The organism is Geofilum sp. OHC36d9, from assembly GCF_052400685.1.
Classification (GTDB): Bacteria; Bacteroidota; Bacteroidia; order Bacteroidales; family Marinilabiliaceae; genus CAZHHH01.
In genome coordinates this window covers 1-115,343 of sequence record NZ_JBQTGJ010000007.1, presented here as the reverse complement: position 1 = coordinate 115,343, position 115,343 = coordinate 1, and the positions used below count along the sequence as shown (strand labels likewise).

At 40.1% G+C, this 115,343-nt stretch carries 104 protein-coding genes and 4 tRNA genes (1 of these 108 running past the window's edge); 61 read left to right on the top strand and 47 right to left on the bottom strand.

The window, feature by feature from the left end; translation table 11 throughout:
* The 3 genes from ACT3CD_RS09425 to ACT3CD_RS09415 form a co-directional block, all read right to left on the bottom strand.
* Positions 1–318, bottom strand: the beginning of a protein-coding gene (locus ACT3CD_RS09425; protein ID WP_444645113.1) for a TonB-dependent receptor. Its footprint begins 3,063 nt before the window's first position; the window shows 318 of its 3,381 coding nt (coding positions 1–318); it begins with the start codon at positions 316–318; the stop codon falls past the left edge of the window.
* 105 nt (positions 319–423) lie between these two features.
* Positions 424–1,410: a FecR family protein gene (locus ACT3CD_RS09420; protein ID WP_444645111.1), complete on the bottom strand. Its 987-nt coding sequence runs from the start codon at positions 1,408–1,410 to the stop codon at positions 424–426.
* A 515-nt stretch (positions 1,411–1,925) separates the two neighbouring features.
* Entirely contained in the window at positions 1,926–2,501 is a 576-nt protein-coding gene (locus ACT3CD_RS09415; protein ID WP_444645109.1) for an RNA polymerase sigma-70 factor, read from the bottom strand.
* Positions 2,502–3,961: 1,460 nt separating this feature from the next.
* On the opposite strand from ACT3CD_RS09415, the gene ACT3CD_RS09410 reads away from it, so the two are divergent.
* The 6 genes from ACT3CD_RS09410 to upp all read left to right on the top strand — a co-directional run bounded on the left by ACT3CD_RS09410 (position 3,962) and on the right by upp (position 6,938).
* Positions 3,962–4,033: transfer RNA gene (locus ACT3CD_RS09410), tRNA-Glu, on the top strand.
* 40 nt (positions 4,034–4,073) lie between these two features.
* Positions 4,074–4,328 (top strand): 30S ribosomal protein S20, encoded by a 255-nt coding sequence (gene rpsT, locus ACT3CD_RS09405; protein WP_444645107.1) that lies wholly within the window; start codon positions 4,074–4,076, stop codon positions 4,326–4,328.
* 13 nt (positions 4,329–4,341) lie between these two features.
* Positions 4,342–4,413: transfer RNA gene (locus ACT3CD_RS09400), tRNA-Glu, on the top strand.
* A gap of 90 nt (positions 4,414–4,503) precedes the next feature.
* Positions 4,504–5,202 (top strand): RadC family protein, encoded by a 699-nt coding sequence (gene radC, locus ACT3CD_RS09395; RefSeq protein WP_444645105.1) that lies wholly within the window; start codon positions 4,504–4,506, stop codon positions 5,200–5,202.
* 3 nt (positions 5,203–5,205) lie between these two features.
* On the top strand, positions 5,206–6,129 hold the full coding sequence (locus ACT3CD_RS09390) for a hypothetical protein (protein WP_444645103.1): 924 nt from the start codon (positions 5,206–5,208) through the stop codon (positions 6,127–6,129).
* A 155-nt stretch (positions 6,130–6,284) separates the two neighbouring features.
* Entirely contained in the window at positions 6,285–6,938 is a 654-nt protein-coding gene (gene upp, locus ACT3CD_RS09385; protein WP_444645101.1) for a uracil phosphoribosyltransferase, read from the top strand.
* On the opposite strand, the gene folK is transcribed toward upp, so the two are convergent.
* Positions 6,935–7,435, bottom strand: coding sequence for a 2-amino-4-hydroxy-6-hydroxymethyldihydropteridine diphosphokinase (gene folK, locus ACT3CD_RS09380; RefSeq protein ID WP_444645100.1), 501 nt, complete (start codon positions 7,433–7,435; stop codon positions 6,935–6,937). The two genes, upp and folK, sit on opposite strands and share 4 nt — an antisense overlap.
* Before the next feature lie 102 nt (positions 7,436–7,537).
* On the opposite strand from folK, the gene sppA reads away from it, so the two are divergent.
* The 3 genes from sppA to ACT3CD_RS09365 all read left to right on the top strand — a co-directional run bounded on the left by sppA (position 7,538) and on the right by ACT3CD_RS09365 (position 11,597).
* Positions 7,538–9,301 carry a signal peptide peptidase SppA gene (gene sppA, locus ACT3CD_RS09375; protein ID WP_444645098.1) on the top strand — a complete coding sequence of 588 codons (1,764 nt, stop codon included), beginning with the start codon at positions 7,538–7,540 and terminating at the stop codon, positions 9,299–9,301.
* 408 nt (positions 9,302–9,709) lie between these two features.
* A complete protein-coding gene (gene lpxK / locus ACT3CD_RS09370; RefSeq protein ID WP_444645096.1) occupies positions 9,710–10,774 on the top strand; it encodes a tetraacyldisaccharide 4'-kinase in 1,065 nt (354 codons plus the stop codon).
* Positions 10,775–10,784: 10 nt separating this feature from the next.
* On the top strand, positions 10,785–11,597 hold the full coding sequence (locus ACT3CD_RS09365) for a purine-nucleoside phosphorylase (protein WP_444645094.1): 813 nt from the start codon (positions 10,785–10,787) through the stop codon (positions 11,595–11,597).
* Here the strand turns inward: ACT3CD_RS09365 and ACT3CD_RS09360 are convergent, their stop codons facing one another.
* Positions 11,598–14,453: a lamin tail domain-containing protein gene (locus ACT3CD_RS09360; protein WP_444645092.1), complete on the bottom strand. Its 2,856-nt coding sequence runs from the start codon at positions 14,451–14,453 to the stop codon at positions 11,598–11,600.
* Positions 14,454–14,576: 123 nt separating this feature from the next.
* Here ACT3CD_RS09360 and ACT3CD_RS09355 point away from each other — a divergent pair, with 123 nt between their 5' ends.
* The 3 genes from ACT3CD_RS09355 (at position 14,577) to trpS (ending at position 17,543) form a co-directional block, all read left to right on the top strand.
* Positions 14,577–15,587: an aspartate-semialdehyde dehydrogenase gene (locus ACT3CD_RS09355; RefSeq protein ID WP_444645090.1), complete on the top strand. Its 1,011-nt coding sequence runs from the start codon at positions 14,577–14,579 to the stop codon at positions 15,585–15,587.
* Between the two features lie 135 nt (positions 15,588–15,722).
* Positions 15,723–16,418 (top strand): phosphatase PAP2 family protein, encoded by a 696-nt coding sequence (locus ACT3CD_RS09350; RefSeq protein ID WP_444645088.1) that lies wholly within the window; start codon positions 15,723–15,725, stop codon positions 16,416–16,418.
* A gap of 135 nt (positions 16,419–16,553) precedes the next feature.
* Positions 16,554–17,543, top strand: a complete 990-nt coding sequence (gene trpS, locus ACT3CD_RS09345; RefSeq protein WP_444645086.1) for a tryptophan--tRNA ligase — start codon at positions 16,554–16,556, stop codon at positions 17,541–17,543.
* 41 nt (positions 17,544–17,584) lie between these two features.
* Here trpS and ACT3CD_RS09340 read toward each other — a convergent pair whose 3' ends face one another.
* Together ACT3CD_RS09340 and ACT3CD_RS09335 are read right to left on the bottom strand one after the other, a co-directional pair.
* Positions 17,585–18,361 (bottom strand): LytR/AlgR family response regulator transcription factor, encoded by a 777-nt coding sequence (locus ACT3CD_RS09340; RefSeq protein WP_444645085.1) that lies wholly within the window; start codon positions 18,359–18,361, stop codon positions 17,585–17,587.
* Positions 18,361–20,382, bottom strand: coding sequence for a tetratricopeptide repeat-containing sensor histidine kinase (locus tag ACT3CD_RS09335; protein ID WP_444645082.1), 2,022 nt, complete (start codon positions 20,380–20,382; stop codon positions 18,361–18,363). Before ACT3CD_RS09335 ends, ACT3CD_RS09340 begins: the two co-directional genes overlap by 1 nt.
* A gap of 283 nt (positions 20,383–20,665) precedes the next feature.
* On the opposite strand from ACT3CD_RS09335, the gene dusB reads away from it, so the two are divergent.
* Positions 20,666–21,679, top strand: coding sequence for a tRNA dihydrouridine synthase DusB (dusB, locus tag ACT3CD_RS09330; protein WP_444645080.1), 1,014 nt, complete (start codon positions 20,666–20,668; stop codon positions 21,677–21,679).
* Here the strand turns inward: dusB and ACT3CD_RS09325 are convergent.
* The 12 genes from ACT3CD_RS09325 to ACT3CD_RS09270 all read right to left on the bottom strand — a co-directional run bounded on the left by ACT3CD_RS09325 (position 21,642) and on the right by ACT3CD_RS09270 (position 31,117).
* A complete protein-coding gene (locus ACT3CD_RS09325) occupies positions 21,642–22,877 on the bottom strand; it encodes an ABC transporter permease (RefSeq protein ID WP_444645078.1) in 1,236 nt (411 codons plus the stop codon). The genes dusB and ACT3CD_RS09325 overlap by 38 nt on opposite strands.
* Positions 22,878–23,091: 214 nt before the next feature.
* Positions 23,092–23,913: a class I SAM-dependent methyltransferase gene (locus ACT3CD_RS09320; RefSeq protein WP_444645076.1), complete on the bottom strand. Its 822-nt coding sequence runs from the start codon at positions 23,911–23,913 to the stop codon at positions 23,092–23,094.
* An 11-nt stretch (positions 23,914–23,924) separates the two neighbouring features.
* Entirely contained in the window at positions 23,925–24,263 is a 339-nt protein-coding gene (gene rbfA, locus ACT3CD_RS09315; protein WP_444645074.1) for a 30S ribosome-binding factor RbfA, read from the bottom strand.
* Between the two features lie 432 nt (positions 24,264–24,695).
* Positions 24,696–26,501 carry a MutS-related protein gene (locus ACT3CD_RS09310; protein WP_444645072.1) on the bottom strand — a complete coding sequence of 602 codons (1,806 nt, stop codon included), beginning with the start codon at positions 26,499–26,501 and terminating at the stop codon, positions 24,696–24,698.
* A gap of 1,042 nt (positions 26,502–27,543) precedes the next feature.
* A complete protein-coding gene (locus tag ACT3CD_RS09305; protein ID WP_444645070.1) occupies positions 27,544–27,681 on the bottom strand; it encodes a hypothetical protein in 138 nt (45 codons plus the stop codon).
* A 119-nt stretch (positions 27,682–27,800) separates the two neighbouring features.
* Positions 27,801–27,956, bottom strand: a complete 156-nt coding sequence (locus ACT3CD_RS09300) for a hypothetical protein (protein WP_444645068.1) — start codon at positions 27,954–27,956, stop codon at positions 27,801–27,803.
* Positions 27,957–27,980: 24 nt separating this feature from the next.
* Positions 27,981–28,154 carry a hypothetical protein gene (locus ACT3CD_RS09295; protein WP_444645067.1) on the bottom strand — a complete coding sequence of 58 codons (174 nt, stop codon included), beginning with the start codon at positions 28,152–28,154 and terminating at the stop codon, positions 27,981–27,983.
* Positions 28,155–28,953: 799 nt separating this feature from the next.
* Positions 28,954–29,358, bottom strand: a complete 405-nt coding sequence (locus ACT3CD_RS09290) for a hypothetical protein (RefSeq protein WP_444645065.1) — start codon at positions 29,356–29,358, stop codon at positions 28,954–28,956.
* A gap of 68 nt (positions 29,359–29,426) precedes the next feature.
* Positions 29,427–30,005, bottom strand: a complete 579-nt coding sequence (locus ACT3CD_RS09285; protein ID WP_444645202.1) for a glycosyltransferase — start codon at positions 30,003–30,005, stop codon at positions 29,427–29,429.
* Between the two features lie 113 nt (positions 30,006–30,118).
* A complete protein-coding gene (locus tag ACT3CD_RS09280; RefSeq protein WP_444645063.1) occupies positions 30,119–30,331 on the bottom strand; it encodes a hypothetical protein in 213 nt (70 codons plus the stop codon).
* Positions 30,332–30,475: 144 nt separating this feature from the next.
* Positions 30,476–30,667, bottom strand: a complete 192-nt coding sequence (locus ACT3CD_RS09275; protein WP_444645061.1) for a hypothetical protein — start codon at positions 30,665–30,667, stop codon at positions 30,476–30,478.
* Positions 30,668–30,925: 258 nt separating this feature from the next.
* A complete protein-coding gene (locus tag ACT3CD_RS09270) occupies positions 30,926–31,117 on the bottom strand; it encodes a hypothetical protein (protein WP_444645059.1) in 192 nt (63 codons plus the stop codon).
* Between the two features lie 650 nt (positions 31,118–31,767).
* Between ACT3CD_RS09270 and ACT3CD_RS09265 the strand changes: the two genes are divergently transcribed.
* The 3 genes from ACT3CD_RS09265 to ACT3CD_RS09255 are packed head-to-tail and all read left to right on the top strand — an operon-like array spanning position 31,768 to position 34,442.
* Positions 31,768–32,103 carry a PadR family transcriptional regulator gene (locus ACT3CD_RS09265; RefSeq protein ID WP_444645057.1) on the top strand — a complete coding sequence of 112 codons (336 nt, stop codon included), beginning with the start codon at positions 31,768–31,770 and terminating at the stop codon, positions 32,101–32,103.
* Positions 32,100–33,023, top strand: a complete 924-nt coding sequence (locus ACT3CD_RS09260; RefSeq protein ID WP_444645055.1) for a PspC domain-containing protein — start codon at positions 32,100–32,102, stop codon at positions 33,021–33,023. The genes ACT3CD_RS09265 and ACT3CD_RS09260 overlap by 4 nt, the downstream gene beginning before the upstream one ends.
* A gap of 18 nt (positions 33,024–33,041) precedes the next feature.
* Positions 33,042–34,442 (top strand): PspC domain-containing protein, encoded by a 1,401-nt coding sequence (locus tag ACT3CD_RS09255; protein WP_444645053.1) that lies wholly within the window; start codon positions 33,042–33,044, stop codon positions 34,440–34,442.
* Positions 34,443–34,723: 281 nt separating this feature from the next.
* Here the strand turns inward: ACT3CD_RS09255 and ACT3CD_RS09250 are convergent, their stop codons facing one another.
* Both ACT3CD_RS09250 and ACT3CD_RS09245 read right to left on the bottom strand, forming a co-directional pair.
* A complete protein-coding gene (locus ACT3CD_RS09250; RefSeq protein WP_444645051.1) occupies positions 34,724–35,428 on the bottom strand; it encodes a response regulator transcription factor in 705 nt (234 codons plus the stop codon).
* Positions 35,429–35,434: 6 nt separating this feature from the next.
* Entirely contained in the window at positions 35,435–36,682 is a 1,248-nt protein-coding gene (locus tag ACT3CD_RS09245) for a sensor histidine kinase (protein WP_444645049.1), read from the bottom strand.
* 156 nt (positions 36,683–36,838) lie between these two features.
* Here ACT3CD_RS09245 and ACT3CD_RS09240 point away from each other — a divergent pair, with 156 nt between their 5' ends.
* The 3 genes from ACT3CD_RS09240 (at position 36,839) to ACT3CD_RS09230 (ending at position 39,008) form a co-directional block, all read left to right on the top strand.
* Complete coding sequence (locus ACT3CD_RS09240; protein ID WP_444645047.1) at positions 36,839–37,054, top strand: hypothetical protein; 216 nt, start codon at positions 36,839–36,841, stop codon at positions 37,052–37,054.
* Between the two features lie 182 nt (positions 37,055–37,236).
* Positions 37,237–38,244, top strand: a complete 1,008-nt coding sequence (locus ACT3CD_RS09235; RefSeq protein ID WP_444645045.1) for a methyl-accepting chemotaxis protein — start codon at positions 37,237–37,239, stop codon at positions 38,242–38,244.
* Between the two features lie 119 nt (positions 38,245–38,363).
* Entirely contained in the window at positions 38,364–39,008 is a 645-nt protein-coding gene (locus tag ACT3CD_RS09230; RefSeq protein ID WP_444645043.1) for a class I SAM-dependent methyltransferase, read from the top strand.
* A 272-nt stretch (positions 39,009–39,280) separates the two neighbouring features.
* Here the strand turns inward: ACT3CD_RS09230 and ACT3CD_RS09225 are convergent, their stop codons facing one another.
* The gene (locus ACT3CD_RS09225; RefSeq protein WP_444645041.1) at positions 39,281–40,840 is read right to left on the bottom strand and encodes a glycine--tRNA ligase; all 1,560 of its coding nucleotides are present in this window, start codon (positions 40,838–40,840) and stop codon (positions 39,281–39,283) included.
* A gap of 139 nt (positions 40,841–40,979) precedes the next feature.
* Between ACT3CD_RS09225 and ACT3CD_RS09220 the strand changes: the two genes are divergently transcribed.
* Positions 40,980–41,189 carry a hypothetical protein gene (locus ACT3CD_RS09220; RefSeq protein ID WP_444645039.1) on the top strand — a complete coding sequence of 70 codons (210 nt, stop codon included), beginning with the start codon at positions 40,980–40,982 and terminating at the stop codon, positions 41,187–41,189.
* 78 nt (positions 41,190–41,267) lie between these two features.
* Here ACT3CD_RS09220 and ACT3CD_RS09215 read toward each other — a convergent pair whose 3' ends face one another.
* On the bottom strand, positions 41,268–41,927 hold the full coding sequence (locus ACT3CD_RS09215; RefSeq protein WP_444645037.1) for a hypothetical protein: 660 nt from the start codon (positions 41,925–41,927) through the stop codon (positions 41,268–41,270).
* An 11-nt stretch (positions 41,928–41,938) separates the two neighbouring features.
* Complete coding sequence (locus tag ACT3CD_RS09210) at positions 41,939–42,658, bottom strand: metallophosphoesterase family protein (RefSeq protein ID WP_444645036.1); 720 nt, start codon at positions 42,656–42,658, stop codon at positions 41,939–41,941.
* 646 nt (positions 42,659–43,304) lie between these two features.
* On the opposite strand from ACT3CD_RS09210, the gene ACT3CD_RS09205 reads away from it, so the two are divergent.
* On the top strand, positions 43,305–43,556 hold the full coding sequence (locus tag ACT3CD_RS09205; protein WP_444645034.1) for a hypothetical protein: 252 nt from the start codon (positions 43,305–43,307) through the stop codon (positions 43,554–43,556).
* Positions 43,557–43,635: 79 nt separating this feature from the next.
* A complete protein-coding gene (locus ACT3CD_RS09200; RefSeq protein WP_444645200.1) occupies positions 43,636–43,863 on the top strand; it encodes a type II toxin-antitoxin system RelE/ParE family toxin in 228 nt (75 codons plus the stop codon).
* A 12-nt stretch (positions 43,864–43,875) separates the two neighbouring features.
* Here the strand turns inward: ACT3CD_RS09200 and ACT3CD_RS09195 are convergent, their stop codons facing one another.
* The gene (locus ACT3CD_RS09195; RefSeq protein WP_444645033.1) at positions 43,876–44,088 is read right to left on the bottom strand and encodes a hypothetical protein; all 213 of its coding nucleotides are present in this window, start codon (positions 44,086–44,088) and stop codon (positions 43,876–43,878) included.
* Positions 44,089–44,223: 135 nt separating this feature from the next.
* A complete protein-coding gene (locus ACT3CD_RS09190) occupies positions 44,224–44,379 on the bottom strand; it encodes a CHC2 zinc finger domain-containing protein (RefSeq protein WP_444645031.1) in 156 nt (51 codons plus the stop codon).
* Positions 44,380–44,537: 158 nt separating this feature from the next.
* Here ACT3CD_RS09190 and ACT3CD_RS09185 point away from each other — a divergent pair, with 158 nt between their 5' ends.
* The 3 genes from ACT3CD_RS09185 to ACT3CD_RS09175 are packed head-to-tail and all read left to right on the top strand — an operon-like array spanning position 44,538 to position 45,355.
* Positions 44,538–44,882 carry a helix-turn-helix domain-containing protein gene (locus ACT3CD_RS09185; protein ID WP_444645029.1) on the top strand — a complete coding sequence of 115 codons (345 nt, stop codon included), beginning with the start codon at positions 44,538–44,540 and terminating at the stop codon, positions 44,880–44,882.
* Positions 44,883–44,900: 18 nt separating this feature from the next.
* On the top strand, positions 44,901–45,107 hold the full coding sequence (locus tag ACT3CD_RS09180; protein ID WP_444645027.1) for a DUF2683 family protein: 207 nt from the start codon (positions 44,901–44,903) through the stop codon (positions 45,105–45,107).
* Entirely contained in the window at positions 45,098–45,355 is a 258-nt protein-coding gene (locus ACT3CD_RS09175; protein ID WP_444645025.1) for a Txe/YoeB family addiction module toxin, read from the top strand. Before ACT3CD_RS09180 ends, ACT3CD_RS09175 begins: the two co-directional genes overlap by 10 nt.
* Positions 45,356–45,384: 29 nt before the next feature.
* Here ACT3CD_RS09175 and ACT3CD_RS09170 read toward each other — a convergent pair whose 3' ends face one another.
* The 3 genes from ACT3CD_RS09170 to ACT3CD_RS09160 form a co-directional block, all read right to left on the bottom strand.
* The gene (locus tag ACT3CD_RS09170; protein WP_444645024.1) at positions 45,385–45,759 is read right to left on the bottom strand and encodes a hypothetical protein; all 375 of its coding nucleotides are present in this window, start codon (positions 45,757–45,759) and stop codon (positions 45,385–45,387) included.
* A 4-nt stretch (positions 45,760–45,763) separates the two neighbouring features.
* Entirely contained in the window at positions 45,764–46,723 is a 960-nt protein-coding gene (locus ACT3CD_RS09165) for a hypothetical protein (RefSeq protein WP_444645022.1), read from the bottom strand.
* A gap of 85 nt (positions 46,724–46,808) precedes the next feature.
* A complete protein-coding gene (locus tag ACT3CD_RS09160) occupies positions 46,809–47,246 on the bottom strand; it encodes a hypothetical protein (RefSeq protein ID WP_444645020.1) in 438 nt (145 codons plus the stop codon).
* A gap of 345 nt (positions 47,247–47,591) precedes the next feature.
* On the opposite strand from ACT3CD_RS09160, the gene ACT3CD_RS09155 reads away from it, so the two are divergent.
* From ACT3CD_RS09155 to ACT3CD_RS09145, 3 genes are read left to right on the top strand one after another with little or no spacing between them, the layout of a single operon-like run.
* A complete protein-coding gene (locus ACT3CD_RS09155; protein WP_444645018.1) occupies positions 47,592–47,936 on the top strand; it encodes a helix-turn-helix domain-containing protein in 345 nt (114 codons plus the stop codon).
* 11 nt (positions 47,937–47,947) lie between these two features.
* Positions 47,948–48,178 carry a hypothetical protein gene (locus tag ACT3CD_RS09150; protein ID WP_444645016.1) on the top strand — a complete coding sequence of 77 codons (231 nt, stop codon included), beginning with the start codon at positions 47,948–47,950 and terminating at the stop codon, positions 48,176–48,178.
* On the top strand, positions 48,178–48,474 hold the full coding sequence (locus ACT3CD_RS09145; protein WP_444645014.1) for a type II toxin-antitoxin system RelE/ParE family toxin: 297 nt from the start codon (positions 48,178–48,180) through the stop codon (positions 48,472–48,474). The genes ACT3CD_RS09150 and ACT3CD_RS09145 overlap by 1 nt, the downstream gene beginning before the upstream one ends.
* 32 nt (positions 48,475–48,506) lie before the next feature.
* Here the strand turns inward: ACT3CD_RS09145 and ACT3CD_RS09140 are convergent, their stop codons facing one another.
* A complete protein-coding gene (locus ACT3CD_RS09140; protein WP_444645012.1) occupies positions 48,507–49,184 on the bottom strand; it encodes a hypothetical protein in 678 nt (225 codons plus the stop codon).
* Between the two features lie 313 nt (positions 49,185–49,497).
* Positions 49,498–49,980, bottom strand: coding sequence for a nucleoside deaminase (locus tag ACT3CD_RS09135; RefSeq protein WP_444645010.1), 483 nt, complete (start codon positions 49,978–49,980; stop codon positions 49,498–49,500).
* Positions 49,981–50,141: 161 nt separating this feature from the next.
* On the opposite strand from ACT3CD_RS09135, the gene ACT3CD_RS09130 reads away from it, so the two are divergent.
* From ACT3CD_RS09130 to tsf, 5 genes are all read left to right on the top strand, one after another.
* A complete protein-coding gene (locus tag ACT3CD_RS09130) occupies positions 50,142–50,381 on the top strand; it encodes a putative signal transducing protein (protein WP_444645008.1) in 240 nt (79 codons plus the stop codon).
* 519 nt (positions 50,382–50,900) lie between these two features.
* Entirely contained in the window at positions 50,901–51,356 is a 456-nt protein-coding gene (gene rplM / locus ACT3CD_RS09125) for a 50S ribosomal protein L13 (protein WP_444645006.1), read from the top strand.
* 5 nt (positions 51,357–51,361) lie between these two features.
* Positions 51,362–51,748 carry a 30S ribosomal protein S9 gene (rpsI, locus tag ACT3CD_RS09120; RefSeq protein WP_444645004.1) on the top strand — a complete coding sequence of 129 codons (387 nt, stop codon included), beginning with the start codon at positions 51,362–51,364 and terminating at the stop codon, positions 51,746–51,748.
* A 103-nt stretch (positions 51,749–51,851) separates the two neighbouring features.
* Entirely contained in the window at positions 51,852–52,736 is an 885-nt protein-coding gene (rpsB, locus tag ACT3CD_RS09115; RefSeq protein ID WP_444645002.1) for a 30S ribosomal protein S2, read from the top strand.
* Positions 52,737–52,758: 22 nt separating this feature from the next.
* Positions 52,759–53,586, top strand: coding sequence for a translation elongation factor Ts (gene tsf, locus ACT3CD_RS09110; protein ID WP_444645000.1), 828 nt, complete (start codon positions 52,759–52,761; stop codon positions 53,584–53,586).
* Between the two features lie 298 nt (positions 53,587–53,884).
* On the opposite strand, the gene ccsA is transcribed toward tsf, so the two are convergent.
* On the bottom strand, positions 53,885–56,974 hold the full coding sequence (gene ccsA / locus ACT3CD_RS09105; RefSeq protein ID WP_444644998.1) for a cytochrome c biogenesis protein CcsA: 3,090 nt from the start codon (positions 56,972–56,974) through the stop codon (positions 53,885–53,887).
* 454 nt (positions 56,975–57,428) lie between these two features.
* On the bottom strand, positions 57,429–58,355 hold the full coding sequence (locus ACT3CD_RS09100) for a lysostaphin resistance A-like protein (RefSeq protein ID WP_444645198.1): 927 nt from the start codon (positions 58,353–58,355) through the stop codon (positions 57,429–57,431).
* A 335-nt stretch (positions 58,356–58,690) separates the two neighbouring features.
* Here ACT3CD_RS09100 and ACT3CD_RS09095 point away from each other — a divergent pair, with 335 nt between their 5' ends.
* The 9 genes from ACT3CD_RS09095 to ACT3CD_RS09055 all read left to right on the top strand — a co-directional run bounded on the left by ACT3CD_RS09095 (position 58,691) and on the right by ACT3CD_RS09055 (position 68,918).
* Positions 58,691–59,434, top strand: coding sequence for an ABC transporter ATP-binding protein (locus ACT3CD_RS09095; protein WP_444644996.1), 744 nt, complete (start codon positions 58,691–58,693; stop codon positions 59,432–59,434).
* 26 nt (positions 59,435–59,460) lie between these two features.
* Positions 59,461–60,708 carry an ABC transporter permease gene (locus ACT3CD_RS09090; protein ID WP_444644994.1) on the top strand — a complete coding sequence of 416 codons (1,248 nt, stop codon included), beginning with the start codon at positions 59,461–59,463 and terminating at the stop codon, positions 60,706–60,708.
* 121 nt (positions 60,709–60,829) lie between these two features.
* Positions 60,830–62,056 carry an ABC transporter permease gene (locus ACT3CD_RS09085; protein WP_444644992.1) on the top strand — a complete coding sequence of 409 codons (1,227 nt, stop codon included), beginning with the start codon at positions 60,830–60,832 and terminating at the stop codon, positions 62,054–62,056.
* 36 nt (positions 62,057–62,092) lie between these two features.
* Entirely contained in the window at positions 62,093–63,175 is a 1,083-nt protein-coding gene (locus ACT3CD_RS09080) for an efflux RND transporter periplasmic adaptor subunit (protein ID WP_444644990.1), read from the top strand.
* A 270-nt stretch (positions 63,176–63,445) separates the two neighbouring features.
* On the top strand, positions 63,446–64,798 hold the full coding sequence (locus tag ACT3CD_RS09075) for a TolC family protein (RefSeq protein ID WP_444644988.1): 1,353 nt from the start codon (positions 63,446–63,448) through the stop codon (positions 64,796–64,798).
* Between the two features lie 255 nt (positions 64,799–65,053).
* A complete protein-coding gene (gene tsaB / locus ACT3CD_RS09070; RefSeq protein WP_444644986.1) occupies positions 65,054–65,746 on the top strand; it encodes a tRNA (adenosine(37)-N6)-threonylcarbamoyltransferase complex dimerization subunit type 1 TsaB in 693 nt (230 codons plus the stop codon).
* A 220-nt stretch (positions 65,747–65,966) separates the two neighbouring features.
* Positions 65,967–66,758, top strand: coding sequence for a DUF3108 domain-containing protein (locus tag ACT3CD_RS09065; RefSeq protein WP_444644984.1), 792 nt, complete (start codon positions 65,967–65,969; stop codon positions 66,756–66,758).
* A 93-nt stretch (positions 66,759–66,851) separates the two neighbouring features.
* Positions 66,852–67,421: an elongation factor P gene (gene efp / locus ACT3CD_RS09060; RefSeq protein ID WP_444644982.1), complete on the top strand. Its 570-nt coding sequence runs from the start codon at positions 66,852–66,854 to the stop codon at positions 67,419–67,421.
* Between the two features lie 264 nt (positions 67,422–67,685).
* Positions 67,686–68,918: a PP2C family protein-serine/threonine phosphatase gene (locus ACT3CD_RS09055; RefSeq protein WP_444644980.1), complete on the top strand. Its 1,233-nt coding sequence runs from the start codon at positions 67,686–67,688 to the stop codon at positions 68,916–68,918.
* Here the strand turns inward: ACT3CD_RS09055 and sfsA are convergent.
* Both sfsA and larE read right to left on the bottom strand, forming a co-directional pair.
* Entirely contained in the window at positions 68,915–69,607 is a 693-nt protein-coding gene (gene sfsA, locus ACT3CD_RS09050; RefSeq protein ID WP_444644978.1) for a DNA/RNA nuclease SfsA, read from the bottom strand. The two genes, ACT3CD_RS09055 and sfsA, sit on opposite strands and share 4 nt — an antisense overlap.
* A gap of 27 nt (positions 69,608–69,634) precedes the next feature.
* Positions 69,635–70,456: an ATP-dependent sacrificial sulfur transferase LarE gene (gene larE, locus ACT3CD_RS09045; protein ID WP_444644976.1), complete on the bottom strand. Its 822-nt coding sequence runs from the start codon at positions 70,454–70,456 to the stop codon at positions 69,635–69,637.
* Positions 70,457–70,586: 130 nt separating this feature from the next.
* On the opposite strand from larE, the gene ACT3CD_RS09040 reads away from it, so the two are divergent.
* The 6 genes from ACT3CD_RS09040 to ACT3CD_RS09015 all read left to right on the top strand — a co-directional run bounded on the left by ACT3CD_RS09040 (position 70,587) and on the right by ACT3CD_RS09015 (position 74,826).
* Positions 70,587–70,850, top strand: coding sequence for a YkgJ family cysteine cluster protein (locus ACT3CD_RS09040; protein ID WP_444644974.1), 264 nt, complete (start codon positions 70,587–70,589; stop codon positions 70,848–70,850).
* 136 nt (positions 70,851–70,986) lie between these two features.
* Positions 70,987–71,550, top strand: a complete 564-nt coding sequence (gene frr, locus ACT3CD_RS09035; RefSeq protein WP_444644972.1) for a ribosome recycling factor — start codon at positions 70,987–70,989, stop codon at positions 71,548–71,550.
* 229 nt (positions 71,551–71,779) lie between these two features.
* A complete protein-coding gene (locus ACT3CD_RS09030) occupies positions 71,780–72,997 on the top strand; it encodes a DcaP family trimeric outer membrane transporter (RefSeq protein ID WP_444644970.1) in 1,218 nt (405 codons plus the stop codon).
* A gap of 12 nt (positions 72,998–73,009) precedes the next feature.
* A complete protein-coding gene (locus ACT3CD_RS09025; protein WP_444644968.1) occupies positions 73,010–73,189 on the top strand; it encodes a hypothetical protein in 180 nt (59 codons plus the stop codon).
* 57 nt (positions 73,190–73,246) lie between these two features.
* On the top strand, positions 73,247–73,714 hold the full coding sequence (locus ACT3CD_RS09020; protein ID WP_444644966.1) for a DUF4268 domain-containing protein: 468 nt from the start codon (positions 73,247–73,249) through the stop codon (positions 73,712–73,714).
* Between the two features lie 89 nt (positions 73,715–73,803).
* Complete coding sequence (locus tag ACT3CD_RS09015) at positions 73,804–74,826, top strand: agmatine deiminase family protein (RefSeq protein ID WP_444644964.1); 1,023 nt, start codon at positions 73,804–73,806, stop codon at positions 74,824–74,826.
* 36 nt (positions 74,827–74,862) lie between these two features.
* Here ACT3CD_RS09015 and ACT3CD_RS09010 read toward each other — a convergent pair whose 3' ends face one another.
* Positions 74,863–76,179 (bottom strand): MFS transporter, encoded by a 1,317-nt coding sequence (locus ACT3CD_RS09010; RefSeq protein ID WP_444644962.1) that lies wholly within the window; start codon positions 76,177–76,179, stop codon positions 74,863–74,865.
* A 309-nt stretch (positions 76,180–76,488) separates the two neighbouring features.
* On the opposite strand from ACT3CD_RS09010, the gene ACT3CD_RS09005 reads away from it, so the two are divergent.
* The 4 genes from ACT3CD_RS09005 to ACT3CD_RS08990 all read left to right on the top strand — a co-directional run bounded on the left by ACT3CD_RS09005 (position 76,489) and on the right by ACT3CD_RS08990 (position 81,383).
* The gene (locus ACT3CD_RS09005; protein ID WP_444644960.1) at positions 76,489–77,433 is read left to right on the top strand and encodes a hypothetical protein; all 945 of its coding nucleotides are present in this window, start codon (positions 76,489–76,491) and stop codon (positions 77,431–77,433) included.
* A gap of 72 nt (positions 77,434–77,505) precedes the next feature.
* Positions 77,506–78,000, top strand: coding sequence for an RNA polymerase sigma factor (locus tag ACT3CD_RS09000; RefSeq protein ID WP_444644958.1), 495 nt, complete (start codon positions 77,506–77,508; stop codon positions 77,998–78,000).
* Between the two features lie 21 nt (positions 78,001–78,021).
* Positions 78,022–78,885 (top strand): FecR family protein, encoded by an 864-nt coding sequence (locus ACT3CD_RS08995; protein ID WP_444644956.1) that lies wholly within the window; start codon positions 78,022–78,024, stop codon positions 78,883–78,885.
* Between the two features lie 2 nt (positions 78,886–78,887).
* The gene (locus ACT3CD_RS08990; protein ID WP_444644954.1) at positions 78,888–81,383 is read left to right on the top strand and encodes a TonB-dependent receptor; all 2,496 of its coding nucleotides are present in this window, start codon (positions 78,888–78,890) and stop codon (positions 81,381–81,383) included.
* 504 nt (positions 81,384–81,887) lie between these two features.
* On the opposite strand, the gene ACT3CD_RS08985 is transcribed toward ACT3CD_RS08990, so the two are convergent.
* Positions 81,888–82,910, bottom strand: a complete 1,023-nt coding sequence (locus ACT3CD_RS08985) for an Atu2307/SP_0267 family LLM class monooxygenase (protein WP_444644952.1) — start codon at positions 82,908–82,910, stop codon at positions 81,888–81,890.
* A 776-nt stretch (positions 82,911–83,686) separates the two neighbouring features.
* Here ACT3CD_RS08985 and ACT3CD_RS08980 point away from each other — a divergent pair.
* From ACT3CD_RS08980 to ACT3CD_RS08965, 4 genes are read left to right on the top strand one after another with little or no spacing between them, the layout of a single operon-like run.
* Entirely contained in the window at positions 83,687–84,874 is a 1,188-nt protein-coding gene (locus tag ACT3CD_RS08980) for a hypothetical protein (protein ID WP_444644950.1), read from the top strand.
* Between the two features lie 8 nt (positions 84,875–84,882).
* The gene (locus tag ACT3CD_RS08975; protein WP_444644948.1) at positions 84,883–86,109 is read left to right on the top strand and encodes a quaternary amine ABC transporter ATP-binding protein; all 1,227 of its coding nucleotides are present in this window, start codon (positions 84,883–84,885) and stop codon (positions 86,107–86,109) included.
* On the top strand, positions 86,106–86,927 hold the full coding sequence (locus ACT3CD_RS08970) for an ABC transporter permease (protein WP_444644946.1): 822 nt from the start codon (positions 86,106–86,108) through the stop codon (positions 86,925–86,927). The genes ACT3CD_RS08975 and ACT3CD_RS08970 overlap by 4 nt, the downstream gene beginning before the upstream one ends.
* Positions 86,928–86,930: 3 nt before the next feature.
* Positions 86,931–87,797: a glycine betaine ABC transporter substrate-binding protein gene (locus ACT3CD_RS08965; protein ID WP_444644944.1), complete on the top strand. Its 867-nt coding sequence runs from the start codon at positions 86,931–86,933 to the stop codon at positions 87,795–87,797.
* A 51-nt stretch (positions 87,798–87,848) separates the two neighbouring features.
* Here ACT3CD_RS08965 and ACT3CD_RS08960 read toward each other — a convergent pair.
* The 3 genes from ACT3CD_RS08960 to recO all read right to left on the bottom strand — a co-directional run bounded on the left by ACT3CD_RS08960 (position 87,849) and on the right by recO (position 90,031).
* A tRNA-Arg gene (locus tag ACT3CD_RS08960) sits at positions 87,849–87,920 on the bottom strand.
* 86 nt (positions 87,921–88,006) lie between these two features.
* Positions 88,007–89,146: an aminotransferase class I/II-fold pyridoxal phosphate-dependent enzyme gene (locus ACT3CD_RS08955; protein ID WP_444644942.1), complete on the bottom strand. Its 1,140-nt coding sequence runs from the start codon at positions 89,144–89,146 to the stop codon at positions 88,007–88,009.
* 135 nt (positions 89,147–89,281) lie between these two features.
* Positions 89,282–90,031 carry a DNA repair protein RecO gene (gene recO, locus ACT3CD_RS08950; RefSeq protein ID WP_444644940.1) on the bottom strand — a complete coding sequence of 250 codons (750 nt, stop codon included), beginning with the start codon at positions 90,029–90,031 and terminating at the stop codon, positions 89,282–89,284.
* Positions 90,032–90,127: 96 nt separating this feature from the next.
* On the opposite strand from recO, the gene ACT3CD_RS08945 reads away from it, so the two are divergent.
* Positions 90,128–90,211, top strand: a tRNA-Leu gene (locus tag ACT3CD_RS08945).
* A 174-nt stretch (positions 90,212–90,385) separates the two neighbouring features.
* On the opposite strand, the gene ACT3CD_RS08940 is transcribed toward ACT3CD_RS08945, so the two are convergent.
* The 6 genes from ACT3CD_RS08940 to ACT3CD_RS08915 form a co-directional block, all read right to left on the bottom strand.
* Positions 90,386–92,800, bottom strand: a complete 2,415-nt coding sequence (locus ACT3CD_RS08940) for a sugar-binding domain-containing protein (RefSeq protein ID WP_444644938.1) — start codon at positions 92,798–92,800, stop codon at positions 90,386–90,388.
* A gap of 759 nt (positions 92,801–93,559) precedes the next feature.
* The gene (locus ACT3CD_RS08935) at positions 93,560–93,721 is read right to left on the bottom strand and encodes a hypothetical protein (protein WP_444644936.1); all 162 of its coding nucleotides are present in this window, start codon (positions 93,719–93,721) and stop codon (positions 93,560–93,562) included.
* A gap of 493 nt (positions 93,722–94,214) precedes the next feature.
* Positions 94,215–94,886: a DUF3823 domain-containing protein gene (locus ACT3CD_RS08930; protein WP_444644934.1), complete on the bottom strand. Its 672-nt coding sequence runs from the start codon at positions 94,884–94,886 to the stop codon at positions 94,215–94,217.
* Between the two features lie 12 nt (positions 94,887–94,898).
* Positions 94,899–96,752, bottom strand: coding sequence for a RagB/SusD family nutrient uptake outer membrane protein (locus ACT3CD_RS08925; protein WP_444644932.1), 1,854 nt, complete (start codon positions 96,750–96,752; stop codon positions 94,899–94,901).
* An 11-nt stretch (positions 96,753–96,763) separates the two neighbouring features.
* A complete protein-coding gene (locus tag ACT3CD_RS08920; protein WP_444644930.1) occupies positions 96,764–100,024 on the bottom strand; it encodes a SusC/RagA family TonB-linked outer membrane protein in 3,261 nt (1,086 codons plus the stop codon).
* A 490-nt stretch (positions 100,025–100,514) separates the two neighbouring features.
* Complete coding sequence (locus ACT3CD_RS08915) at positions 100,515–102,116, bottom strand: glycoside hydrolase (protein WP_444644928.1); 1,602 nt, start codon at positions 102,114–102,116, stop codon at positions 100,515–100,517.
* Between the two features lie 344 nt (positions 102,117–102,460).
* On the opposite strand from ACT3CD_RS08915, the gene ACT3CD_RS08910 reads away from it, so the two are divergent.
* A complete protein-coding gene (locus ACT3CD_RS08910; protein ID WP_444644926.1) occupies positions 102,461–106,615 on the top strand; it encodes a hybrid sensor histidine kinase/response regulator transcription factor in 4,155 nt (1,384 codons plus the stop codon).
* 145 nt (positions 106,616–106,760) lie between these two features.
* Here the strand turns inward: ACT3CD_RS08910 and ACT3CD_RS08905 are convergent, their stop codons facing one another.
* On the bottom strand, positions 106,761–107,549 hold the full coding sequence (locus ACT3CD_RS08905) for a DUF4350 domain-containing protein (protein ID WP_444644924.1): 789 nt from the start codon (positions 107,547–107,549) through the stop codon (positions 106,761–106,763).
* Between the two features lie 1,095 nt (positions 107,550–108,644).
* On the opposite strand from ACT3CD_RS08905, the gene ACT3CD_RS08900 reads away from it, so the two are divergent.
* The 3 genes from ACT3CD_RS08900 (at position 108,645) to ACT3CD_RS08890 (ending at position 114,880) form a co-directional block, all read left to right on the top strand.
* Complete coding sequence (locus tag ACT3CD_RS08900; protein WP_444644922.1) at positions 108,645–108,965, top strand: hypothetical protein; 321 nt, start codon at positions 108,645–108,647, stop codon at positions 108,963–108,965.
* A gap of 730 nt (positions 108,966–109,695) precedes the next feature.
* Positions 109,696–110,232 carry a GNAT family N-acetyltransferase gene (locus ACT3CD_RS08895; RefSeq protein ID WP_444644920.1) on the top strand — a complete coding sequence of 179 codons (537 nt, stop codon included), beginning with the start codon at positions 109,696–109,698 and terminating at the stop codon, positions 110,230–110,232.
* Between the two features lie 3,871 nt (positions 110,233–114,103).
* Positions 114,104–114,880 (top strand): sulfite exporter TauE/SafE family protein, encoded by a 777-nt coding sequence (locus ACT3CD_RS08890; protein ID WP_444644918.1) that lies wholly within the window; start codon positions 114,104–114,106, stop codon positions 114,878–114,880.
* Positions 114,881–115,343: the final 463 nt, after the last annotated feature.

The following is a 115,343-nucleotide window of genomic DNA, read 5'->3' as shown; positions in this document are numbered from 1 at the left end:
CTTTCCTTTACCAAATAATTGATCTACTACAGTAGAGATTTCCTCATTTTGGACAGCGATGTCAACTTTTTTATAGACATCAATTAACCCGTTATCGTAAAGAAAATAAATTCCGCTTTGCTCTTCTATCTGTGACAGCACCTCTTTAATAGAGGCATCTTTCATGTTTAAAGTTAAGCGTGTTGATTGCGAATAGCTATTCCCTGCCAGGATTTGCAGTGTACTTACAAAAGCCAGAAATAGACTTATTCGAATAGTTCTGAAAAACTTTCTGTGCCTGAAAAACACCAGACACAATGAATTCGCATTTTTTTTCATAAATTTGAATGTTTAAATTACTATTATTTAAATCTGCTCAAAGAGCAGCTGGAAGGAAGTGTTGCAGCACTTCCTTCTTTATTTATGATGATAGATATCAACTATTTATCTGTTTGAACTACTAATAATAACTTCTCTCTTTCGGGTTATGTCGGTTGTCTTATCCAGTCTCGCGGGGATTTGTTCTACTTTTATCGGAGAGGCTATTTCCAACATTTCCAAAATCTGACTCAACGATTCATTTTCAAAAGTTGAGGAAATCTTATAATCCATGATCTTCGGATCAGTAATTTTCACATCAACACCAAACCAACGTTCAAGTCGCCGTGCAATTTCAGGCATCGGGCACTCATCAAGAATTAACTTATTTTCGTGCCAGCCAATATATTTTTCGATATCTTCTGTCGAAATGATCGTTTCATTACGCATTTTATCGACCACGGCTCGTTCGCCCGGTTTCATGATAAATTCTTTACCTGTCTTAAAACCTAATGAATTCAATTTGATGCTTCCCTCTGCCAATACAACTTCTATAGTGGTATCTTCAGGGAATGCCTTACAATTAAATTGTGTGCCTAATACAGTTACGCTAACACTCCCCGACGCAACCTGAAATGGCATTTGTTCATTTTTTTTCACCTTAAAAAAAGCTTCTCCGGTCAACTTAACCTCGCGCTGTTTACCCCCAACAAAAGGAACCTTATAGCTTATCGTACTTTCTGAATTCAACCATACAACCGACCCGTCAGGCAAGGAAATCTCAGAACGAATTCCCGAAGGATTGGAGATCTTTTGTACGGCAAGTTGGTCGGCTTCAGGCTGAATTTTCTGTTTGGAAAAAAATATGACTGAAGTAATAAGCAATGGAACAAAAAGGATGGCCGCAGCCCGGGTAAGAACGTTCAGCAAGCGAAAATGCACATTCGTCTTTTCAATGCGCTTTCGCACCAATTCAAATGCCTGATGACTATTAATTCCTTCAATTGAATATAGAATTTGCTCTGCTTCAGAAATTTGAGCATCAATATCCTGCCCTTTCCGGTCTGAAAGAATTTTTTTAAATCGCTGTACTATTTGAGTGTCTTTTAACATTTCTTTAATTCAGTTACCTTAATCTGTATTAAAATACGATCAGAAACGTTAACACACGTACGCATATTGGAAAAAAAATTTAATAAATATTTAAAACGAAGAATCCCTGATAGATAGTGCCGGAAAGAAATGATTTTTTTTATTACGATCGCTTTCAAAACGGTCTTTCACAACAATAAAATAATAGTTTTAAAGTTGCACAAGCCTCGAAATAAAACTTTTTTATCTGCCACAATAGTTTCTACGCAACTACTATATAGTGCTTATCTCTTATGTAACTCTTTTAATCAAGCCAGACATCAGTTTAGCCAACATCTTATTTAATATGCTGATTACGCAGATTTAGTTGTTTAAACAGGGATGTAGTCCCCGTATTAAGGAATTATAAAGACTAACTTCGGTGTTATGCTTGTTCTAAAAATGGTCATTTACGGGAGTAAAAGCCTTGATTTTTAAGACTTCACAAGCCTTGTGTTTGAACTTTATATTTCAAACACTTAGTTTATGGGCAGACTCTATATAATGAATAATAATAACCCTAAATAATCTTTCAATTCTACGCGAAGCACTTTTAACGCCTTACTAATTTGAGTTTCGACGGTCCGTTTGGAAATATCCAATTGAGCCGCGATTTCGTCATTCTTTAATCCATCGATTCGGCTCATTACAAAAACCTGCCGACATTTATCAGGCAACAGGTCAATCCCTTGTTTCAATTTGTCCTGAAGTTCAGAGGCAACAAACAAATCAACATCGTAAGCCAAATGATGCTTCGATAATTCCATCATCTCACTCACGTACTTTTTTTCAATTTTCAGATGTTTTAAGAAGTCGAGACAAGCGTTTTTAACCGATGAAAAAAAGTAATTTTTAAAAGAATCGCATAAAATTATCTGATTATGCCTCGACCATAAGCGGACAAAAAAATCCTGAACAATCTCTTCAGAATCAGCCGTGCTTATCGTAAACTGAGAAGCATATGTCACCAAACCCGGATAATAAAAATGAAACAACAATTGAAAAGCAGTTTGATCCCCATCTTTAAGGCGAACAATTAAATCCTTTTCCAAAACTCCTCTAATAACTTGCATGCATTGGATTTAGATGTCATTAATATAGGTAAAACCGAAAGATTCAAAAAATCAGGGACTCGTCCGAAAAGTCAACCACTTACAAAACGATATGATTGGGTGACCGAAGGCTGGAAACCATATATTACGAGGCGCATTATCCTCAAGTATATTGCCGTAAACGTTCTCTCCTCCTTTCATTTCTTCCAAAATTACGATTCTGGCTAACAATAAAATTAAAATTTCCCAATCACGCATAATAAATGCAAGAAAAAGAGGAAATTACGTAAAACATTTTTTCAAACAAACTGATGCCTTTTAAACACTTTATGTAAAGACTTATCAGGCCTGATTTGTTTAGTGGGCTATACAATAAATGTAATTAATTATCCAAATAGTAACAATCAGATAAAGCCGGCAACCATTATCTGTAGTAGCAATTCGTTAGGTCGAAATTTAAAATTTAACCACAAACTGTAGCTTCTATAATTTTTAACACCCCATGTTTTTATCGATCACCCGTATTTAAATACAACTTCGAGTTTTTGTTAAAATTTTTGACAAATTTAATTACTTTCTCCTTTTTTGTATAATGTTTTTTAACAAAAAAATACAATTAAAATAACCCTATAATAATTTCCATCGCTCCTAATGAGTGTTTGTCTATAAAATAAACTACTTCGTTATGCGTGCCATAAAAACAGTCATTTACGAAAATTAAACGCCTTTATTTTTTTGACTTCACAAACCTTGTAATTGTGCTATATATTTCAGACACCTAATTTATGGACAGTCTCTAACTAAGATCCGCCTATAAAATTCAACTTCTGCGTTACGTTAGCGCTCGAAATAATCATTTAAACAAATAAACTCAGTTTTTTTCAACTGCGCAAGGCTTAAATTAAAACGTTCTCGCTCAAACTCCTTATTTTTAGACAGACCCTATAAAATCATCACAATAAAAAAAGGTAATACTTTGTGCTCAGACTTGAACATTTTATCGAAACAAATAATTTCAATTTTCGAACTCCCAATCCGGCGCGAAAATAGGCATAAAAGATCATCTAATGAATGAAAAAAATAATGAAAATGGGATCTGTCTTAATCAGGTTCTGATAATATCGGATTATAAAGGTCAACGCCTGTATTATGATCGCTCTCAAAACGGCCATTTACATCAGGAAACTCACCGCATTACCAGACTATATTTCTTTGAAGCGTGATTAATGTTAGATATTTTAGGTACATTTGATCTTGAAAAAAATAAATTGCTCTCTACTTATCAGTATTTCGACATCTGACAGCAACCATATATTCATCAATCATTTATAAAAACATTCAGGTAAATTTACTTCCATGTTTGATGTCCCCTTTGGAAAGAAACCATACTTTTTACACATTTTTTGAATCAGATATTTGGAAGAAGTGAAAATTGATATATCTTTGCATCCGCAATTGAAAAAGGATTTCATTGCTTTGAAGGTCCCTTCGTCTAGGGGTTAGGACGCCAGGTTTTCATCCTGGAAACAGGGGTTCGATTCCCCTAGGGACTACTAATTAGAGTACCATTAAGAACTTTATACATAAATAACGATGGCAAATCATCAGTCAGCAAAAAAAAGGATCAGACAAGCAGAAGCTCACAATTTGCATAACAAATATTATGCAAAAACAGCTCGGAATGCTGTAAAAGCTTTGCGCAGTACGACCGATAAAGAAGCTGCAAGCACGCTTTATCCAAAAGTAGTGTCAATGATCGACAAATTGGCTAAAAGAAACATCATTCACAAGAATAAGGCTTCCAACCTAAAAGCCAGTTTGGCTCTTCACATTAAGGGGTTGGCATAGAGCCATCTTTAATGGTCCCTTCGTCTAGGGGTTAGGACGCCAGGTTTTCATCCTGGAAACAGGGGTTCGATTCCCCTAGGGACTACATAGGTCAGTCTTACCAGAAACGGTAAGACTTTTATTGTTTGCTGGCAATAGTACAAAACTTTTCATAAATTGGACAATAAAAAGCGCTATGCTCCAATACGAAAAGCTGACCATCAAGCAACTGGCAGCCGAAGACCGACCCCGGGAAAAAGTACTACAAAAAGGGTTGTCAGCACTTTCGGAAGCCGAACTTCTGGCGATCCTTTTAGGTTCGGGCAGCGCCAAAGAGTCGGCTGTTGAATTGGCCCGAAAAATATTAGCTGCCTACCATAATAATCTCAACCAGCTGGGAAAAGCAGGTATTGACGAACTTAAAAATAATTTTCACGGTGTAGGCGAAGCCAAAGCAATTACAATTATTGCTGCGATGGAATTAGGACGGCGGCGGCGTTTGCAGGAATCTCTTGAGATGCCGGCCATCAAAAACAGCAACGATGCCTACCAAATTCTACAGCCCATACTCGGGCACCTTCCGCACGAAGAATTCTGGATACTGATGCTCAACCGCTCCAACCGCGTCCTCACCCGCTACAACGTCAGCAAAGGTGGACTTACAGGAACGGTAATTGATGTGCGGCTCATTTTAAAAAAGGCTCTTGAAAGCCATGCCGCCTCCATGATACTCGCACACAATCATCCGTCGGGCAACAAACAGCCCAGTGGTGCCGACCAAACCATCACCCGTAAAATTACGGATGCCGGCCAGATAATGGATATTCCTGTTATTGATCACATTATTATCGCCGAAAATAACTATTTTAGCTTTGCCGATGAAGGGATGCTATAAACAATGAAACTACACCATCTTAAGAATAAAAATATAGACCGGAAGCAATGGGACATTGCGCTGTCCAAAACAAGTAACCCGAAGGTTTACGCCTCCAGTTGGTATCTTGACATTGTTTCACCCGAATGGGAAGCATACGTTAATGACGACTTCTCTGTATTAATACCAATACCTATAAAATCAGTACTGGGGATAAAACTAATCATTCAACCCCCATTTTGTCAGCAATTAGGCTTATTTTCAACCACATATAACAATTACGAAGAGCTTGTGCCAATAATAAAAAGAAATCTATTCGCAACTATAGCATGGCAATTAAAGCACCAATCGGGGCTTGAAATGGCCCCCTTTCTTCAACAAAAAACGAATTTAATTTTACCCTTACAAAACCCCTACGAAAAATTAAAAAATAATTTCACTAAAAACTGTCTCAGAAACATCTCCAAAGCCAATTTGGAAAACCAAACAGTAGAAGCATACGATTCCGTCAGTCACTACCTTAAATTTTCGAAAACGCATGCACGTTATACCCTCTCAAACAAAGACCAAACTATACTCACACAAATAATAAATACGGCACTAAAAAACGGGACAGGACACCTGTACCGAGTCACAAGCAACGAAACGCGCGAAACATTATGTGCCGGCTTCTTTATTAAGGAGTTTAAGCGAATCATCTTCCTTTCGGGACATTCCTCCCCTGTGGGATTTCAAAAAAAGAGCATGTTTATGTTACAAAATTATATGATTCAAAAACATGCAGGCAGTTCCCTTTGCGTCGATTTTGAAGGCGGAAAATTAAGTGGTGTTGGCCGATTTTATAAAGGCTTTGGGGCCATAGAAGAACCCTACTACTTAATGGAAAATAAGATATTAAAAAAACTAATGTCAGCTAAAAAAGCATTTAGTCGACTGTTATCAAGCTAAGACCACTGTCATTCTCATACGATACGCATCTAAAACCACACAAATTAAAACAACAAACATTAAAAATTGAACATATTATAACCTCTCCATTATTTGTATAAAAAAACCAATGTCAAATGAACAATATGCACTATTTTTGCGCACAAAATTACCCAATGGAGATAAAACACATTAATCAACCACCTTCAATCCTCAATCGATTTATTGCTGAAATGCGCGACTGTAACATACAGTCAGATCCGCTTCGATTTAGAAGGAATCTGGAACGGATAGGTGAAATTTTCGCTTATGAAATCAGCAAAATCCTGACGTACGAGGAGAAAAAAATTAAAACCCCACTGGGCATTGCCACCGAATTTATTCCAAACGAACAGCTGGTCATAGCGTCCATCCTTCGAGCCGGAATACCTTTGCATAATGGCTTGCTTAGTTATTTTGACCGCGCGGAAAACGCCTTTGTATCAGCCTACCGGAAATATGCCGATGACGGAAATTTCGATATCCACATTGAATACATATCGGCACCCGATTTAAACAACAAAACCATCATTTTAGCCGATCCCATGCTGGCCACCGGTTCGAGTATGGAGTTGGCCTATCAGGCACTTAAAGCCAACGGACAGGCTGCTCATATTCATATTGTAAGCATTATAGCCAGTCAGACAGGAGTTGATTACATCGTTAATATGCTAAAAGACGAACCGGTAACCTTATGGCTTGGTGTTGTTGATGAGGAGTTAAATGCCAAATCTTATATCGTACCCGGTCTGGGCGATGCCGGTGACCTGGCCTATGGCGCCAAACTCTAGCCAACACGCCACACTGCTCCGGTATCAGAACACGCTTTTAATAACTGTTGAACTGTTTTATTCAGGACAGGATGATATATCTGGGGCCACTGCTCGCAAAGCGGCAATAAAGTAAACATACGTAAGTGTAACCGCGGATGAGGAATAATCAACTCATCCGTGGTTATTGTCTTTTCATCGTAAAACAAAATATCAATATCAATACCACGGGAAGCATAACCAGCCTGATTACTTCGCTTACGCCCCAACTGCGTTTCAATATGCAATACCGATGACAACAACTGTTCCGGGTTCAGAATTGTTGTTACCTCCACCACCCGGTTCAAAAAATCATGGGATGCTTCAAATCCCCAGGGTTTACTTCCATAATCAGAAGACATTTTGACAATATCACCGACTTCTTCCGACAATAACGTCGTTGCATTTAAAAACAAACGTTGTGTTTCAGAGGTATTACCCCCCAAAAGTAACCAAGCTCTATGCGATTTATCCTTCATTTAGCAAAAACAACTTAACCCTGATATGGAAATAATTCATACAAATTAGTAATTTAGCAGCTAATGTACGAAATTAGTCATCTTTACCTTAATAACGCTGTTATGAAAAAATTTTTCAAGTATTTTTTAGCCGTCATAGCCGGCTCGCTGGTGTCATTTTTCTTGTTTTTTATCGGCATTGTCATATTCGTCAGCATATTGGCAGCTACAGGCAATGAAGAAATAAAAGTAAAAGATAATTCAATACTGGTACTTAATATAAACGGACCCATTGCCGAACGCGGCACAGACGATCCTCTCACCCAAATTATGGCACAAATAAGCGGCGATGAAGTTCCCGCAGGGCTAAATCAAATATTAACCGCCATAAAAAAAGCCAAAAAAGATGATCGCATTCGGGGCATATATTTAGAATCAGGACTTATCTCAGCCGGTTATGCTACCATAGAAGAAATTCGTGATGAACTTATCGACTTCAAAGAATCAGGCAAATTCATTTACAGTTTTTCATCGGTCTACACCCAAAAAGCTTACTATCTGGCTTCAGTTGCCGACAAAGTTTATCTGAACCCCGCCGGTATGCTTGACTTTCAAGGAATAAGCAGCACACGCACCTTTTACAAAGGAACACTGGACAAACTGGGCATTGAAATGCAGGTATTTAAACACGGTCAATTCAAATCGGCCGTGGAACCTTTCATTTTAGAAAAAATGAGTGAACCAGCCCGTCTACAAACCGAAGTCTACCTCAACTCAATCTGGAACAATACCCTTCAAAACATAGCTGCAAGACGTAACCTTGAAGTCTCACAACTGATTGCCACGGCCGAAAAATTACCCGCCTTCATGGGCGATGATGAGTTGCTGGCCTCCGGCTTAATCGATGGTTTAAAATACAAGGATGAAGTTCTCAGCGAACTAAAACAACTGACCGACACCGAAGAAAAAGACGACTTAGAAGCCGTAACCCCGGGGCAGTATTACAAAGTTTATATTCCAGGCGATAAGAAAGGCCTCGAAAAAAATAAGATAGCCATTATCTATGCCGAAGGCGAAATTGACGGCTCATCTTCGGACGGCATTCAATCTGATGACCTGTCGCGAACCATACGCGAAGCACGCCGCGACAGCTCAATAAAGGCAATTGTGTTACGTATCAATTCTCCCGGTGGCTCAGGCTTAGGCTCTGAAATAATCTGGCGCGAAGTAACACTGGCAAAAGAAGTTAAACCCGTTGTTGTGTCAATGGGAGATTTAGCTGCTTCGGGAGGCTACTACATTGCCTGTGCTGCCGACAGTATAGTGGCACAACCCAACACCCTCACCGGAAGCATTGGTGTCTTTGGACTAATACCCAACGTAAAAAAAGCCATCAATAAAATAGGTATCACTACCGATGTGGTTAAAACCAATACATTTGCCGACATGCCATCCATCGACCGGCCTTTCACTTCCGACGAAAAAGCAATTATGCAGGCCTATATTGAACGTTTCTATGGCGTTTTTATACAACGTTGTGCCGATGGACGTAATACCACCAGCGAAAAAATTGATGAAATAGGGCAAGGACGCGTATGGAGCGGCGAAAATGCCATTGGCATCAATCTGGTTGATAAAATTGGTGGCATTGACGAAGCAATTGCCATTGCTAAAAACATGGCCAATCTGGAAAACTATCGAATTGTTGAGCTTCCTGAAGTTTTACCATTCCCGGAACAGCTGATTAAAGATCTGACAGAAAATGCTTCGGCACGTGTCGGAAAGCTATTACTGGGCGAGGAGTATGAGTTGATAAAAACAGTTAAAGCTCTTCAAACGGCCTATCCCATTCAGGCCCGGATCCCGTTTGACATCAACCTTAATTAGTGTTTGTCTATAAAGTTAACTTCTGCGTTACGCTTGTCATAAAAACAGTCATTTACGAAAAGTAAACTCCTTGATTTTTATGACTTCGCAAGCCTTGAATTTGAACTTTTTATTTCAAACACTTAGTTTATGGACAGACTCTATTTAGTATTAGCAAAAGACTCAGGTGCTTGAAATTCAATTTTTGCGAAATCCGGAAAGGTGAGACTACTATGGTAAATAACCATTTTAAGGACAAACCTAACGCAGGAGTTGAACTTTTCTTGCCAGAACCCATTAGTCAAAACGATAAATAATTAAAAGCCCTGCATGGGGCTGAGCTAACAACAGCTTATCACCATGCAGGGTTTCTTAATAAAATCAATCAGCCTATCAGCTGCTTCATCGCATTAACGTAAGAATAAAAAAATGAGACTACGCCGCCTGCTACTACCTTTTTCCTGGCTTTATGCACTGGCGACAACCATTCGCAACAGACGCTTCGACAGCGGCAAGCTGCCGTCGCAAAGCTATCCCTTACCCATCATCTCAGTGGGAAATATTACCGTAGGCGGCACCGGAAAAACACCACTCACCGAACACCTGATACGTCTGTTACAGTCCGCCTATCAGGTGGCATTATTAAGCCGTGGCTACGGCCGAAAAACAAAAGGGGTAAAAATAGCCGACGAAAAAGCCGACTATGCGACCATTGGCGATGAACCCATGCAGCTGAAACAAAAATTTCCGCATCTTACCGTTGTCGTTGCCGAAAAGCGACGCGATGGCATAGCAACACTGCTCAATCATCACACCCCGCCACAGATTATCCTTATGGACGATGCCTTCCAGCACCGATATGTTAAACCGGGTCTATCCATCCTGGTAATGGATTACCATCGTCCGATATGGAAAGACATCTGTTTGCCTGCCGGAAATTTACGCGAACCTGCCTCAGGGATGAAACGCGCCGACCACATCGTCGTCAGCAAATGCCCACCCGATCTTTCCGTACAAGCGGCTGACAACATCAAAAAAAAGCTTAACATACAACCCCAGCAACAAATATTCTTCACCACAATTCGATACGGAGAACCGCAAAAACTAATAAAAGGGAAACACAAAAATTCATTCAGCCAGTTACTGAGCCAAACGACTAATCCCATAACTTTATTGGCTGGCATAGGTAATCCTGTTCCATTCTTCCGCATGGCAGAAAAATATGGTAAACCCATCAACAAAATACAATTTGCCGATCATCATGACTTCACAAAACAAGAGCTGCATGATATCGAAAAAAAAATCAGCCATTTAAACCAACCAAAGGGACTAATATTAACCACCGAAAAAGATGCCGTACGCTTATCGGCATCCCCATATTTGTCGCCTCAGCTGGCCGATTGCATTTGGTACATCCCCATTAAACCCACATTTTTGTTAAATGGTGAACAACAATTTAATGAGATGATTCTTCAATTTGTAGAACAGTATTAATAATCATAATATGATAGAACGCATTAAAGAAACAGCCGATTTCTTAAAAAAAACACAACCATTGCAACCCAAAACAGGAATTATATTGGGCACAGGTTTGGGAGGTCTGGTTAAAGAGATAACGATCGAAAAAACCATTCCATATCATCAAATTCCGAATTTCCCGGTTTCAACCGTCGAAGGACATCAGGGACAGTTAATATTTGGCACCATCAAAGGGAAACCGGTGATGGCCATGCAGGGCCGTTTTCACTTTTACGAAGGCTATACCATGCAGGAAGTCACCTTTCCCGTCAGAGTGATGAAGCTAATGGGCATTGAAACTCTTATTGTATCCAATGCCAGCGGCGGTCTCAACCCGGACTACAAAGTCGGCGATATAATGATTATCAACGATCACATGAATATGTTTGGCACCAACCCACTTATCGGGAAGAACATGAACGAACTGGGCACTCGCTTCCCCGATATGAGTGAGCCATACAGCCACGAACTCATTGCCAAAGCTCTCGACATAGCCAAAAAAGAATCCATTGAATTGAAACAAGGCGTATATGTGGGCACAGCAGGGCCAACCTTTGAAACACCTGCCGAATACAAATACTTTCGCATCATAGGTGGCGACACGGTAGGCATGTCAACCGTTCCGGAAGTTATCGTGGCCCGTCACATGAACATGACCTGCTTTGGGGTGTCAATCATTACAGACTCTGGCGTTCCCGGTCATATTGTCGAAATCTCGCACGAAGAAGTACAGCAAGTAGCTGCCGCTGCCGAACCAAAAATGACCAAGATAATTGCAGAACTGGTGGCGACGATTTAACTATCGTCCCACCCCTAAAACAACAACTTGCTTTTCTTCTTTTACTTCACCTTTTAAATTAAACCACTTTATCAGGATGATATAGATACCACTTTTACAAAGCGCATTCTCGTCATCGGTACCGTCCCATGCAAAAAAACCACTGGTACCAGCCAATTGATTGTTAACCAGCCGGCGAACCGGGATTCCATTACGGTTAAAAATATCAATAAAACAAGAATAACCGGCTTCCGGGAAGTGATATCGAATAAATAACAAATCATCAACCCCATCGAGGTTGGGTGTAAAAACATCGGGCTCTAAAACAAACGTAGCCGAAGTCTCCGATGCCCCGTCCACCGCCTGCGAGTTACGAAGCGTAGGTGTCGCATAATTCACATCAGCAGCAGCCGAATGCCAGTTCACGACACTATTGCTCGAACCGTTTACATCGACACGCTCCAACGACACCCCTTTGGTAGAGGAAAGCAGCGCAAAATGAAGATTTTCACTATAATTAAACCGATCTAATGTTTGGCCCGACCTATCAGTAATAAATACAATACCCTCTCCATTCACAAAATTAGGAAACCCTGTAACAGAAAATACGCACCAAGGATCAGCAATATCATACTTCTCAAGCAACACCTCCCTGTCAGACGTAAATACCAGGTATTCGCCCGGGAAAAATGCCCGCACCTCATCGGTCAACGGCACTAATTCTTCTGGTATGCCCTCAATATTATCTCTTGCAATAAAAAGTTCTGACAAATCAAGAACCCTATCTCCCCTATTATAAAGCTCAACAAAATCGACCATATCAGACGTCGGATCAAACAACAATTCATTAATAACAAAATCGAAGGGAGCTGCAACCACAGGACGAGCCAGCCGAATTGTATCGGGTAAAACCATTTCATTGCCGGCCAGGTCACACGGCGATTCGGAAAGTTCGAGATAAAACTGCTCATTGTCAGGCCACTCATCAGCAAATGAAAGTATTGCAGACGATAAAAAAGCAGAATCAATCCCGGCTTCATCAACAACCAACGACGGGCTCAACGATAGCTTCTCAACCGGGCTTAAAAATCCGGAGGTCACCGGTTCCGAAAACTCAAGCACCACCGATGAATCATTGGCCCAATACCATCCCAAAAAAGCCGGAGGTTTCAAATCAGGAAAAAACGACAGCAAAGAGTTCGCCGCACCCGGTGTTCCACCTCTCAAATCGCCTGACCAGCCCCAGTTATCAAAGTCGCCCGACAAATTATCCACATCCATCATTTCCATAGACCAACCGCCCCCCTGCTTAAAACCTTCTGCTCCCATCTCTTTGCTATACTTTAACGAAGTCACAATAGTCCCCTCATTATTTTTAAGAAACACCACTCCTTCACTATTGGCAAGTGCCGGCCAATTGGCAACCGGAAGAAAAGAAGAAGTGCTATCCCAAACCCCTTCCTTTGAAGCAGGTATCAACAATAAATAATCGCCAGGAAAAATCACGCCGTCGGTCAACGTCGCCGTTCGATCACCAATAATCAACTGATAATTTTTCAGATAAACAGGATAATCACAGCGATTAAACAACTCTATAAATTCAGAATTGGGCAATTTAACAACCGGATCAGGATCAGTCATCATCTCCGAAATAACCAAATCATTTCGCTGAGCAGGATAATACCAAAAATCATAAGGTCCGCCGGAAATTGTATCCCCATTGGTTGCCACCAAACTGTCGAAGAGTAATTGAAGCGATTCACCCCTGGGATAATCAGACGAAAGCAATAATTGATAACAGCCATCGCCGAGATCCTGAACCGATTTGATGTCAGGCCCATTGGTAGCCCAACGTGCCGATTGTGTCAAAAAATCAGATATAGAATGAGAAAAACACAACGTTAACAAACGCGATGAAGTCACACGCCAATCGGTCATCTGAGCAGGCACATACTGGTAATACAACACCGTATCGTTCAACTGATTTCCGTCGACATCAGAAACTCCTGAAACCTCCAACCGACAGTCGTTCCCGATAGCGATGCCGTGACGATACAACAGCATTAGTCCGGACTCATTGTCTGTCGTAACAATGTCAGGCAACAAAGAACCCGGCTGAATCAAAAAATGACCCGGCTCATAAAGCAACCCGGATAAAGGTTCCGAAAATGAAAGCCGAAGAAGATATTGATTACGCACTTCAAAATGCTGGACCACCGGCGGCACTGTATCGCGATAAGCCGAACCTGTCACCACAAAATCATCAAACCAAAACAAGGTACTACGCGTAGCCGTATAATGGCAATCAACGCCGGTCCAGCTTGCCGCATACCCCTCGTGATTAACAACACGCCCTTCCTCTACCCAGCCGTCACCAACATCGGCCTCTAGCACGATGATACCGCTCTTATCACGCTTAACCCTTACGCGCCCCTCGGGCTTACTGCTGTCAAGGCGACCTTCCTGACCCGTAATTAATTCCTTTTTAATCCCGTTTCTTAATTCCCACAACGAAATATTATCAGCCGAAGTACCCAGCACCAGATACAATCCCATTTTAACCTCTGAAGGAATAATTGCATCCGACGCCAAAAAGACCTGAGCAAAATTGGCAGAAGAAGGGTTGAAATCCATCCTAAAAGAGAACTGCCATACGGCATCATCCATGGCCTTGGAAGGCGTAAATAGCCAGGCCTGACCTGCCTCAGCCGGCGCATTCAGCTGAAGCGCAGCTTCCAACATATCAACAACAAACAAATCAGGACAACCCTCCCATACAGGATCCTGAGAAAAATTGCCATCCGAAAAATCATCGGCAAACTGCGCTGAAATGTTTACAGACAAGAATAGTAAGGTTAGGATAAAAAAGGGACGCATGGCGTTTTGATTTACAATTAAATGCCTATTTTTGTTCTTTCAAAAGTGACAAATATCAAGTTTTAGGACATTTAATTTATCATTTTTTTTTCGTATTGTAAAACTTTAATTGCAAAGCAGGAAATGAGAGTAGCAATTGTTGGCGTCAGTGGTGCGGTAGGACAGGAATTCCTTCGCGTTTTGGATGAAAGAAACTTCCCTATGGATGAGCTCGTTTTATTCGGCTCATCGAGAAGTGCAGGTAAAACATACACCTTTAAAGGAAAAACACTCACCGTTAAAGAATTGAAACACAACGATGACTTTAAAGATATTGACATTGCTCTCACATCTGCCGGTGCTTCTACATCCAAAGAGTTTGCAGACACGATCACCAAACATGGTGCTGTCATGATTGACAATTCCAGTGCTTTCAGAATGGACCCAAGTGTTCCCCTTATCGTTCCCGAAGTCAATGCAAAAGCCTGTTCAGACACACCGCGCAATATCATAGCCAACCCCAACTGCACCACAATCCAAATGGTGGTTGCCCTGAAAGCCATTGAGAAATTATCGCATATAACCAAAGTACACGTTTCCACCTATCAGGCTGCCAGTGGTGCCGGCGCCAGCGGCATGGATGAACTGGCCACGCAGGTAAAACAAGTTGCCAATAACGAAACAACTACCGCCAATAAATTTCAATACCAACTGGCCATGAACCTGATACCACAGGTTGATGTCTTTACCGATAATGGTTACACCAAGGAAGAGATGAAAATGTACAACGAAACCCGTAAAATAATGGGTTCGGATATACAAGTCAGTGCCACCTGCGTTCGTGTGCCCATTATGCGCGCCCATTCTGAAGCGACCTGGGTTGAAACAGAACGCCCGGTGTCAGTAGCAGCGGCCAAAGAAGCTTTCCGCAATGCAGAAGGCATCGTTTTAATGGATAATCCTGCAGAAAAAGAATATCCAATGCCATTATTTCTGGCTGGTCGCGACGAAGTCTTTGTGGGGCGTGTGCGCGGTGATTTGAGCAATCCAAATGGGCTCTCATTCTGGACCGTTTCAGACCAGATAAAAAAAGGAGCAGCCCTTAATGCGGTCCAAATAGCCGAATACATGATAAAAGCAGGTCTGGTAAAATAAAACAAATATCTCAAACAATGACTTTACTTTAAAGTCAAAACCAAACAAATGCATTTCCCGCAGCTACCATAAGCATCCGCAGATTAAACATCTGTTTTTCTTACGGTATTTGCGGGATTCTTTTTTACGATGCGCATGAAACGAAGTCTCGAAACCATACTCCTTATAGCAGTCATAAGTTTCCGGATAAATGCCTTACCCGCCGATAGCCTTTCAGTATTTTCGATGACTGAGAAACCGATCCCACGATGGATGGTTCCGACAATGATAGGTACCATCGGCGTCTCATTCCTGTTGGATGAAAATCTCAGCAAGGAGCCATCGTCTGATTTTCTGAAAAATGTTAGTCACCTCACCGACTATGGCGGCGACAAATGGTATGTGGTGCCTTCAGTTCTGGCTGCCTACAGCGCAGGTCGGTGGATTCTGAAAGACTCCAAATTACAGGCCACGGCCTGGCAGTCGTTTCAATCACTCACGGTAGCAGCTATCGCCACCGAAGGATTCAAAAACCTGACCGGCAGAGCACGTCCGTTTACCAACCACGATGCCTTCACATTTCAACCCTTCCCCGGTAGCGACGACACCTTTAAATCCATGCCATCGGGGCACGCCTCACTGGCCTTTGCTGTATTTACACCCTTTGCCGAGAATTACTCACGATGGCTCTATCTGGTTCCGCTTTCAGTAGCCTTTGGCCGGGTATATCAAAATAAACACTGGCTGTCGGATGTGGCCACAGGTAGCTGTATCGGACTCATCAGTGGCTGGCTCTTCACCCACAACAAAAACATTCAACTACTGCCCAACGGCATCATCGTAAAGTTTTAATGGCCGCATCCTTCGGAATTTAACGATTTGTTGACTATTTTTGACCATCGAAATCAACAACATAAACAAACTTTTTACATAAAGAGAAAACCCTCAAAGTTTCAACCTCTTTCTGCTTAGTAATCAAATAATATTATGGAAACAGTTGTTAGTGGAATACGCCCTACGGGCAATCTTCATTTGGGAAATTATTTTGGCGCGGTTAAAAACTTTCTGAAAATGCAGGAAGATTACAACTGTTACTTTTTCATTGCCGATTACCACTCCCTGACTACCCACCCAACGCCCGCCGATTTACACGGAAATGTGCGTCAGGTATTGGTGGAATATCTGGCAGCCGGTCTCGACCCCGAAAAAGCCACCATTTATATTCAGAGCGACCTGCCAGAAGTGGCCGAATTAACACTGTTGCTGAATATGAATGCTTATGTGGGCGAACTTCAACGCACCACGTCATTTAAAGAAAAAGTGCGCAGTAACCCTAACAATGTCAATGCCGGTTTACTGACCTATCCGGTGTTAATGGCATCAGACATTATCATTCATAAGGCACATAAAGTTCCTGTAGGTAAAGATCAGGAGCAAAATCTGGAGATGACCCGAAAATTTGCGACCCGGTTCAACCACATGTATAACCATGAGTATTTCACAATTCCGGAACCCTTTAACAATGGCGAAGCTTTAATAAAAATACCCGGATTGGATGGCTCCGGAAAAATGGGAAAATCAGATGGCAACGGTATTTATTTGGCTGACAGCCCCAAAGAGATCCGCAAAAAAGTAATGAAAGCAGTGACCGACGCAGGTCCAACCGAACAAAATGCGCCATTATCGGAGCCAATCGCCAATTTATTCACCCTCATGACGGCTGTAAGCCAACCCGATACCATTGATTACTTTAAAGAACAATACGCCAATTGCAACATTCGTTACGGGGACTTAAAAAAGCAAATTGCCGAAGATATTGTCGCTTTTACAAATCCCATCCGTGAAAAAATTGAAGCTATAGCTTCCGACGCTGATTACTTACGTAAAGTGGTCAATATGGGAAAAGAGAAAGCGCACGAAAGCGCGACAAAAACCATTCGGGAAGTGCGTGAAATTATTGGATTTAAACCTTTTTAAAGGTTTCATTCAAGACAGAAAATCAGCCGGATTTGATAATATCATTCCGGCTGTTTCTTTCTAAGATCAGATATCTGTCGCATCAGTCTTTGCGCACGCCAGCCGTCAAAAGGAATCCGGGAACCCGAAAGCATGACCAGTTCCTGTTTCTCTTCATCCAAAAATTTCACCTTTTGAAGATTAACCAAAAACCGGGAATGACAACGCGAAAAAGAATATGCGATTAACATATTCTCAAACCGACGCAGCGGTCGGAAAGCAATAATTTTCTTACCGGAAGAACAGTTCAGACAGGCACCCTGACTCAACGCTTCGCCGTATTCAAGACTATTAACCGGCACTTTAATAATCTCCTCACCCACAGTTTTCACAAAAATCTGTTGATTCTGAGGCTCCTGTTGCGCCACGTTTTCAAATAACACTTCAAGTTGCCGCGAATAACTGCCATCTGAAAACGAATCAATAATTTTATCCAACACCATCACAAAATCATCTTCGGCCAGCGGTTTCTGAATATAATCGACGGCCGCAAATCTCACTGCTTCCATCAGCAGACTGTGGTGCGATGACATAAACAACACTTTAAAATTGACGGTCGGAAGAGCTTGTAACAGGTCAAAAGCCGAACCATCGGCCAACTCAATGTCAAGGATTAGTAAATCAGGCTTAATATCAATAATTTTCCCAACAGCTTCTTTAACATAAGCACACCTCCCGACAAGCTTCAATTCCGGAAAATGGCGCAACATAATAAGTTCAACAGTACGGGCCGCAAACAAATCATCTTCGACCACCATAACCTTAATCTGATCTATCATCACTTGCTCTTTAATACAGTAAGATGTTTGCTTTTTACAGGAATATTAACCCTAACTTCCGGGAACTCTATTTTCACAATCGTACCCCGATCGAAAGGATTCATCTTCTTTTTATCTATAATTTCCAGATTTACCCTTCCCCCCGAATCATTATGAATCACTTCCAGCCGTTCTTTTGTTATCTTAATGGCCATCGATTCATGACCTTTCTCATTCTTTTGCTGCTTGCTGGCCGTAATACCAATTCCGTTATCTTCCACTTCCACCACCACCTGTTCACCGTCCTTGATAAAACGGATATTAATACGACCTTCACCTTGCAGTGTTTTAATACCATGCTCAACAGCATTTTCGACAAAGGGCTGGGTTATCATTGGCGGCACCACCACCTCCGACAACTCCATACGCTGATCCACCTCAATATTATAGATAAACGGGATGTTAAACCGAAGCTGTTGAAGCTCCAGATAATATTTTAGTATTTCCGTTTCATCTCTTAATGTAATATAATCCTGATGCGAGAGCTTCAATACCAGACGCATTAACTTGGCAAAATCAGTCAGGAACTTCGTCGACTTATCAACATCATGCTCAAGCACATACACCTGAATTGCACTTAGCGCGTTAAAAATAAAGTGCGGATTCATCTGCGAACGCAATAATTTATGCTGATTGCGAAGATCCTGATAACGGTTGCGCAAACGATGCTGATTAACCAAAAGCAAGGTCACCAATAAGGTCACAACAGCTAAAATTCCAAAAATTATAATGATCCATCGTTGGCGCGACAAGGTATATTGTTGCGACAGCGTTTCCTGATTGAGCTCAGAAATTCGTTCACGTTGCTTTTCTGCTTCCAGCATCACTTCAACAGTTGTGAGGTGATACATATTTTTTTCGTTCAGGATGCTGTCTTTATAAGCCGTAGCGACACGATAATAATCCATGGCCATATAAAACCGTCCTCGCTTTTCATAAAAATGCGATAACTGCCGGGCACTCTCTTCAGCCTGAAAACGAGAGCCTATTTGAACTGCCAGATCGTAAGAAGACTTAAAATATTTGTACGCTTCGTCATAATCGCCCATCAAAAAATAAACCTGCCCAACTTTCGACTGACTAATAGCCACCTGCATCAGGTCGTTCAGGCCCTCGTTAATTTGCAATGAACGTAACAGATAGCCTAAAGCTTTTGTTAAATTGCCTTTGGCCATATAAGCCGAGCCAATGCTGTTATAGCAGATAGACTCTCCATTTTGGCTCCCTATCTGAAGGTTATACTTCAACGAACGATTATAGTATGTGAGCGCCGAATCGGGCCGCCCCATCTTGAGCAGACACTCACCAATATTATTTTCGTTGATAGCCAACCCGAGCGTATTATCCATTTCCCTCGACAACTCCAACGATCGTAAAAAATATTCAACGGCTGTATGATAACGACCCAAATTGAAATTAACATTACCAATACTGTTGATTGCCACGCTTGTATTAAAGGTATCCTTCAGTTGTTCCGATAGTTTTAAGGCCTTGAAGTGCATATCGAGCGCCATGGCATTGTCGTCGGTACGCCGGTAAACAACACCAATCTGATTATAGACATGGGCTAACAATCGATCGTTTGCAATACTCTGGGCTAAATCGAGCGCTTTATGATGATATTTTAAAGCGTCGCCATAATCAGAGCGATTACGGTAACGCTTCCCTACTTTATTATAAATCTCGACTTCCTGCTCAACCATGTTGCGTCGCACTGCAATATCCAGCGCTTCACGTAGAAAGCCATCAAACTGATCGGTGAGCTCCGGGTTGCTTCTTACAAACTCATCGGATCGGGCAATTAATTGCGCAACAACGACGGAGTCGGTTGAAAGGCTTACATCTTTAGACGTTTTAATATTTACCAACCGACTATTCCCCAGCCGGCACGATGAAAAAAAAACGAAAAGCAAAACCACCATTAAACCGCCATAGCGAGAATAAAGATAATGACAAGGCAAATTAGGGTTTCTGATCATCATTCAAAACAGATTCTTACATTCGAATTAAAAGTGAATAATACGAAAAAACCAAATTAAAACCGATTTTTGAAGTGAAAACATTTCAATAATTAACAAGTTGACGCTTCTTTACGGAACAAAAACTTGAATCGTCAAAGTTGTTAAGTCAGATGAGAAGCCATCAGCCAATGAAACGAACCCTTCAGAACAGAAAGCAGCATAAAGGGTAACAAACTTACATTCTCATATATCTGGCAAATATGTATCTTTGCGCACCAATAAACCATCATAAAGAAAAGACCGCGTGAAGATAGGGAATATTGAACTGCCGAAAGAGCCTCTTTTGTTGGCTCCTATGGAAGATGTAAGCGACCACATGTTCAGAAGCATCTGCAAATCACATGGCGCCGACCTGATGTACACCGAATTTGTATCGTCGGATGCGCTGGTTCGCGATGTGGAAAAAACCAAACGCAAGCTCACCCTTTTAGAGGACGAACGTCCCATTGGCATTCAGTTGTATGGGAAAGACCCGCAGGCGTTGGCCGATGCGGCTCAAATTGCAGAACAATACAATCCCGATATTATCGATCTCAATTTTGGTTGCCCGGTAAAAAAAATTGCCACCAAAGGCGCCGGTTCCGGCCTCTTAAAGAATATCCCGCTGATGCTTGAAATAACACGGGCAGTGGTAAATGCCGTGAAAAAACCGGTAACGGTAAAGACGCGTTTGGGGTGGGATCAGGATTCACGAGTTATAGAAGACATCGCCGAGCAGCTTCAGGATGCGGGCGTACAGGCACTAACCATTCACGGCCGTACACGGGCTCAGCTATACAGCGGTGAAGCCGACTGGACGCTCATCGGACAGGTGAAAAACAATCCCCGCATGCATATTCCGATCATTGGAAACGGCGACATCACAACACCACAAAAGGCCCGCGAATACTTCAACCGTTATGGCGTTGACGGCATAATGATTGGCCGCGGCGCCATTGGTCGTCCATGGATCTTTCGCGAAATACGTCATTATCTAAACACGGGAGAATTATTACCACCTCCCACCATTGACGAACATGTAGAAATGATGCGTCAGTATCTGAGAACCAACGTTGCGAATATTGGCGAACGGGGAGGTATATTACACACACGACGTCATCTGGCTGTCACTTTCAAAAACCTGCCACATTTCAGACAAACAAAGATAACCATGCTGCGCAGTGATAGTCTGGAAGAAATTGAAACAATTCTGGATGATATTAAAAAAGAATACGCCGGATTTACTGATGCAACTCCCCATAGTAACGACGCACAATGACGCGAACAGGATACCAGGCCGCCACTAAACCGGTAAGAGACACCGTTACAAAAACCAATACCACGTCGGCTGCACGAAGGGCCACCGGATAAGCATCAACCACAAAATTACCATCCCCGCCAAAACGGACAATACCAAACGTTTGTTGCGCCCAAATCAGCAGGCTTCCAAGCAGCAAACCGCCAAATAAGCCGGCCAGAGAAATTAGCCACCCCTCAAACAAAAAAATACGATTGATGAGAAGCCGGTTGGCGCCCATGCTACGAAGCGTTGAGATACTCGATTTTTTTTCGAAGATCAGCATGGTAAGCGTGCCAATCACATTAAAAATGGCAATCAGCAAAATAAAAGAAAGAATAAGATAAGCCATCAATTTCTCAACTTTCATCATTCTGAAAAAAGTTGCGTGTTGCTCTTCCCGGTTTAACACCCTGTAGTTATTGCCGAGCAATTTCTGAACCGATTTCCGGACCTCACCCGGTTCTGCACCTTTTGCTACTTTCAGTCCCAGCCACGACGCTTCGGAGGGTTCATAATCCAACAGCTCGCGCACTTTATTGATGTGAGTAATGACCAGCGAGGCGTCGTAATCCATCTGATTCACCATAAAGACCCCTGAAGGCTGCAAATAAGCCGACCGAAAAGCCTGATCGGGACGCATGGGATTAATCTGACCGGTTCGGCGTGGAGCATATATCACCAACGGCGTCACAAAATTAAGACGCAAAGCCAACTGATCGGCCAAAGCAAACCCAACCACTCCTTCGTACATATCGCCATGTTGCAGACGAAACCGACCATCAATAATAATAGAATCGATGGCGGAAACCTGATGAAACAAAGAGTCGACACCCATAACAAGACCAGGCACCTGACGCTTTCCAAATCGGAACAAGACCGGGTCTTCCACCACTTGCATCACCGTTTCAACACCTTCCAGCGACACCAGTTTTGTGTAATCCAATGAGTCGATGCGAATCACTTTACCGGTGACCGGCGTTATTTTCAGATCCGGATCAAAAGAACTGTATAGTGTTCCTATCAGACCATGTAAACCATTAAAAACCGATAATACCACCAGCAATCCCAACGAACCAACCAACACGCCCGTCACCGAAATCCACGAAATAATATTGATGATATTCTGGCTCTTCTTCGCAAACAAATAACGAATGGCTATTTTGACGGCTAATTTCACTGGTAAAAAAGTTTTTTTGTGATCGGATAATTTTATAACGTTCAAAGACTAAATTAAAACCAGACAGCGTCGGCTAAAAAAACTTCTATTTAGTGTTTGTCTATAAAGTCAACTGCTTCGTTACGCTAGTCATAAGAACAGTCATTTTCGAAAGGTAAACGCCTTGATTTTGAAGACAAGCACAACGCTGAAGTAGAACTTTTTCCTGCAAGCACTATTTGATGGCTTTTACCAAAAGACCCGTTCCTTTAGCATGGTTCCCCAGCACATCAAAGTGATTCAGAATATAGGCAACCGGATAAGCTATAATGTAATAAAAAGGCAATACCAAAAAAAAGAGTTTACTGGCGTTAAGCATCACAATGGGATATTTCATGGACAATCGCCAGGCGATGCTTCCCGGAGTACCGTAGGTGTAACGCGCCTCAACGGTTGAAAAACCGGCATGTAACAACTTCTCTCTGATGTCGTTAATGTTATATCCATCGCGCACATGTTCATCAATAAAGCCCGAAATGCCCTCGCTGCTATGATGGTGATCGGTATCGGAACCACCCTGATCTGAAGGCGTTGAAATAAGCAACATACCACCCGTGTGCAGCGAACGGCACAAATTAGTCAGGACTTTTTCATCTTCAACAATATGCTCCATGACATCCACCGACAACACCAAATCGTAAACATCATTCACATCAAAAGTCGTCAGATCCGCCTCCCGAAAAGAAACACGATCGGACAGGTTCATCCGGCTAAAAAAATTGTTACAGTCTTCAATCTGTTCAGGTTTCACATCCACACCCAAAATACGAAACAGCCTGCCCATACTTGCCAAACGCCATACATACTGACCAAAGCCCGATCCGGCATCCAGAATAGAGGCATTATCAGGAACTCTTTTTCGCCAGGCCCGCAGTTCACGACGTATGTACCACGACCGCAAAAGCAGCAGATCAAGCAAACGATAAAAAAGGACTCTCAGCCACGGTGTGCTGTTAAAAACTACTCCCAACGATTTTTTTATAGGGTCATATTGCATATTCTTCGGCTCTAATCTTTTAATAAATCATCAATACGTTCGGCATAATCCAGGCTGTCGTCAATAAAAAACTGCAACTCAGGAATCACTCTCAGCTGCTTACCCACACGTTTTCCCAATAAAAAACGAAGCTGTGAACTGTGCTGTTTAATATTTTTAAACACCTCATCCTTGTGTTCGGTCGGGAAGATGCTTAAAAAAATCTTAGCAACGCCCATATCAGAGGCTACACGAGCCACCGTCACACTGACCATCGTACCTTTAACCACATCGCGTACTTCCCGCTGAAATATTTCGCCCATCTCTTTTTGAAGGAGACGCCCTATCTTTTTTTGTCTTGTAGAATCCATAACACCCTGTTATTTATAGTGGCTACGAAAATACATCTTTTACACGGATAAACCATATTGCATAAACAACAACTAAATTAAAAGAACAGCCTGTTTTTGGGTTTCTGGAACAAAGACATCGTTAGTTTGCAACTAAAAAGTCCAATTTGTTGAATTTAGGTAAAGGGTCTCACTATTTTAATTTTGCAAGATCCGTTTTAATTAGAGTCTGTCCATAAACTAAGTGTTTGAAATATAAAATTTAAATTCAAGGAATTGTACCATAGGCGGGTACCTTTTATGCCAATATTAACGAAAGATAAAAATTTTGAGGTTTGTGCATCAATGACCTTGCCTTTTAAGGTTTGGGCTGAAAGGGGAAAAATAATGAAGAAAAGCAAAAGAATAAAAACGTGGATTTTCATTATGAATTGCAAAGAAATCATTTGAAACTTAAAAAACATTTACATTTGAAATATCTACCCCAATCTCTTTTAAAAGCAGAGATGCGTTAGATGATTTACAAAGGCCTTTCTGGAGCTTGTAATCAAAAAACATAAGCCCGTTATTTACTTTAATATCAAAATAAAACTTCCTAATATTCTCATCAAATTGTTGGGGTAAATCAGCAATAGCAACATCGTGAGTAGCAATAACAGCATTTGATTTTTGCATAATAATATTTTTCATGATAGCCAGGCTCCCAGCTCTTTTATCATTGCTGTTCGTTCCACGTAGAGGTTCGTCAAGAAGGAAAAACGATTGCGATTCTTTTTCATTTTCAATCATGATTCTTTTTAACCGTTTAATTTCAGCATAAAAAGTAGATGTTTTATCATGCAAGTCATCCTGAATTCGCATGCAAGTCATTAATTTTAAAGGAGAAATAAGCATCTTGTCTGCACACACCGGTGCTCCTGCAAGAGCTAAAATTATATTAACCCCAAGAGTTCTTAAGAAGGTACTTTTCCCGGACATGTTTGAGCCCGTAAGGACATCCACCACCCCTGTTTGGGATACCTCATATGAATTGTTTACTCGTGTAGAATCAGGGATAAGAGGGTGACCGACATTTTCCAGTTTAATATGAAAATCCTTACTCATTTCAGGCAAACACCATTCGGGGTGGTTGAAGTAGATGACTGCCAAGCTTTGCAATGCTTCTATTTCCCCAATAGACTTTTGCCAGCTCAAAAACTGCTTTCCATGCAAAATCTTCCATTTTTCAATCCTGAAAAGGAGCCAGATATCCGTGTAAAAAAAAGAATTTACAAAAATTTGATGGAAAAAATTCAATCTTAAATCAGTCCACTGAATTATATTTTGCAACGACTTAATGGTTCTTATTCCGGTTTCATGATTTAGTTTTAATTCGGCTTGAATTCTCAAAAGCAGTTGAGAGTCAAATGACTCCTTTTCAATTAGTTCTATAAAGCTTCTGAAATATTTTAAACCCCTATTGGTTTTGGAGATATTGTGATAGCTGTACTTTATTTTGTGCCATTGAAAAGAATAAATATAAAAATAAGAAAAGGTTAAAAAACCTATAAAAGGAAGTACCATTATAACATTGGCAATCGACAAAGACAGTAAAGTTAAATTTACCCCTGAAAAAAGAAGCAAGAGTAATTTTAACTTTCCGAGCTTTTTAAGCATCGCATAATTCCCCAGCCAATGAGATTCATTTCCTGATAAATCATTGTCTCTACCCATAACACCGCTAATCCCCATCTCTTTTCGAAATAGTTGTTTTCTTGAAAGCTCGGCAATGGCAGCTTGTCTCTCGATAATGTCTTCAGGCGATGCGGGATTTAGCAGCCAGCTTGATAAGACTGCACAGCCAGATTTTGAATAACACCGATTGATAAAGTGGAAGACAGATGACTTTCCAAATAAATCCATGTCGTTAGCATATTCATGGTTCTTATCAAGGTATGATTGCCCGTCATCATAGAGAGTTCTCTTAGTCGCATCGTCATTTAATTCATCTTCGAGTATGCTTTTCCAGGCATTCAGTTTTTCTGACCTTTCTTTTATTTTTGAATCAAATACAACAACAAAAACAAAAATAACGGCTCCAAATAATCCAACTATCCCCCAAAGGGTATTATAGAAAAACATCCATATTCCTGAAATTATAGAAATGAATAGCACCAACCTTGTAATCCCAATTCTTAAAGAAATAGAATTATATTTTTCTAACTTTTTACTGAGACTAATTAATTCCTGTTGATAATAGCGTTCGGCTTTTTGTAACATATAACAGCAAAAATAGTGACTAAGTTGATTTAATCAATAGTTCATTAAAAAAAGCTTAGACGCAGATGCGCAATCATGCAGAGTGTTTATTGTCAAATAGTTAAAGTAAATGTATTTTGTTCTGGAACCAGCTCTCTACCAAGCATCTGCAAAAGTTTAACGAACTATTATTTAATAACATTAAGCCTAAAATCCAGGAAGAAGGATGTGCTCCTACTAAACACTTGAGTGCATTCATGAGAAATGCACTCAAGTCCTACTTAAGGCTACACAATTATTTTTATTTAAGCTATTTCTCGTTTTGGGTTCTCGGTTTTCAACTCAATCCTTAATTGAAACGTTTTTTCACCTCCAAATAAATGGCTAGCCCACAAAATAGCAACCCTACTCCCAATAAGACATAAGCAAAAAATAGTTCCTCTAATAAAAGTTGACTTAGCATCCCGATAGTTGTTAGCAACAATCCTATTACTGACAAAACATGTGTTTTTTTCATAGAAAATCAATTATAAAAAGTATTCAAAAAACTCAAAGCCCCGACATATTTTATTCAATGACCTAGCTATAAAAAAGAGATTCTACTACATGTTAAGTAAAATCTCTCTCTAATTTTATTCTCTATTATCTATTGCCATATTCCAACAGACAGTAGCTCCAATAGCCATGTAGGCAAGAGTGCCAGCGACTATGACTCCAATAAATAATTGGCACAATCAAACCGAAATATACACCGAATACTTACCGTCAAAACAATAGCGTGGTAGACCGAAGAGTTACCACACAAACATTAGAGCTTAGGATTTTATAAAACTCATTTTTGAGGGATAGGCTGATAAGTTAGGAATACTTTTCTTTTATGTTTAAAGAACGAAAGCATCCAATATAAAAGCTACAAGTGCAACAAAACTTCCAAATATTACGCCATAATATAAGGCATCCATAAATAATTTTTTGTCGATTTCTCTCATAAAATATTACTATATAAAGTTGAAACAGATAACAATAATGTCAATAATAAATCAAAATAAAAAATAGTTAAGGGTTAGTCACTTACCATAACACGAATAATATATATCAATAGAACAACAACACCAACGCCAAAGGGAACTCCCAATAAGAACCCTAATAACTGAAATCCGATAGTTTTTAAATCCGCAGCTGTATTTTCTTTTTTTTTCATAAAATTATAACATTCTAAAAATTAATGAAACCGAAGACTCCACTTGGCTTATTTCTTTTCACAAAAACAATAAGAAGATTACTCCAACAAAAGTTAGAGTAATCTTCTTTCTTATATCCCTACTCAACTACTTTGCGTACTACATAACAGACACCTGCTCCTACGGCTCCTCCAAGAGCTGCACCGCCAACAAAAGCTAACAGACATACGGCAGCTGTTGCAATAATACCTCCATTGGTTTCAGTGGCTTCCGAAATAGTTAATTCTTCAATCATTTTAAGATATTTTAATGTGATAAATTATGCATATGCAACGTAAGCAGCGGCTCCGGCAGCGCCTCCAACACCCGCTCCTGCTAAGCCCCATTTTCCTACTAGGTTCCAGTTAATCTTAAACAACATCATCCCACCATCAACAAGATTCATTTCTTTTGCATCCATTTCCTGAACATCAAATTCATTTAAATTTTTCATAATTTCTAATCTTTTAATTCCTCAACCTTTCCCGGGCGTTGACCACTTCCCAATCTCAGAAACATTCTGTTAGCCGGCATCTTGAATCTTTCTGATTCGGGATCAGGTAAGAAGTAGTTTCATCAAGTTACAGGATCTCTGTTTTTTGAAAAAAGACCTTGCTATGAACAGGCGTTGTTTTGTTTGTCGTAGACTGAAGATATCAACCATGCAGCAATCTGCCAGTTGAAAAAAAAGATTCAAAATCTGAAATGACTCAAAGAGTGGATTACTGATTCTATGCCATAATAATAGTTGATCCGATCATTTAGTCCCAATGCCTATTTTCGTTTTATTTCCCTGATAAAGAAAACAAAAAATACCACAAGTATGCCTGGTAATATCGAGACAAAATTCTCCCAAAAACCTCCTAATGCTATCTTTTATCCTTTGAAAAAAAATATAGTTTCAATTTTAACAGATTATTTTTATAGATTAAATAATACAGAATGGTACTATAAATTAAAATAAGAAAAAATAGGACATAATCATAGTTGTTTTTTTCTTTTAATAAGAATAGCGCTGTGAAGCCAGCTAACACTGGCAGAAAGTAGCTTAACATTTTATGCCTAAGTCTTCTTTTTAACACTGAAAAACTTTGTTCATTGAGATCATTTTTATCTATAAAGAATCCTGTTTTCAATGATTCCTCCATAGTTTCTGTTGATTTTTTTTGAGTATCCTGTATCATGAAAATTTTAACCAAATAAATGATATCAATTCCTGTCTTACTTCTTTACCGGGTTAGCTACATCCTCCATCATCTCCTTACCCACTTTTCTTTGACTAATACATATCTATGATTTCCATTTTTCATTGGAATTTTTATTTCTCCTTCAAATGTTAATGTGTCATTTTTAATCTCATACGCATAAATGACAGATGTTGATGAATCCAATATTTCTTTAAAACGGGTATCATCAATTGTCTCAAACTTTCCTTTAATATCTATATTTTCATGGGCATTCTCACTATTAGAGATATAAAACGTCCCATCTGAATTAAAAACTTTAGTTCTATATTCTTCATTAACAAAATTTGGTTTGCCATTGGAAAAACCTTCAACAAACGACCACTCACCAACTAATGGGCTATCTGTTTCATGAGTGTAATTGCAAGAAACTAAAGCAAACACAGTAATAGATATAATAAAACATGTTTTCATTCCTGACAGTATTTTTTACCTAAATTAAAAATTTTATCATAGGGGCATATCACAATAAGGCGCTAATATTACATGACAACTGAACAAATCAGATTATGATAGTTTTGGAAAAACTTATTAAAACTTAATGAATTGTTGTAAATCCGTAGAGATTCATTGCCTAAGCTTCTCCTAGTATCAGAAGAGTCAATCAATTTATTTACTTTAAGGATAAACTCTTCTATTACATGACTGTCTGAATAATTATGAGGTTTGTATCTAACCAGATATTCTGAATACAATCCAGTATCAAGAATTTCCGATTGGCCGGCGTTAGCTAATGATATAATAGGTAATCCAAATCTTAACATTTCAATACAGACAAAACTACATTCTTCATCTTTTGAGGTTATAATTCCTATATCTGCAATTTGATAAACATTCATTATTTCTTCACTACTTAAATATCCGAATAAATGAATATTTTTTAATGACATTTCAGGAGGGACATAATCTCCATTCCCTATTATTACAAGATGTATTTGTTTATGTAAAGGTTCTAATTTTTCAAAAATACTAAAAAGTAAATCAATCCCTTTTTCAATATCTAATCTTCCAACATATAGTAATAAAAAATCATCTTGGCTAAATCCATATTTTACTTTCAGGCTTTCTTTTGAAAGCCGATTTTCATTTAAATGGTTTGGGATACTATTTTTAATAATAAGAGAATTCTTTTGATCTAAAGAATAAAATTTTTCATATTTATTTTTTGTTTTTTTTAATGATATTTTGCAAAATTATTTGGAGAAGTCGCTCCACTATGACTTATCCCATAACTGACGCCAGCAAATAATTGGCCGGCAAGAACGCCACCTGGTACTAAAGATAGTGCCAGTCCCGCCCAAAACAACACATCTTCAATACCACCATCAATTTCCTTCATTTCCATTGTACACAATTCCGGTACATCTAAATTATCCAAATTTTCCATGGTTTTAAAATTTTAATGCCTCAACCTTTTCCGGGCGTTGAACATCTCCCAATCTCAGAAACATTCTGTTAGCCGGCATGTTGAATCTTTCTGATCATAGTGCTAAAGTAGTCCTGCTTCGTGCACAAAAAAAGCACGGAAAAATTAAAATTCAGATAAAACGGGCGGCATTTGTTTTTGCCACATCTGAAAATATTTCCCCTGTTTCTCATATAAATCAAAGGGGGTTCCCTCTTCGATTAATTGGCCATTTTCGAGCACCACGATTTTATCGGCCTCCATGACTGTACTTAATCTGTGAGCAATAACAATGATGGTTTTGCCTTCCGATTTCAATTGATCGATGGTCTTTTGTACATAACTTTCTGATTCGGGATCAGGTAAGAAGTAGTTTCATCAAGTTACAGGATCTCTGTTTTTTGAAAAGGGACCTTGCTATGAACAGGCGTTGTTTTGTTTGTCGTAGACTGAAGATATCAACCATGCAGCAATCTGCCAGTTGAAAAAAAAGATTCAAAATCTGAAATGACTCAAAGAGTGGATTACTGATTCTATGCCATAATAATAGTTAATCCAGTCATTTTGGCCCAATGCCTATTTTCGTTTTATTTCCCTGATAAAGAAAACAAAAAATACCACAAGTATACCTGGTAATATCGAGACAAAATTCTCCCATAATAGTGCCCGACTAATTTTATGAAAGCCATAGGAAAACAAATATTCAACCAGAAAAATGAGTACCACAAAAATGGCAAAAAATTGAAAGAATGGTGTTAGTTGTTTCATAATCAATCTTTTTTTTGAACAAATTTATTGATAAATGTTAAGCAATCTAAATATTACAGTATTGATTATCTATTTAAAAGTTTGTTTTTTCTAGAGTTATATAAATCTGATTTAATTGTATTTACATGATTGTTTAACTCGAATTATTGTGTTTAACAATCCTTATTATTCGGGAGGTAAAGAAGTGGGAAACTTAAATAAATCACTTTGTCACGGAATTTTTCATCAAGTTTATCGAGAAACGCTATGATCAAGTAGCTCAACTTTGAATCTTTCAGTCACTCTATTTTTTTATTCAAAAAAAAAGTTTTTTCAGGAAACAAACAAATGTTTTATTTTTAACTTATTGGCAACGCACTCACAAAGGTTGATTAATGGTAAAATACAGTCTGTAGCCGGGCAAAGATGCGCTACTGCATTTTTGCCATAATCACCCTATCTGACACTCATCTTAATCCTAAAGCACGACAACTTTCTCCACACCAACAAAAATAAAAGCAAGCCTAATACACTAGAAATTAACACACAATAAAAAAATAACAGCATTAATTTAAAAATAAATGGTACTATGTATTGCACAGTACTAAATAAATACCATATATTTGCATAACCCAATTCTGTGTTTGGGATAGATCTTTAAAACCTTCAAAATGAAAATAGAAAATGTAAAAGCACAAATGCGCAAGGGCGTCCTGGAGTATTGCATCTTGTCGGTCCTGTCGGGTGAAGATGCTTATACGTCAGACATCATAAAAACATTAAAAGAAGCAGAGATGATAGTCATGGAAGGAACGCTTTACCCATTGCTGACGCGCCTTAAAAACGATGGACTACTAAGCTATCGCTGGGAAGAGTCAACCCAGGGCCCGCCGCGTAAGTATTACGCCATCACTGAAAAAGGACGTGATTTTTTATCCGAACTCGACCAATCGTGGCAACAACTGATAACCGCTGTACAACAAATTAATCAAAACCGAAAACCATGAACACAGTTATAACCATTAACATAGCATCAACGGCATTTTTTATTGATGAAGATGCCTATACCCTTCTTCACGATTACCAAAAAAAACTGGAGAAATGGTTTGAATCGAAAAAGGGAGGACAAGAAATCATTTCGGACATCGAAACGCGCCTGAGCGAACTGTTTTCCGAACGTGTGAACCCCAAAAGTGGCGTAATAACCAAACAAATGGTAACCGAAGTCATTACCATAATGGGACAACCCGAAGACTTCACGGCAGAAGCTTCGGAAAATGAAAATACCACTCCGCCAAAAGATGAAAGCGCGACCGAGACCAAAGGCACAAAAAAACTACATCGCGACATCGATCATAAAGTACTGGGCGGTGTTTGTTCAGGCATTGCCGCTTACTTCAACACCGACCCCGTGTGGGTGCGTATCGCCTTTGCGGTACTGCCGTTTTTGAGCTTTGGTGTTATCATACCTATTTATATTGTATTATGGATAGCCATCCCCGCCGCCATTACCACCACACAAAAAATGCAGATGCGGGGTGAGAGTATCAATATTTCCAATATAGAAAAGAACTTCAGAGAAGAATACGAGAAAGTAAAGACCGGCCTTTCCAACGCCAACAAAAATATGACCAAACGCGATCGTAACGTTTTGTTAATAGTTGCCATCGTAGCAGTTGTACTGGTGTTTGCACACTTGCCGTGGTCGCCGCTACCGGGTTTTCATCACGTCGGTATAGCGTTTCCATTCTCGTTTCATTTTGCGGGCGGACTAATACCTCTTATAGTCATTTTACTGGGTTTGGGACTTATCTTTAAATCGGCTTTCAAAGGATTTTTAATACTTATCCTCATACTAATTCTACTGACGTTTATTTTAAAATTGGTTTTTGGCACACTGGCCTTAGCACCATGGATTGTAATTTAACTCCGAACAACTAACAAAATGAAAAAAACCATACACATCAACCTGTCGGGCATTGCCTTTCGCATTGAAGAAGATGCATTCAACCGCTTACAAAAATATTTGAAAGACGTTGAGGCCGCTTTGGGAACCGAGAACGGGGCCAAAGAAACCCTTCAGGATATTGAATCGAGAATTGCCGAAATATTTATGCCGGTTGCCAGTCAGCCCGACGCATCGGTCACTCTAAAAGATGTGGAAGATGTCATTCGGATTATAGGTGTCCCTTCGGATTTTGGCACAGGTGAACCGGACAACGACTCCCAGTCCAAGGAAAACCCTTCGGCACCCCAACCGGCACCACCTATCTCAAAGCGACTGTTTCGCGACCCATACAATAGAGTATTAGGAGGTGTCTGTAGCGGACTGGGCGCCTACTTTAAAATTGAGCCCTTAATTTTTCGTCTGATATTTCTCATTGGTAGCATTTGGGGTATTTTCCTGATTCCATATATTATTTTATGGATTGTAATGCCCAAAGCATTAACCATGGAGCAACGCCGTCAGATGTTCGGCGGCGACCAACCACCCTATAAAACCAACTATCCCAATTCGCAAATAAACATAGGCAAAGATGCGGGCAATGCATTTCTGCGGGCGCTGGGCATCATAACCGGCGTACTCCTCGTAATTGCCACATTTGCAGCAATGGTAACACTCACAATGCTCATCTTTTTCTCGCCTCTTGTAATAGATGTGTTCCCCAATTTGTACTGGATGCAGCAACTAAATGACATCCTGCTGATACCACAGCAATCGTTTATTCTGTTGATAGGTTCTGCTCTTTTGGCCGGCATTCCGTTGCTGATGCTCTTTTATCTGGGGTTACATCTGCTGTTCAAATTTCAGAAAGGCGGAAAAACCATCGGCGCATTGGGCCTGATATTCTGGCTGCTGGGTCTGGGAATGGTCATTTATGCCACCGTAACTATAGCCCGCGACTTCAAAGAAACCGCACGGGTGGAAGAAGTCATTACCCCCAAACCATTCAGTGGCGACACGCTGTATCTTGAAACCAACGAATGGCCCTATCGGCACACACACAATACACTGGAATATGGCAACCATCTGAAGTCGTACATTAGCAATGGCAGATTATTTACAGAAGGCAATCCGACCATTTACCTCAAAAAAGATGCCGATCGCATGGCCATCACTTTAACCCGTGAAGCCAGGGGCCACAATACCGACGAAGCCGAAAAGAATGCCAACGACATTGAGTTTTTCTGGTTACAATCGGATTCGGTGATTCAAATAGATCCTTGTTTCACCCTTCGCATGGGCTCAAAAATAAGAAACCAGGAAATGTCCATCACCATCGAAATGCCCAAAGGAAAATACCTTAAAGCCGAACCAACGCTTCAAAATAAAATAAGATGGTAGAGCATTTCTATTGATAAAATGAATCAATTTATTTTATTCGTTTGAATGATAAAACCGACTCTCTTTTATAAAGGTTAAAAACCTTTCAGGAAAAAGGACCGTACCTTTTGGGAAAAAGGACCGTATCTTTTAGGTAAAAGGACCGTATCTTTTGGGTAAAAGGACCGTACCTTTTTGGCCCCTTCCGGAAGACCTATAAACAGGGGCTTCCAGAGGGTGCCTCCGAAAGGCCGGAAACACACCTTTAAAACAGCTAAAAAAGGTTTCAAACCGCTGAAAAATTACACCTTACCCACCGTAAGTACGAATCCGACTTTGGGGACAGTTTCAATTTTCACGTCGGGGTCGCCCGACAGATGTTTACGTAACCGCGTTATAAAAACATCGAGACTACGTCCGTTAAAGTAATCGTCGTTTCCCCATAAAGAAGTCAGAATATCGCTTCGACGCACCACCTTTTCCTTATTGCGGCACAATAGTTTAAGCACATCGCTTTCGCGATAGGTCAGTCGTTTCGTCGAACTATTAATGAGTAATGCCTGATTTTCCACGTCAAAGGTGTAACGTCCTATTTCGAAAGCAGTAACCTCATCCACACTGGCAGGCGGTTGTGATTCGTAACGGTTCAGTACCGCATGAATGCGGCACAGCAGCTCCTCTTCGTCAAAAGGTTTGGTAACATAATCGTCGCCGCCGATGTTAAATCCTTTAATTTTATCTTCTTTCATGGATCGGGCCGTCAAAAAAATGACAGGCACCAAAGCGTTGGCCTGACGAATACGCTCGGCCAGGGTAAAACCATCAATCCCCGGTAACATCACATCAATGAGACATAAATCAACCGGCTGTTCCAAAAATTTGCTCAAGCCACTATCACCATCGACACAAAGCAACACCTCAAAACCGTTGTCGCCGAGGTATTCCTTTAAAAGGAAGCCCATATTAGGGTTATCTTCCACCACTAAAACGCGCTTTTTGTTGTACATAACCAATTACGTTAAAGGCAATATCACCCTAAAAGTACTTCCTTTAGCAGGCTGACTCACCACCGCAACCGAGCCGCCAAACCGGGTTACCACCTTCTTAACATAGGTAAGCCCCAGTCCAAACCCTTTTACGTTGTGTGTATTGCCGGTTGAAACACGATAGTATTTTTCAAAAACAGACATTTGTTCATTTTTGTGAATACCAATGCCATTGTCTGTAACCGAAACAACCAACCGGTTATCTTTGTTGACCGTATTGACCATAATAACAGGCACATCGTCAACATATTTAAGCGCATTATCAATCAGGTTGGATACCACCTGCACCATGGGTCCGTATTCGCCACGAATAAGATAACGTTGAGCCGTTAAACCGAGCCTCAGTTTACCACCCGACGCCTGCACACGGTAAAGAAAAGGCTCCACCGCCTGTCTGATGGCAGCGTGCACATCCACCCCCTCAGTCATTTCATCGTCGGTTTCGGGCCGGCCCACATGCAATATTTCCTCAACCAGTTGCTGTAACCGCAGCGTTTCATCGAGTATAACGCCGGCATATTCGCTGGTTTTGTTGGTTTCGCCGGCCGCACAGTTTTTGTTGATCAACTGGCTGGCAAAACGTACATTGGCAATGGGCGTTTGAAATTCATGAACCATATTGTTAATAAAATCGGTTGTGTGAACCAACAAAGCCTTATCGCGTCCAAGTAATCGCATCATAATAAGAAACGAAAACATCACAAAGACAATAAAAATTACAGAGAGGCCCAGGATGCCATATATCTGGCTTACCAGAAACTGATTACGGGTTGGAAATTCCACTTCAATCATTACCCCGCTCTGATCGAGCAACCCACTTAAATTTTGATGATAGGCCGGCGAATTAAAAGTCCGGTGTTTATTAAGATGCAAAAAAGAATCCGTCAGCTGAAACTGATAAGGCAGTTCGATGTTCCACAGCCTTAAATTGGTATTGATAATACTGTCCACTTCCCTTGTTTTAGCAATATGAATAGCTCTAGGACAAGGTCGGCCACAGAGAAAATCAGACATGTCACTGCACTGTGGAATGCGCACACCTATTTCGTCGCGGGCAGCCTTTAAAGCCATTTCCACGCGGTGACTAAAAATTTGTTCTTCCAGGCGGGCCGCCTTAAAAATCCATCCCACCTGAATAACCATTAACAACACCAGAACGATGTAAGTCAACACCGGTAACCACCCGTATCTTTCACGTTTAAACAACTGCTTCATAAAGGCCCAAAGTTAGCCGCATTTACCCTATTATTTATGTCGTTAACATTACATTAACGCGTATTAACCTCAAAGTAACTTGTTTTTATCCATAATCATTCTAAGTTTGTAAAAGAGTAATCAAAAAATCATTTAAACATTAAAATCAACGGAATTATGAAAAAGAAATTAGCAATTGCATTTTTATTCGTTTTTACATTGGCATTAACAGCACCGGTAATGGCCGGCACGATGACACAGGAACCGGAAAAAAAAGAGTGTGCTGATAAAAAAGCAAAATGCGACAAAACTAAATCTGAGTGCGATTCAACCAAAAAAGCAAAATGCGACAAAGCCGAAAAAAAAGCTTGTTGTAACAAAGAAAAAAAATAATCACATTTTCAGCGAAAATGAAACCCCGGATGTTAACATTCGGGGTTTTGTCTTTCATACACCCATCTGAAAACTCTTTTTCTTAAAAACTGTTAACAAGAGCAATTTAAAACCATATAGCATAGTTTAAGTTTTAATTTACAATATTTTTGTGGAAAATAACTACAAATCTACTTAAACTCATGTTCTTTTTCATCATTTCGTCATCCTTACTGTGCTTTATTTTAGGCTATTTAACAGGGCGCAAAAAACAAAAAAAAGCCCATACCGTTCAGGAAATCAGCAATACAGAAAAAGAGCCTGTACAACTAAAGGAAACGACCACGGAGACGTCTGCACTAAGCAGAAAAGAAATGGAACGCCTGTCGATTGTAGCCACCCAAACGGAAAATGCCATCATGATTATGGATGCCGACGGTAACATTGAATGGGTGAACGACGGTTTTACCCGATTGTATGGGTATACATACGAAGAGTTTATAAAGGCACTGGGCGCCAACATACGGGATACCAGCTTCAGCGATGCCATTGAAGAAAGACTGTATACCTGTCAGAAATTGCACAAACCGGTTTTTTATGAAGCCCTTAACATCACCAAAACCGGCAAATCCATCTGGACGCACACGTCACTTACCCCCATCCTCAACCAACAGGGCGAACTCACCTATCTGGCCACCATCGACTCCGACATCAGCAAACGCAAAGAGAGTAGCGACGAATTACTACAAGCCATTGACCAACTTTCGCAACGCATTAACCTCCTGAACGAAAAACAAAGCCAGCTGGTAGCCCAAACCACCAAAATGATGAGCAGTGTTGAAGAAGCCAACCTGATGCTGGCTAATTCAGCTTCGCTGACACATTTCATACAGGAAATTTCTGATAAGATTAAAATACTCGGACTGAATGCCTCCATCGAGGCGGCCTCGATGAGTTACAGCAATTTGGGAAACTCCAGAAATAACGGGTTCAGAGTGATTGCCAGCGAAATCATTAAATTATCGGAAGACTCGAAAATACAAACCAACAAAGTTGCCACCACCATGCAACAGCTGGAAAGTTCGCTGGGACTTCTGAATCATAACAAAGAATCCTTTAACGAATATTCCGACACCTTTTTCAAAACACTTTCGGAAGTGAGAAAGGGACTTCTCACTGTTGAACGAGTGGCTGACAGACTAAATAATTAACATAAACAAACAGTAACTCTTTTCAAAGTAAATCAAGACAGGACGTTGCACATAAAATATTTGTTACTACTTTTGCGCGGATAAAATTAACAACCAGCCCATTAATAAATAACGACATCATGACTTGTCCGCTTTGTAATAACACAGAAGCCACATCGTTTAAAGGTCTTCAGGATATTTTATTTTGGCAGTGTCCCCATTGCCAACTCATTTTTAAGGATACGGCCTTTTACCCCACCAGCGAAGAAGAAAAACACCGATACACACAACATCACAATTCGCAGGATGAAGATGGATACCTCAACTTTCTAGATAAAGCATTGAAACCCACAATCCCTCATCTTGGAGCAGGAGCGGCAGGTCTGGACTTTGGCTGCGGACCAACACCGGTTCTGTCGTCGATGATTCAAAAGGCCGGTTTTGACTGTGAAAACTATGATCCTTACTTTTTCCCGGAGTTACCCGACGAACGCAAAGAGTTTATTATTGCCACCGAGAGCTTCGAACATTTCTTTGAACCGGCCCGCGAGCTAAGGCTCATCACTTCCCTGCTTATTCCCGATGGGGTGCTCACCATTATGACCCAGCGTTGGGACGAAACCACCGACTTTAAAACATGGTGGTATGTTCGTGACAATACCCATGTCGTTTTCTTCCACAAAGACACTTTTAACTACATCTGCAAAAAATATGGATTTTCCATACTTCATGACAACGGCGACAACGTCATCATTCTACAAAAAAATGTGGTGTGGAATAATTGATGATTTTCCTATCTGCGACAAAAATTTCCTGACAAATAAATCGGATTAAGCTACCGGATCAGGTGTTGATTTTGACTTTCAGAAAAGATTAAAGGATACGCAATACTAAAAAAGACGCCCCGGGGGACGTCTTTTTATTTTTATACAAAATCAAAACATATAGTCCAGACTCTGCGTTATGCTTGCGCTATCGAAAAATCCGAATTTTACGGACAGGCAATATTAAGAATGTGCTCCATGAAAAAATATCCAGACAACACCTCATCCTGAAATTATTCAGCCTGTATCTTCTTAAACAACTCCGTCATGCTCACCTTATCGGAAATAAGACCTTTAAGGTCTGCAATATTCACACGTTGCTGCTCCATGGTATCGCGATAACGAATGGTCACTGTTTTATCTTCCATGGTCTGATGGTCGATGGTAATACAGAAAGGCGTACCAATGGCATCCTGACGACGGTAACGTTTTCCGATGGAATCTTTTTCATCGTACTGACAGTTAAAATGGAACTTCAGGTCGTTCACAATATCGCGGGCGACTTCGGGCAGACCATCTTTTTTCACCAGTGGCAAAACAGCCAGTTTCACAGGCGCCAAAACGGGCGGTAATTTCAATACCACGCGCGACTCACGGCTACCGTTCTTACCTTCCACAACATCTTCGCAATAGGCTCCCGCCATAACACTCAAAAACATGCGGTCCACACCAATGGAAGTTTCAATAACATAAGGCACATAACTTTCACCACGTTCCGGATCGAAATAGGCAATTTTTTTGCCTGAATACTTCTGGTGCTGCGACAAATCAAAGTCAGTGCGCGAATGAATCCCTTCCACTTCTTTAAAACCAAATGGCATTTCGTACTCAATATCTGTAGCAGCATTGGCATAATGAGCCAGTTTGTCGTGGTCATGGAAACGGTATTTTTGGTCACCCATACCCAGAGCTTTATGCCATTTCATACGGGTTGCCTTCCATTTCTCAAACCATTTTAGTTCTTCACCCGGCTGCACAAAAAATTGCATTTCCATCTGTTCAAACTCCCGCATGCGAAAGATAAACTGACGGGCCACTATTTCGTTACGAAAAGCCTTTCCGATCTGTGCAATTCCAAAGGGCAACTTCATACGTCCTGTTTTCTGTACGTTCAGGAAATTCACAAAAATACCCTGAGCCGTCTCGGGGCGCAGAAATATTTTCATGGCCCCTTCGGCAGTAGAACCCATATCGGTTGAAAACATGAGGTTAAACTGTCGCACTTCGGTCCAGTTTTTAGTGCCTGACACCGGACATACCACGTCGTAATCCACAATAATCTGACGCAATTCGTTCAGATCGTTATCGTTAAGCGCCTTTACAAAACGCTGATGAATTTCTTCTTTCTTTGCAAGATGTTCCAGGACACGCGGATTGGTCTCACGATACATCTTCTCATCGAAGCTGTCACCAAACCGTTTGGCAGCCTTCTCCACCTCTTTATTAATTTTGGCATCGTACTTAGCCATCAAATCCTCAATCAGCACGTCGGCCCGATAGCGTTTCTTACTATCCTTGTTATCGATTAACGGATCGTTAAAGGCATCCACATGACCCGAAGCTTTCCATACCGTGGGGTGCATAAAGATAGCCGAATCAAGGCCAACCACATTATCGTGCAGCAACACCATTGAATCCCACCAATATTTTTTGATGTTATTTTTTAACTCAACACCGTACTGACCATAGTCGTACACAGCGCTCAAACCATCGTAAATCTCACTGCTCTGAAACACGAAACCATACTCCTTACAGTGCGCTACCAGTTTCTTAAACACATCTTCCTGAGCCATAAAGCCTTTCTTTTAATCTGTTATATTATTTTCTATATCTGTTCAAAAAAACAATCTGACTGTTGAACGATTGCATTCATTTAATCAGAACCACAAAAATAAGTCAAAAATTCAGCTTTATAGCATTTTAGATAAAAATATGGGGAATCAAAAAAGAGGGTGGACTATAATTATTAAAAACACCATCGCCAACCGCTATTACTATGAAACAGGTATTTCGGTCAGTCACCGTTTATTCAGCTTCCCTTTTACCATGTACCATGACCAGCTGTGCACACTTCAGAATAATGGAACGTCCGCCTACTCCGGTATTATGTCCAAAAAAATTCCTCTTTACCGGGTCAAATGATTGTATCGCTCTAAAAAAATAATTTAACAGGAAAAGAAATGATCCCGTCATTTTACGGTCCATTTACAATCACTTCCACTATTTCAAATACAACGTAATACCCAAAGACAAATTCCATATTTTGTCAATAGTTACATACTTAGTCCTAAAGAACTCAAGTATATATGCATCCAAAGTACTCATCTCTCCATATATACCAATGGATTTAAAAGTGCACCCCGCAGGCAAGCTAATTTTCCATTCCGCCCCCCAAAAAGGTGCAAGATGAACCTTATTTTGAAAATAATATTTTTCAGGATAATGCGGTGGCAGTCGACGAAAAGTATTATTGGTATTACCCCAATTAATTGACACGCCAGCCTTAGGAGTAATATTACCCAGAAGCCCGGGTTTAAATAAATCCCAACTGTTTTTCAAAGACACTGTATGTACCGTGACACAACTTCCACCCAGGTCACTAGAAAGGAGGCCGTAAAACAAAGTGGCATCATACCTCGGTGAAAAATTATAACCTGCACCTACTGACATAAAACCTATTAATCCAGCATACTGCACCTTAAAATAATCAGGTTTAAACCATGATCGTTTAATATGAAGAGTATCCTTCCTTATGACCAAGAGCATTGGGTTTGCAGAACCAGTCAAGCTTACGCCATCCGTCGACGACGAAGACTTGTCGCCCGCCATAACCAAAGAAGGTGGCAGCAAAAAAAACATATAAAACAGGCAATTCCTCATAAACAACAGTACTAAATATTTTCTGTTCTAATCTCAAACCCGTCTTCATCCACATCCAAAATAAAGACTTCGTTCTTTTCACTACTTGAAGAAGTAAAATAAAAAGGCCCTGACGAGTATTTTTTACCATAATAGAAATTGTGCGTGTGTCCGTGCAAAGACAAGTCTACATTGTGTTTAACCATCACCTGGTTAAAATAGTATTCGTTACCACGGCTAAAGGAACTATCCCAAGGAGGAATATGCGCAAACACAAAACGATACTTGTAATCCTCGCTGTCTTTTAAAACTGCCTCTAACCAATCAAAATCCGGATCCTCCACATTCTTCTCCCAGATAACATCATCAAAAAAAACAAAAAGGCAATTGTTATATACCATGGTGAAATTAAAGGATCCGAACATTTCATTGTACAAAAACTCCCCATTAGACAGGTAGTCATGGTTCCCAATTAAAGTAATGAGTGGATGATCCAACTTGGCGGAAATATCCCGAAACCACATAAATTCCCTGTATATACCGCTTAAAGTCAGATCACCCATGTGCACAACAAAATCAAGACTGTCCTTTCGGTTAAAATACCGTACCTGCTTTTCAAAATCGTCGTAATAAGTGTGGGTATCCCCAAAAAGCCCTATTGAAAAGGGGGCAAAATCTTCTGTGCCTTCATGCTGAATCACTTCAAGTGCCTTTGCATTTAAATCGCTATCCGATGATTCAACACTTGACATGTAGGGGCTGTATTCAATTAAATTATCACAAGACCAAAGAAAAACCAGGACGACAAAAGATATACACCGTAATATTTGTAAAACTCTCACCATATATTTTCTATTTCATTCTTATAAGATCCCATTACATGCGGTATCCAATTTCAAATCGAAGTTCGACATAGCAAGTTTTAGGCCCATGCAATGTTATTTCCCGTATGATTTGCGGATAATCCCGGATCGTTGGAACAAAACTAATAAGAGTATGGTTACACGGCGAGCATTACTGGCTGAAGCGTAGAAAACAAGCTTCAAAATGGCATAGCATACTCGCAAATGAAGATCATTGGCGTTAGCCTATTTGCTCTCGAATAGCTCTCTTTTTGAATTCCTGCATAGGAATTCCATCGAATACTGAAAAAACTGTCTGAAAATTAGTCTCAAACCAAATTGGCTAAAGCGACAGAAGCTTCTCTCCTGACTATAGAGAAGTATGAGCGTAACGAAGTCGTTCGTTCTATTTAATCTGACTCAAATAAAGTGACTTTATTATCCCGAGCATGCACCAAACAGATCCAAAACAATATTGAAAAGCTTTGTTTTCTGATTGTCACTTTTCAAGGAATGCCAAAGCAAGGCAAGCTTATTCAATGTAAAAAACTATCTTATGCAAACAGTAACAATAGAACTTACAAATAATAACTCTTTAAAGGCTTTACAGGACTTAGAGCATAAACATTTGATTCGGATTGTAAAAGAACCCGATTTAAATTCATATGCTTTGCCTGGTGAACCAATAAGCGAGCAAGATTTTAAAAAGTGGGTCGAGTACACGGAAGATTCTCCTACTGTAAGTTTAACTGAAGCCAAACAACGATGGGCAACACAAAAGGAAAAGCTCCAAAAGCTGGCTCGTTAAGAGTAACCGAAAACGCCCTCCAAAATATTAATATTATTACGGGCTACATTGCTTACATCAAACACCAACTTTAAACGCTATCTGTGTCGGTAATAAAATATTTGAGGTCATAGACCGCATTGAACAAAACCCCTTAGCATTTCGGGAATGCGAAGAAATTCCAACTAAAACCAAAATATACCGCAAAGCTGTTTGCATGAATTGGCTTATCATCTACAAAATTAAAGTCTCCAAAACTGTTATTCCTGGTATTATTCAAGGTAGCCGAAGGGCTTCAAAAGTCAGAAAGCTTAGGAAAATAAAATAATAAAAAGAACGATTAAAAATGAAGTCCGGACTCAAAAACTGCCCCATGAGGGGGATCATAAACCCGTCCATTCATGTTGATTAACCCATAACCATCCAAATGCTCGTGCAGGGTATAGCCACGGCTGAACAAAAAGGATGGCCGGCTGTCCAACTGCGACCAGTTGGTAGGATTCTTTCGCAGGCCCCAGGGGTCGTAAGCATACCGTTCTTTTCTTGCAAGCACTAATTATTGTATGTGTAATAAAGAGTGTCGGTATTGCTATTCTGCACATAAATGGCAGCCAGGCCGTTGCCTCTGTGAATATAATGAAGTTTTCGGGGGTAATTGGAATGATTGGGTTCGAATTACAAATTTACTTTAATGGAAAGTGTTTGTGTCGGCATAAATACGGAAGCTTGGTTTATCGTCCTCATGGAAAGGGCATTTTATTTGGTGGTTCCGGTCGGACTTGAGGTTGTAATGCTGTAAAACTGTGAGTATCGAAAGCCTTTGTTTTATGTCGCCTATTGCCATGACAAAAAAAAGTTAAATTTTATTTTTAGCTCTTATTCAAGTCAGAAGTACCAAATACTAACAAAACTATATTAAACTTTTTTATCCCCTATAAGGTTTATATATTTGCAAAAGAACTAAGAACAAGGGCTTTTTAAGCCCTGATAAAGGTTTTTATTATGAATACTTTTGGTAAAAAAATAGCTGCTTTACGGAAAGCAATTAAAATGTCTCAAACAGAACTGGCAAAAGCTTTGAGTACTTCAACATCGGTTATCGGAAGGTATGAACGTGATGAAATGACACCTTCTATTGATGCAGCTAAAAAAATTGCAAAGATTCTAAACACTACTGTTGGCTACTTGCTTGGCGATACTGAACAGGAAGATTTATTTAAAAACCCGGAGATGCTTAAACGTCTCTCCGAAATTGAAAAAATGGAGGCTACCGACAAAGGCCATATCCTTTCGGTTATTGACGGGTTTATTAAATCAATAAAACTTAAAAATATTGCAGCATCTTAAATTTAAAATGACAGTATTATGAAAACACAAGATATTATTGTACATCCATCGAACGCACATGAAATGAACGTTATCAAGGCTTTCTTCGAAGCTTTGAAGATTAAGTTCGAGGTTGCAAAAGATTCGCCTTACGACCCTGAGTTTGTGGATAAAATAAAAAAAAGCCGCAAACAGGCTGCCGAAGGTAAGACCGTTAAGATTGACCTTGACGATATATGGAAATAGAATATACCCTGCAAGCCAAAGAAGATATAGATTACTGGAAAAAATCCGGCAACGCTTCCATTTTAAAGAAAATCCGCAAACTCATTGAAGCTATTACCCAAAGCCCTTTTGAAGGTATTGGAAAGCCGGAAGCCCTAAAGTATAATCTTACTGGCTGTTGGTCTCGCAGGATAAACAAAGAACACCGCATCGTATACGAAGTGTTTGACGATAAAATTATCGTGCATTCGCTTAAAGGACATTATTAAAAAAGCCCGTGCAATTGGGCTTTTTTATTTTATAAGTCCTTGACTTTTATAAGATAATTATCTTTTTTAATAGCCATTGTCTTATAATCAATATGTTCAGCAGGTTCATATTCTTGCTTCTCAATTTTAAATCCCATTACTGCCCATTTCGCAGTTTTGTCATATGAAAATAACATTGTTCTGTAATGATATTTCAAATAATGGTATTCACTATCTGTGCCTAAATAATATACTACATCATTAGTTGGTAGTTTAGTTTTTAGGTTATCTACAGAAGTGAGACAGTACGTCTCCTTTTGTTCATTTCTCGTCTTTTCACAGTCTTTTAAATAAGTAACTACTTTACTGCTACCACAAGAGCTAAAAATCAAACCAAACAAGGTCATATACAATATTGTCTTCATATAATTACGGATTAGTCATATAAGGAGAAAAGTATGAATACCTTCTTGCAAACATTTGCATTTGAAGTAATGAAGGATGACGTAAGAATGGCATGTTAAGTACTCCTGCTTTCAATAGAGCATTTGAAACAGATGTAACACAATTAGTATTCAATGCACTATATCTAAAAATTTTTAGATTGCCACTAACATACTGATTTACTTTATCTAAACGAATATTAGATATTCGAATTTTTGAAACAGTCAACCCATCCAATCCCACATCATTTGCATGTGTAGGCCAATCATTATAGCCAGGAGCATCCCAAAAACTATCTCCTCTTACTGCTCTATCCCAATCCGGACCAACAGAAATAAGATTTTCCGCATTTCCTTTTGCATCAGGTACAGTTCTTAATTCCGAATGCCCAATTGGGTCGTTCTTTGTAACCAAATCAGCTTCGCCAACATTATTTCCATAAGCACCCTTAGCAATTGCCCAAGCATCAGATAAATTTGCAAAAGCCCCTAATCCATAACCTAAGTTTTGCATAAATGAGTTTCCTTTCTTACCTAAATAACCCCATTCTCCTTGAGTAATATTGTAAGAAGCAACACCAAAGCCAATTGAAACATCTGTTTGCCCTCCTGTCACCACATTCATTCCAACAGAATTCATAAAAGAACCACCCATGATGGCTGCTGTATTCGCCATTGGCATACCTGATGTTGCAATAGAGCCAGCAAATCCACCAGAAGCACCTCCAACAAGTGCTCCTCCTGCCATATATCCCCAGGTTTTTCCAGAGCTGTAATCCCACTTAAAAGGATTCATAGTACCATTAGCTGCACTTCCTCCACTCCACATTCCTATATCTGCGCCTATAGCCATTGGTAAAAAAGCTTGTCCGCCTGGTATTATTAACGCAAGTGCCGTAAAAATAAACTCCCCACTCGGGTCAGTATAGATTAGGGAGTTATTCATACAATACCCATACCTGTTATAATTCAGCCAACTGCCCGGCGACTAAATATATGGGTCAGGACTCAAAAACTGCCCCATCAACGGATCATAAACCCGCCCATTCATGTTGATTAACCCGTAACCATCCAGATGCTCGTGCAGGGTATAGCCACGGCTGAACAGAAAGGATGGCCGGCTGTCCAACTGCGACCAGTTGGTCGGATTCTTTCGCAGGCCTCAGGGGTCGTAAGCATACCGTTCTTTTACGGTACCCGATGCATCGGTCACTGCCAACAGGTGTCAGCCAGAAAACTCCATTTTTTTCGTTACGCTCGCTTTCAAAATGATCATTTACATCAGTAAACTCACATTTTTCAAGCTTCGCAAGCCTCAAAAATGAAGCTTTCTTATCTGACACCGGACTTTTCTTGCAAGCACTAATTATTGTATGTGTAATAAAGACTTTCGGTATTCCTATTCTGCACATAAATGGCAGCCTGGCCGTTGCCTCCGTGAATATAATGAAGTTTTCTGATTTTTCCATCTGCCAGATGTTCCTCTTCGTAATTTCCAAGGTAATATTTAGTGTTTGTCTATAAAGTCAACTACTTCGTTATGCTTGTCATAAAAACAGTCATTTACGAAAAGTAAAATCCTTGATTTTTATGACTTCGCGAGCCTCGTATTTGAACTTTATATTTCAAACACTTAGTTTATGGACAGGTAATATTTAGTCAACGTGGTATTTCCCGAATTGGCAAAGGTGCTTTTCACCCGCTGACGGGCTACGCCGTAGGTGATGGAAAAACAAAAATTACAATTTTCAATATCGTCTGATAATTCCGTATATTTGCAATTACACAGCATTATAAGACTCAAAAAAGATTATATGAATAAAATAATAGCGGCTATTATAACGAACCTTAGAAAAGAAAGAAATTGGTCGCAAACCGATTTATCTAATCAAAGTAGTGTATCTCGTGAAATGATTAGTAAATATGAAAGAGGCATTGCCATCCCTTCTGTAGATGCTGCCAAAAAAATTGCGGATGCTTTCGGGGTGTCTTTGGATTATTTGGTGGGGGAAGGCATTAATTCTTCATTCGATAAGCAAACACTAAAAAGGCTGCAAGAAATTCAGGATATGAAGCCTGATTTTAAAGTACACCTATTCTCTATTATTGATTCCGTTATCAGGGATTATAAAACACAACAAGCGTATTCAAACCAATAAAATTTAAGATTATGAACCTGCAATATATTTCAGACAGCAAAGGACAAACAACTGGCGTATTCATTCCTATAAATGAATGGAACGACCTTAAAAACAAATACAAGGATATTGAACAGGAAGAAATCAACGTTCCTGAGTGGCATAAAGATTTGGTTTTAAAACGCCTTGAAGATTACAAACAAAATCCTGGTTCTGCTATGGATTTTGATTCTGCAATAGACGATATTGAAAAAGAGTTGTAATGTATAAAGCTGTAATACTCCCTCTTGCAAAAGAAGATGTCCGGGAAGCTGCCATATGGTACAACAAACAGCAAAAAGGACTTGGTAAAAGGTTTACGGCCGAAGTACGCGAGAATGTCCATTTTATCAGACAAAACCCTAAAGCTTCAAATATTCGTTACAATAGCGTAAGAACTGCCGTTTTAAACGTGTTCCCGTTTATGATTCATTTTACAGTTGATGAAAAAAATAAAACCGTAATTGTTTCGGCTGTATTGCATACAAGTAGAAATCCTGAACTCTGGAAAAATAGATAAAGCAAAAGCTCCGGTAGAACCGAGGCTTTCTGCTATTTTACTATTAAACTTATTTTATTTGATACGATAACTCCTTTAAAAATCTGAGCTTCTTTCGGCTTGTCCTTATCCCAAGAACTCAATGTTGGAGGGGCTTTTGACACAATATCATTAAAGGAGTAAAAAAGAAATATTTTATACTTTCCAGAGGCTAAATCATGGTAAGAGTTTAATAATGGATATAAATCAACTACAGTATCATTATCTGACACCATTAGCTTTGATAATTGATAAGCATGAAATTTATCAGAATCTATTTTAACCTTCTTCACCTTTAATGATTTTTTATTTACCTGTTCTTTTCGAGCGGTATTATCTATTTCATCTTTAACGTGTACAAATGAAGGTTGCATAATCTCCTTAGCTTCAACAATGTCTCCAGATTCATTTTCAATTAAATAATTCAAACCCACAGAACTTCCTTTATGTTTATTTAATGTAATAGTGTCAAAAACAAAAGGTAAAGAAGGAGTATTCTGAAAAAACTTATAAAAATACAATGTATCTAATACATTATTAAAACCGGACAGACGAACCCGAAGCATAACAGCATCATGCTTCTGTTCCTTTACAATAATGGTACTTATTATTTCTAACTTACCCATATGCTTGTTTTGTCCATGCATCATGGATGCAATAAAAATAAATATTAAACTCAAAATTAATCTCATACGTGTATCTTAAAATAGTCCTGGCAATCCCCAATAAAGTCTGGCATAATGTTCCATAAGCGTCAAACGAGCTGGCGCTGCAAGTCTTGAATAATTAAATGAATGGGCTCTAAATTCTAACATATTGATATAGTTACTGGAGTTTTTATTATGTAAGTAAGATGCATATCCAGTGTAGAAATCTCTTGCATGATACCACTCATGAAACAAAGTTTCTTTTGCAGAAGCACTTCCTCTCCACATTTGACGTACCGTACTTTTGGATAAAAAAATCTTATTGTTATTTAACCTAGCATAACCATCAACAGAAATATCAATATTCTATTTTATCGGGCAAGACCGTCCATGCTTCAAATGTATGAATTGCCTCCTCTCCCAATAATGGCTTCATAATAATGCTTCGTTCCTGAACCGGCAATTCCAGTTCTTTATAAATAAAATGATCATCAAACCCTATTTTCGCTGCATCATTTTTAGTATTGCCATAATAAATAGTTGGTATGCGGGCCCAATAGATAGCCCCCAAACACATCGGACAAGGCTCACAGGTGGTATATAAAACACAATCGGACAAATTAAAATTGCTTAAAGCAGCTGCAGACTCCCTGATAGCCATGATCTCGGCATGTGCCGTCGGGTCATTCAGTCCGGTAACACAATTAGCTCCGCGGCCAACCACCTTGCCATCCTTTACAATCACAGAACCAAAAGGTCCTCCGCCGTTTTTTATGTTCTCATCAGCCAACGCAATGGCCATCCTCATAAACTTTTCGTGACTTCCTCCATCTTCAACCATAACATAATAAAAGTTAGAACTGTAACACTAATTTTTAAAAAGGCAACATCTGTAATGTGGTGTCGGCAAACAGCACAAAGTCGAAAATAAAATAGAAAAAACAAAACTACTCATTTCCAAAAATATATTATCTTTATATCTGTACATATAAACCAAAAATCATGACTGATAAAGATGGAATCGTAAAGCTATTTTCCGGTGATGAAATATCGGTAATACACCTCAAAGACGAATTAGAAACTGCCAATATTGAAGCAATGATTCGCAACGACTTTCAATCAGGAACATCAGCCGGTTTTTATGCAGGGTCACCATCGTCATACGAATTATTCGTGCTCGAATCCGACGCAAATATGGCCAACAACATTCTTCAAAATTTCTTAAATGAAACGCCCGACTAAATACAGTCTGTCTATAATATCCAACTTCTGCGTAACGCTAGTTCTAAAACATGATCATTTACGGAATTAAACTCACATTTTTTGAGCTGCGCAAGCCTTGATTTTGAACTTTATAATCAAACTCCCGACCTTACGAACAAACACTTGATAACATCTGAAAATAAATCGTTTAAACCAATAATTCCGATTTTATCCTCACGCCGATCGATATACCATTGTAAATATTTGAATACCGAAACTATATCTCAATAAAGAACACCAAATATCGCAAAAAGCAGAAAATTAAAAATAGAATCAAGGTTCCACTTTCTCATCTAAACCATTGGCAGTTATAAAATATATTCGTACTTTTGCGGCCGATTATTATCCGAAAAAAGGGTGCAAATAAATTGTTATTCAACGTATTGTTCACCATTCTAAGAGGTTATGCCCCTCTAAGAGTGTTTACCTGAAACAGTTTAAAAACACCGGCAAATTGTTTTAATTTTTATTGTAGGTCTAATTTCAAAAAGAAAGACTGTGAACACATTAAGTTACAAAACAGAATCGGCGACCCCGGCAACCATTCAAAAAGAATGGCTGGTAGTTGACGCTACCGACAAAGTGTTGGGCCGACTAGGTTCTGAAGTGGCCAAGCTCCTAAGAGGAAAGCATAAGCCAAATTACACGCCCAACATGGATTGTGGCGACAATGTAATAATTATCAATGCCGACAAAGTAAAATTGACCGGCAAAAAATGGGAAGACAGAGTATTCTTCTACCATAGCGGTTATCCAGGTGGTCAAAGAGAAGTTTCTCCCGCCATGTTATTTGCCAAAAGTCCCGAACGTCTGGTTGAAAGAACCGTGAAAGGGATGTTGCCAAAAAGCAAGTTGGGACATCAACTCTTTAGAAACCTTTACGTGTATGCAGGCCCTGAGCATAAGCAAGAAGCTCAAAAACCCAGGGTGATTGATTTAAACACCATTAAATAATCGTTATGGAAGTAATTAATGCCATAGGAAGAAGAAAAGCGGCCGTAGCCCGCGTTTATTTAAGCGAAGGTAAAGGCAAAATAACTATCAACAAAAGAGATCTGGAACAATATTTCCCCGCAGCCATATTACAATATGTGGTAAAGCAGCCTCTTGAATTGTTGAGCGTTGCCGGTAACTACGACATCAATGCCAACCTGGATGGTGGCGGAACTAAAGGTCAGGCTGAAGCATTACGTTTGGCCATTGCCCGTGCACTTGTAAAAATTAATGCAGACGACAAATCAGCTTTAAGAGCCAAAGGTTTTATGACCCGCGACTCCAGAGTGGTTGAACGTAAAAAACCGGGTCGTCCGAAAGCACGGAAGAGATTCCAGTTCAGCAAGCGTTAAGATATCTCAGGTGCGTTTAGTATCTAAATCTGTGAGATTTCCGACAGGGAACTACTCACTGGTTGCCTGAATTTAAGAATGTAAACGACTTAAAAAAATTAAAATGCCCAAATTAGAATTTCAAGAAATGCTTGACGCCGGAGTTCACTTCGGTCACCTCAAGAGAAAATGGAATCCCGCAATGGCTCCTTATATTTTTATGGAGCGTAACGGTATTCATATCATAGACCTGCATAAAACAGCCGTTAAAATTGATGAAGCTGCCGCAGTGTTGAAACAAATTGCTAAATCAGGACGGAAAATATTATTTGTTGCCACCAAGAAACAAGCAAAAGAGATCATCGCCGACAAAGTAGGGTCAGTGAACATGCCTTACGTTGTTGAACGCTGGCCAGGTGGTATGCTAACCAACTTCCCAACCATTCGTAAAGCGGTTAAAAAAATGACCTCTATCGATCGTTTGATGGGTGAAGCAGCATGGAACAGTCTTTCAAAAAGAGAAAAATTACAAATATCACGTCAGCGTGCTAAGCTGGACAAAACACTGGGTAGCATCGCCGATTTGAACCGTTTACCAGCAGCCATGTTTGTTGTGGACGTGATGAAGGAACACATCGCAGTAAAAGAGGCTATTCGTTTGAATATCCCTGTATTTGCAATGGTTGATACCAATTCAAATCCCAACAATATTGATTACGTTATTCCTGCAAATGACGATGCTTCAAAATCAATTGAACTTGTTGTTGGCGCAATGACCGATGCCGTAAAAGAAGGTTTGGCTGAACGTAAAGTCGAAAAAGAAAACGAAGCGCCAAAAGAAAAAGGAGCTGCCAAAAATAAAAAAGGCGAAGGTCGTGCAAGAATTAAAGCACGTAAAGAAGCTAATGCCGAAGTAGAAGCACAGGTTGAAAAAACTCCAGCAACTGAAGAGAAAAATTCAGCAACTGAAGAAAAAAAATCAACGACTGAAGAAAAAGGCAAAGAATAATTAACCACAAAAATCAGAAATAATGGCAATCTCTGCTGCTGAAGTAAGCAAACTTAGAAAAATGACAGGTGCCGGCATGATGGACTGTAAAAAAGCCCTCACCGAAACCGATGGAGATTTCGATAAAGCTGTCGATATAATTCGTAAGAAAGGTCAGGCTGTAGCCAGTAAACGTGCTGACCGCGAAGCCACTGAGGGTGTCGTCCTTTCAAAAGTAACTGAAGATGGTAAAAAAGGTGCTTTAGTGGTGCTAAACTGCGAAACCGATTTTGTTGCCAAAAACGAAAGTTTCGTCGCACTCACACAATCAATTCTTGATTTGGCTTTAGCCAGCAATGCCACAACAATTGAAGAAGTTAAAGAACTTAAATTGAATGGCGTAGCTATTAAAGACGTAATCACAGAACAGATTGGGGTTATCGGCGAAAAACTTGACTTGCCTTATTTTGCTGTTGTTAATGCCGAAACGGTTGTTAGTTATATTCACCCTGGAAATAAATTAGCTACTATAGTTGGTTTCAATCAATCAGGCTTCGAAAATCAGGTAGGTCGCGACGTTGCTATGCAAGTAGCAGCTATGAGTCCTGTCTCTATCGATAAAGACTCTGTACCTCAGGATGTTATTCAGAAAGAATTAGAAATAGCCAAAGATCAGGCTCGTTTAGAAGGCAAACCGGAAGAAATGCTTGATAGAATTTCTCAGGGACGCTTAAACAAATTCTTTAAAGAAAGCACCTTGTTGGAGCAGATTTTTGTGAAAGATGGAAAAATCAGTATCCGTGAGTATCTGAAAAATACCAATAAAGATTTGACTGTAACCGATTTCAAACGTTTTAGTTTGAATAACTAATCGGCTCTATCACAAATCACATATAAAAGAGGCTGTCCTAAAAGACAGCCTCTTTTTATTTCACCACAAAATGGCACTCTAAACCTTGATTCCATGAATAATAATTGTCCAAAAACGCCATCAATTCTATGCCAAACGTCTGTTTTTCTATTGTCTTTGTACTATGAAATCCTATAATACTAATACAAACGCCCCTCCAACCCTTTTACAGACTGCAGCTCAATGATCAGAAACCCATTCCAGTCCATCGAAATAAGTCATATAAAAACAGCACGCGTGTGACAAATAAAATAGGGAATCATCGTTTGATCGACAATATGGACTTCATCTTATGCTCATTCAGCAACGCCAAACCTATCATCACCACCACTGCCGTTACTGCATAGTACAACGGTGCCGGAATGGGAACCGCTTCCCCAGCAGCATAAGAGTGCATCCCGACGAGATAATAATTTACACCTAAATAAGTCATTATAACTGAAGAAAATGTGATCAGCGATGCAATATTGAAAATGGACTTTCCCTTCAAACCAGGGATAAACCTGAGATGCAACACCAAAGCATACAATACTATTGTAATAAGCGACCAGGTTTCTTTAGCGTCCCAACCCCAATAACGGCCCCACGACTCATTGGCCCAAATACCACCAAGAAAAGAACCGATGGTCATAAAATATAACCCGGCGGTCAGAGCCAACTCGTTTACGATTGTCAACTCGTCAATAGCCAGCTGCAACCTGTTAATATTATTGCTATTACGAAATATCATTATTAACAAACTCAAAAAACCCAATATGGCACCCAAACCCAAAAAGCCATAACCGGCTGTTATCACTGCAACATGCAACGTAAGCCAATAACTTTGCAGCACCGGCACCAAATTGGTTATTTGTGGATTCATCCAGCTTAAATGAGCTACCATCATAACCAGTCCTGTAAAAGTAGCCGTGACCGGCATCACCAGATTACTCTTTCGCATCATCAATAAACCGGCCATCATGATTGCCCACCCAATGAAAACCATTGACTCGTAACCGTTACTCCATGGCGCATGTCCGGCTACATACCAGCGCAATCCCAATCCAAATGTATAATAGATGAACCCTCCCAGCAAAATAACTGAACCAATCCGCATCACCCATTTATCAGGAATAGAAGGTTGTAACAGCACAGCCATTTGATAAAGCACCAGAAGCAAACCCAGACCAAAAAACAACGTCGAAAGCCAAAGAAAAATGTTCAACCGATTATAAAGACGCTCCATCCTGCCATGTTGCACCGAAGGTAATATTTGACCGCCATACTCCTGCTGATAGTGATCCATCTGCTGTAACCGACTCAAAGCCGAAACCCTATGATTTTCCTTAATATCATTAATAAAATTGGTCATGATGGAAGACATGTTCAAGCTGTCATCCCCCACTTCCTTCATCTCTTTATTGTTGGAGGTAAGCCATGGTGCGAGACTATTCGCCGGATTGGGAAACAACTTATGAAAACGCCCCATCTGCGTCAGATAAAATACATTTACCTGTTCGTCAACTTTTATCAATTCCTGTTGCAATTTGCTGCGGTGAGCCGGACTCATTCGATAAGCATCGTCCACCAGCTGATGGATAAGATATTGCCCCTGCGCGTTAAAAAAATCACTAAAAGCAGCTTTCTTCACTTTTAAATTTAACAACTGGCGTAAGGTTTCATGCTTCACCGTAATCATTGGCATAGACTGCCACTCCAACGGGAATGTCAACATTCCCAGCACGACCTGATCAACCGTAAGCCCCATAAAACTATTGTGTTTCACCAGTTTTACCACCACTTCCTGATGCAAAGAATTAAGCGGCTTTATGCGGCCACCGTCATCCTGCACCCACAAAGCCCCAAAGGATTCGGCCACTTCTTTGTCGGGCACTGGCGGCATCTTATCCTGAGCAAAAGAAGACCCAACAAACAAGAAAAATAAAATGACCGATAATAATTGTCGTTTATGATGAATCTTACTGACTTCGCTCATCAAACGACGAAAGCGCGTTCCCGGCTGTATCAGAGCCAGCATCATTCCCAAAGCCATCAGGAAATACCCCAGATAGGTCAAAACGGTGCCAGGACCATCATGATTCACCGACAAAACCGTACCTTTCTCATCCTGATCGTAAGAACTCTGGTATAAACGATAGCCACGATAATTCAAAATATTATTCATAAAAATGGAATAAGACTCCTCTATATTTTTCTCCCGATCAATAAGCGTCACTTCACTAATATAAGCCGAAGGACTCTCTGACCCGGGATACCTTTCCAGAATAAAATCGTTCAACCGGATAGAAAAAGGCAACGTAATGGGTTTGGCACCATAACTTAACTCCAGCAGCCCTTGTGGCAACTCAACATGTGTTACTTGACCAACTTGCCCATCACGACCAAAAGCTGCGGCCTCCGTAACCATACCGTCAACAGCAACATCAAACAACACGGCATGGGGCATCCCATTATCGCCCCCTTGAGTAACCGGCACAGGCATCATCCGAGCCTTAGGCAAATAACGACTTAACACAAGTCGAACACGACCAAAATCGTAAATTACACCTCTTTTCAGGCGGTAACGACGATTAGGCAAAAAAGAAGTTTTTTGTGTCTCGCCACCATCTGTCCGAACAAAAGGAAAACGAGCCAAAAACTCAGGCGCATTGTTATCCCCGGAACGATAAAGTAAAACGTCAACACCGGTAGTATCCTTAGGTTCAAAACCCACTGTAACGCCATCAAAACGAATGACATCCCCTAACTGCAAAAATTGTTGACCAGGCTGCATACCATCTAAAAATGTTAAAGCCATCACCGGACCACCATGTTCATCCACAACAGGCTGACTCACTGCATTGGGAATAAAACCCGTGCTCTTAATTTTTACTCGCACGTCATTCGCCTTCAAAGCCGCATTAAATTCAAAAGGCGTTGCCACAGATAAAAACGAAACTTGACTGACTTCATCCTCTTCATTACCAACTATCCAACGCACGTTTATAACCGGATCAGCAGATAACATGACATTATTAACTGCTCCCTCGCGCACCGCAAGCAAGCCCTCTGCACCAAAATAACGCGTTATACCGGCGCCTAAAACAATCACAAAAAAGGAAAAATGAAATAAAAATACCGCTATCTTATGCCTACGCCACATCTTATAACCTATAATATTAGCCAGCATATTTAAGGCGAGCAACAAAAAAATTGCTTCAAACCACCTTGAATTATAGACCAAAGCTTTGGCTGCATCTGTGCCGTACATACTTTCTAAAAAAGTAGCCATTGCCATTGAAAATGCCAAAACAAACAACAAACTTCCCATCATCCAGGGCGCCGCGAAATATTTTAAAATCTTTTGCATGAAAGTAACGGTATCAATTCTTGTTAAATGAATCAAATATAATAATTCTGCTTTAACAGAATATCTCAGATATAGTTCTAAAGAAAACAGAAACAGAGAATTGCACTCAATCAGAATAAATATATCCTCTTTAACAGAGAATTTCCTATAAAAACACCATCAATTGAATTAACCGGTAAACGCCAATTTCAGTGTTCCCCTTATTATCAAAATAGTCGTCTACACCAGTAAACACATATTGATTAAGCTACACAAAACCGAAAACTGATCTTTCATAGCTCAAACTCCGAATTTTATGAACAGACACTAATTAGTGCCTGTCCATAAACTAAGTGTTTGAAATATAAAGTTCAAATACGAGGCTCGCTACGTCATAAAAATCAAGGAGTTTACTTTTCGTAAATGACTGTTTTTATGACAAGCATAACGAAGTAGTTGACTTTATAGACAAACACTAATTATGGTTGGAGATCACCACAGGCAGCACCAGCTTAGACCGACTCCGAAACCATCCAAACAGACCTGTCATAAAAACAGTCCCTGCCAAAATAAGCCACCAATCGGGTCGTTCAGCACTACTGTCCAAAGGATTTACGCCAGGCATATGGGCTCTGTAGTAATAAAACATGATAAAAGAAAGCAGGTTATTGGTAAAATGGCCTAAAATCGGATACCAGATGCTTTTACCATACACCAGAAGATAACCCAACAACGCACCCAATAGCAAACGAGGTGCAAAGGTAAAAAACTGCATATGTAAGGCACTAAAAAGAATTGCCGTAACCCATACTGCAACGTGATGATTCACCACGGCTTTTTTTAATGACGTCTGAATAGCGCCACGAAACAACAATTCCTCACCAAAGGCAGGTAGCAGCACCATCATAAAAAAATTAACAACCACAGGGCCGATACTGGATGTATCTAAAAATTGAAAAATAAGAGAATTGGCAGAAGCCTCCGCATTTGACATCCAAAGTTCAACACCGCGCAAAAAATCCGGCAAATCCATCTTAGTATTCACATAACCCAACCAACCCGTTAATGGCTGAACAGACACAAAAATCAAAACAACAACCAGCAAAAACAAGGGTTTAGGAGTTCTGAATTTCAACCAAAGCAAAGGCTTGCGCGACAGCATAAAAGCAGCCAGTAGGGAAGGGAGAATAAAAACCGTAAGGCTTTGTGTCATTTGAAGATACTTCAACAGCGATAAAGAAGCCTGCCCCTTCGACATAGCCATCAAATCATCCACGCCGAAGAATGGCACTGCTACCAAAAAACCTAACACCGTTAAAAAAAGAGCTGAGGTCAGCACAAAAATCAAAACCATAAAAAACTTCAGGGTAGGGTGTAGCCCCGACATCACACCAGTCTTCATCGACACAAAAAATTAGTTTACCACACAAAAATACACTTTTCTCATTGCCCGTTTAAATATATTGTAGAATTCTTACCGCCTTCATAAAAAGAAAATCAGCCAGTAAGCTTTTCAAAATGGCAACGTTAAATTTCATCAAACCGCCCGATATCGGACACTCAATGTTCATATTCAGACATCTGTATTAACAAAAAAAACACACAACTATAGCACAAACAACTATGAATGAATTCGTTAAAAATATTGGTCTAATGGTTGTAAGAACAAAGCGACCGAAAAGTTTCATTTCCAGCTTACATCGTCATAACTTTAAAAATAAATAAAACCAACATACAATGAGCAAAAGCATCATCCACGTCGAATCATTGCACAAATCGTATATCACAGGCAATAATTCTCTGCATGTACTCAAAGGTATTGACATTGACATTAAAGAAGGCGAAATGGTAAGCATCATGGGCTCCTCCGGATCCGGGAAATCAACACTTCTTAATATACTGGGAATTTTAGATAATTATGACGCCGGAACATACCAGCTGGATGGCATTCATATTGGAAAAATGAATGAAACCAAAGCAGCTCGATTTCGCAACCAGTATATTGGCTTTATATTTCAGTCGTTCAACCTTATTTCGTTCAAAAATGCCATGGAGAATGTCGCTCTGCCTCTCTACTATCAAAAGGTAAGCCGAAAAAAAAGGAATATTATGGCATTAGAATACCTTGATCGTTTGGGATTAAAGGAATGGGCAAATCACCTCCCCTCCGAAATGTCGGGAGGGCAAAAACAACGCGTAGCCATTGCGCGGGCGTTAATATCGCAACCAAAAGTCATTTTAGCTGACGAACCTACCGGCGCCCTCGATTCGCAAACATCACTCGAAGTGATGGATATTCTGAAAGAAGTAAACGAAACCGGTATTTCGCTTATTATTGTGACGCACGAAAATGATATTGCAGCACGCACCCAGCGCGTCATTCGTCTGCACGATGGCATTATAGCCTCATCGGGGAAACAAGATGCTGATGGCAACCTTCTCACAACAGACAAAAATGAAATGGCCGGTGTGGCTAAATAATCATTCTCTATAAACCACAGAAAACTATGTTCGACTACATAGAAGAAATATTAAACACCCTTAAAAAAAACAAACTAAGGGCTATCATGACAGGATTCAGCGTAGCATGGGGTATCTTCATGCTGATCATCCTGCTGGGTTCCGGCAAAGGTTTGCAAAATGGAATGGAATTCAGTTTCCGGGGCTCTTCCAAAAATGCGATATGGGTGCATCCCGGTGAGACCAGCGAGTCGTATGAAGGACTAAAAAAAGGACGACGAATCCGATTTACCAACGAAGATTATAACGCACTAAAAGATGAGCTCCGCGGCGTCAGCAATATTTCAGGCCGTATGTACCTTCGTGACAATGCGCCACTCACCTATAACAACGAATACGGAATTTATTCCATAACTTGTGTCATGCCCGAATACAATGGCATTGAAACTCTCGATATGGTAGAAGGACGTTTCATCAATAAAATCGATATTGATGAATTTCGTAAAGTCATTGTTCTTTCCAGGCCAATTGTAGAAATCCTCTTTAAAGATGAAGACCCGATGGGGAAATTTCTAAAAGTTGGCGGGATCTCTTTTAAGGTTGTTGGTATTATTGAAGATCCGCAACAACGAGATTCAAAAAAAGCATTCCTGCCAATCTCCACCGCCCAACGTGTTTTCAATGGCGCTAACCGAATTAACAATCTGGCTTTAACCACCAAATCGACCACCGTAGAGGAAAACAAACAAATTGAAGCCTCGGTAAAAAAAATTCTGGCTCGGCGGCATCACTACTCCGAAACCGATGAAAAAGCAATTTTTGTGTGGAATACATTAGAACACTTCAAACAAGCACAAGGTGTTTTTGCAGGCATTCGTATGTTTATCTGGGTTATCGGCATCATGACCATCATTGCCGGAATTGTAGGCGTCAGTAACATCATGATTATTCTGGTTAAAGAACGTACCAAAGAAATTGGTATTCGCAAAGCCATTGGCGCTTCGCCACTCAGTGTTGTCTGGCTGGTTTTGTCCGAATCACTGTTTATTACCGCTATGGCAGGCTTTATAGGACTATTCATTGGCATGGGGGTATTGCACATACTTAACATTGTACTGGCTCAGGTGTCGCAGGGCAACGACCAGATTAACTATATATTCAGCAATCCTTCCGCTGATTTTGGTGTAGCCATTGCTGCCGCAATCGTACTGATATTTGCTGGCCTGATTGCAGGTTATATTCCAGCTCGTAAAGCCGCCGCCATTAAACCCATTGACGCTTTGCACGACGAATAAAAACAGACCGCAAAAAAAACAACGTTTAGCGTAAATAATATCAACAATCATCTAAAACCAATATACCGTGTTCGACAGAGACAGATGGCAGGAAATAATAATTGCCATAAAACAAAACAAAATGCGGAGTTTCCTCACTGCCTTTGGGGTAGGCTGGGGAATCTTTATGCTGGTGGTGATGACCGGCGCCGGAAACGGATTAGTCAATGGCATTACAGAAGGAATAAAAGACTTTGCCACCAACAGTGCATTTATATGGACCAATCTCACCACAAAGCCATACAATGGTTTTAAACAGGGCAGGTCATGGAATTTCACCAATAAAGACATGGACATTATCCGTCGCGAAATCCCTGAAATAGAAGTATTAGCACCCAAGCTGCAAGGATGGAATGTGTCGCAAGGCGAAAATGTTATCCGTGGCCTCAAAAGCGGTTCTTTCACCGTAAATGGTGACGTTCCTGAATATAACTTCATCGACCCGTGCGATATGGTTTATGGACGTTTCTTGAATAAACTGGATATGGAACAACGCCGAAAAGTTTGCATCATTGGCGAGCGCGTTTACGAAGTGATGTTCGACAAAGACGAAGACCCAGTAGGAAAATATCTAAAAGTAAGCGGCGTTTGGTTTCAGGTGGTAGGTGTTTTTAAATCCCGAAACCCCAACATTAATATTGGCAGTAATAAAAAAGAAAGTATATACGTCCCATTCACCACCATGCAACAAGTCTACAACTATGGCGAAACGGTTCATTTCTTTGGTTTTACCGCTAAAAAAGGATACAGCGTAGAAGCCACATCCGAAAAAGTAATGACGCTGCTAAAGAAAAACCATTATGTTGCCCCCGACGACGACGATGCCATGGGACACATAAATGTGGAAGAACAAGTAAAAACCATGTCGTATGTATTTATTGGCATCAACCTGTTAATTTGGATTGTTGGTATCGGTACCCTGATAGCCGGAGCCGTTGGCGTTAGTAATATTATGCTGGTTATTGTAAGGGAGCGAACCAAAGAAATTGGCGTGCAACGCGCCATAGGCGCACGCCCCTCTATCATTGTTGGTCAAATTATTTCCGAATCGGTGTTCTTAACCACCCTGGCCGGATTCATAGGGCTCGCTCTTGGAACTCTGGTTTTGCACCTGGTGGACATCGCGCTGGAATATGCCAAAGCGTCTCAACCACCAGATGAAGGGACCTTCTTTGCCCATCCGGAAATTGGTCTGTTCCTGGCTCTGACCTCACTGGGAATTCTGATCATTACGGGTATTATAGCGGGACTCATTCCGGCACGAAAGGCCATCCGCATTAAACCAATTGAAGCTTTAAGACACGAATAAAACAAATAACTCACATACCAAACAAACTATTGACGTATGAAACGATTTTTAAAAATTTTCGGATTGCTTGTGTTCGCAGGCCTGGTTCTTTGGGTATTCTACTATCTCTATAAACAATCAAAACAGGAACCCGTGACCTATGAAATTGAATCTCCTTTCAAAGATAATATCATTAAAAAGACGGTTGCAACCGGCTCGGTTATTCCACGTCAGGAAATAGAAATAAAACCTCAGGAATCGGGCATCATAAAGGAGATATACGTCGATCCCGGTAATATTGTTAAGCAAGGCGACCGCATAGCACAAATTCAAATCATTCCTGAGATGATAGAAGTCAACTCAGCCGAAAGCAATGCTAAAAAAGCAAAGTTGGCTTTTCTGAATGCAAAAACAGAATACGAACGAGCCAAGGAACTTTACAACCAAAAAGTAATTGCGCTCTCCGACTTCGAAACCCAGGAACTAAACTATAATACTAAAAAAGAAGATCTGGAAGCTGCCGAAAATCATCTGCAACTCATACAGGAAGGCGTAACTAAAAAAATGGGGTCGCAAACCAATACGGTTATTCGTTCTACCATTGATGGCATGATTCTGGACGTTCCGGTGAAAAAAGGTAACTCAGTCATCAAAAGTAATACCTTCAACGACGGCACCACTGTAGCCATAGTCGCCGACATGTCGGAAATGATTTTCGAAGGAATGGTCGACGAAACCGAAGTGGGTAAAATTGAAGAAGGGATGCATCTCATGCTATCTGTTGGGGCTATCAACGAAATGTCATTCGAAGCAATCCTTGAATACATTTCACCCAAAGGGATAGAAGAAAATGGAGCTATTCAGTTTGAAATCAGAGCTGCCGTTAAGCTTAAAGAAAACACATTTATTCGCGCCGGTTACAGCGCCAATGCCGACATAGTCCTCGACCGTCGTGACAGCGTGCTGTGCATTCCCGAAAAAGTTCTTCAGTTTAGCAACGATTCCACTTTTGTTGAAGTTGAAACCGACCCTCAAACCTTCGAAAAACGTCAAATCAAAACAGGCTTGTCGGATGGCATCAACATCGAAATAATAGAAGGTTTATCAAAAGCTGACAAAATTAAAGTGCCTAAAATTTAAACATCTTAAAGTAATTTCGATGACAAGATAAATCGTTCATGCGACCAAACGAGAAAACTTCATCTTTCTTTATCAAACAACTTTTTACAGATGAAACGACCATGCTAAAAGATTTATCACACACGGGGATGTTTGCTGCATGGGAGTTCCACGTGGCCTTAACAATCAAATTATAAACACATGAAACGAGCCATGAAGACACTTCTTATTCAAAAAAAAGAATCATTTTGGCAAATTTCATGTGACAATTAAAACTCAAATTATAAAGACATGAAACTTTTTCATTCCTTTCTATACACCATTTGTCTGGCACTTCCCATGTTGGCAACGGCACAGGAACAAAAGCCTGAAGGGCCCTGGTCGCTGGAGCAATGCATTAACTATGCCAAAGAAAATAACCTGACGCTTAAGCAACAGGTTTTAAATGCACAATACAACGAGAACCTATACAACCAAAAACGGTATGATTTGCTGCCGACCCTTAACGCCAGCTCCAGTTATAACATTTCAATGGGACGGGTTCGTGATAATACGACCTTTCAAATATCGAATGTAACGACTCAAATATCGGACTATGGCATTTCGTCGAGCACTCCGTTGTTTGAAGGATTTACGCGCCGTAATGCCATCCAAAAGGGACGACTTGATTGGATGGCGGCCGTAAAAGATGCCCAAAAAGCAGAAAACGATCTGGCACTCAACATTGCAGCACTGTATATGCAGATTCTATTTGACAAAGAATTGTTGCTTGCCGCCAAAGCTCAACTTGAGGTTGCTAATATGCAGGTTGAAAGAACTGCCATCCTGGTAAAAAACAACCAACTGCCTGAAGGAAACCTACTGGAGGTGCAATCAATCGCGGCCAGCGAAACATATAACGTCACCACTCTGGAAAACAACCTCTCACTTTCGTTACTGGACCTGGCTCAGGCACTTGATCTCGAAGACATAACTAATTTTGATATTCAAAAACCTGAAATAGGAGAATTAACAGGCATGGAAATGGCCGACGTTAACAGCATTTACGGACAAGCCGTCGCCACGTTGCCGCAGATTGAGTCCTCAGAATTACAACTTCAAAGCAGCCTCAAAGACGTTGAAATAGCCAAAGGCGCTTTATATCCCAGACTATCCTTCAATGCGGGTTGGGGCTCCAATGTGTCAAAAATGAAAGACCAGGCAAATTTTGACTTTGCACAAAGTTTCAAAGACAACAGTTACGAATACGTCGGTCTGAGTCTTTCCATTCCCATATTCAACGGTCTATCGGCACGCCAGAATGTCAAAAACGCTAAGATCGGTTATCTGAGCGCCCAACACGAACTGGAAAAACAAAAACAGGTACTGCGTAAAGACGTACAAAAAGCCTATACCGATGCACAGGCTGCTTACAGACAATATCAAGCCGGAAAAGCCACTGTAGAGTCATATAAAAAATCATTCAGTTACACCGAAAAACGATTCAATCTGGGGTTGGTAAACACCGTTGACTACAACGTGGCTAAAACCGATTATATAAAAGCAGAGTCTGACCTGATACAGGCTCGCTATACCTATTTGCTACGACTAAAGATACTGGATTTTTATCAAGGCAAACCACTGGCTACTGAGTCATTTCAATAGACCTACATTGTATTTGCAAGAAAGTCCAAATTCTGCGTTATGCTCGTCCTCAACATGATCATTGACACCAGTAAACTTACATTTTCCGGACTTCACAAACCTTCAGTATGAACTCCGGACTGTTAGGTCAGTTACTGTCATAAACAAATAAACGTCGTATTAACACATCCAGAGGACTTCACCGTTCACGAAGTCCTCTGGTCTATACCAAAGCAATCATAAAATTTGTACATTTGCGCCATACAACTATCATTCATGGCATTCATTTTATCCATTGAAACATCAACAACAGTCTGTTCGGTTGCTTTATCGAAAGACGGGCATACCATCGCCACTTTAGAAGAACATCGGGCTAACTCACATGCTACGGTACTGACTGTATTAATCAACCAACTTTTAAACAACGAAGGCATCAACACCAATCAGCTGTCGGCCGTAGCAGTCAGTTCAGGTCCCGGCTCATATACCGGGTTACGCATTGGGGTGTCGGTGGCAAAAGGCATTTGTTATGCCTCTAAAATTCCACTCATAGCTTTGCCAACACTTCAAATAATGGCAGCTAATGCGGTAAGCAAAATGGATACAAAAGAAGATATTCTGCTGTGCCCTATGATTGATGCACGTCGCATGGAAGTTTATTCTGCCCTTTACCGTTGCAATTTAAAGTTAGTAAAGGATGTGACGGCAGAAATAATTACAGAAGACAGTTACAGAAACTTACTAGCAACACAAAAAATATTGTTTGCAGGCAATGGCGCTTCCAAATGCCAACCACTTATACAACATCACAATGCCCTTTTCATTGATGACGTTTATGCCCCAGCCGCAGAGATGGCGATTTTAGCCTTCGAAAAATATAATACACAGCAATTTGAAGATGTGGCCTATTTTGAACCGTTCTATCTCAAAAATTTCATTGCGACCATACCTAAAAAGAAACTTTTGTAATGCTTAGGCAATCTATTTTCAACTTTCTGCACTTTTTCCACCGCTCATAAACCACTAAAAAAGAACAAATTAAAAATTAACGCCAAACAATCCTTTCTCTTTTGAAACAGAAAAGGCCCATGATTTGTAAAAGGATAACAAGATACGTGCATCATAGCCCGGATTTTTCTATAATATAAACGAAACGGCGACACAGGCACCAAAACTTAAAAGAGAAAATATGAGAAAGCTATATGTCATATCATCCCTGCTATATATTTTAAGTGTATATTCGTTAACTGGTCAGGTGCCTGAAAACAAAACCCAGCTGCAATCGTTCGGTGCGGGCGAAGAGTTGGTATACACCATGAACTATGGATTTGTAACAGGAGGAGAAGCCATTCTTTCAGCCAAGGATACCGTTCTTTTCGGGAAAAAATTACTGCATCTAACCGGAACAGGTTACACAGTAGGATTGGCCGATGCAATATATAAAATCAGAGATACCTACGAAAGTTTCTGCGACCCCGAAACCTTGTTCCCCGCAAAATCCATCAGAGATATCCGGGAAGGACGCTACCGCTATTACAACGAAGTTATATATAAGCACGGGCCCGACTCAACATGGCTCGAAAGTCAGAAATCGGGACAAAAATATGTGCCGGCCAACATTTATGACATCATTTCAGCTTTTTACGCCGGCCGCGAAAAATACTTTAACGACAGCATGAAAAAAGGCGACGTCATCACCTTTCTATCCTACTTTTCCGACGAATTATTCCCGCTGCGAATCCGGTATATGGGCATTGAAACAATCAAAACAAAATTCGGGAAACTGGAATGTTATAAATTTTTGCCTGTTACAGAAGTCGGCAGAGCTTTTAAAACCGAAGAAGATATGCAGGTCTGGATTACCCGCGATAAAAACAAGCTCCCGGTCCGCGTCAGATTCAACCTGACGGTTGGTGCCTTTGTGTGCGATCTGGAACAATTCAGAGGCCTCAGAAACCCTTTTTCCAGCTTTGTTCCTTAAACATCAAACAAGTTGCTTAAAAAAGTGCATATTTAATTGTTTTCCACTATTTTTGCAGTCGAAAAAATTAATAAAACAATATAGCTACCTGATATGGCAACTACAGCAGATTTTAGAAACGGAATGTGCATTGAATTCAACGGTCAACTATGCACAATTATTCAATTTCAGCACGTAAAACCGGGTAAAGGCCCGGCTTTTGTTCGTACAAAACTGAAAAACATTGCTACCGGACGTGTGTTGGAAAATACATTCTCATCAGGCGTAAAGGTTAACGAAGCACGTGTAGAACATCAACCTCACCAATTTCTGTACAAAGATGATATGGGTTACCACTTCATGAATATGGAATCATTTGAGCAACTAAGTATTGAAGAAACCCTGGTTGAATCGCCGGATTTAATGCGTGAAGGTCAGGAAGTTGATCTCCTTTATCATGTCGACAGCGAAACGCCAATTATGGTGAACCTGCCTCAGTTTATAGTATACGAAGTAACCTACACAGAACCCGGCATGAGAGGTGATACCTCTTCCACCTCCTCCCTGAAGCCTGCCACCATCGATACAGGTGCAAATATTATGGTTCCTCTATTTATTGAACAGGGCGAAAAAATTAAAGTTGACACCAAAGAACGCACATACGTAGAAAGAGCAAAAGAATAACAAACGTCTTTTTTTACAAAAAAACATTCGAAAAGTTCGATTTCTCAAAACGAAATCGAACTTTTTTTGTTAATAAATCATAACCGCGAAGTTTAATTTAGAATCATTAACTATTGCCGTCGTTTTTTTTTGTAAATTTAGAAGATGTTGCATTCATTTAGGGAAATACAATCATAGATTTGCAGTTTATTTGCTTAACCCATCTTTTAGTTTAAAAGAAATAACGGTTTACTATTGTTTAAACTGGAAAACCTATAGAGGAAAATGATTACAAAGACAAAGAAACGGCGGGTAAGACTCTATAAAGACAGGCTAAATCTTTTGCTTGACCTGGCACAGACCATCAACGAGGATCACTCTATTGAAGATTTATTATCGGAGTTTGAAATTTTATTGCGCGAAGAACTTAACGTTGGAAAAATTCTCGTATTCACCTTGTCTGATAAAGGCTGGATGAACCTTCTAAATTCGGGTGTTTCCAAATCCGAAGTCGACGAAATCAATATTGAAAGGGATCTTTTGCGCTACAAGCAAATAGAAAGTATCACCCTGTCACCCCCCGACAATTTAAAAGGCTTCGATGCCATCATTCCATTATACCACCGGTTTAAAGCCATTGGATATGTTCTTATCGGCGATCTGGAAGAAGAACGCGAAGGAATCAGCCCAACCATCAAACACCTGAAATTAATACAGATCATATCAAATCTGATCATTGTATTCATTGAGAACAAACGAATGCAAAAAGCTTCCCTCGAACAGGAGACCTTCCGTCGTGAAATGGAACTGGCATCGCGCATTCAAAACCAACTCATACCCGGCCCCGACGAATTTCCCAAACACAAAAAACTCTCAATACACACTATTTATCTGCCTCACTTGAGTGTTGGTGGCGACTATTACGATTTTATTCAACTTGGACGTAATACCATAGGCTTTTGCGTGGCCGATGTTTCAGGTAAAGGCATCTCGGCAGCCATGCTTATGTCGAACTTTCAGGCTGTAATGCGCTCATCATTTACCAAACGAATCAGCCTTAAAAAACTTATCAATACCTTAAATCAAAGGGTAAACGCAAGCGCCAACAGCGAGAAATTTATCACGATGGTAATTGGAAAGTATAACTTCATGAGTCGACGTCTCACTTATGTAAACGCCGGACACCTGCCACCTCTGCTTTACGACCCGGAAAAGGGGCAATTGATGAATTTGACCAAAGGCTGCATCGGACTGGGAATGTTAGATTTAATTCCGGTAGTAGAGGTCGGTCATGTAAAAATAACACCCGGCGCCAAATTTATAGCATTTACCGACGGACTCGTCGAACTCGAAAAAGGAAATATTATCACCAACGATTTGTTATCGGTAAAAAGAATTATTACCAATCAGGATCCCCTTGAGAAGAACATACAGGATGTACGTACCTTCATCGCACGCAATTTCGATCGGCGCTCGGTTTTCGACGACATCTCCCTCGTGGGAATGGAATTTCGCTAAACCGTATACGGCAAAAGTTTCAAAATAGAAATTTCGTCAGGTGTGACATTGACCTGCAATGGAAATACTTCCACCCCTTTATCAACCGCTTCTTTTAACCCCGCCGCATAATCCGGATCGATCTCCTTTGCCGGCGCAAAGGAGCTGACATCTGTTCGTTGAATCACATATACCATCACCGCTCTCATCCCTTCCTTCTTCAGCCGGATAAGCGTATGAAGGTGTTTCAATCCGCGGGTCGTCTTAGCATCAGGAAACAAAGCTCTGTCATTCTCGCGCATACTCACATTCTTAACCTCTATGGCACACTGCTCAACGCTGTTTTCCGCAAAAACATCCAAACGACTCTCATCAAATTTCACCTCCCTGATAGCACGATCATACCTGTCTAAACCCGGAATTGATTTATTCAGAATAGCCTCATGTACCAGCTGATTCGGATTGGCGGTATTAATACCAACCCAACGGCCGTCTATCTTTATCATTTCCCAGGTAAAACGGGTTTTACGTTTAGGATCATCCACCGGCGAAAGAAATACTTCAGCCCCTTCTTCCAAACAACTCTTCATAGAACCACTATTGGTACAATGTGCGGTAACCACTTCACCACTATCGAGCGTTATATCCGCCAAAAAACGTTTGTATCGCTTAATTAAAGTACCATGAACCAAAGTGTGCTTAAATTGCATATCAGCTTTTTTGAAAACTATTAACAATTATTTTTTCTGAAATGGCAGAACCCTGTTGAGCTTTCCGGATACCAGTCCTTCTTCATCAATTTCAGTTTGCGAGAATCCGATTTCTTCAAACACGATTGAAACCTCAGCGGCCAATACCTTCAAAGCTTCAATTTGAGAAGCCGGCACTTCAATGCGGGCTCTTCCATCCAGATAACGGACTCTGACATCTGAAAATCCTTTCTGCGAAAGCCACTCCTCGGCCTTCTCCACCAAAGCCAGTTTTTCACGTGAAATAGCCGTTCCATAAGGGAAACGGCTACTCAGACATGGACTGGCCGGCTTGTTCCACACTTTAAGACCTGCTTCACGCGCCATGGTACGAATATCTTCCTTATTCATACCACAATCGGCCAAAGGACTATACGATTGAAATTGACTGGCAGCCTTCATCCCAGGTCTATAGTCGCCCAAATCACTTACATTATTCCCATTCACCATCACAAAACCCGGATAATCACGAATCTGCAATCTATTCATGGCCAAATAAAGTGAACTCTTACACCAAAAACACCGGTCAGCCGGATTTCCGGCATAATTAGGGTCGTCCAATTCGCCCGGATGAATAATAACATAAACGATGTCGTTCGACTTGCAAAAATCTATCGCGCTCCGCAAATCACTACGTTTCAAACTAGGCGAATCACCAATGACAGCCACCGCCATTTCGCGGGGCAATGACTGACGGGCAGCCCAGGCCACCAGACAGCTATCCACTCCTCCCGACAATGCCGTAAGGACACCTTTACGTTGTGAAAACCAAAGTTTTAAGGCGTTATATTGTTTTTGTGTCGTTTTCATAAATAGTAATTCATACCAGTTAACTTCAATTTTATAAAGACAAATAATGCGTTATGAATGTTTATCGCATTCAAACAAAGAATTTGAAATAAATAAATCAATGCTTAATTTAGCGTAAAAATAACAAATTATGGAATGCAGGGAGAAATGTGGCGCTTGTTGTATTGCTATTTCAATAACATCACCCATTCCGGGCATGCCCAACGGGAAACCCGCCGGCATACCATGTATTCATCTGACCGAAGATTACAAATGTGCTATCTTTCATTCGCACGACCGACCCGCTGTATGCCACGGCTTTAAAGCCGAAAAACTCATTTGTGGCAACACACGCGAAGAAGCCATAAATATCATCACCCGCCTGGAACAAGGAAGTTTTGAAGATTTTATTTAAATTTCCGTATATTTATTAAAAAACATTAAACAATTCATCCACAAACAAAAAAACCGGATGAAACACGATGTTCGCTGTTTTTTATTGACGATTGAATTTATCCCCATCATCGTTTTCAATTAATATCTACAGAACCATGGAAGAGCAAATAAAAATTGTACTTGACCATGCGACTCAAAAAATGGACAAGACTATTGAGCACATGGAACGTGAAATGGCAAAAGTGCGGGCCGGGAAAGCCAATCCCCGTATGCTCGACGGCATTGTTGTTGATTACTACGGCACCATGACCCCTCTATCGCAGGCTGCCAATATTAATACGCCCGACCCGCGTACCATAGCCATTCAGCCATGGGATAATAAATTAATCCCCATTATCGAAAAAGCCATTATGGCCGCCAATTTGGGAATGAATCCCGAAAATAACGGCGAAATTGTTCGCATCAACATACCACCGTTAACAGAAGAAAGACGCAAAGAGTTAGTGAAATTGACAAAAAAAATCAGTGAAGACTCGCGCATTGGTATCCGTACCGTTCGACGCGAAAGCATAGAAGAACTGAAAAAATTAAAAAAAGACGGTTTGCCGGAAGATTTGGCGAAAGACGCAGAAGACAAAACACAAAAGCTCACCGATACCTATATGACGACCATAGATGAAATGCTTACAACAAAAGAAAAAGACATAATGACAGTCTAATAATTCAATGCCAACCGTACTTTGTCAAGGTTTCATTGCAAAATGAAACACTTTTATCTTACACAAAAATAGTCCTGCAAGCGCTAATTATTTTTAAAAAATCCCAAACAAAAATTAAGTGCTTGTGTAAGTCCCAAATGTTTTGTTTTTTTGTGCCTGATTTTGTTGAACAATATTCTACAACAATCTCATTTTCAACAACCTACCATCTATCTACTAAAACTAACAAATGAGACTTACCGCATTATTGATGCTGGGCTGGGGTGTTGCCTCCCAGCTTTCCGCACAAGAAACAAAACTGGACATCAATATTCATGGATTTATAGAAGTTGACGCTGCGCAGAACTCCCGCGCGTCCAATGCTGTCCGAAATGGACATATTTTTCTGTATCCACTTGCCGAAAATTTGGATAAAAACGGCAACGACCAAAATGACAGTGGGGATTTTGATCTGGATGCCGGACGCAGTCGCGTCAACCTGACGATCACAGGACCCGTCATCAACCAATTAACCATTATGGGCTATTTGGAAGCCGACTTTTTGGGCAAAGCCCCTAATTATGACAATAATTTACGCCTGCGACACGCCTACATAAAACTGGATTACAACAATTTGACCTTTACCATAGGACAAACCTGGCATCCCCTGTTTATACCTGCCTATTGTCCAAAAACAGTCAATGCCAATGTCGGGTCGCCAATGCACCCACTCAACCGAAATCCGCAAATCAGAATTAACTACAAAATAAACAGAGGATTTGATATTATGCTGGCCCTCGTTGAACAAAACAACTTCCGATCAACAGGTTTTACGAACGGAAACGACGACGCAGGCATGCCCGAAATAGACCTTCAGCTTCAGCTTGGAGGAAGCGGAAACGTACAAGCCGCTTTTACTGCCGGCTATAAACGTCTGGCTATTCCACAAACCGATGAAGCAACATGGAGCAACCAACCCACTGTAGAAGGGTTTCACTATGAAGCAAATGTGCTGTTTAAACAAAACAAATACAACATTAGCGCCGGTGCTCTCTACGGCGATAATTTAACCGAACATGTTATGCCGGGAGGCATTGGGTTAGTCGCAGGGTCCGATGCCACAAACCCCGAATACGATCCCATGCGCATTGCCACTTGCTGGATCGATATTAACAGTAATTCAAAAAAATGGATTCCGGGCTTTTTTGCCGGCTACCTGAACAATCGGGGCGCATCAAAAGAGATAACAGTGGAACCATATTTTTCACGTAACCCGGAAGTGAAAGACGTTTTATCAATATCACCCCGGATACGATATCACCTTACGCCGCAAGCAAGTTTAAACCTGGAGTACCTCTATTCACAAGCAGGCTGGGGGCACGGCACCTATGATGCAAACGGAATTCCGCAAAACGTAAAAAACTACGTCAACCATCGCACCCTTTTAGCTGTTAGATATACATTCTAACAACAATATATCATGCGAAAAAAACTGTCAATTATTGCCATATTGATGATAACAATAGGCTTCGGAATGGTTCACAATCCTTCCATTGTTATAGAAAGAGCCAGTATTATTATGATGGGTATAGGCATTGCCTATCTTATCTACCTATTGGTGGTTTCGCGACCAAAAAATAACGAAGAAAACCAGAACTAAAAGGGTTTATTTATCTTTGCTGAATCATATCGTTCGCAACCAAAAAAATGAACAAAAATGTTCACCAAAGAAGAGGAAAAAAATATCAGACTGGAATTCTGGCAAAAACTTAATAATAAAACCAGACGATTGCCCGGACAAAAAGGACGAAAACGTTTCTGGATATACGACAATACAGGCGTCAAAGGCCTCGACCTGCGTTTTGACGTAGATAGAAGCAAAGCCTGCGTGGCCCTGGAAATTAATCACTCCGTTGAAGAGCGAAGGCTAATGCTATATGAAAAACTTTTGGCCACAAAAAAACTCTTCGAAACAGAATTTGGCGGTCCTCTGACATGGGATTTCGCTTACGAAAAACCAACCGGCGAAATGGTTTGTCGTGTTTATACCCAACAACCAGGCGATATTTTAAACCAATCGGAATGGCCAAATATGACCTATTTTTTGATTGACAATATGATACGCCTCGAAAAAGCTTTTTTAGAAGTGAAAGACTATATGCAATCCACCATCAATAATTCATGATACGCATAAAATAAAATTATTTATTGCTGGTTCGTCTCTTCTAATGACGTTTCTACTTTTAACATAAGCATTGATAATAACATTTAAGTATGAACAATCTCCTTTTACCTTCCGAATGGGCATTGCAAAGTGCCATTCTGATGGCCTGGCCTCATGAACAAACCGATTGGGCATATATGCTCAATGAAGTACAGGCGTGTTACAGAGACATCATTGCAACTATAACCCGGTTTGAGGATGTGATACTGCTGGTACCCAATCAACGGGAAAAAGAAAAACTAGCCAGAGAGATGTCAACCCGCGTTCGACTAATAACAATTAAAACCAACGACACCTGGGCCCGTGATTTCGGACCAATATTCATCAAAAATGACAAAAACTTCGTCGCTCTGGATTTCAAATTTAACGGCTGGGGATTAAAATATGCTGCCGACAAAGACAACCTCATCAATCAACAACTATTTAAAACAGGCCTGTTCAACACCAAAGTAAACTTCGGCAACCGGCTGAATTTTGTGTTGGAAGGCGGAGCGCTCGAAACCGATGGAGAAGGCACACTCCTTACCACCACCCATTGTCTGTTATCGCCTAACCGCAACGGAGAATGGACCAAAGAGAAAATAGATAATTATCTCAAAAAACAACTGGGATTATCACGCGTATTATGGCTAAACCATGGCTATCTGGCCGGAGACGATACAGACAGCCACATCGACACACTTGCCCGATTCTGTACACCCAATACCATTGCTTACGTTCAGTGCAACAACTCTCAGGACGAACATTATGAGGCACTTCAAAAGATGGAATGCGAACTGAAAACTTTTAAAACAGCCACAGGAGAGCCTTATAATCTAATTCCACTACCCATGGCCGACGAAATTATAGTCGATGACGAACGCCTGCCGGCAACGTATGCCAATTTTCTTATCGTAAACAACGCCGTACTTGTCCCAACTTATGGAAGCAACAAAGATCAATTAGCAATAAAAAGTCTCAAAACAGCATTCCCAAAGCATACAGTTCAGGGCGTTAATTGCCTGCCCTTAATTAAACAACATGGATCGCTCCACTGCATCACCATGCAACTACCTCTGGGCTGTCTAATCTAAAAAATCAAAGACACCCTATTCACCAAAATTTTAGCTTCAAGCCTGAGAGGGCAGACGGGGATTTCTGATGCCATAGGCACTAATAGCCATGAATACCATAAAAACCAGTGCGAGCCAGGCCACTCCCGAGTACGATTTAAACAATGTGAGTGACAAACTGAATGCAATTGGGGCCAATGCACTGGCAAACACCACCATCGACATGGCCTTTCCGGAAATGGTACCCAGATATTTGCGACCAAATAAACGAGGCCATGCGATCGCATTCAATACGCCAAATAAACCACCGGTCGTTCCCAGTCCGCCAATAACCAAATAAAGACCCCATCGGTATCCCAAAGCCGACATTCCTATTGCCGCCAAAAAACCGCCGGTAATCATAAAATAAAGAATATACTTCAATCGGATATAATCTGATAAAAAATTAAAAACCAACGAAAAAGTAACAGATATAATCGAGATAGGAATAAACACCGAGAGCGCCACCGTCTTATCAAACCCTACACTTTCAAAAACAGAAACAACATGAAAAGTGAACCCGGTAATAAAAAATGAATTATATGCCAACATCAGACTATACACCCAAAAGACGCGTGATTTAAAAGCCTCCTGAGGCTCAATACTTTTAAATTCCTTTTTCTCAATGGCTTTTGACGTTGGCTTTGCAGGTGTGCCATCCGGAATAAGGCCATACTTTTCCGGACTATCACGATAAAACAAAAAAGCAATACCAGCCATTATCAGCATGGCCAGACTCATTACCCGCCAGGCACCATCCCATCCAAAACGAGTAATAAGACTATCGATGAGTACAGGTGCCATTGAAAAACCTATCGTCACACTTAAAGCATTTACTGCATTAACCCGTCCACGATAACGTTCAAACCATTTCATCACCATATTTCGGGACGACATCGTTAAAACCCCCTGCCCACTGAACCGGAAAAGGAAAAAAACAATGGTGATAAGGATAAAAGGAACCAACCAATTTTGAATACCTATGGCAGACTGAATAACATCGGACACGATATTGGTATATGAAGCCACAAACAAAGAAATAGCTAACATTAAAGCAGCAGCCGTTGCAACAGCTCTTGCTCCGAAACGATCGAACCAACGACCAGCTGAACTAATCAAAAATGAACTCCCCAAAGTGCCTAACATATAGGCCATACTAAACTGATCACGGCTCAAACCCAACACATTTTTGACCGGATCGGTAAACGTTGATACACCAATCGTTTGGCCCGGAATACTGGCCCACACTCCCACTGTTCCTAAAATCATAACTACATATCCATAAAAAAAAGGAAATGCAGCCGGATTTAACACATTAACGTTCATCTTTCTCATGGAGTCAAAAGTAGTGATTAAGCCTCCAAAGTAATGACTTTTAACAGGTTTTAAGATAAAAAAGATACGTTGCGTGTATCCATTTCATAATATGAATTCCACCCAACCTCTGAAGACATATTATTAAGTGCCCGCAAACACTATTCACACTTCTTTTTTAATTTCTCAACTACCATAAAACAGTGGTTTACAAAATCATTGTTCAACAGTCCTACGAATCATAAAAAAAAATAACAATCAAAAGGTAGGGTAAAAAAAACTCTGTGCGGTATATCTATAAAACGAATAACAACCATAAATTTTTAAATAATGAAAAATCGAATAATGAGTTTGGCGTTCGGCATCGCCATCGTATTCTCTTCCTGTAATGAAGATGAAGTTAATCCACTCAGCAATTACGCAACGCCCACCGATTTTAATGTAACAGTAGAATCAGTCGTTACTGCCGATGTGGCCGTTGAAGACGCCGTTGAATCTATAGACTATGAAGTCGACCTCTTTACCGGGACGGCAGACATGATAGGCGAATTGAGTGCCAAATCCATGGATTCTGATCAACTTAAAAGCTCTGTCGCAGATAAATGGCAGGACCGCTATGCCAATGGCGAAGCACCTGATATTACGATTGACTGGACGGACGGTGGTTATCCCTGCACCATTACTTTAGATTACGGCGAAGAAACTACGTTGGCCAATGGACGCATCATCAGCGGGACGATGGCGATCACATTATCAGGGTCATTAACTACAGAAGGCGCCACCAGAACAGCTACATTTACCGATCTGACCGTCGATTCATTAACAGTTAACGGAACCATTGAAAAAAACATATTAAGCGTAACCGAAGAACGGGAAGTTTATATTGTCAGAGATCTGGAATTTACCTTACCCGACAGCACCACTCTAAATTGCTACGATGAAATAACCCGCACCTGGGAGCAAGGAATCGGGACTCCATTTTATTATGTTGATGATGTGATGACAATTAACGGCTATGGCACATGCACCGATTCGGACGGGAATCAATACCGACGCGATATTACTAAAACATTACAAAAACAAGGTGGTTGCAGATATCTGGTCAGCGGAACAGTTTCTTACGCGGCTAATGGACTAACCTTCGGAACAGTTGACTATGGCGACGGAACCTGTGACAACATCGGAACGTTTACGTCGATCAATGGCGAGACAGAATTTATCATTGGCAAACGAGTTAGAGAACGCATCTCAAACCGAAATAAATCAGAACAGTAATGATATAGATCCGGGGTTGTACTGCTCCGGATTTACTCTTATCTTTGCGCGAAGATTTAAGACTTGCTTCAGGTGAATAAAGCGTTTTTCAAATTCTTGTTCGACAACAATTTCGAGGCTCTTCGAAATTACCTCTATTTTCGTACAGGAGATAAAGATCTGGCAACAGATATTGCACAGGAATGTTTTCTTAAGCTATGGGAAAAACAGCCTTCTGGCGATGCCGCCACCATAAAAAAACTCCTTTACAAAATTGGACATGACCTTTTCATCTCCTACTACCGACATCGCAATGTTGAAAAAAATTTCATCATCAATCAAAATAATTCAAACGCAACGTCCCTCTCTCCGGAAGACATTCTTAACTATTCCGAACTCGAAAAAAAATACAAAAAAATATTGAAAGAAATGCCCGAAAACTACCGTGTGGTATTTCTTATGAGCCGTACAGAAGAGCTCAAAAACGCTGAAATAGCCAACCTGTTAGGACTTAGTGTTAAAGCCGTAGAAAAAAGAATGAGCAAAGCACTTCGCCTTCTGAAAAGTGCATTAATAGAGAATAAATAAAAGAATCGAAACTAACAAAAAATGAAAGAAAAAGAAGCCAATGGTCAAACTGTTGCGGATCTGAAAATCGCTCATCTGCCCGATCTTGATTTAACCTATCAAAAATCAAAAGAAGACATTTGGGCCGATCTTTCTCAAACCATTGACTTTCTCAATACAAACCCTTCAAATAAAACCCTGCTCGTCACAAAAAAATGGATTTTACTGGCAGCTTCAGTCGTTCTTCTCGCTGGAATAACCACATTTATGAAATTATATTCCAAAGAAATTATAACAGACAACGGGCAGCACCTAACGGCAAACTTACCTGATGGCTCAGAAGTAACCCTCAATGCCGGCACAAAAATAAAATATCATCCATTGTGGTGGTCTTTTAACCGTGAAGTAGAATTAAGTGGAGAAGCATTCTTCACCGTGAAAAAAGGCAAACAATTTGACGTACTATCATCAAATGCTAAAACTTCCGTATTGGGAACCAGCTTTAATATCTATGCCCGACATGAATACTACCAGGTAACCTGTTATTCCGGAAAAGTAAAAGTAACCTCCTTTACCAGTGGTAACAAACTCTACATCACTCCCAACGAAAAGGCAAGCCTAAACAAGGATGGCTCTCTTCAACTGTCGAAATTAAAAGACATTAAAGGCCCCGTTGCCTGGATGAACAATATGTTTATATTTACCGGCACGCCGATTAATGCCGTATTTGAAGAAATTGAACGTCAATATGCTGTTAAAATAACAACCAATACTAAATATAAATATCTTTATACCGGTAATTTTACCCGTAATCAACCTGTAGAACAAGTTCTTAAAATGATATGCAGACCTTACGGATTAAAATTTCGCAAGACGGGAGATGTTTATTTGATTGTTAAAAAATAGTTGTGATTCAAAAAACAGGATTTCTATTAATTTATATTTTCTCTATTTCACTTACACTTAGCGGTCAAGCCTACGAGACAAACTATAAGAATCAACCGCTCAATAAGTTGTTGATAGATCTTCGGGCGCGATATGATCTGCATTTTTCTTTTGACGACCAGTTGCTTTCAGCCTATTCGGTCACAATTTCTGAAAAATTTTCATCACCCAAAGATCTTATTAATGACATCCTGAAGGGATATCCCCTTGACTGGGAGATGGTGGCCGGCGTCTTCGTTATTTTTCCAACCGAAGAAACAACTACACAACAGCAATATATAATTAAAGGGCAAACCCTTGAAAAAGGAAGTGGCGAACCGCTCCCCTTTTCGCATGTACTCGTTAACAGCCATCCTTTCGTCACAGACCTGAACGGATTTTTCAGCTATACTTCGACCGAAGACTCGGTATTTGAAACAAAGGTATCGCATCTGGGCTGCTTCATTTTAGATACAACATTAACCCCCGGTTGGTTTCATAAAATATATTTAACCCCTTCGCCCTACAAATTAGCCGAAATTAAGATAAAGGATAATCGACTGGAACGTGCAGTTCAGATGGGCGAAACGCCCGGGCTAATAAAACTAAACTCTTACATAGCGGGCTACCTGCCAGGCAATGGCGACAATGCCGTGTTCAACCTTTTACGCTTGCAACCCGGCATTGTGGCTGCCGGCGAACAACCCAACGACCTTATTCTTTGGGGCAGTTATGAAGGAACAAGCCGAGTTACTTTTGATGGCTTCACGATTTGGGGTCTCAAAAATTTTAACGATAACATCAGCGTCATAAACCCCTTTCTTACCAAAGATGTTGAAATTTTTAAAGGCGGTTATGAAGCCTCAAAAGAAGACGTAGTTGGAGGTCTTGTTTCTATAACAGGAAATACCGGAAACCGATCTGATACCGAAGTTCACTTCTTTATCAACAACCAAACTGTAAACGGAATGGCGGAAATACCCCTTTCTTCAAAATCTTCACTGCTCCTAGCCTCCCGGCACACCTACTATAATCTTTTTGACGCAGAAGATGTTCCCTTATCGGCATTAAATGAATCTGAAAATTTACGTTACAAAATAGATGTAAAACCCGATTATCGATTCAGCGATGTTAATGCAAAATATTCATGGCACGGCGATGACGGCAGTCTATTTTACATCAGCCTGTTGGGCGCATCCGATGATTTTGCCTACACCGCCCGGCAGGAACGTCTTCGGAATATCATCTATCAAAAAAAAAGTGAAAGCAACAAGCAAGGTGGTGCTTCGTTATTTTGGGGTAAAAATACGGCCACCGGCAACCGCTCCAATCTAAAAATTGCATGGTCGGCGCTTCGTTCTGATTATAACATCAACCGTTATATCAATAATATCAGATTCAATTTCACCTATAACGGAATCGACGAGGAAGCAACGACTATGGTAGGTGAATTGTCCGCCAACTACCAATATATCTTTTCGGGAAACAAAACTCACCAACCTAGTCTTGGATTATCCGGAATTTACAATCATCTGAACATTTCCGATGACTCTTCTGACGTAAAATACTTTTCCTCATCAATCACAGGTAGTCGCCTGACGGGTTTTATACAAGACAAAATTTTTATACAACAGGGGCTTGAATTAACACCGGGCTTTCGGGTCAATCATTATTTACTGACCAATTCGACCTATATTGATCCGAGATTAAAATTGGAGTGGAAAATCAAACCTGGCCTAAAAATGAATGCGGCCTGGGGTAGCTACCATCAGTTTCTGATAAAAAGCAGCATATTAGATGCATCCGGTAATTATAACTACACCTGGGCTTTGGCCAACGGTGACGACGTTCGGGTGCTATCGTCACAACACTGGGTCGCAGGCGCTTCCTATTCCAAAAATAGCTTATTGTTAAACATTAACGGCTATTACAAATCGATGACTGATTTTCCCCGATACGTCCGGTTTTCCAACAAAGAAGAAGCCGTATACCTGGGGCAGGGATTTAGTTATGGTTTGGACCTGTTTATCAAAAAAAATTTCAACGGACATACCTTCTGGACATCCTACTCCCTTTCGCGGGCTGAAGAGCTCTTCCCATACTTCCCGCAACAAAAATACCGACGTGCGCCGCATGACCAACGTCATGAAATAAAATTAGCCACACTCATTCATCTTTTCAATAATTTCCATTTTTCGACGACCTACATCTTTGGAACCGGCTTCCCCCTGTATTCCAATTACATTAGCGATAAGTACACTGAGTCCGATTATTCAAGACTCGATATGGGACTGGTATATCGACTCCCTTTTCGCAACGTCAGAGGCGAAGTGGGCTTATCGCTGTTAAATACACTTGATCATAACAATATAAAATATTCCAGCTTTGAGCGCATTCCACTTGACCAGCTAAACACAGCCTATATAGATGCGGAAGCCGTTGGGTTTACCCCCTTGCTATTTTTTAAAATAGAATTTTGATCAACAGATATCGCTTTTTGTCAATCGGTTGCCTTTTACAAAACAAGTAATTATTAAAATCATTTTTTTAGTAAATCAAAAAAAACTTGACATTTAGTAAAAATTGCTTTTATTTCGCCGACGAGTGTCAGCAAGAAACTTAATGTGATTAATAATAAAATCTAAAATTTATTTTTTTGCAACAATTCACAATCAATAGGAACGATTATTGCGAACAGAAAAATGTCTTTTTATAAAAAAGCTATAGGTTAGGGAGTGAGGTTAGAAAGAGGAGATAACGGGTCATAGCTGCGTTGCAACTGAGGCCCGTTATTTTTATGCAGTTTAAAAAGCTTCTGCGCTTTAGTACTGCAACAGTATAAAATAAATTTCGCCTCCTTTCGTCTAAAACGTCAGCAAGAAATCGTCATTTATTTCATTAGACCGTTTCCAAAACGATCATTCACATCAATAGACGCACATTTTTATAGAAAACGCGCAACCATCCAACATCAAAAAATTTAGTTATTGCACCAAAGGTTTAACTTCCCTGGCCAGCAAGGTAATAGACTGAAGAATTTGTTCGTGGGTTAAACCGGCACTATCCATTTGAAAAGTCACTCTTGAAATTCCACCCAAAGCTTCGCTATGACGTAATATCTTCTCAGCGACCAACTCCGGATTACCTATTAGAAAAGCCCCTTTAGGACCACATTGCCAATCAAAATGATTTCGTGTTACAGGTCCCCAGCCTCTTTCCAGGCCAATTTTAGTAAATGACTTTTTGTATCCCGGGTAAAACGTCTCTATGGCCTCCTGACTATTAGTTGCAACATAGCCCAATGAATGAAGCCCCACCTTTAAATCGTCGGTCGAATAACCAGCCTTAACGCCAGCCTCACGATACAAATCAATGAGCGGCCTGAACCGGTGCGTTTCACCACCTATAACAGCCACCATTAAAGGAAGTCCAAGCCTTCCGGCGCGTTCAAACGAAGCTGGCGTACCACCCACTCCTAACCAAATTGGCATTTTTTGTTGAACCGGGCGTGGAAAAACAGACTGCTCCTTTAAAGCGGCTCTGAATCTCCCCGACCAGGTTATAGTCCTGTTATCACGAATCTTCAGCAATAAATCAAGTTTCTCAGCAAACAACGCATCATAATCATCTAAATTTAACCCGAATAAAGAATAAGCATCAATAAAAGATCCCCTTCCGGCAACAATCTCGACCCGCCCCTGAGATATAAGATCAAGCGTGGCAAATTGTTGAAATACACGCACCGGATCCGCAGCACTAAGAACTGTTACAGCACTTACCAACCTTATTTTTTTGGTTCGTGCCGCAGCAGCTGCTAAAATAACAGCATTAGCCGAATCCAGATATTCTTCACGGTGGTGTTCGCCAATGGCAAAAGCATCCAGCCCCACCTTGTCGGCCCATTCGATACGCGTCAGCAGGCGATCCATTTCAACCATACTTGCGGCTGGACGTTCGACTTCGTTTTTAACATTTACAGCCGCAAAGCTATCAATCCCTAATTCCATAACGACACATTTAAAAACACCTAAAGAACAAAATGCCAACTGCTTTGTTTCAAGACATAGCAGCAACCATAAACTTCCCTTAATCCAAAAAACCTATTCTGAAATCAAAAAGTAAATTGTGAACTCGGTTACAAACATCCGCTAATTTCCTAAAGTCATATAAATAAAGTTTATCTATAAATTAAGGCACCTGCTTTATATTTTCTTTCAAGACATTCTTTTACAATAATTTATTCATATTATTCATGCTATCGAAACCTTCAATCCAACGTTTTTATCTTAAACGCCTGAAATTACCTGCTGGAATAAATAGATTCTATAGAACAATTATTTTGTCAAAAGATAACATGCGGTTAGGGTCCGGAGTATAACCAGGTTTGCAATTAACACAAATTTGCTAATTATCAATAATTTAACAACACTAAATACGGCCTCGATTTAACTATCCATTTTGAAAACCGGTAAAATATGCTTATATTTGTTGTATTGAAACTATTTTACAAACAACTCTTTCCCTATTCAAAATTGGAGTATGATCATTACTTAGCAGTAAAGAGACTCAGGGTTTCAGGCTTATTTACAATTTTGCTTACAACGCAATATCTTCAACGTAAATAACCTAGCACTACAATGAGAAACACAAGGTGACGAACGAAGATGTACAAATAACTTTCATTTAATACAGCAGTTCCGGTTATTAATTGTAGTCCAATAAATTTGTCGTGTAAAACGTGCAAATACCGACCCGACTGCTCCACAATCTATTCAAATATTTTATGCAGAAGAAAATTACAAAACAACTGAAAGTATCAGTCTTAACACTTTTATTTGGATTATTCGGATTATTGGGCACAGCCCAGGAAAAATCCTCATTTAAAATAGGTGGCGCAGTACGCTACAATATTTTCAGCAAAAGCTGGATTGACAACAAAACACAACCAGAATTTACCTGGGACACCTGGCGGCTGAATGTCAGCGGCACGGCCGGCGGTATCGACCTTAATTTTGAATACCGTTTCTACCCCTCTTTTGGGACTCATTTTATGCACCATGGCTACTTCGGATATGCATTTACCGACGATTTATATATGAAACTCGGCGTAAGTCAGGTTCCCTTCGGCATCACAAAATTTGCATCGCACTCATGGTGGTTCCAGGGACAGTATTACTTTGGTCTGGAAGACGATTACGACATGGGAATAAAATTTGACTATAACGGGATCGATAAACTGGATCTGAGTTTTGCCTACTTTCGTCAAGCCGAACCGGAAGGTCCCATTGCAGGCGGAGATGTAACCTATGGCGCCAGCGGCCCAGGCCGTTATTCTTATGATATAACTCCAGGTACAGGAAAAATCGGAACCACTGAAGTTGAGGCTCACATACGAGAACTTAATCAGGTAAATATCAGGGCGGCCTATCATCTTTCAGACGCCTTAGAAGTAGGTCTTTCTGCACAAGCCGGCGGCATCTACAACAGCGTTCTCAACAAATCAGAGCTAAGCACAGCCTTTGCAGCCCATGTGCAGGCAACTTGGGGACAGGGATGGGACTTCAAAGGCTCTATGATTAATTATAATTACGCAGCCCGTTCAGATAACAACGAAAAACTGGATATCATTCAAATGGGCGCCTATGGCTCGGCCTACGACGTAGCAGCCAAAGCCAATGTCTATTCCGCTGGTATCGCCAAAAACTTTAATGTGGAATGGGGACCCATCAACGCCATTCAGATTTATACCGACTATACTTTGGTGGATAAAATAGACGACGATTTTTACGACATGCAGCAATTTGTGCCAGGAATGCTCGTCTCAGCAGGCCCTATTTATACTTACATCGATTATGCCATGGGCAAAAACCATCCATGGATTAACAGCACCTTTGGGGCCGGAATGGGTGCCGGTGATGCAGATGCAGAATGGATGAAACGTTTTAATATAAATATTGGCTATTACTTTTAATAGAGTTTATGGAAAAAATTAGGATAAACAACCTCTCTCTAATCTTTGGGAAATCAAAACACAAAGCTTTAAAACTCCTTCGCGAAGGAAAAAGTAAAGCTGAAATATTAAAGGCTACCGGTTGTAATGTTGCAGTAAGAGATGCCAATATAACCGTCAACGAAGGGGAAATATTTGTGATCATGGGTCTGTCGGGCAGTGGCAAATCAACACTGCTCAGATGCATCAACCGCCTGATAAATCCCACCGCAGGACAAGTCTTTGTCAACAATCAGGAAATAACCAACATGACCGAAAAAGAGCTGCTAAACATACGACGCTCAGGGTTGGCCATGGTTTTCCAGCATTTTGGCCTGTTGCCGCACCGCACGGTGTTAAACAATGTCGCCTTCGGACTGGAAATAAAAGGGATGAAGAAAAGTGAACGTGATCAAAAAGCCATGGAAACCATCGATCTGGTTGGGCTGAAAGGCTATGAACACCAAAGAGTCGATGAGTTATCAGGAGGCATGCAGCAACGAGTGGGACTGGCCCGTGGGATTGCCAATGCGCCTGAAGTACTGCTCATGGACGAGGCGTTTTCGGCACTTGACCCGCTCATTCGGTCGCAGATGCAGGATGAACTATTACTGCTTCAGGAAAAAATGAAAAAAACGATTCTTTTCATCACGCATGATCTGGACGAAGCCATTAAACTCGGCGACCGTATTGCCATCATGAAAGATGGAGAAATTGTACAGACGGGTACTTCGGAAGAAATCATCACAGCACCTGCCAACGATTATGTCGAATCGTTTGTCGAAAATGTAGACCGAAGCCGTATCATAACAGCGACCTCCATCATGTTCAAAAAACCTCGTGTGGCACGTCTGTCAAAGGATGGACCAGCCACAATTCTGCGTCTGATGCGTGAAACCGATCTGAAAGAACTACCGGTGGTACGAACGAACCGCACTTTTTTAGGTTATCTGAAAATAGAAGAGGTCGCCAGGCTAAAAAAAGAAGGCGTTAAAAGTCTGGAATCCATCATAAACACAACGGTAATGACAGTGAGCCCCGATGCCACGGTAGAAGACATGCTGCCGCTCATCACGCGCACCAACTTCCCCATACCGGTTGTAAACGAAGAAAACCACCTGCTGGGCATTGTAACGCCCACCTCTCTCATTGCTGAGACCACAGGAAAAGATAAAGGAGAAATTAATGATATTATTCAAAAGGCCATTGAATTATGATAGTAGGACAATATATTGAGAGTGCCGTTAATTGGCTGACAGAAAACTTCTCAGGACTGTTTGACGGAATCAACACCGTGATGAGCGCGCTCATCGGGGGCATTGAAACATTTTGGTTATGGATTCCATTCTACCTTGTTATCGTCTTTTTTGCGGCGGTTGCTTATTGGAAAACCGGATGGAAAAACGCTGTTTTCACCGTCCTGGGATTAGTATTCATCTATTTCACCGGATTTTGGGAAGAAACCATGCTCACCTTAGCGTTGGTACTGGCCTCAGCCTTTGTTGCGCTACTGGCAGGAATACCACTTGGCATCTGGAGTGCCAGAAGTCAGGCGGCCAACAATGCCATACGTCCCATTCTGGATTTTATGCAGACCATGCCGGCATTTGTCTATCTCATCCCCGCCGTTCTGCTATTCGGATTGGGAACCGTTCCCGGAGCTTTTGCCACCATTATTTTTGCGATGCCTCCCGTTGTCAGGCTCACAATGCTGGGCATAAAACAGGTGCCTGAAGACATTGTGGAAGCCACCCGGGCCTTTGGTGCAACCCCATCACAACTTCTGATAAAAGTACAATTACCGTTAGCCATGCCCACAATTTTGGCCGGCGTTAACCAAACCATCATGATGTCTCTTTCGATGGTTGTTATTGCCAGCATGATCGGGGCCAAAGGTCTGGGCGAAATAGTATTACAAGGAATCAGTCAGTTACGTATCGGACTCGGCTTCGAAAGTGGACTCGCAGTAGTTCTGCTTGCCATCATTCTGGATCGTATTACACAAAACTTAGGAAAAAACCGTAAAACAAATTAAATTATGAAAATAAGAAAAGCTCTATTAACAAGCCTCACATTGGCATTCGCACTATTTTTAAACAGCTGTGCCGGCGCAGGTAAAAAAGATGGCGACAACAAAAAGCTAACCATTGCTATGGTTAACTGGATTGAATGTATCGCCAATACCCATCTTGCAAAAGTGGTTCTTGAGGACAAAGGCTATTCAGTTGAACTGGTCAATGCCGATGTGGCTCCGGTATTTGCTGCAGTAGCAAAAGGTGATGCCGACATTTTCATGGAAGTGTGGGAACCTATTACACACAAAGCCTATATGGACAAATTTGGCGCTAAAATTGAAAAAGTAGGGACCGTATATGATGATGGCAGACTAGGTCTTGTCGTTCCAAAATATGTTACCATCAATTCCATTGATGAGCTAAATGACGTAAAAGATAAATTTGAAGGAAAAATTACAGGAATTAATCCCGGTGCAGGCATTATGAGCATCACTCAGAACGTCATTGAAAATTATGCGCTGGATTATGAACTCGTTACTTCCAGCGAAGCCGGTATGTTGGCGTCACTCAAAAGAGCTTATGATAAAAATGAGTGGATTGTAGTGACCGGCTGGAAACCTCACACCAAATTCACACGCTACGACCTTAAAATACTGGAGGATCCCAAAGGAACAATGGGTCAGGCCGAATCCATTTCAATTATTGCCACTAAAGGCTGGTCGGAAACACATCCTGAGCTGGTTCCTTTCTTCAAAAATTTCCGTCTGAACGATGAGCAGTTGGGAACTCTCATGCTGGCTATTGAATCTAACCCCGGCAAAGAAGATGAATCTGCCCGAAAATGGTATCAAACAAATAAAGAAATGATTGATGCATGGTTCAAAAAATAAGATAAAATAAATACAAAAAAAGGGAAGCGAAAAATCGCTTCCCTTTTTTTGTAGCCTCAACAGGACTCGAACCTGTATCTGAAGTTTAGGAAACTTCCGTTCTATCCCTTGAACTATGAGGCCATAAACAGGATATCATTACATAACAATGTAACGGGGTGCAAAATTAAACTAAAATTGCAAGTTAACAAACCAAAAAAGGTCTGACATTAAAAACGGCTTAACTTTTCAACGGCCTCCATCAGCATCTGTTGGGGTCTGGCCAGATTAAACCGAAGCAAAGTTTTCTTTTGTTTTTCGTGATAGAATGCACTGTATGGAGCTACAGCAACACCTGCCTCTTCAAGCATGCGCAGTGCAAAATCTTTACTGGTTTCGTCAGATAAGTTTCCATAATCAAACAGCTGAAAAGCTGTTCCAAACCCTTCTACTGCGGTAAATTTAGTACGGGCCTCCATTAACTGAATAAATTCAGCCTTCTTATTCATAAACTGTTCACGTACAGTGCGGCACTTCTTTTGATCGGCCAAACAATTAGCCAATGCCTGCTGAAGCGGTGAATAAATAGGCTCTCCCGTAATACGTAAAACTTGCCTTATTTTATTTGAAATAGCCACTGGTGCAGCACAGTAAGCTACAGACCAATTGGCATCGCAGAGTCCTTCAAAGCTATTAACAATAATGCTATGTTCCGCAATTTTTGGGTACATAGTAACACTTTGATGATCTAATTCATTGGCCAGCAAAAATTCATTACTCTCATCACTAAGCACAATAATGTTAGTGCCATTAATAATTTTTTGCAGACGTAGCATATCCAACTCATTAAAAACAGCTCCGGTAGGATTATGCGGCGTACTGATAATAATCATCCGTGTGTCGGGCGTGATCATTCGGGTCACCTGCTCCCAATCCACAGTAAACCCCGGCTCTTGCAATGAGATATAAACCGGACGAGCACCGCTCAACAAAATATTGGACAAATAAGCTTCATTAGCCGGTTCAAATAATATCACCTCATCTCCTTCACGCAGCACCGCCGTCATGGTGGCAAACAAACACTGATGAATACCTGATGTAACCGTTATCTCCGTCTCCGGATCGTAACGATGCACTCGTGTTGCAGCGCCCTGCACGGAAATCTGATGACGCAGTTGTTGCAATCCGTAATACGGAATGTAACAATTCTGTTGCTGTGTTTCATCATTACACAACCCTTCTGACCAGCGAAGCGAAGAATCATGAATGGCATAACTACCGGCGAGATCAATAGCTCCCTTTTTTAGCGCCATTTCGGTAATGGTAGAAACAAAGTCTGAATCAAAAGTTGACAAACTAGAGTAACCCATATAAAATAAAGATGGTTTTAGAACATCAAAATTACGAACATTAAAACAATCAAACGAGGATTTAAGCAATCATTTGGCATTCAATACCGGCTATCAATATCAAAAAATACGCCATTGATCAAATAAAAGCAACAGTTACTGATTGTTTGCGCCTTCTGAAGGCTTAAATAATTCTTCAAGAATGTGCAACGATTTAATTTTTCCGACGCCCTGATGGTGTATTTCATAAAAAAGAATCATGGCTTCAAGCAAACTACGACGCTGCGATATGTTACATGCCAAAGAAGATAGCTGTTTGATGCCAGCTGAAAAAAGCAATGTAAATAACAAGCTCACATCTTTTTTGAGGTAATAAGGATGAGGAGGCTCATCGCTTACAAAACAAGCTTCCTGAATATCAAACCAGGGAAATGCATCACTATAATTATTTTGAGGCCAAAAGCCCAGAAATCGGGTCATATTAAAAAGCAACCAAATATGAAAGTTTTCCATTCCGGGCAATTCAGAATCGAACCAGAGTATGCTTTCTTCCAAAAAATCAAATAATGGCTTATTGACGCCCTCGCTGCGGAGCGCTCTGGACAATATCTCTGTTATTAAAAATGTCTGGGCGCGCCGGCTTTGTATAAAAGGAAATCTGGTCATGGGATGTATTACCCCAAACTCTTTGATTCTGTTTATATCCTTATCGGCCTTATGATACACCTCCAACTCCAAAAGGTTAAGAGGCTGTAACAACTGGAAATTACTTTTCTTTTTTCGTCCAAAAGCGCCGTTTACCATATAGCTTTGCATACCCAAATGACGCGTGTAAATGCGCACAATGGCGCTCGACTCGCCATAGCGCGTATGATCAAGAACAACTCCCCGTGTTGACTGTAACATGAACCATCTTATTTATTCCTTGCAAAAATAGTCATCTTTTATTTGCAGGTAATAGGCTGTTGTTATATATTTGCACCCGCAAAAGCATTAAAATTTGCCCAGATGGCGGAATTGGTAGACGCGCTGGTCTCAAACACCAGTGATAGCAATATCGTGCCGGTTCGACCCCGGCTCTGGGTACTAAAAAAGCCTGACAAATTGATTGTCAGGCTTTTTTTATTAAGAGACGTACAGCGATCCAATAACTCCTCGAAGCCGCATCGTATTCAATAATTCGTTAAATTTTTAGCAGTAAATTCATCACAATTACGCATAAAACGCAAAAATAACTCTGAATCAGATCGTTGCTATCTTCTATTTTACCTCAAATACGACCTTATCCATTTTAAGCCATTGCGAAGAGAAAGACACCTCCACCTTACCCATTCCTTGTGCTTTGATATATGCTATCATCCTTCCCCGATAAACACGCTGCCTGTTATCATTATAATTGCCCATATCAGCCGGGTCGCTGCTTTCCAGCCCTAAAAGTTGTGCAGGACCATCAATTTTACACGCCAGTTCATCATCTGAGAGATAGACGTAACGACCATTTTCATCCACAATACTGACCTCAATCTGCAAAACATCGCCTTTTTTAAACAAAGTCTTCTTATCCCAAAGACTGGCTTTAATGGCAACAGGACGCCCGGTTGTCTCCAAACGATCAGTAACTACCATATGACCATCATTTAAACCCTGTATTTCAAGCGTACCGGGACTGTATACCACATCCCATGTAATCATTCCTGTTTCTTCATTACGCGACATTTCCGGGCCTGCCGGCTTTCCGTTCAAAAACACCCTGCCGGTCTGACAATTGGTATAAGCAACCACCCGAAGCGTGTCCCCGTTTTCAAAATTCCACAGAGGCAATGCATCAATAGGTGCACCGCGACGGCGATCTTTCAAAGGATAAACCCCTGCGTAAATCATTGGTTCTTCGCTCCATAAACTTCTCCTAAAATATCCACGGGGTTTAATAAAACCACCCAAATCCAATAATCCCGAAGTAAAACCTCTGGAAGGCCATCGAAAAGATTCGCCCAGATAGTTGATTCCTGTCCATAAAAATTGTCCGAAAATATAATCATTATCTCTGACTGCTTGCCAGGCACCATAAGAATGCCCGTTTTCGCTGCCATATAATACACGGTCAGGATAAGCTTTGTGATCCTGCACATAGCGCCGCTCCGTATAATTGTACCCTACCACATCAAGAGCACCCGGATATTCGGTTTCATTTGACATTACAGGGCCTGCCAAACCAGCCGAAACTGGTCGCGACGGATCATAGGTTCTGACCACAGCCGCCAATCGTTTAGCGATGCCTCCCAGTCTATCGGCATGAGGTTGATCAGGTTGGTAGCCTTTGACATGTTGCTGCTGTATACCTTCCTGATCCAGAATGGGATGTGAATAGGGATCGTTGGGATAATCTACTTCATTACCGATACTCCACATAAATACCGACGGATGATTGCGGTCACGCAAAACCATATCCTTTAAATCGGTTTCACCCCATTCTTCAAAAAATTCATACGCTCCCTGAAACCCTGGTTTACCCACATTCCAACCTTCTACCCACTTTTTCTTGGGAAATTCCCACTCGTCAAAGGCCTCGTTTAAAACCAACAATCCCAGTTCATCACAAAGGTCGTAAAAAACAGGAGCCTGTGGATTATGACTGGTACGAATAGCATTAACACCAAGAAATTTCAAATTTATCAACCGGCGTTTCCACACCTCCCCGGGGACAGCACTGCCAAGGGTTCCAGCATCATGATGAAGACAAACACCTTTTACTTTCATATTCTGCCCATTAAGAGCAAATCCTTTATTGGCATCGAACGTAAGAATTCTGATCCCCACCCGGGTTTCTGTCTCGTCAATTAAAGTCTCATTATTCAATACAAAAGTTTTCAACTTATACAGATTGGGATGATCCAGTGACCACAATAAAGGTTTTTCAACTTTTAATTTTTGACGAATCAAATTCGAATCACCGGGGTTAACCATTACATTCCCTAAGGAGGAAGCCACAAGTACGCCTTCTTTGTCATAAATCTCCTGTTTAACCCGCACATTCTGACTAATAGATGTTGTATTGGATATCCGGGTCTCAACGTTTACCGATGCCAGATTTTTGTTATTGAGTGAGGTTTGATAAAATACCCCCCATTGCGCAATATGCACCGGGTTGGCATACACCAAAAACACATCTCTGTAAATGCCTGAACCGGTGTACCATCTGGAATCTACAGACTGACTATGATCAACTCTAACAGCAATGGTATTTTCATCTCCAAATTGCAACCAAGGTGTAATGTCATACATGTAAGAGATATATCCATTAGGTCGCATTCCTACAAAATGACCGTTAACAAAAACCGACCCGTTACGATATATACCTTCAAAATAAATATAAACTTTCTGATTCTGTCTGTTTTGAGGAATCTTAAGGCTCTTTCGGTACCATGCAACGCCGCCAGGTAAATAACCGGTCGCACTTGCTAAATCCGGACTGTAAGGACCTTCAATACTCCAATCGTGAGGCAAATCAAGCAGCCGCCATCTGGAATCATCGAATGCCTTCTGTGCTGCCTGCTCACTATCTCCTTTGCTATATTTCCACTGGTCATTAATCTTTTGCGTTTCTCCAAATGAAACCTGACCGAAAAGCAATGAGATCTTTAATGAAAAAATCAGAAACACTAAAAATAACTTCATAAAAATAAATCTAAATAGTGTTTGTCTATAAAGTCAACTTCTGCGTTACGCTTGTCATAAAAACAGTCATTTACGAAAAGTAAACGCCTTAATTTTTATGACTTCGAAAGCCTTGAATTTGAACTTTATATTTCAAACACTTAGTTTATGGAAAGACTCTAAATAATTAACCTAATGTAAATCGCATGAATAACTATATCGTAAGAAATAAAACTAACATTAAAAAAATATTCTCACGCTTACTTCTTGTAATTGTGCGCTATTCAAATCATATACCCCGGATACCTGCGAAGAACACAAATAACCCGGGGCAATATAATTTATTAAAACTAAAAATGCTCTAAAGTCTTTACCTGATAAATCAGATATCTGCTATGACGAAGAAAACGTCACAATTTATAATATAAACTTTATTGCAGTTCTGACCTGTATCATTTTTAGACTAATAGTTCATTACCCTTTAAGCGGACTTAATGCCATACAATATAAGCTCGTTGACATAATTCTGATTTCTGGTAGAGTATGGGTAAATACCGAACACAACAGAAAATAGCTCAGTTATTAATATATTATAATTCACTGTTTTAATGTCGGACATTGAAAACAAACCTCATTCTTTCTTAGGTATATTTAACCAATGAATTGCTTCCGCAATATTGATAAAATTATGTATGCATTGAAATGAAAATGTAGCATATTTCCACTTCTTGCCCGAAAATCATTCATGCCTGTGTGTTTTTCCATCACAATAAAGAAACTCTATTTGAAATCGGGTACGCTAATAAAGTAGAACCTTAAGACGAAAAGTAGTGTGGTTGTCAATATCAATAGGTGCCAAGCCACCAATCCCCATTTGGCACTGTTGGCATAGCCAGAACAATACCAACCAACGCCGGGAATTCCCTGTCCGAATTTGCTCATATAGCTTGGATCAAAGGCGATAGCATAACGTCAGCTGCCCTGTAATAAGATTAACTCTGAATTGAATGTGAAAAAATCAAAAGACTTTTTAAACTGCTACCAGTATCGTTGTTCTTTGTATCTACCGTACCTTTCGAACTGAAAAAATATTTTCTTATCAGTTTCAATAGGGGCTTATCCCCCACCTTAGTTGATATTTGAGCGTTTCCAATCCATGGCTCAGAAACCCTCTCAATTCAGCCTTATATTAGGTTTCTGTGCATCAATACGTCTAGTTTGCGGATGTCTTCTTTCAGATTCCAAATCACTTTGAACACCCTTGCCAATCGCGAATGCTTCCTATCAACCCGACACATACAGAGATTCTCATCCTGCCAGCTTATGACCATAACCGTTATACCAAAAATGGGAGGAAATCTATTTTATCCTCCCACTCTTGATATCCAACTATAAATAGCGAAGCTTTTAAGTTAGAATAGGTCTAACAAACTTTCTACATATTAATCTTTTCTGAAGCCGAAAAGATAAACCGGGCTGATTTATTTGAATTCGCCCCAACTCTTGCATGGAAGAAATTTAAGCTCGTTAAATCATCCGAAACATCTACGGTTACTGTTGTAGGCTCACCATAAGCAATGCTAGCAGCATCCACTACAACATCCATATCCTTGTTAACATTGTTTACCAAATAATTGGCTCCTAAAAATAAGTGAACCGATCCAATTTCAGCATCTTCCACAACTTTGTTTACTGTAAACGTTGCTGTTAACTGGCCTCCGCTGTACGAATAACTGACATCATCAACCGTTAAATATGGAGTTACCGGAACCTGAATATTTGAAGTTCCACTTACATTGACAACAATTGTGTCGGTTGATTGGTCAGCCCAGGGGGCACCTCCCAGGCGAACCAACTTATATTCTCCGGCAAAAAGACTAGCCGAAAATGTTCCGTCCTGCGCAATATAAACCTGCACCTTTGTATTGAGCGCATAACCGTCTTGCCAAATCTCAAGTTCATTCTCTCCGCCTTTTACTCCTAATGAAGCCCCATCGTAAGTAATCGTTCCGGTTAAAAGGCTATCCGGACCATCGTAATTATCATGTGAACAACTAGCAAATATAATACTCACCAGCATTGGTATATATATCAAATACTTCTTCATAGCTCTCATTTTTTAATGGAATGGATTTCTAACAATCTTAGGATTGTTGTCTAATACACTTTGCTTAATTGCTGAATAATAGTTGGCCATTGTGAATTGTCTAGCCGCATAAAAACGGGTAGGAATAAACCTATCGAAGATATATTTTCCATTATCTTCATGACCTTCTCTTACAATTCTGTAGGCAAAAAGACCTTCTACCACACTTGACGAACCTTCCGATTTATCACCAGTCCAAACCTGATCGGCAATTCTCCAACGTTTAAGATCAAAATAACGGTGATCTTCAAAAGCCAATTCTACTCTTCTTTCTTTTCTAATGATATCATTTGTAAGCGTTTTAATGCTATTAGCCGGAAAACCACCATGCACTTCTCTTACTTTATTGATGTAGCTTAGAGCATCTCCTTCAAATCCTAATTCAAAGGCAGCCTCTGCTGCATTTAAATACACTTCTCCTAATCGAAACCAAGGCCACCAGTTACGGGCCAGTGTTGGACGAACACCATATTGTGAATCTTCACTTACAAACTTACGCAGGTAGAAGCCTGTATTACTTACATACTGTTCGTTATTCTGAGGACCATCAATACCGGTCAAAACACCTCCATCATTATACGTAGAGCCTAAACTTCCTACTGAAAGGTCATATCTTCCGGTGGCGTCGTTCCATATCGCTACTCCAGCTTGCATACTTACAGCTTGTGAACGGAAAGATGAACCTGGATATACTACAGTACCATACAAACGGGCATCTTTATTTGAAAAAATATCATTGATATTATCATACACAATATAGTTGCCATTGGAATCAACATCTTTAAGCTCTCCATCTGTTCCATCCAGGTAATCGAAACTCTCTACCAGTCCAAGCGATGGCGATAAAAATGAAGACCCCTCTGTATCTGAACGATAACTACGAACCACATTATCGAAGGTAAAACCATGCACCTTACCGGTTGTATAATCCTTTGCAAAAATCACCTCATTAACAGATTCATCCATAAATAAATTGTAAAAGTTGACTCCGGCATCGGATCCTGCTGGTCCATAAAGCTCATAACCGCCATCCTTCATGATTTCTTGAGATGCCGCAAGTGATTTACTATAATAGTCATCTGCTCTTTCGGCAGGAATACCCACCTCATTGCCTTCAGTGGTAATCGGGGCACTCATCAAGGCATTGTATTTAGCAATTGATCCGGCATATAACATTGCACGGCTTTCCAAAGCAAGGGCGGTTATTTTATTGGCTCTCGTACGACTTCCTTTAGTGGCAACAAAATCATCTTTAATCGCCTCTAACTCATCGTAGATAAAGTCATAAGTAGCCGCTTCTGTTGCACGGGCCTTCTGAAGATTTTCCACATCCCCACTTCCATCATAAAGTAGTTGAGTAGTAATAATTGGAACTCCTCCCATGCGCTTAACCAGTTCGAAATAAGTGTAAGCTCTAATAAACCTCAATTCTGCTTTGAATTGCTTCTTATTATCTTCGCCCAACCCACTGCCATAGTTATCTAAATTCTCAAGTGATAAATTAATGTCACGAATAAAAGTGTAATCCCAATAATTACCATAGTCATAGGCGTATCCCCTGATATTGTTATGGTAGTCTCCATCGGTATGACCTGACCACATCGCATCGTCAAATTCTGACATTCCGCCGGTGTTAAAATCACCAGCTAATTGGGGCAATCTATTATAGTAATTCGCCAACAAACCAAGCACCAAATCCGGATCATCCCAAAGCTGATCATCAGTAATCATATCCTTGGGATCACGCTCAAACCAATCCTCGCCAATACAACTATTTAGCATGCTTAATGAGCAAACAAGCATTAGTATATTAAATAACTTCTTCATTTCTTTACCTTTTAAAATGTTAAATTAACACCTAACAAAACAGTTTTCTGCTGTGGATAAGCAACCCCTGCGGCAGCTTCGATTTCAGGATCAATTTGATATTCTTTTAGGTTATCAATTGTAAACAAGTTGGTTGCACTCACATACAATCTCAGTCTGCTTATATTAACCTTTTCGGATAGAGTTTCTGGGATTGTATAGCCGAACTCAAAGTTCTTCAAGCGAATGTAAGTCACATCATGCAACCAAAAATCGCTATTCTTACCATTATTGCCGCTGGTTCCTTTTCTTATGGCAGGATATTTACCTGCAATCCACTCGCTATTTGCATCATATGGATCGGCTCTATGCCATCTGTCTTCCAAAATATAAGCTGGTGAGTTACCGCCTGCGTGGAATGGATTTCTGGCTTCATAATTTTGCATCCAAGAGAACATACTGGCTCCGGCAAAATCCATGTTCATATCAAAACCTTTCCATTGCAAGTTGATGTTACCACCAAATCCTAACATTGGCGACCATCCTGTAGGATAGCCAATTGGTCGTTCATCATAACCATTAATAACACGATCACCGTTAACATCTTTATAAATCAAGTCACCCGGCAATTGTGTGGTATTTCCTTGTCCATCGTTATCAATCGTATAATTCTGAATTTCTTCTTCCGACTGAAACTGGCCAACAACCTGATAGCCCCAATAAATGCCGCCTACCCTGTCTTCACTTGACCAACGATATTCATCCCATGAGTTACCAAACCTCGGTTTGTATGTTTCTACGGTTCTATAACGTGAGTAGGTAAAATTACCACTAACAGTGTAATAAAAATCGTCTTTATGGTTTGAATAAGTAAGCATACCTTCCAAACCTCTATATGCCGCTTTGTTCAAATTCTCATTTGGCAATGAATACCCTACTTCGCTTGGTAGTAATACATCATATCGTGAAGCTGGCATACCTGATATTACTTTGGTAAAAGCATCGAATGAGCCTCTTAACTTGCTATCCATAAAAGCCATATCAATACCCACATTATAAGTGGTATTCTTTTCCCATGACAAATTCGTTACGGGCAATCCTCTGGGTGCAATTCCAATCACATACTCGCCATCCAAAACGGCACTGCCATTGTTAAAATTATAACCACCCAGATAACCAAAAGCGCTCACTCCTGATTCACTTCCTGTTTGACCAACTGATGCTCTTAGTTTTAAATCACTAACCGCACCTTTCCAGCCTTCAAAGAAGGACTCATCCGAAATACGCCATCCGGCAGAAATACCCGGAAAAAATCCCCAACGGTTATCAGCATTATACAGATAAGAACCATCGTAACGCCCCAACAACTCAACCATGTATTTATCCTTGTAGTTGTAATTGATTCTACCAATATATCCGCCTCGTGCCTGATACGACCACCCTTCACTATATTCGGTCAAATCAGATAAGGTTTGGTTGGGAATATAATTATTGGTAGGCGCCGAACCGGAACGATATTCTGTTTTATCGTAATCCGACTTTTCAATGGCGAGTGTAGCAGCCAAACTGTGATTATCCCATTGCTTATCGTAGTTCAACATGAACTGGTAATAGCGAGAAACCGCGTTAACAGACGACTCATGTCTCCAGCGAGCCGATTGTCCTCCCGTTTTATTATACACGTCATTTACATCATCATAGGTGTATTCGTCATACGAATACTGGAAACCATGGAAATCAAGGTGTGAATAATTGTAGGAATAGGTTCCCTTTGCCGATAGCCCAAAATCAAACTTATACTCCGCATACAAGTTGGTGTTGAAGTTTTTGGTATAATTGTCTTTATACCCCGCAATATCTCTGGTGAAGAGAGCTGGGTTAAGATCAGGGCGATTGGGCAAATTATTAATATACTCCGGGTTATCGTTGGCATATGGACCGTATAACGGAACATTACTAAACAACGATAACATGGTTGTCCAATAACCATCACCGCCAGGCAATCCTACATCTTCAGAAGTTTCCTGCCTTGCATTGGTCTGTGTACCGATTGTTAACCTATCGGTAATTTTTGTTTCCAGATTAACTTGCAAATTGTCCCTTGTATAATCAAAATCTTTCATCATGGCTTCCTGGCCGGTGCTTCCTACTGAAAAATAGTAAGTCGATTTCTTAGTTCCACCGCTAACATTGGCATTGAGGTTATGTTGAGGCACATTTTTCCTCATTATAATGTCGTAATAATCGTAGCCTCGGTAACCCTGCTCTGTTCCTCCTTGCCATTTTTGAAATTCCTCTTTCGAATACAAGCTTGATGGATCGCCTCCTTCGTTCTGAATAGCCTCCAACTGGCCTCTGGTATATTGTTTGGAGTTGGCCATTGTAGGAAAACGGGTCAAGTTTTGCCAACCATAGTAGCTGTTGACATTGACTTTAACTTTGTCGCCACTTTTACCTTTTTTAGTGGTTACCAATACAACCCCATTGGCAGCACGCAAACCATAAATAGCAGCCGATGCATCTTTAAGAACAGTGATACTTTCAATATCCTCCATGTTCAAACTGTTAAAAGCATCTGCACCGGAAACATTTGATCTACCTACCCAGTCCCGACTATTGTCGCCGCCATATGGAATTCCATCAATAACATATAATGGCGACCCCATGTTACGGATTTCAATACCAATACCACGTCCCGGTCTTGAATCTTTTGCTCGGGTAACAACACCCGCCATCTTTCCGGTAAGAGCTCCGGCGGTAGTGGTTGATGACGAACGTGTGATTTCTTCCGAGTCAACACTACTAATGGCTGTTGTTACTTTTCGCTTCGATTGGGATCCATAACCAACAACTACAACCTCATCTAACCCTACAAATTCATTCTTAAGAACAACGTCGATACTGGACTGACTTCCAATCAGATGCTCTTGTGTAATCATACCTATAAATGTAAACACCAACACATCTTCCTCAGTAGCTCCCGAAAGACTATAATTACCATTCATATCGGTAATCGTTCCTTTGGTTGTACCTTTTATCAATACGGTAACTCCAGGAATAGGTTCACCGCTTGCGTCACTGACTTTACCTGTTATTGTTATTGCTTTTTGTTGCTGAACTACATTCAAATCATCATGCCTTGAATTGGTAAGGCCATTATTTGAAGCTGATTGCTCTGCCGATGCTAGTTGACCCAAATAGGGATTAATCATTAAAAGCAACCCCAGGGAGATTCTCCTAAGGCCTTTTCGCATGCACGGGCTTAATCCGTGGATACATAATGAATGTTTCATAATCTTGTTTGTTTAATTAGAATAAAACTCAATAGAATCACTGAGACTTCTACTGAATTCCATCGATTCTATAAATTCCAAATAATAAATTTAACTTTTGTTGAATGGGACCAACTTGTCCGGCATGAATTTCCGTCGCCTTCAAAACAAAGACTGGATCGTTATCCACGCTCCAACTCTTTTCATTGTCATCATCACATTCCCCGATTATTAATCCGAAAATTAAGAATGACAACAACATCCTACTTCGTGTCAGCTAGGAAACACCATTATTTCGTTACTCTGACTTTCAAAATAGTAATTTACGACAGTATACTCACATTCCTCAGGCTTCATAAGCCCCAAAAATGAAGCTTTCTCATCTGTCGATAGAGTTCTCGGCCAAGCACCCCTCATTACATTTCTCTTCATAAAACTTGGTTTTATTGATTAATAGAAAATTCAATTATCATATTATCAGTTTCGGTTCACCTCCAGGAGCTACGATTCATCAATCTTTATATCTGAGAATTATCGTTTTCACACTTTTGGCTCCAATTGTAATATCATTGAGGCCGGCTCCAAAGAAGGTCAGGTTATGTATATCAGAAGTAACATACGTCTTCACCTCCCCATCAAACGCTTCTTTATCATCCAATTCAAAAGAATAATTCTCATTCGAGTAATTAACTGCCACAAGCACCAACTCTCGGGTCGAATTGTTCTTAAAGGCCGAAATCATCAGCGAACCCGCTTGTTCATACAAATCATGAACATCGCCAACGGTTACATTAACTCTTACCATACCGGGTCTGACAAACCGCGAATAATTTCCCATTGCCCACATCAACTTGGAATCGTGAAAACGACCATCAAATTTCAATTTCTGATTATCGGGATGATGCTGAGAAGGAATGCCGTTGTTGTTATTGTCCAGATAGATTAGACCGTCTTTATAGTCACACTGCGTGATAGCTGTCCACCACTGCCAGGAAGAAGCATTGGTCAGCGTTAAATCGTGATGGATAACACGCGCCACATATAAAGCCGTGCCCATGCCCAAATCACGTCCGTTGCCTCCCTTTATATCATCATTTTTCTCAAGGATGCAGAATTCACTTTGCCAAAAATCCATATCAGGATTAATTTGATCCAGATTGTGTCGCAGCTTTAATCTCTCATCAATTAATTTTGTAACCGGCCAGGTGCTAAAATAACTGTGGGCCGAAAACAGTGACTCAACACAGCTGAATTTTCCTATATAAAAAGGACTTTCCGGGGACAAAAACACTTTGAACTGATTTGAGCGACCCGCGTAGTCCTTCTGCTCTTCATACAAAAACTTGTATTCAGCGGCCTCTCCAAGTGCCAATCTGGTGTTCAGACCCCGCTGTTCCAGCTGCCTGTTAAGAAAAACCGTAAACCGAAACAGATCGTCATTGGTCGCCGGCGTTCCTTCCTGTGTGGGATTACTCCAATCCCATTGCGGCTCATTAAAGGGACTTAAGTAATCAAATTTCAATCCCTGTTTCTCAAAATGCGCACACACATCTGCCAAAAACCGGGCGTAATCATCAAGTTTATCATCCCTAATATTCAAGCCTGTGCGTCCCTGTCCGGGCGAAAAAGCTTTTCCATTTATCGTATAGTAAACAGGAGCCGAGTTTGAGAAAGCGATTGTATTTTCCACACCATATTTGTGAGCCTGCCGCAAAAACCACTGCTGCCCCAATTGTTTGGACCAATCATACGTTTGGTCACTGGTCAAAAAACATTCTGCCCGACGCCACGGATTCATAATTCCGCTGCTGTCACCCTGCTCCATACTTCCGGCACCAATATAAAACCGCCACATTGACAACCCGATTCCCAAAGGATTACCTTCTTTATCCATTTCCTTACTAAACAACCACTCAGCCATTTGTTGCTTTTTTGACTCGGGCCAGTTAAGCCCCACAAACTGACAACGCCAGGCATCTGATGCCCCAAAGGAATGCATCACTTGAAACTCGTGGTCTTGTTCTATATGTAGTAATACGCGATTCTCTTTTTGACCAAAAAGCGACAAGCCTAACCAAACAAATACGCATAAAAAGACAAAAACTCTTTGCATGTAATAAATTGTTAAAATTTAAATAGCAACATCTAAATAAGTCAATATACTGACGGCTTAACACTACTTTTCATTCAAATCACTTTGTTTTTTAATCAATTTGAATTTTAAAAACCAATTTTAACCCACTGACTATCTTATAATTAATAACAAATATTAAAAATCATTCATATTTTTTGTATTTTTAGCCAATTAACGAGGACAGAAAAGAATTTTTAACGAAAAACTAAAACTTATTCAAACGTTGAGTGACGGTAAAATAACGACCTGATTTTGTTCAACTGACAAATAAGGAAACAAAATCATCAAAGCAAATCGCACCACTGGGAATAATTAGACACCACATGAAATCTACTGTTGAAAATTTTATAGCTTCAGGGTTTATTATATTGACTTTAATAACCTTTTGCAGTAAAACACTGCAGGCTGCGAGCGTGCAGGACAATTATGTTATTAATGTGATCAGCAGCAACCAGGGCCTTCCCTCAGACGATGTGAAAAATGTTTTTCAGGATTCCGAAGGATTCTTATGGTTCTGCACCACCGAAGGGCTAATCCGCTATGATGGCTATGTCCTTAAAACCTTCTCCATTTCTTCACACCACAACAAGGGACTGATCACCAACTCATTCAATGCAATTGATGAAGACTCGGAAGGTTTTTTATGGTGCGCCACAGACCGGGGGGTCGCCCGGCTAAACCGCGAAATGGAAACTTTCGCCTTTTTCAACACCCACACGCAGGCGCCTTATGCCTTATCATACGATGTAATCAACACCCTTGCGGTAGACAAACAAAACCACATCTGGATCGGAAGCTCAGGTGCCGGGGTGGAAGTCCTCGACCCCAAAAAAGGAATTATTGCCCGCTACAATACCTCCCAAAGTTCCACAGGTATGAACTCCGACTGGATCACGCATATCGCAAAAGATAACCTGAATAATATTTGGATATGCTCATGGCAGGGCGCACTTACCCTAGTGGATCAAACACACAATTTTATTAAATCATGGACCAAATCTGACATTCCTCTTAAATTAAATTATTTCTCACCTTTTTCGATGACGCAAAACGGAGACAATGAATATTGGCTGGGACTATGGGGCGAAGGAATTATTTATCTCTCCCTTGAAGGAGACTCATTAATTGTTAAAAAACACCTGGATCTCAGACAGCAAGAATCCATGGAGGCAAGTAATATTATTTTTGATCTGACTTTTGACCAGGATAGTAACCTATGGGTTGGATCGGCCACTGGGCTATTCCGGATAGAAAATCCAAAACATTCTGACTCCGCCTTCCTGCAATTCAACACCGAAAGCAGAAACCACAGAATCTCAAACAACGAAGCCTATACAGTTTTATGCGACGCTTCCGGTCTGATTTGGTTAGGCACATCAGGCGGTGGAATTAATAAAATTGACAACAAAATAAAAATGTTTAAAACGTCATATATAAACAACGATTCCGAACAACTGCTATCACAATCGGTAACTGCTTTTATCAAAACACCGGAGGACGATTTACTCATTGGTGTTAAAAGCCATGGATTTGGCAAATACAACCTCAAAAATCAAACTTTTACCAAATTCACGCAGCTGCCAGGTTTCGATCATTTGCCTGCCGATCTCAATACTGTAAACTGTTTCCTCTGGGACTCCAAAGGGTTTCTATGGCTCGGTACCAGATATATGGGTATCATAAAAGTAAATCCTAAAACGGGTAAATATCTTATCATCAACAAAACTGCAACTCAATATAACTTCCCTTCGCGCGAAATATCCGACATACAGGAAGACTCTTTTGGAAATATCTGGGTCGGCACAGAAAATGGCCTTTATAAGATAATTGCTTCTGAACCTGCAAATTTTAACAATTTCATTATTCTGAGATATGCTTCTGAAGACGGTAATTACGAATCACTCAGCAGCAACCGGATTTCCAAAATTCTTATCGATCACAACCATCATTTGTGGATTGCTACTTTTGACGGAGGCGTAAACCTGTCAACCTCTGATATAAGAAACCATTACCCGCTTCTTTTCGAAAGATTTCAATCGGCCCAAAAAGACAGCAACAACTTAATAACAGATCATATCCTTACACTTTTTGAGGATACCTCGCATAACCTATGGGTGGGATCGGGAGGTGGTGGACTGTTCAAATGGGCGCCTAAACAAAGAAAGTTCAGTTCATGCTCTTCGTCGGTTGCCGGTGATATCATATATACAATCAATCAGGACAATCAGAACAATCTTTGGATAGGCACCAACCGGGGGCTTACAAAAATGAATCTCTCAACACACGAAATCCGCTCAAATTATTTCTTACGGGAAAACGGTCTTCAAGGTAATATTTTTAATAAAGGAGCCTCCTTTAAAGACAATCAAGGCGGCCTCTATTTCGGCGGAAATAATGGCTTCAATTACTTTAACCCCATTGATCTCAAACCAAACAATTTTATTCCACCTGTAGTAATCACTGATGTTAAAGTAATGAACAAACCTGTGATAACTACTACGACCTCTGAACAACCTCTGGTTTTAAATCATCTGAATAATAATTTTTCAGTCACTTTTGCAGCTCTTTCCTATTCCCAACCCGAAAACAACAAATATGCAGTACGCCTCGAAGGTCTGGAAGAGGATTGGAGAATTATAGATGCCGATATGCGTTTTCTCAATTACGCCAATTTGAAACCGGGAAAATATACCCTTAAAATCAAAGGCTCAAACAGTCAGGGGCAATGGAACCAAACGCCGGAACAACTATTTATTAAAGTTAAACCGGCTCCCTATAAAACATGGTGGGCCTTTTCAATCTATTTATTCATTTTCGGGGCCTTCATTTTATTGATATTCCGTATTGAAAAAAAGAGTCAAAAGGTAAAACAAGACCTGGAAATAGAACATATAGAAAGACAAAAATCCGATAAACTCAACCTTTTCAAGCAAGGTCTCTTTGCAAACATCTCACACGAATTTCTTACACCCCTAAATATTCTTGCCTGCCTGATTGACGTCTGGAGAGATGAACGAAAGGCTCCCAACAGCAAAGATTTAGCCCTGGCCGAAAGAAACATTAACCGCCTCAACCGCCTCAACCGTCAATTCCTGTATTACAGCCAATCAGAAGCAAAACAACTGACGTTGTCTGTTGGGGCTGAAAACTTAAATAAATTCACTCAAAATATCTGTGACAATTTTATTCCCCTCGCCAGAAAAAATCAGATAACATTTAATTGTGAGATAAATTGCCCCGAATCTAATCTTTGGTTCGATCAGGAAAAACTCGATATTATTCTTTACAACCTGTTATCAAACGCCTTTAAATTCACCCCAAAAGGAGAAACTATTTCCATCGACCTGAACCTTTCTAAATCAGAAAACCAAACGTTGGCTCACTTCACCATAAAAGATACCGGCAAAGGAATTGAACCCGATCAGCTAGCTAAAATCTTTGATCGTTATCATTCCGTTAACCGTAACTACCAAAAAACAGGCGGTTTCGGAATTGGTCTGGCCCTCACAAAATCAATGATCGAAACACACAAAGGATCCATTGACCTCAAAAGCAAGTCAGGTGAAGGAACTGATATTTCTTTCTCCATTCCTATAAATAAAAATGCTTACGACAAATCTGAAATAGCTGAAAACCGACAAAATCAGATGCCAATCGCGCTTCTGAAACCCGACGATGGTGATGAAGAAGAGGTTATCCTCAGAATTAAAAATCTTCAACAATCGTTCGAAGACAAACCAGTGATCCTTATTGTTGAAGACAATGCCGACTTCAGAAAATTGCTTAAAAGTAGTCTGGAACCCTTATTTTCTGTTATTGAAGCCCCCAACGGAATAATTGGATACGAAACAGCTCGAAATAAAAGACCAAACCTCATTATTTCGGATGTTATCATGCCTTCGATGAATGGCATTGAATTGTGCCGAAAAATCAAAAAAAATGAAACAACATCGAGGATAAACGTGATCCTGCTCACCGCCAAAATATCAGACGAAGAACGAGCTGAAGGATACCGCGCAGGCGCCGACAGCTATATTACAAAACCTTTCAGTATGAACATTTTACTGGCCAGGATAGAAGCATTACTGGAACAACAAAAAAAAGATAAGACACGGATAAAAGATTTTGACCACAATGAAAACAAAAAACAAAATGATTTTATGGCCAGTGCCCGGCAAATTATTGAAAAAAACCTGTCAAACCCCGACTTTAGTGTTAAAACATTAGCCGAGGAATTGTCCATAAGTAACTCTATGCTATACCGAAAAACTTCAGAACTGCTCAATATCAACCCAAACACCTTTATCCGAAAAATAAAAATGATGAAGGCGGCCGATATGTTAGAAGAAAACAATCTTTCAATTTCTGAAGTGGCCTTTAAATGTGGCTTCAAAGATGTCAGTTACTTTGGAACCTCTTTCAAAAAAAATTATGGCCTAACCCCTTCACAATATCAGAAGAAAAACAACAAAATATAATCAGCAAAAAACAAGTGCTTGATGAAAAATGCCCAAATTCAAGACTTCAAAGACCAAAAAATGGTCATTTACTACAGTAAATAACCATTTTGAAATTAAAAGTAAAGCCGAAGTTTAACGGTTCTTGCCAGCACCAGTGAAAAAATCATTTCACATCAGAACCATCCAACAATAAATCAACGAGATTCTTTGCAGCCTGATAGTTGTCAAAATCTGACGGAAGGAACAAATGATCAATATATTCATTATAAAGCCAGGGATCACCAACGGCAATGACTTTGCCCTTACCAAGGCGGGCTTCGGCAATAATAACAGCTCCATTTTCCTCCAGTATCGGAACAGCAGGTTGTGAACATGTAATGGATGAAAGTCCCTTGATAAATATCTTCGTCACATCTTTAAATAAAACATGATCGGGCAGATCGGTGGAAGCACAGCTGTTAAAATTTCGTGGTTTCCCGTGTTGCGACTTTTCCTGATGCAGAATATCGTCATTAAAATGCATCCCAAATTTCGACATCAGCAGATTTAACTTATCCAGCTCACAATTTTTTGAATCATTGGCCAGTACCAATAATACACCCCCGCGTCTAACCCATGCCACAATCTGTTTCGCAGCCTTATCATCCATAAATTTTGGATCTTCGGTCTCATTCCGGGTATCAGGATCAACTATAATATAAACACTGGCATCCTTTAACGTACGACGGCTCGGTTTTGAACCAAGCAACGATAAACGACACCCTTTATCCGTAAATAACTTCCCAAATTGCGAAAAGCCGCTCAAATCCGTGTCTTCCCATAAATAGTGATAGGGATTACCCGTCTTTCCACTAATTTCATTGTTATAATAATTGTCGAGCAGGATGTTCTTTTGCCCAAATCCTAAAAAACTAATCCCCGTTAAAAACACTATGACCAACAACTTTTTCATATTCAAACCTCCTTTTTATTTAAAATAGACTCATATCTCTAGAAATAGTTAACCGGGTCGATCGGTCGGCTGAACACCCGATATGCCAACTTTTAAAGCACTAAAAAAAACAATAGATGCGTAAAACTACGAATTTTAGCCAACAGCCAATCTGTAAACAGTTGATAAAAACGTGTTCAAAAAAAAGAAACAACAGGAGACAAACCAATATGAAGAGCAGTTAAGTGTTTGGCAATAAAATCAACAGCTTCGCTATACGTACCATAAAAACAATTACTTTCGAAAAGTAAACGCCTTAATTTGCATGCCTTCACATGCCTTGTATTTGAACTTTATAATTCAAACACTTTGTTTATGGACAGGCGCTATTTATAATGATACAATGTTTTGAAAACGATCAAAAAATACAAAAAATGATGCGAATAGACTAATTATAACCCCAAACGATACTGGTTCGTATAAATCCGATCAGTTTGGAAGCCTGAATCGGTTGTGGATATTTAGTTAATCAAAAATCCAGACTGTCTTATGGGAGCGCTAATAATGCTAACCCAAAGGTCAAAAAATTCAATTTTTGCCTCCGGTTTTACGTACGAAAAACTTTCAGAACCGACGAAAAAACATGATCCTGTAAAGCGACCCAAAATTAGCTGGAATTGCCCGAAAAAATCCGATACCTGTTGGCCCTTTCCAAACTGCATGGAACAGAACAAGTGTCCTCTTAATTTTTTGAATGTTGATTTTGTGTAAATTAGAGACGTACTTTTGGGTCAACGTCTGTAAGATATAGACTTATGCAGGACTGTACTTAAAATGGCACCTTTTTTAAAAGACAATATAAATGCAATAACTCCTTTAGGTTATAAACCCATAAAGGCGTTATGCGCATGTGATAAAAAAAGCTAAAGAACAACAGGACAACAAACAAGAAAACATAAAACTCATGAAACCCATTATTTTAAACTTTTTATTATCATGTGTCTTTTTTGGTTCATGTAAAAAGATTGACGACAATCTGATAGACACAAGCCCCAAATTACCAGAGGTCACGCAGGAAGGAAAAAATATTTTTGGATGCTATTATAACGCTGTATTATGGAATTTGAAAAAACATGCTATCCTTGTAAAAATAGTATATCGGCAAGATATTTTAGAGATAATAGCATTGAAATAGCAGCAAAGGGCAGACCTGTAATCGATACCATAAATGATGGCAAATCAGATTACCTTCGAATAAACCTACTTCCCATTGAGAACGAAAAGAATCTATTAAATGACTCTTTAAATTATGCGACTTTCATTAAAAGAAGAACTGATGTAGTTTTAAAAAATATACCCGGTTTAAGCTGGGTACAAATAACACATTTGGATACAGCTAAAAGAATAGTATCAAGTCTGTTTCAAATATTATTTTAGATGAAACGAGCATGGAAATAATCTCTCACACAGGTGAATGATTATTCCGGCAAGTTCCATATGACCTTAAAAAACAAAATATAATCATATAAAACGAGCCTTGGGAATTGATTCTCACACAGAAGTATGATTATCCTGGCGAGTTCCATATGGCGACTGAAAAACAAATTATAATCATATGAAACGAGCCATGGGAATGGATTCACACACACGAGGATGATTAATTCCGGCGAGTTCCATATGGCACCTGAGAGACAAATTTTAAACATATGAAACGAACATGAATTTTAGCATTCTAAAATACACACAGGAGAATGATTAAAATTCATCGAGAGTTCCATATGACCATTGAAAGATAAATTTAAACATATGAAACGAGCCATGGGAATTTATTCACACACAGAAGTATGATTATTCCGGCGAGTTCCATATGGCAACTGAGAGACAAATTATAAACATATGAAAATGAAGTACCCATTTCTTTGGGCAACGGGAGATTCGATATAAAATATGATGCAATGAATTATTAAAATACCCAATGACACTCTCAACATGATATATGTTGAAAATTATTACGACGATGATTATGGTTTATTTATGAAAGTGACAAGAGGTTCCAATAAAAAACGTTTTCAGATTTCTCTTGCTGACTTACAGGGGATTGATGAAAAATCAAATAATTACCAAATTTTGGACGATTATTCAGTTTGGTTTATAAAACATTAACAATATGGAATTAATAGACAATAAATTAAAACTAAGACCTTTCAAGAATTCGGACTCAGAAAAATTAGCGGAACTTTGCAATAACAAAAAAATATGGGACAATGTACGTGATTATTTACCATTTCCATATACTGTTAAAAACGCTCAAGAGTTTATAAAACATTGTCAAGGTGAAAATCCACAAGAAACATTTGCGATTGAGTATAAAGGAGAATTTGTTGGGTCTATTGGTCTTGTAAAACAGACAGATGTTTACAAATTGACAGCTGAAATCGGATATTGGATTGGTGAACCATATTGGAGTTTGGGAATAGCAACAAATGCTGTTCGGTTAATTACTGATTATGGACTTAATCAACTTGAATTAGTGAGAATTTATACTGGGGTATTTGATTTTAATAAAGCATCGCAAAGAGTTCTTGAAAAGGCTGGATTTAAATTGGAATGTATTTTTGAAAAATCAGTTTATAAAAATGATAAGATTTGTGATGAATACAGATATTGTTTAATAAAGAAATCATTGGTGCCCGGTAAAATATAGAAAAATGATTAGAGCCCAGCTCCAATGTGAGAACCAGAAATTTCAGGAAATAGTGGAATCTCTCTCCGCCTCAAAAAATTTCCGTTAAGGAAATTACTTGCAGTGGCGGCATTTTAATAAATTGAATTTTGCTGTAGTGGAGCGAAGCGGATCACGAATACCTTAAAAAACAAACCGCAATGAGAAAAAAAAGCAAAACCCATGCGGTTTGAGCACATAAACAAAAAATCAAAATCCAGCTCTAATAAAAAACCCAGTAATTTCAGGAGATGTCGGGGTTACTCTCCGCCTCAAGGAATTTCCGTTAAGAAAATCAATTTTATTGGCGTAAAGAAATCCGGGCTGTCTGAGCGAAGCGAGTTCCCGGATTTTAGACAATGAAATTGATTTTTAGGAAATTACTTGCAGCGGCGGCATTTTAATAAATTGAATTTTGCTACGTTCGGCATTGTCGCAAACAAGTTTGCACACTGCGCTCACTAAACGCAAAATTTAATGTTATTGAATTTTGCTACGTTCGGCATTGTCGCAAACAAGTTTGCACACTGCACTCACTAAACGCAAAATTTGTGTTTACTTTTTTTTGCTGTTGAAAAAAAGTAAAAGCCCGTGCGGCTTGAGCACATAAATAATTGTCTAAAATCCAACCTTAATATAAAACCCAGTAATTCCAGAAGATATCGGGGTTACTCTCCGCCTCAAGAAATTTCCGTTAAGAAAATCAATTTTATTGGCGTAAAGAAATCCGGGCTGTCTGAGCGAAGCGAGTTCCCGGATTTTAGACAATGAAATTGATTTTTAGGAAATTACTTGCAGCGGCGGCATTTTTTTGTTTACTTTTTTTTTGCTGTAGTAAAAAAAGTAAAAGCCCGTGCGGCTTGAGCACTTAAATAAAAAACATGTTTTTTACGTGCTACGACGTAGCGAGACGCTACCCCGGACGGCGCAAAATCAGGTCTATAGGCATTATTGCCGTCCGTTAAAAAAATGAAACATTGTCTAAAATCCAGCTTTAATATAAAACCCAGTAATTTCAGAAGATCTCGGGGTTACTCTCCGCCTCAAGAAATTTCCGTTAAGAAAATCAATTTTATTGGCGTAAAGAAATCCGGGCTGTTTGAGCGAAGCGAGTTCCCGGATTTTAGACAATGAAATTGATTTTTAGGAAATTACTTGCAGCGGCGGCATTTTTTGTTTACTTTTTTTTTTGCTGTTGAAAAAAAGTAAAAGCCCGTGCGGCTTGAGCACATCAACCAACATTAATCCCAAATAAATTCCATTTAAAATCCCCACGCACAACCCATTTCATCAAAAAGGGGGTCGATTAATTCCCATTTTTTTACACTTCAGAAAATCATTTTATAATTTTCGTTTCATTAAACAACTACTAATCAAACTACTGCCATTAAAAAGATAGCATAACATTAAAACAATACTAAAAAAAAGCCCTGGTTCAATTAATCTAAAAATTAAATTATGGACGCTTCCACATCAAACATAAGCAACAATTCTCAATCCTATATTAACAGCACTTACAACAATATTAAAGCTTCTGAATACAATACGAAGGCCTCTCAGCACAATATGACTGCCACTATGTCCATAATGAACCCTTCTCAGACCAATATAACTGTCACTATGTCCATACTTAACGCTTCTTAGCACAATATGAATGCTTCTTAGATCAATATGAGTTCAATTATGTCATATTTTAACAGCAAAACCTATTCATAATTATACATATAACTCACTATTATTAACTAAAAATTCATACTATGTCACTTTCAGAATCCAAACGCTTTATAAAAAACACAAAATCTTTGCACAACGTTACTTCCATCGTTTCCCCGCCATCTTAATCAAATTAGGCTTAGAAGGTCCATACCCCATTCGATACGATGAAATTTTCAACAAAATAAAACTCTTTTACACCACCATTAAAAACGACGAAGCAATACAAACAGAATTTACAAAAATAAAACTCACCCCCGAAGTCATTGACGACTGCCTCGCCAAATTCGACCAATTATTAATCGCAAGAGCCAACTACGACAAAGAGTCGGGAGAATCAAAAGACGCCACCGATGTTAAAAACTCAGCAATGACACAAATGGATGAATGGATGGAAGATTTTGATGCCATTGCACACATCGCATTATACGACAAACCCCAACTTCTCGAAGTTTTAGAAATATTTGTACGAAACTAAACAACAGTTGTAAAACGAGATAAAATTCCACACACATTGTAAGCACATTGGCAAGTCCCGGCCGACCATCACGACACCAATTTTTGTATTAAGTGAGAATAAAATTAACAGGTTAAAATTTTACCGGGCGATACAAAAAATGAGCAAAGCCACATGCTTGCCAATAAGCTTACAATCGTACCCCCCGCACTTTCCCCAAATGGCACATTAAAATTTCCGCCGCACAAAATAAACAAACGTAACAAGTGATCGAACTTCCTAGACAACCACCAATAGCCCTGTAAGGTCGTAAGCCAAACAGTTATACAATTTCTTTCAGAGTGGATATCTAAAGCAAAATAAAAAGGTAGACAACGATCCAAAACAAGTCTATAGGCATTATTGCGGTCCGTTAAAAAAATGAAGCATTGTCTAAAATCCAGCTTTAATATAAAACCCAGTAATTCCAGAAGATCTCGGGGTTACTCTCCGCCTCAAGGAATTTCCGTTAAGAAAATCAATTTTATTGGCGTAAAGAAATCCGGGCTGTTTGAGCGAAGCGAGTTCCCGGATTTTAGACAATGAAATTGATTTTTAGGAAATTACTTGCAGCGGCGGCATTTTTTTGTTTACTTTTTTTTTGCTGTAGTGGAGCGAAGCGGATCACGAATACCTTTAAAAAACAAACCTCAATGAGTAAAAAAAAGTAAAAGCCCGTGCGGCTAGAGCACATAAATAAAGAATTGTCTAAAATCCAGCCTTAATATAAAACCCAGTAAATCCAGGAGATGTCGGGGTTGCTCTCCGCCTCAAGGAATTTCCGTTAAAAAAATCAATTTTATTGGCGTAAAGAAATCCGGGCTGTTTGAGCGAAGCGAGTTCCCGGATTTTAGACAATGAAATTGATTTTTAGGAAATTACTTGCAGCGGCGGCATTTTTTTGTTTACTTTTTTTTTGCTGTAGTGGAGCGAAGCGGATCACGAATACCGTTGAAATAAAAACTTCAATGAGTAAAAAAAAGTAAAAGCCCGTGCGGCTAGAGCACATAAATAAAGAATTGTCTAAAATCCAGCTCCAATATAAAAACCAGTAATTCCAGGAGATGTCGGGGTTGCTCTCCGCCTCAAGAAATTTCCGTTAAGAAAATCAATTTTATTGGCGTAAAGAAATCCGGGCTGTCTGAGCGAAGCGAGTTCCCGGATTTTAGACAATGAAATTGATTTTTAGGAAATTACTTGCAGCGGCGGCATTTTTTTGTTTACTTTTTTTTTGCTGTAGTGGAGCGAAGCGGATCACGAATACCTTTAAAAAACAAACCTCAATGAGTAAAAAAAGTAAAAGCCCGTGCGGCTTGAGCACATAAATAAAAAATATATTTTTTGCCGGACAATCGTGATTCCGTAAATAACCCTAAATTTACGTCTCAATTAAAATTCAATCTCAGCGATGCAAATCTGCAACCCATTGTTTCATTAATTGACTGTTTCATTATCAGGCAGCCTGCACAAATCGCCTTATCGAACCATTGCGACACATCACAGATCACAAACCGTGAGTAGGCGGCACGTAGCCGGCCTGCACATCGCCCTGACAGCCTGAATTTTAATAACAAACAACAGACATTACGTACAGAACACCTACCTAATGCCAAAAAACGATATAGAACACCCAACAAAAAGACTATGAATATCTGGCTTCTTGCAGGCATAATAATGCTTATTGCTTTTTTAATGACCATGACCGGCCGCGGCGGCGGCAACTTTTACGTGCTGACCTTAATCTTTTCAGGCTACGACATCAACCTGTCGGCCTCAACCGGCCAGTTTATCCTGATGTGTTCATCGCTCATGGCAGCAATTCTGTTCAGCCGTCAAAAAATGAATCACTGGAAACTAACCATTATGTTGGGAGTTCTCATTTTTACCTCAGCCATCGCCGGCGGCTATTACGGCCCCACCTTTAATGAAAGACTGTTAAAAATAACCTTTGCAGTCGTCATGATATTAGCCGCATTGCTGATGTTACGAAAGCCCAATAAGCAATTTAAACACCAACACAAGTGGATAATCACGCTAAAATCAGAAGACATCCAATTCCATGTTAATCTGTTAATAACAATACCTGTGGTATTACTCACCGGCTTCATTTCCGGAATGGTGGGTGTGTCAGGAGGCTCCTTTTTGGTGCCGCTAATGCTTCTGACCATGGGCGTTCCCATGCACATAGCCGTGGGCGCTTCAACCACATTGGTAACCATATCGGCCGCCGCCGGATTCTTTGGACATGCAAGCGCCGGATTCTTCAATTATTCGCTGGCCATTCCATTGGCCGCAGGCGGAATAATAGGCGGCTTTGCCGGTGCTAAAATGGCCCTGAAATCGAAACCCCGTAATCTAAAATATCTCTTTGCAATCACGCAACTCGTTGCAGCTGTAATGATGATTATCAGCGTGGTATGATGCTGTGGCACCAAGTCTGCCCCAAAAAACAATAAACAGCTTAAACCCCGACTCTAATAGAAGAACCAGTAATTTCAGGAGATAGTGGAATTCCTCTCCGCCTCAAGAAATCCCCGTTAAGGAAATTCCTTGCAGTGGCGTCACTTTAATAAATTGAATTTTGCTGTAGTGGAGCAAAGCGGCTCACGAATACCTTTGAAAAACAAACCTCAACGAGTAAAAAAAGTAAAAGCCCAGACGGCTTGACCACATAAACAAAAAATTAATTAAAATCCAGTTCCAATATAAAACCCAATATATTCAGAAGATTTCGGGGTTGCTCTCCGCCTCAAGGAATTTCCGTTAAAAAAATCAATTTTATTGGCGTAAAGAAATCCGGGCTGTCGGAGCGAAGCGAGTTCCCGGATTTTAGACAATGAAATTGATTTTTAGGAAATTACTTGCAGCGGCGGCATTTTAATAA

Bases quoted from the DNA above. Each gene is read 5' to 3' on its own strand.
- ACT3CD_RS09420 (WP_444645111.1), bottom strand. From the start codon at position 1,410: ATGTTAAAAGACACTCAAATAGTACAGCGATTTAAAAAAATTCTTTCA.
- ACT3CD_RS09415 (WP_444645109.1), bottom strand. From the start codon at position 2,501: ATGCAAGTTATTAGAGGAGTTTTGGAAAAGGATTTAATTGTTCGCCTT.
- rpsT (WP_444645107.1), top strand. From the start codon at position 4,074: ATGGCAAATCATCAGTCAGCAAAAAAAAGGATCAGACAAGCAGAAGCT.
- radC (WP_444645105.1), top strand. From the start codon at position 4,504: ATGCTCCAATACGAAAAGCTGACCATCAAGCAACTGGCAGCCGAAGAC.
- ACT3CD_RS09390 (WP_444645103.1), top strand. From the start codon at position 5,206: ATGAAACTACACCATCTTAAGAATAAAAATATAGACCGGAAGCAATGG.
- upp (WP_444645101.1), top strand. From the start codon at position 6,285: ATGGAGATAAAACACATTAATCAACCACCTTCAATCCTCAATCGATTT.
- folK (WP_444645100.1), bottom strand. From the start codon at position 7,435: ATGAAGGATAAATCGCATAGAGCTTGGTTACTTTTGGGGGGTAATACC.
- sppA (WP_444645098.1), top strand. From the start codon at position 7,538: ATGAAAAAATTTTTCAAGTATTTTTTAGCCGTCATAGCCGGCTCGCTG.
- lpxK (WP_444645096.1), top strand. From the start codon at position 9,710: ATGAGACTACGCCGCCTGCTACTACCTTTTTCCTGGCTTTATGCACTG.
- ACT3CD_RS09365 (WP_444645094.1), top strand. From the start codon at position 10,785: ATGATAGAACGCATTAAAGAAACAGCCGATTTCTTAAAAAAAACACAA.
- ACT3CD_RS09360 (WP_444645092.1), bottom strand. From the start codon at position 14,453: ATGCGTCCCTTTTTTATCCTAACCTTACTATTCTTGTCTGTAAACATT.
- ACT3CD_RS09355 (WP_444645090.1), top strand. From the start codon at position 14,577: ATGAGAGTAGCAATTGTTGGCGTCAGTGGTGCGGTAGGACAGGAATTC.
- ACT3CD_RS09350 (WP_444645088.1), top strand. From the start codon at position 15,723: ATGAAACGAAGTCTCGAAACCATACTCCTTATAGCAGTCATAAGTTTC.
- trpS (WP_444645086.1), top strand. From the start codon at position 16,554: ATGGAAACAGTTGTTAGTGGAATACGCCCTACGGGCAATCTTCATTTG.
- ACT3CD_RS09340 (WP_444645085.1), bottom strand. From the start codon at position 18,361: ATGATAGATCAGATTAAGGTTATGGTGGTCGAAGATGATTTGTTTGCG.
- ACT3CD_RS09335 (WP_444645082.1), bottom strand. From the start codon at position 20,382: ATGATGATCAGAAACCCTAATTTGCCTTGTCATTATCTTTATTCTCGC.
- ACT3CD_RS09320 (WP_444645076.1), bottom strand. From the start codon at position 23,913: ATGCAATATGACCCTATAAAAAAATCGTTGGGAGTAGTTTTTAACAGC.
- rbfA (WP_444645074.1), bottom strand. From the start codon at position 24,263: ATGGATTCTACAAGACAAAAAAAGATAGGGCGTCTCCTTCAAAAAGAG.
- ACT3CD_RS09310 (WP_444645072.1), bottom strand. From the start codon at position 26,501: ATGTTACAAAAAGCCGAACGCTATTATCAACAGGAATTAATTAGTCTC.
- ACT3CD_RS09305 (WP_444645070.1), bottom strand. From the start codon at position 27,681: ATGAAAAAAAAAGAAAATACAGCTGCGGATTTAAAAACTATCGGATTT.
- ACT3CD_RS09300 (WP_444645068.1), bottom strand. From the start codon at position 27,956: ATGATTGAAGAATTAACTATTTCGGAAGCCACTGAAACCAATGGAGGT.
- ACT3CD_RS09295 (WP_444645067.1), bottom strand. From the start codon at position 28,154: ATGAAAAATTTAAATGAATTTGATGTTCAGGAAATGGATGCAAAAGAA.
- ACT3CD_RS09290 (WP_444645065.1), bottom strand. From the start codon at position 29,358: ATGAAAACATGTTTTATTATATCTATTACTGTGTTTGCTTTAGTTTCT.
- ACT3CD_RS09280 (WP_444645063.1), bottom strand. From the start codon at position 30,331: ATGGAAAATTTGGATAATTTAGATGTACCGGAATTGTGTACAATGGAA.
- ACT3CD_RS09270 (WP_444645059.1), bottom strand. From the start codon at position 31,117: ATGAAACAACTAACACCATTCTTTCAATTTTTTGCCATTTTTGTGGTA.
- ACT3CD_RS09265 (WP_444645057.1), top strand. From the start codon at position 31,768: ATGAAAATAGAAAATGTAAAAGCACAAATGCGCAAGGGCGTCCTGGAG.
- ACT3CD_RS09260 (WP_444645055.1), top strand. From the start codon at position 32,100: ATGAACACAGTTATAACCATTAACATAGCATCAACGGCATTTTTTATT.
- ACT3CD_RS09255 (WP_444645053.1), top strand. From the start codon at position 33,042: ATGAAAAAAACCATACACATCAACCTGTCGGGCATTGCCTTTCGCATT.
- ACT3CD_RS09250 (WP_444645051.1), bottom strand. From the start codon at position 35,428: ATGTACAACAAAAAGCGCGTTTTAGTGGTGGAAGATAACCCTAATATG.
- ACT3CD_RS09245 (WP_444645049.1), bottom strand. From the start codon at position 36,682: ATGAAGCAGTTGTTTAAACGTGAAAGATACGGGTGGTTACCGGTGTTG.
- ACT3CD_RS09240 (WP_444645047.1), top strand. From the start codon at position 36,839: ATGAAAAAGAAATTAGCAATTGCATTTTTATTCGTTTTTACATTGGCA.
- ACT3CD_RS09235 (WP_444645045.1), top strand. From the start codon at position 37,237: ATGTTCTTTTTCATCATTTCGTCATCCTTACTGTGCTTTATTTTAGGC.
- ACT3CD_RS09230 (WP_444645043.1), top strand. From the start codon at position 38,364: ATGACTTGTCCGCTTTGTAATAACACAGAAGCCACATCGTTTAAAGGT.
- ACT3CD_RS09225 (WP_444645041.1), bottom strand. From the start codon at position 40,840: ATGGCTCAGGAAGATGTGTTTAAGAAACTGGTAGCGCACTGTAAGGAG.
- ACT3CD_RS09220 (WP_444645039.1), top strand. From the start codon at position 40,980: ATGGGGAATCAAAAAAGAGGGTGGACTATAATTATTAAAAACACCATC.
- ACT3CD_RS09215 (WP_444645037.1), bottom strand. From the start codon at position 41,927: ATGAGGAATTGCCTGTTTTATATGTTTTTTTTGCTGCCACCTTCTTTG.
- ACT3CD_RS09210 (WP_444645036.1), bottom strand. From the start codon at position 42,658: ATGTCAAGTGTTGAATCATCGGATAGCGATTTAAATGCAAAGGCACTT.
- ACT3CD_RS09205 (WP_444645034.1), top strand. From the start codon at position 43,305: ATGCAAACAGTAACAATAGAACTTACAAATAATAACTCTTTAAAGGCT.
- ACT3CD_RS09190 (WP_444645031.1), bottom strand. From the start codon at position 44,379: ATGGCAATAGGCGACATAAAACAAAGGCTTTCGATACTCACAGTTTTA.
- ACT3CD_RS09185 (WP_444645029.1), top strand. From the start codon at position 44,538: ATGAATACTTTTGGTAAAAAAATAGCTGCTTTACGGAAAGCAATTAAA.
- ACT3CD_RS09180 (WP_444645027.1), top strand. From the start codon at position 44,901: ATGAAAACACAAGATATTATTGTACATCCATCGAACGCACATGAAATG.
- ACT3CD_RS09175 (WP_444645025.1), top strand. From the start codon at position 45,098: ATGGAAATAGAATATACCCTGCAAGCCAAAGAAGATATAGATTACTGG.
- ACT3CD_RS09170 (WP_444645024.1), bottom strand. From the start codon at position 45,759: ATGAAGACAATATTGTATATGACCTTGTTTGGTTTGATTTTTAGCTCT.
- ACT3CD_RS09165 (WP_444645022.1), bottom strand. From the start codon at position 46,723: ATGAATAACTCCCTAATCTATACTGACCCGAGTGGGGAGTTTATTTTT.
- ACT3CD_RS09160 (WP_444645020.1), bottom strand. From the start codon at position 47,246: ATGGAAAAATCAGAAAACTTCATTATATTCACGGAGGCAACGGCCAGG.
- ACT3CD_RS09155 (WP_444645018.1), top strand. From the start codon at position 47,592: ATGAATAAAATAATAGCGGCTATTATAACGAACCTTAGAAAAGAAAGA.
- ACT3CD_RS09150 (WP_444645016.1), top strand. From the start codon at position 47,948: ATGAACCTGCAATATATTTCAGACAGCAAAGGACAAACAACTGGCGTA.
- ACT3CD_RS09145 (WP_444645014.1), top strand. From the start codon at position 48,178: ATGTATAAAGCTGTAATACTCCCTCTTGCAAAAGAAGATGTCCGGGAA.
- ACT3CD_RS09140 (WP_444645012.1), bottom strand. From the start codon at position 49,184: ATGAGATTAATTTTGAGTTTAATATTTATTTTTATTGCATCCATGATG.
- ACT3CD_RS09135 (WP_444645010.1), bottom strand. From the start codon at position 49,980: ATGGTTGAAGATGGAGGAAGTCACGAAAAGTTTATGAGGATGGCCATT.
- ACT3CD_RS09130 (WP_444645008.1), top strand. From the start codon at position 50,142: ATGACTGATAAAGATGGAATCGTAAAGCTATTTTCCGGTGATGAAATA.
- rpsI (WP_444645004.1), top strand. From the start codon at position 51,362: ATGGAAGTAATTAATGCCATAGGAAGAAGAAAAGCGGCCGTAGCCCGC.
- rpsB (WP_444645002.1), top strand. From the start codon at position 51,852: ATGCCCAAATTAGAATTTCAAGAAATGCTTGACGCCGGAGTTCACTTC.
- tsf (WP_444645000.1), top strand. From the start codon at position 52,759: ATGGCAATCTCTGCTGCTGAAGTAAGCAAACTTAGAAAAATGACAGGT.
- ccsA (WP_444644998.1), bottom strand. From the start codon at position 56,974: ATGCAAAAGATTTTAAAATATTTCGCGGCGCCCTGGATGATGGGAAGT.
- ACT3CD_RS09100 (WP_444645198.1), bottom strand. From the start codon at position 58,355: ATGAAGACTGGTGTGATGTCGGGGCTACACCCTACCCTGAAGTTTTTT.
- ACT3CD_RS09095 (WP_444644996.1), top strand. From the start codon at position 58,691: ATGAGCAAAAGCATCATCCACGTCGAATCATTGCACAAATCGTATATC.
- ACT3CD_RS09090 (WP_444644994.1), top strand. From the start codon at position 59,461: ATGTTCGACTACATAGAAGAAATATTAAACACCCTTAAAAAAAACAAA.
- ACT3CD_RS09085 (WP_444644992.1), top strand. From the start codon at position 60,830: ATGCGGAGTTTCCTCACTGCCTTTGGGGTAGGCTGGGGAATCTTTATG.
- ACT3CD_RS09080 (WP_444644990.1), top strand. From the start codon at position 62,093: ATGAAACGATTTTTAAAAATTTTCGGATTGCTTGTGTTCGCAGGCCTG.
- ACT3CD_RS09075 (WP_444644988.1), top strand. From the start codon at position 63,446: ATGAAACTTTTTCATTCCTTTCTATACACCATTTGTCTGGCACTTCCC.
- tsaB (WP_444644986.1), top strand. From the start codon at position 65,054: ATGGCATTCATTTTATCCATTGAAACATCAACAACAGTCTGTTCGGTT.
- ACT3CD_RS09065 (WP_444644984.1), top strand. From the start codon at position 65,967: ATGAGAAAGCTATATGTCATATCATCCCTGCTATATATTTTAAGTGTA.
- efp (WP_444644982.1), top strand. From the start codon at position 66,852: ATGGCAACTACAGCAGATTTTAGAAACGGAATGTGCATTGAATTCAAC.
- ACT3CD_RS09055 (WP_444644980.1), top strand. From the start codon at position 67,686: ATGATTACAAAGACAAAGAAACGGCGGGTAAGACTCTATAAAGACAGG.
- sfsA (WP_444644978.1), bottom strand. From the start codon at position 69,607: ATGCAATTTAAGCACACTTTGGTTCATGGTACTTTAATTAAGCGATAC.
- larE (WP_444644976.1), bottom strand. From the start codon at position 70,456: ATGAAAACGACACAAAAACAATATAACGCCTTAAAACTTTGGTTTTCA.
- ACT3CD_RS09040 (WP_444644974.1), top strand. From the start codon at position 70,587: ATGGAATGCAGGGAGAAATGTGGCGCTTGTTGTATTGCTATTTCAATA.
- frr (WP_444644972.1), top strand. From the start codon at position 70,987: ATGGAAGAGCAAATAAAAATTGTACTTGACCATGCGACTCAAAAAATG.
- ACT3CD_RS09030 (WP_444644970.1), top strand. From the start codon at position 71,780: ATGAGACTTACCGCATTATTGATGCTGGGCTGGGGTGTTGCCTCCCAG.
- ACT3CD_RS09025 (WP_444644968.1), top strand. From the start codon at position 73,010: ATGCGAAAAAAACTGTCAATTATTGCCATATTGATGATAACAATAGGC.
- ACT3CD_RS09020 (WP_444644966.1), top strand. From the start codon at position 73,247: ATGTTCACCAAAGAAGAGGAAAAAAATATCAGACTGGAATTCTGGCAA.
- ACT3CD_RS09015 (WP_444644964.1), top strand. From the start codon at position 73,804: ATGAACAATCTCCTTTTACCTTCCGAATGGGCATTGCAAAGTGCCATT.
- ACT3CD_RS09010 (WP_444644962.1), bottom strand. From the start codon at position 76,179: ATGAGAAAGATGAACGTTAATGTGTTAAATCCGGCTGCATTTCCTTTT.
- ACT3CD_RS09005 (WP_444644960.1), top strand. From the start codon at position 76,489: ATGAAAAATCGAATAATGAGTTTGGCGTTCGGCATCGCCATCGTATTC.
- ACT3CD_RS08995 (WP_444644956.1), top strand. From the start codon at position 78,022: ATGAAAGAAAAAGAAGCCAATGGTCAAACTGTTGCGGATCTGAAAATC.
- ACT3CD_RS08985 (WP_444644952.1), bottom strand. From the start codon at position 82,910: ATGGAATTAGGGATTGATAGCTTTGCGGCTGTAAATGTTAAAAACGAA.
- ACT3CD_RS08980 (WP_444644950.1), top strand. From the start codon at position 83,687: ATGCAGAAGAAAATTACAAAACAACTGAAAGTATCAGTCTTAACACTT.
- ACT3CD_RS08975 (WP_444644948.1), top strand. From the start codon at position 84,883: ATGGAAAAAATTAGGATAAACAACCTCTCTCTAATCTTTGGGAAATCA.
- ACT3CD_RS08970 (WP_444644946.1), top strand. From the start codon at position 86,106: ATGATAGTAGGACAATATATTGAGAGTGCCGTTAATTGGCTGACAGAA.
- ACT3CD_RS08965 (WP_444644944.1), top strand. From the start codon at position 86,931: ATGAAAATAAGAAAAGCTCTATTAACAAGCCTCACATTGGCATTCGCA.
- ACT3CD_RS08955 (WP_444644942.1), bottom strand. From the start codon at position 89,146: ATGGGTTACTCTAGTTTGTCAACTTTTGATTCAGACTTTGTTTCTACC.
- recO (WP_444644940.1), bottom strand. From the start codon at position 90,031: ATGTTACAGTCAACACGGGGAGTTGTTCTTGATCATACGCGCTATGGC.
- ACT3CD_RS08940 (WP_444644938.1), bottom strand. From the start codon at position 92,800: ATGAAGTTATTTTTAGTGTTTCTGATTTTTTCATTAAAGATCTCATTG.
- ACT3CD_RS08935 (WP_444644936.1), bottom strand. From the start codon at position 93,721: ATGAGCAAATTCGGACAGGGAATTCCCGGCGTTGGTTGGTATTGTTCT.
- ACT3CD_RS08930 (WP_444644934.1), bottom strand. From the start codon at position 94,886: ATGAAGAAGTATTTGATATATATACCAATGCTGGTGAGTATTATATTT.
- ACT3CD_RS08925 (WP_444644932.1), bottom strand. From the start codon at position 96,752: ATGAAGAAGTTATTTAATATACTAATGCTTGTTTGCTCATTAAGCATG.
- ACT3CD_RS08920 (WP_444644930.1), bottom strand. From the start codon at position 100,024: ATGAAACATTCATTATGTATCCACGGATTAAGCCCGTGCATGCGAAAA.
- ACT3CD_RS08915 (WP_444644928.1), bottom strand. From the start codon at position 102,116: ATGCAAAGAGTTTTTGTCTTTTTATGCGTATTTGTTTGGTTAGGCTTG.
- ACT3CD_RS08910 (WP_444644926.1), top strand. From the start codon at position 102,461: ATGAAATCTACTGTTGAAAATTTTATAGCTTCAGGGTTTATTATATTG.
- ACT3CD_RS08905 (WP_444644924.1), bottom strand. From the start codon at position 107,549: ATGAAAAAGTTGTTGGTCATAGTGTTTTTAACGGGGATTAGTTTTTTA.
- ACT3CD_RS08900 (WP_444644922.1), top strand. From the start codon at position 108,645: ATGGAATTTGAAAAAACATGCTATCCTTGTAAAAATAGTATATCGGCA.
- ACT3CD_RS08895 (WP_444644920.1), top strand. From the start codon at position 109,696: ATGGAATTAATAGACAATAAATTAAAACTAAGACCTTTCAAGAATTCG.
- ACT3CD_RS08890 (WP_444644918.1), top strand. From the start codon at position 114,104: ATGAATATCTGGCTTCTTGCAGGCATAATAATGCTTATTGCTTTTTTA.